The organism is Streptomyces sp. NPDC021356, from assembly GCF_040641015.1.
Classification (GTDB): domain Bacteria; phylum Actinomycetota; class Actinomycetes; order Streptomycetales; family Streptomycetaceae; genus Streptomyces.
Map to the genome: position 1 here is coordinate 1 of NZ_JBFACU010000036.1, position 92,912 is coordinate 92,912.

Annotated in this window: 87 protein-coding genes, 6 tRNA genes, 2 pseudogenes and 1 riboswitch; of the genes and pseudogenes, 70 read left to right on the plus strand and 25 right to left on the minus strand. The window is 71.6% G+C overall.

All coding sequences use genetic code 11. From position 1 onward, the window contains the following. Nucleotides 1–424: 424 nt before the first annotated feature. On the minus strand, nucleotides 425–976 hold the full coding sequence (locus AB0G56_RS34075; protein WP_360977418.1) for a MarR family transcriptional regulator: 552 nt from the start codon (nucleotides 974–976) through the stop codon (nucleotides 425–427). Between the two features lie 170 nt (nucleotides 977–1,146). Here AB0G56_RS34075 and AB0G56_RS34080 point away from each other — a divergent pair, with 170 nt between their 5' ends. After that, complete coding sequence (locus AB0G56_RS34080; protein WP_360977667.1) at nucleotides 1,147–2,421, plus strand: MFS transporter; 1,275 nt, start codon at nucleotides 1,147–1,149, stop codon at nucleotides 2,419–2,421. Nucleotides 2,422–2,507: 86 nt separating this feature from the next. On the opposite strand, the gene AB0G56_RS34085 is transcribed toward AB0G56_RS34080, so the two are convergent. Together AB0G56_RS34085 and AB0G56_RS34090 are read right to left on the minus strand one after the other, a co-directional pair. Further along, nucleotides 2,508–4,190: a SpoIIE family protein phosphatase gene (locus AB0G56_RS34085; RefSeq protein ID WP_360977421.1), complete on the minus strand. Its 1,683-nt coding sequence runs from the start codon at nucleotides 4,188–4,190 to the stop codon at nucleotides 2,508–2,510. A 239-nt stretch (nucleotides 4,191–4,429) separates the two neighbouring features. After that, entirely contained in the window at nucleotides 4,430–5,806 is a 1,377-nt protein-coding gene (locus AB0G56_RS34090; RefSeq protein WP_360977424.1) for an NAD(P)/FAD-dependent oxidoreductase, read from the minus strand. 401 nt (nucleotides 5,807–6,207) lie between these two features. Here AB0G56_RS34090 and AB0G56_RS34095 point away from each other — a divergent pair, with 401 nt between their 5' ends. Together AB0G56_RS34095 and AB0G56_RS34100 are read left to right on the plus strand one after the other, a co-directional pair. Then, nucleotides 6,208–6,996 (plus strand): helix-turn-helix domain-containing protein, encoded by a 789-nt coding sequence (locus AB0G56_RS34095; protein WP_360977427.1) that lies wholly within the window; start codon nucleotides 6,208–6,210, stop codon nucleotides 6,994–6,996. A 183-nt stretch (nucleotides 6,997–7,179) separates the two neighbouring features. After that, nucleotides 7,180–9,384, plus strand: coding sequence for a sigma-70 family RNA polymerase sigma factor (locus AB0G56_RS34100; protein ID WP_360977430.1), 2,205 nt, complete (start codon nucleotides 7,180–7,182; stop codon nucleotides 9,382–9,384). Here AB0G56_RS34100 and AB0G56_RS34105 read toward each other — a convergent pair. Together AB0G56_RS34105 and AB0G56_RS34110 are read right to left on the minus strand one after the other, a co-directional pair. Then, complete coding sequence (locus tag AB0G56_RS34105) at nucleotides 9,371–12,769, minus strand: BTAD domain-containing putative transcriptional regulator (protein ID WP_360977433.1); 3,399 nt, start codon at nucleotides 12,767–12,769, stop codon at nucleotides 9,371–9,373. The two genes, AB0G56_RS34100 and AB0G56_RS34105, sit on opposite strands and share 14 nt — an antisense overlap. Before the next feature lie 86 nt (nucleotides 12,770–12,855). Beyond that, nucleotides 12,856–14,934, minus strand: a complete 2,079-nt coding sequence (locus tag AB0G56_RS34110; protein WP_360977436.1) for an asparagine synthase-related protein — start codon at nucleotides 14,932–14,934, stop codon at nucleotides 12,856–12,858. Between the two features lie 716 nt (nucleotides 14,935–15,650). Here AB0G56_RS34110 and AB0G56_RS34115 point away from each other — a divergent pair. From AB0G56_RS34115 to AB0G56_RS34130, 4 genes are all read left to right on the plus strand, one after another. After that, nucleotides 15,651–17,075, plus strand: coding sequence for an MFS transporter (locus AB0G56_RS34115; RefSeq protein WP_360977439.1), 1,425 nt, complete (start codon nucleotides 15,651–15,653; stop codon nucleotides 17,073–17,075). 243 nt (nucleotides 17,076–17,318) lie between these two features. Beyond that, a complete protein-coding gene (lhgO, locus tag AB0G56_RS34120) occupies nucleotides 17,319–18,539 on the plus strand; it encodes an L-2-hydroxyglutarate oxidase (RefSeq protein ID WP_360977442.1) in 1,221 nt (406 codons plus the stop codon). Between the two features lie 685 nt (nucleotides 18,540–19,224). After that, complete coding sequence (trmB, locus tag AB0G56_RS34125) at nucleotides 19,225–20,097, plus strand: tRNA (guanosine(46)-N7)-methyltransferase TrmB (RefSeq protein WP_360977445.1); 873 nt, start codon at nucleotides 19,225–19,227, stop codon at nucleotides 20,095–20,097. Nucleotides 20,098–20,282: 185 nt separating this feature from the next. After that, the gene (locus AB0G56_RS34130) at nucleotides 20,283–21,689 is read left to right on the plus strand and encodes a PrsW family intramembrane metalloprotease (RefSeq protein ID WP_360977448.1); all 1,407 of its coding nucleotides are present in this window, start codon (nucleotides 20,283–20,285) and stop codon (nucleotides 21,687–21,689) included. A 48-nt stretch (nucleotides 21,690–21,737) separates the two neighbouring features. On the opposite strand, the gene AB0G56_RS34135 is transcribed toward AB0G56_RS34130, so the two are convergent. The 7 genes from AB0G56_RS34135 to AB0G56_RS34165 all read right to left on the minus strand — a co-directional run bounded on the left by AB0G56_RS34135 (nucleotide 21,738) and on the right by AB0G56_RS34165 (nucleotide 28,403). Then, nucleotides 21,738–22,682: an aldo/keto reductase gene (locus AB0G56_RS34135; protein ID WP_360977451.1), complete on the minus strand. Its 945-nt coding sequence runs from the start codon at nucleotides 22,680–22,682 to the stop codon at nucleotides 21,738–21,740. 89 nt (nucleotides 22,683–22,771) lie between these two features. After that, on the minus strand, nucleotides 22,772–23,884 hold the full coding sequence (locus AB0G56_RS34140) for a M23 family metallopeptidase (protein WP_360977454.1): 1,113 nt from the start codon (nucleotides 23,882–23,884) through the stop codon (nucleotides 22,772–22,774). 11 nt (nucleotides 23,885–23,895) lie between these two features. Beyond that, a riboswitch (cyclic di-AMP (ydaO/yuaA leader) is annotated at nucleotides 23,896–24,053 on the minus strand. A 428-nt stretch (nucleotides 24,054–24,481) separates the two neighbouring features. Further along, nucleotides 24,482–24,555 (minus strand) — tRNA-Met (locus tag AB0G56_RS34145). A 56-nt stretch (nucleotides 24,556–24,611) separates the two neighbouring features. Then, entirely contained in the window at nucleotides 24,612–25,787 is a 1,176-nt protein-coding gene (locus AB0G56_RS34150; RefSeq protein ID WP_360977457.1) for a dihydrofolate reductase family protein, read from the minus strand. Nucleotides 25,788–25,930: 143 nt separating this feature from the next. Continuing rightward, nucleotides 25,931–27,232 (minus strand): mannosyltransferase family protein, encoded by a 1,302-nt coding sequence (locus tag AB0G56_RS34155; RefSeq protein ID WP_360977460.1) that lies wholly within the window; start codon nucleotides 27,230–27,232, stop codon nucleotides 25,931–25,933. A gap of 90 nt (nucleotides 27,233–27,322) precedes the next feature. Beyond that, a complete protein-coding gene (locus AB0G56_RS34160) occupies nucleotides 27,323–27,886 on the minus strand; it encodes a hypothetical protein (protein ID WP_360977462.1) in 564 nt (187 codons plus the stop codon). 10 nt (nucleotides 27,887–27,896) lie between these two features. Beyond that, nucleotides 27,897–28,403, minus strand: coding sequence for a SigE family RNA polymerase sigma factor (locus AB0G56_RS34165; protein WP_360977465.1), 507 nt, complete (start codon nucleotides 28,401–28,403; stop codon nucleotides 27,897–27,899). 1,283 nt (nucleotides 28,404–29,686) lie between these two features. Here AB0G56_RS34165 and AB0G56_RS34170 point away from each other — a divergent pair. The 3 genes from AB0G56_RS34170 (at nucleotide 29,687) to AB0G56_RS34180 (ending at nucleotide 32,358) form a co-directional block, all read left to right on the plus strand. Continuing rightward, on the plus strand, nucleotides 29,687–30,103 hold the full coding sequence (locus tag AB0G56_RS34170) for a hypothetical protein (RefSeq protein ID WP_360977468.1): 417 nt from the start codon (nucleotides 29,687–29,689) through the stop codon (nucleotides 30,101–30,103). A 67-nt stretch (nucleotides 30,104–30,170) separates the two neighbouring features. Further along, entirely contained in the window at nucleotides 30,171–31,307 is a 1,137-nt protein-coding gene (locus AB0G56_RS34175) for an MraY family glycosyltransferase (protein ID WP_360977471.1), read from the plus strand. A gap of 493 nt (nucleotides 31,308–31,800) precedes the next feature. Further along, nucleotides 31,801–32,358, plus strand: coding sequence for a hypothetical protein (locus tag AB0G56_RS34180; protein WP_360977474.1), 558 nt, complete (start codon nucleotides 31,801–31,803; stop codon nucleotides 32,356–32,358). A gap of 55 nt (nucleotides 32,359–32,413) precedes the next feature. Here the strand turns inward: AB0G56_RS34180 and AB0G56_RS34185 are convergent. From AB0G56_RS34185 to AB0G56_RS34195, 3 genes and pseudogenes are all read right to left on the minus strand, one after another. Then, nucleotides 32,414–32,796, minus strand: a pseudogene (locus AB0G56_RS34185) (transposase); the annotation flags it as partial. A 248-nt stretch (nucleotides 32,797–33,044) separates the two neighbouring features. Further along, on the minus strand, nucleotides 33,045–33,557 hold the full coding sequence (locus AB0G56_RS34190; RefSeq protein ID WP_360977477.1) for an NUDIX domain-containing protein: 513 nt from the start codon (nucleotides 33,555–33,557) through the stop codon (nucleotides 33,045–33,047). A 36-nt stretch (nucleotides 33,558–33,593) separates the two neighbouring features. Continuing rightward, nucleotides 33,594–33,808 (minus strand): annotated as a pseudogene (locus AB0G56_RS34195) (tetratricopeptide repeat protein); the annotation flags it as partial. Between the two features lie 345 nt (nucleotides 33,809–34,153). Between AB0G56_RS34195 and AB0G56_RS34200 the strand changes: the two are divergent. Further along, nucleotides 34,154–35,578: a site-specific integrase gene (locus AB0G56_RS34200; protein WP_360977480.1), complete on the plus strand. Its 1,425-nt coding sequence runs from the start codon at nucleotides 34,154–34,156 to the stop codon at nucleotides 35,576–35,578. Nucleotides 35,579–35,897: 319 nt separating this feature from the next. On the opposite strand, the gene AB0G56_RS34205 is transcribed toward AB0G56_RS34200, so the two are convergent. The 3 genes from AB0G56_RS34205 to AB0G56_RS34215 all read right to left on the minus strand — a co-directional run bounded on the left by AB0G56_RS34205 (nucleotide 35,898) and on the right by AB0G56_RS34215 (nucleotide 38,371). Beyond that, complete coding sequence (locus tag AB0G56_RS34205; RefSeq protein ID WP_360977483.1) at nucleotides 35,898–37,532, minus strand: tyrosine-type recombinase/integrase; 1,635 nt, start codon at nucleotides 37,530–37,532, stop codon at nucleotides 35,898–35,900. 5 nt (nucleotides 37,533–37,537) lie between these two features. Further along, the gene (locus AB0G56_RS34210) at nucleotides 37,538–37,771 is read right to left on the minus strand and encodes a hypothetical protein (RefSeq protein WP_360977486.1); all 234 of its coding nucleotides are present in this window, start codon (nucleotides 37,769–37,771) and stop codon (nucleotides 37,538–37,540) included. 168 nt (nucleotides 37,772–37,939) lie between these two features. Further along, nucleotides 37,940–38,371, minus strand: coding sequence for a helix-turn-helix transcriptional regulator (locus AB0G56_RS34215; protein WP_360977489.1), 432 nt, complete (start codon nucleotides 38,369–38,371; stop codon nucleotides 37,940–37,942). Between the two features lie 287 nt (nucleotides 38,372–38,658). Here AB0G56_RS34215 and AB0G56_RS34220 point away from each other — a divergent pair, with 287 nt between their 5' ends. The 21 genes from AB0G56_RS34220 to AB0G56_RS34320 all read left to right on the plus strand — a co-directional run bounded on the left by AB0G56_RS34220 (nucleotide 38,659) and on the right by AB0G56_RS34320 (nucleotide 51,818). Continuing rightward, nucleotides 38,659–38,946: a helix-turn-helix transcriptional regulator gene (locus tag AB0G56_RS34220; protein ID WP_360977492.1), complete on the plus strand. Its 288-nt coding sequence runs from the start codon at nucleotides 38,659–38,661 to the stop codon at nucleotides 38,944–38,946. Further along, on the plus strand, nucleotides 38,943–39,257 hold the full coding sequence (locus tag AB0G56_RS34225) for a hypothetical protein (RefSeq protein ID WP_360977494.1): 315 nt from the start codon (nucleotides 38,943–38,945) through the stop codon (nucleotides 39,255–39,257). The genes AB0G56_RS34220 and AB0G56_RS34225 overlap by 4 nt, the downstream gene beginning before the upstream one ends. A 15-nt stretch (nucleotides 39,258–39,272) precedes the next feature. Then, nucleotides 39,273–39,761, plus strand: coding sequence for a hypothetical protein (locus tag AB0G56_RS34230; RefSeq protein ID WP_360977497.1), 489 nt, complete (start codon nucleotides 39,273–39,275; stop codon nucleotides 39,759–39,761). After that, nucleotides 39,758–39,985: a hypothetical protein gene (locus AB0G56_RS34235; protein WP_360977500.1), complete on the plus strand. Its 228-nt coding sequence runs from the start codon at nucleotides 39,758–39,760 to the stop codon at nucleotides 39,983–39,985. Before AB0G56_RS34230 ends, AB0G56_RS34235 begins: the two co-directional genes overlap by 4 nt. Continuing rightward, a complete protein-coding gene (locus AB0G56_RS34240) occupies nucleotides 39,982–42,639 on the plus strand; it encodes a bifunctional DNA primase/polymerase (RefSeq protein WP_360977503.1) in 2,658 nt (885 codons plus the stop codon). The genes AB0G56_RS34235 and AB0G56_RS34240 overlap by 4 nt, the downstream gene beginning before the upstream one ends. 358 nt (nucleotides 42,640–42,997) lie before the next feature. Then, nucleotides 42,998–44,617: a DEAD/DEAH box helicase gene (locus tag AB0G56_RS34245; RefSeq protein ID WP_360977506.1), complete on the plus strand. Its 1,620-nt coding sequence runs from the start codon at nucleotides 42,998–43,000 to the stop codon at nucleotides 44,615–44,617. Between the two features lie 59 nt (nucleotides 44,618–44,676). Further along, nucleotides 44,677–45,363 (plus strand): hypothetical protein, encoded by a 687-nt coding sequence (locus AB0G56_RS34250; protein ID WP_360977509.1) that lies wholly within the window; start codon nucleotides 44,677–44,679, stop codon nucleotides 45,361–45,363. Then, nucleotides 45,360–45,770 carry a hypothetical protein gene (locus AB0G56_RS34255; RefSeq protein WP_360977512.1) on the plus strand — a complete coding sequence of 137 codons (411 nt, stop codon included), beginning with the start codon at nucleotides 45,360–45,362 and terminating at the stop codon, nucleotides 45,768–45,770. Before AB0G56_RS34250 ends, AB0G56_RS34255 begins: the two co-directional genes overlap by 4 nt. Further along, complete coding sequence (locus tag AB0G56_RS34260; protein WP_360977514.1) at nucleotides 45,767–45,934, plus strand: hypothetical protein; 168 nt, start codon at nucleotides 45,767–45,769, stop codon at nucleotides 45,932–45,934. Before AB0G56_RS34255 ends, AB0G56_RS34260 begins: the two co-directional genes overlap by 4 nt. Then, nucleotides 45,931–46,275, plus strand: coding sequence for a hypothetical protein (locus tag AB0G56_RS34265; RefSeq protein ID WP_360977517.1), 345 nt, complete (start codon nucleotides 45,931–45,933; stop codon nucleotides 46,273–46,275). The genes AB0G56_RS34260 and AB0G56_RS34265 overlap by 4 nt, the downstream gene beginning before the upstream one ends. Continuing rightward, a complete protein-coding gene (locus AB0G56_RS34270; RefSeq protein ID WP_360977520.1) occupies nucleotides 46,272–46,517 on the plus strand; it encodes a hypothetical protein in 246 nt (81 codons plus the stop codon). The genes AB0G56_RS34265 and AB0G56_RS34270 overlap by 4 nt, the downstream gene beginning before the upstream one ends. Then, complete coding sequence (locus AB0G56_RS34275; RefSeq protein WP_360977523.1) at nucleotides 46,514–47,128, plus strand: hypothetical protein; 615 nt, start codon at nucleotides 46,514–46,516, stop codon at nucleotides 47,126–47,128. Before AB0G56_RS34270 ends, AB0G56_RS34275 begins: the two co-directional genes overlap by 4 nt. Before the next feature lie 156 nt (nucleotides 47,129–47,284). Further along, complete coding sequence (locus AB0G56_RS34280; protein ID WP_360977525.1) at nucleotides 47,285–47,851, plus strand: hypothetical protein; 567 nt, start codon at nucleotides 47,285–47,287, stop codon at nucleotides 47,849–47,851. Beyond that, nucleotides 47,848–48,996: a hypothetical protein gene (locus AB0G56_RS34285; protein ID WP_360977528.1), complete on the plus strand. Its 1,149-nt coding sequence runs from the start codon at nucleotides 47,848–47,850 to the stop codon at nucleotides 48,994–48,996. Before AB0G56_RS34280 ends, AB0G56_RS34285 begins: the two co-directional genes overlap by 4 nt. Continuing rightward, nucleotides 48,996–49,154, plus strand: coding sequence for a hypothetical protein (locus AB0G56_RS34290; protein ID WP_360977531.1), 159 nt, complete (start codon nucleotides 48,996–48,998; stop codon nucleotides 49,152–49,154). Before AB0G56_RS34285 ends, AB0G56_RS34290 begins: the two co-directional genes overlap by 1 nt. Before the next feature lie 12 nt (nucleotides 49,155–49,166). Further along, entirely contained in the window at nucleotides 49,167–49,757 is a 591-nt protein-coding gene (locus tag AB0G56_RS34295; protein ID WP_360977533.1) for a hypothetical protein, read from the plus strand. A 15-nt stretch (nucleotides 49,758–49,772) separates the two neighbouring features. Further along, nucleotides 49,773–50,276, plus strand: coding sequence for a hypothetical protein (locus AB0G56_RS34300; RefSeq protein ID WP_360977535.1), 504 nt, complete (start codon nucleotides 49,773–49,775; stop codon nucleotides 50,274–50,276). After that, nucleotides 50,276–50,998, plus strand: a complete 723-nt coding sequence (locus AB0G56_RS34305; protein WP_360977538.1) for a hypothetical protein — start codon at nucleotides 50,276–50,278, stop codon at nucleotides 50,996–50,998. Before AB0G56_RS34300 ends, AB0G56_RS34305 begins: the two co-directional genes overlap by 1 nt. A 78-nt stretch (nucleotides 50,999–51,076) precedes the next feature. Beyond that, nucleotides 51,077–51,328: a hypothetical protein gene (locus AB0G56_RS34310; RefSeq protein ID WP_360977541.1), complete on the plus strand. Its 252-nt coding sequence runs from the start codon at nucleotides 51,077–51,079 to the stop codon at nucleotides 51,326–51,328. Between the two features lie 87 nt (nucleotides 51,329–51,415). Then, complete coding sequence (locus tag AB0G56_RS34315) at nucleotides 51,416–51,550, plus strand: hypothetical protein (protein ID WP_360977544.1); 135 nt, start codon at nucleotides 51,416–51,418, stop codon at nucleotides 51,548–51,550. 67 nt (nucleotides 51,551–51,617) lie between these two features. Next, nucleotides 51,618–51,818 (plus strand): hypothetical protein, encoded by a 201-nt coding sequence (locus tag AB0G56_RS34320; protein WP_360977547.1) that lies wholly within the window; start codon nucleotides 51,618–51,620, stop codon nucleotides 51,816–51,818. Between the two features lie 1,069 nt (nucleotides 51,819–52,887). Here AB0G56_RS34320 and AB0G56_RS34325 read toward each other — a convergent pair. Next, entirely contained in the window at nucleotides 52,888–53,217 is a 330-nt protein-coding gene (locus AB0G56_RS34325) for a hypothetical protein (protein ID WP_360977549.1), read from the minus strand. 41 nt (nucleotides 53,218–53,258) lie between these two features. On the opposite strand from AB0G56_RS34325, the gene AB0G56_RS34330 reads away from it, so the two are divergent. The 31 genes from AB0G56_RS34330 to AB0G56_RS34480 all read left to right on the plus strand — a co-directional run bounded on the left by AB0G56_RS34330 (nucleotide 53,259) and on the right by AB0G56_RS34480 (nucleotide 79,120). Further along, complete coding sequence (locus tag AB0G56_RS34330) at nucleotides 53,259–53,843, plus strand: 3'-5' exoribonuclease (protein WP_360977552.1); 585 nt, start codon at nucleotides 53,259–53,261, stop codon at nucleotides 53,841–53,843. A gap of 76 nt (nucleotides 53,844–53,919) precedes the next feature. Then, entirely contained in the window at nucleotides 53,920–54,390 is a 471-nt protein-coding gene (locus AB0G56_RS34335) for a hypothetical protein (protein ID WP_360977555.1), read from the plus strand. After that, nucleotides 54,377–56,008, plus strand: coding sequence for a hypothetical protein (locus tag AB0G56_RS34340; RefSeq protein WP_360977558.1), 1,632 nt, complete (start codon nucleotides 54,377–54,379; stop codon nucleotides 56,006–56,008). The genes AB0G56_RS34335 and AB0G56_RS34340 overlap by 14 nt, the downstream gene beginning before the upstream one ends. 13 nt (nucleotides 56,009–56,021) lie before the next feature. Then, nucleotides 56,022–57,419, plus strand: a complete 1,398-nt coding sequence (locus AB0G56_RS34345) for a phage portal protein (protein WP_360977561.1) — start codon at nucleotides 56,022–56,024, stop codon at nucleotides 57,417–57,419. Further along, nucleotides 57,416–58,456, plus strand: a complete 1,041-nt coding sequence (locus AB0G56_RS34350; protein WP_360977564.1) for a hypothetical protein — start codon at nucleotides 57,416–57,418, stop codon at nucleotides 58,454–58,456. The genes AB0G56_RS34345 and AB0G56_RS34350 overlap by 4 nt, the downstream gene beginning before the upstream one ends. 42 nt (nucleotides 58,457–58,498) lie before the next feature. Further along, complete coding sequence (locus AB0G56_RS34355; RefSeq protein ID WP_360977567.1) at nucleotides 58,499–59,170, plus strand: hypothetical protein; 672 nt, start codon at nucleotides 58,499–58,501, stop codon at nucleotides 59,168–59,170. Nucleotides 59,171–59,212: 42 nt separating this feature from the next. Further along, nucleotides 59,213–60,169: a DUF5309 family protein gene (locus AB0G56_RS34360; protein ID WP_360977570.1), complete on the plus strand. Its 957-nt coding sequence runs from the start codon at nucleotides 59,213–59,215 to the stop codon at nucleotides 60,167–60,169. 12 nt (nucleotides 60,170–60,181) lie between these two features. Continuing rightward, nucleotides 60,182–60,379 (plus strand): hypothetical protein, encoded by a 198-nt coding sequence (locus tag AB0G56_RS34365; protein ID WP_360977573.1) that lies wholly within the window; start codon nucleotides 60,182–60,184, stop codon nucleotides 60,377–60,379. A 10-nt stretch (nucleotides 60,380–60,389) separates the two neighbouring features. After that, nucleotides 60,390–60,740 (plus strand): hypothetical protein, encoded by a 351-nt coding sequence (locus tag AB0G56_RS34370; RefSeq protein WP_360977576.1) that lies wholly within the window; start codon nucleotides 60,390–60,392, stop codon nucleotides 60,738–60,740. After that, entirely contained in the window at nucleotides 60,737–61,123 is a 387-nt protein-coding gene (locus tag AB0G56_RS34375) for a DUF6093 family protein (RefSeq protein WP_360977579.1), read from the plus strand. The genes AB0G56_RS34370 and AB0G56_RS34375 overlap by 4 nt, the downstream gene beginning before the upstream one ends. Next, nucleotides 61,120–61,497 (plus strand): hypothetical protein, encoded by a 378-nt coding sequence (locus tag AB0G56_RS34380; protein WP_360977582.1) that lies wholly within the window; start codon nucleotides 61,120–61,122, stop codon nucleotides 61,495–61,497. Before AB0G56_RS34375 ends, AB0G56_RS34380 begins: the two co-directional genes overlap by 4 nt. Next, nucleotides 61,479–61,904 (plus strand): hypothetical protein, encoded by a 426-nt coding sequence (locus AB0G56_RS34385; RefSeq protein WP_360977584.1) that lies wholly within the window; start codon nucleotides 61,479–61,481, stop codon nucleotides 61,902–61,904. Before AB0G56_RS34380 ends, AB0G56_RS34385 begins: the two co-directional genes overlap by 19 nt. Nucleotides 61,905–61,916: 12 nt before the next feature. Then, the gene (locus AB0G56_RS34390; RefSeq protein WP_360977587.1) at nucleotides 61,917–62,105 is read left to right on the plus strand and encodes a hypothetical protein; all 189 of its coding nucleotides are present in this window, start codon (nucleotides 61,917–61,919) and stop codon (nucleotides 62,103–62,105) included. 2 nt (nucleotides 62,106–62,107) lie between these two features. Further along, on the plus strand, nucleotides 62,108–62,629 hold the full coding sequence (locus AB0G56_RS34395; RefSeq protein WP_360977590.1) for a hypothetical protein: 522 nt from the start codon (nucleotides 62,108–62,110) through the stop codon (nucleotides 62,627–62,629). A 2-nt stretch (nucleotides 62,630–62,631) separates the two neighbouring features. Beyond that, nucleotides 62,632–63,255, plus strand: a complete 624-nt coding sequence (locus AB0G56_RS34400) for a hypothetical protein (RefSeq protein WP_360977593.1) — start codon at nucleotides 62,632–62,634, stop codon at nucleotides 63,253–63,255. Nucleotides 63,256–63,293: 38 nt separating this feature from the next. After that, nucleotides 63,294–63,578, plus strand: coding sequence for a hypothetical protein (locus AB0G56_RS34405; RefSeq protein WP_360977596.1), 285 nt, complete (start codon nucleotides 63,294–63,296; stop codon nucleotides 63,576–63,578). Between the two features lie 34 nt (nucleotides 63,579–63,612). After that, entirely contained in the window at nucleotides 63,613–69,030 is a 5,418-nt protein-coding gene (locus AB0G56_RS34410) for a phage tail tape measure protein (RefSeq protein ID WP_360977599.1), read from the plus strand. A 16-nt stretch (nucleotides 69,031–69,046) separates the two neighbouring features. Next, nucleotides 69,047–69,919, plus strand: a complete 873-nt coding sequence (locus AB0G56_RS34415; RefSeq protein WP_360977602.1) for a hypothetical protein — start codon at nucleotides 69,047–69,049, stop codon at nucleotides 69,917–69,919. Between the two features lie 13 nt (nucleotides 69,920–69,932). Then, nucleotides 69,933–70,952 carry a hypothetical protein gene (locus tag AB0G56_RS34420; protein ID WP_360977605.1) on the plus strand — a complete coding sequence of 340 codons (1,020 nt, stop codon included), beginning with the start codon at nucleotides 69,933–69,935 and terminating at the stop codon, nucleotides 70,950–70,952. After that, nucleotides 70,949–72,031 carry a hypothetical protein gene (locus AB0G56_RS34425; RefSeq protein WP_360977608.1) on the plus strand — a complete coding sequence of 361 codons (1,083 nt, stop codon included), beginning with the start codon at nucleotides 70,949–70,951 and terminating at the stop codon, nucleotides 72,029–72,031. Before AB0G56_RS34420 ends, AB0G56_RS34425 begins: the two co-directional genes overlap by 4 nt. A gap of 1 nt (nucleotide 72,032) precedes the next feature. Continuing rightward, on the plus strand, nucleotides 72,033–74,120 hold the full coding sequence (locus AB0G56_RS34430; protein WP_360977611.1) for a hypothetical protein: 2,088 nt from the start codon (nucleotides 72,033–72,035) through the stop codon (nucleotides 74,118–74,120). Beyond that, nucleotides 74,120–74,308: a hypothetical protein gene (locus AB0G56_RS34435; RefSeq protein ID WP_360977614.1), complete on the plus strand. Its 189-nt coding sequence runs from the start codon at nucleotides 74,120–74,122 to the stop codon at nucleotides 74,306–74,308. The genes AB0G56_RS34430 and AB0G56_RS34435 overlap by 1 nt, the downstream gene beginning before the upstream one ends. A 71-nt stretch (nucleotides 74,309–74,379) precedes the next feature. Then, a complete protein-coding gene (locus tag AB0G56_RS34440; protein ID WP_360977617.1) occupies nucleotides 74,380–74,604 on the plus strand; it encodes a hypothetical protein in 225 nt (74 codons plus the stop codon). Further along, nucleotides 74,604–75,443 carry a peptidoglycan recognition family protein gene (locus AB0G56_RS34445; protein ID WP_360977620.1) on the plus strand — a complete coding sequence of 280 codons (840 nt, stop codon included), beginning with the start codon at nucleotides 74,604–74,606 and terminating at the stop codon, nucleotides 75,441–75,443. The genes AB0G56_RS34440 and AB0G56_RS34445 overlap by 1 nt, the downstream gene beginning before the upstream one ends. A gap of 2 nt (nucleotides 75,444–75,445) precedes the next feature. Further along, nucleotides 75,446–75,712, plus strand: coding sequence for a hypothetical protein (locus tag AB0G56_RS34450; RefSeq protein WP_360977622.1), 267 nt, complete (start codon nucleotides 75,446–75,448; stop codon nucleotides 75,710–75,712). After that, nucleotides 75,712–76,143, plus strand: a complete 432-nt coding sequence (locus AB0G56_RS34455; protein ID WP_360977625.1) for a hypothetical protein — start codon at nucleotides 75,712–75,714, stop codon at nucleotides 76,141–76,143. The genes AB0G56_RS34450 and AB0G56_RS34455 overlap by 1 nt, the downstream gene beginning before the upstream one ends. Then, nucleotides 76,143–76,415 (plus strand): hypothetical protein, encoded by a 273-nt coding sequence (locus tag AB0G56_RS34460; RefSeq protein WP_360977628.1) that lies wholly within the window; start codon nucleotides 76,143–76,145, stop codon nucleotides 76,413–76,415. The genes AB0G56_RS34455 and AB0G56_RS34460 overlap by 1 nt, the downstream gene beginning before the upstream one ends. 169 nt (nucleotides 76,416–76,584) lie before the next feature. Continuing rightward, nucleotides 76,585–77,325 carry a DUF6879 family protein gene (locus AB0G56_RS34465; RefSeq protein WP_360977631.1) on the plus strand — a complete coding sequence of 247 codons (741 nt, stop codon included), beginning with the start codon at nucleotides 76,585–76,587 and terminating at the stop codon, nucleotides 77,323–77,325. Beyond that, nucleotides 77,322–78,170: a helix-turn-helix transcriptional regulator gene (locus tag AB0G56_RS34470; RefSeq protein ID WP_360977634.1), complete on the plus strand. Its 849-nt coding sequence runs from the start codon at nucleotides 77,322–77,324 to the stop codon at nucleotides 78,168–78,170. The genes AB0G56_RS34465 and AB0G56_RS34470 overlap by 4 nt, the downstream gene beginning before the upstream one ends. A gap of 87 nt (nucleotides 78,171–78,257) precedes the next feature. After that, a complete protein-coding gene (locus AB0G56_RS34475) occupies nucleotides 78,258–78,722 on the plus strand; it encodes a hypothetical protein (RefSeq protein ID WP_360977637.1) in 465 nt (154 codons plus the stop codon). Next, nucleotides 78,719–79,120 (plus strand): hypothetical protein, encoded by a 402-nt coding sequence (locus tag AB0G56_RS34480; RefSeq protein ID WP_360977640.1) that lies wholly within the window; start codon nucleotides 78,719–78,721, stop codon nucleotides 79,118–79,120. Before AB0G56_RS34475 ends, AB0G56_RS34480 begins: the two co-directional genes overlap by 4 nt. A 77-nt stretch (nucleotides 79,121–79,197) precedes the next feature. Here AB0G56_RS34480 and AB0G56_RS34485 read toward each other — a convergent pair whose 3' ends face one another. From AB0G56_RS34485 to AB0G56_RS34510, 6 genes are all read right to left on the minus strand, one after another. Further along, nucleotides 79,198–79,434, minus strand: coding sequence for a helix-turn-helix transcriptional regulator (locus tag AB0G56_RS34485; RefSeq protein WP_360977643.1), 237 nt, complete (start codon nucleotides 79,432–79,434; stop codon nucleotides 79,198–79,200). A gap of 323 nt (nucleotides 79,435–79,757) precedes the next feature. Continuing rightward, nucleotides 79,758–79,830, minus strand: a tRNA-Lys gene (locus AB0G56_RS34490). A 123-nt stretch (nucleotides 79,831–79,953) separates the two neighbouring features. After that, entirely contained in the window at nucleotides 79,954–81,522 is a 1,569-nt protein-coding gene (locus AB0G56_RS34495) for an amino acid permease (RefSeq protein WP_360977646.1), read from the minus strand. Nucleotides 81,523–81,672: 150 nt separating this feature from the next. Continuing rightward, nucleotides 81,673–83,952, minus strand: coding sequence for a DEAD/DEAH box helicase (locus AB0G56_RS34500; RefSeq protein ID WP_360977649.1), 2,280 nt, complete (start codon nucleotides 83,950–83,952; stop codon nucleotides 81,673–81,675). Between the two features lie 294 nt (nucleotides 83,953–84,246). Further along, on the minus strand, nucleotides 84,247–84,795 hold the full coding sequence (locus AB0G56_RS34505; protein WP_360977652.1) for a hypothetical protein: 549 nt from the start codon (nucleotides 84,793–84,795) through the stop codon (nucleotides 84,247–84,249). Between the two features lie 82 nt (nucleotides 84,796–84,877). Further along, nucleotides 84,878–85,228, minus strand: coding sequence for a metallopeptidase family protein (locus AB0G56_RS34510; RefSeq protein ID WP_360977655.1), 351 nt, complete (start codon nucleotides 85,226–85,228; stop codon nucleotides 84,878–84,880). Between the two features lie 283 nt (nucleotides 85,229–85,511). Between AB0G56_RS34510 and AB0G56_RS34515 the strand changes: the two genes are divergently transcribed. The 7 genes from AB0G56_RS34515 to AB0G56_RS34545 all read left to right on the plus strand — a co-directional run bounded on the left by AB0G56_RS34515 (nucleotide 85,512) and on the right by AB0G56_RS34545 (nucleotide 92,565). Next, nucleotides 85,512–87,134 (plus strand): metallophosphoesterase, encoded by a 1,623-nt coding sequence (locus AB0G56_RS34515; protein ID WP_360977658.1) that lies wholly within the window; start codon nucleotides 85,512–85,514, stop codon nucleotides 87,132–87,134. 80 nt (nucleotides 87,135–87,214) lie between these two features. Next, nucleotides 87,215–87,287 (plus strand) — tRNA-Glu (locus AB0G56_RS34520). Between the two features lie 50 nt (nucleotides 87,288–87,337). After that, nucleotides 87,338–87,412, plus strand: a tRNA-Asp gene (locus tag AB0G56_RS34525). 24 nt (nucleotides 87,413–87,436) lie between these two features. Next, nucleotides 87,437–87,510: transfer RNA gene (locus tag AB0G56_RS34530), tRNA-Phe, on the plus strand. A gap of 81 nt (nucleotides 87,511–87,591) precedes the next feature. Then, nucleotides 87,592–88,260, plus strand: coding sequence for a histone deacetylase (locus tag AB0G56_RS34535; RefSeq protein ID WP_360977661.1), 669 nt, complete (start codon nucleotides 87,592–87,594; stop codon nucleotides 88,258–88,260). 150 nt (nucleotides 88,261–88,410) lie between these two features. Beyond that, nucleotides 88,411–92,364 carry an ATP-dependent RNA helicase HrpA gene (gene hrpA, locus AB0G56_RS34540; RefSeq protein ID WP_360977664.1) on the plus strand — a complete coding sequence of 1,318 codons (3,954 nt, stop codon included), beginning with the start codon at nucleotides 88,411–88,413 and terminating at the stop codon, nucleotides 92,362–92,364. A gap of 126 nt (nucleotides 92,365–92,490) precedes the next feature. After that, nucleotides 92,491–92,565, plus strand: a tRNA-Asp gene (locus tag AB0G56_RS34545). Nucleotides 92,566–92,912 lie beyond the last annotated feature (347 nt).

Here is a 92,912-nt window from a genome sequence, read left to right on the forward strand (position 1 = left end):
CGTTTCCGACTCTATCAGACCGTTTTCCGATCCGATTTCCTCGGTGCTTTCCAGGTTCCCGCTCCGCTTTCGCTTCGCGTTTCCCTTTCCGGCGGGTCCGACTCTATCAGATCTTTTCTCGACCTGATCCCCAGTCAGCGGGGTTTGTCTTCCCGGCCGCTGGGCCGTTCTGACGTCTCAAACCTTAGCGGATCCTCGCGGTGATTCCCAATCGGGCCCTTGGCGGATCCGGCAGGAGTCGACGAGTTCCATTCGAATTGAATTCGGGCATGCCGAAATCGACCCGGACGGGAGATCGTGCTGGTGGTGTGAGTGCCGCTGATGCGGCGGGAGGTGCTGCCGAGGAACCGTTACGGCTCCGTGGCAACCCGGAGAACCCTACGGATCCGGCAGGGGCGTGTCAAGGGCCCTCTGTCAAGGTCTTTCAGTCGAGGTCGCTGAGCCGACCGCCGGCGTCCGGCTGGGCGTGCTCCACCCTGCGCAGGAGCCGGGTCAGGACCTCGCCGAGGACCGCCCGCTCCGCCGGGGTGAGGTCCTGGAGGAGATCGCCCTCGAAGACCGTGGCGAGGCGCATGGCCTCCATCCACTTCTCGCGACCGTCCGGGGTCAGCTCCACGATGACGCGGACCCTGTTGTTCTCGTCCCGCTCCCGGGTGACCAGTCCCTCGCCGACCATGCGGTCGATGCGGTGGGTCATCGCGGCCGGGGTGAGGCCGAGGCGCTTGGCGAGGTCGCTGGGGCCCAGGCGGTAGGGCGCCCCGGACAGGACGAGCGCCTTGAGCACCTCCCACTCGGCGTTGCTGATGCCCAGGTCGGCGGTCTGCCTGCCGTAGGCGACGTTCATCCGGCGGTTCAGGCGGGCCAGCGCCGAGACGATCTTCTCGACCTGGGGGTCGAGGTCCTGGAACTCGCGCTGGTAGGCGGCGATCTGTTCTTCGAGTGTCGGCTCGCTGCCGATGCCGGGGGTGTCGCCCATGTCCGCAGTATGGCACGGAGCGGCTTGGCGTTGAAGTCCTTCCGGGTGTACTCTTTAGCTTCGAACTTTAGGGGTGAAGTCTTCAGGTCTAACTGCTGATCACTCCAATGACTCCATGACCGTCCTTCTGCTTGAGAGAGGTGAACGTGACCAGGGCGATGGGCGCAGCGATGCGCCGGATCCACGTGGGCAACGCACTCAGCGCGTTCGGGCTCGGCTTCACCGTCCCCTACCTGTACGTCTATGTGGCGCAGGTGCGGGGTCTTGGGGCCATGACGGCGGGTCTGGTGCTCGCCGTCTTCGCCGTGGCCGCGCTGATCGTGCTGCCGTTCGCCGGCCGGGCGATCGTGCGGCGCGGCCCGCTGCCGGTCCTGCTCGCCGCCCTGGTCACGGCCGCACTCGGGGCGCTGAGCCTGGGGCTGGCCGCCGGGGCGGTGGCCGTCCTGCTGTCGGCCGCGGTCCTGGGCGCCGGTCAGGCCGTGATGCAGCCGGCGCTGGCGACGATGATCGTGGACTGCTCGGAGTCGGAGACCCGCTCGCGGGCCTTCGCGATGCAGTTCTTCCTGCAGAACCTGGGTCTGGGTGTCGGTGGCCTCATCGGCGGCCACCTCGTCGACACCACGCGCGTGTCCTCCTTCACGCTGCTGTTCGCGATCGAGGCGGCGGTGTTCCTGCTGCTGGTCGTGCTGATGGCGACCGTGCGGATGCCGCGTGCGCCGCGCATGGCGGGGGCTCCGGCGGGCGCCGCGCCGGGTTCCGGCCGGAGCGGCCGGCGGCAGTTGCTCGGGAACCGGGCGATGGTGCAGCTGTGCGTGCTGGGTTTCGTGCTCTTCTTCGCCTGCTACGGGCAGTTCGAGTCGGGCCTGAGCGCGTACGGCGTGGAGGCCGCCGGGATCTCGACGTCGGCGCTGGGCACGGCGCTGGCCGCGAACACGCTGATGATCGTGGTGGCGCAGTTCGCCGTGCTGAAGTTCGTGGAGCGGCGGCGGCGCTCACGGGTGATCGCGGCGGTCGGCGTGATCTGGGCGGTCGCCTGGGGCGCGGCGGCGTACGCGGGGCTCGGACACGGCAGCCAGGTGATGGCGACGGCGGCGTTCGTGTCGACGTACGCGCTGTTCGGACTGGGTGAGGCGATGCTGTCGCCGACGCTCGCGCCGCTCGTGGCGGATCTCGCGCCGGAGGGGATGGCGGGGCAGTACAACTCGGCCTTCGCTCTGGTGAAGCAGCTCGCGCTGGCGGTCGGACCGGCGGTGGGCGGCCCGCTGGCGGCGTCGCTGCCGGGGCCGTACGTGGTGACGTTCCTGCTGTTCTCGCTGGGGATCAGCGTGCTCGCGGTGCGGCTCGGGCGTGGGCTCACCGCCGTGCAGGACCACCCGTGGGGCGCGCGGAGCCGGGTGGTGGCGCGTGGCGGGGCCGCCGCGGAGCCGGTGACCGCTGAGGCGTGAGGCCGAGCGGGTGCGGGGCGGCCGTCGTCTTCGGGCGACGGCCGCTTCGGCATACGGCCCACGGCCGGTTCCGTCCTGTCGTACGGCTAGGGACGTTTGGGGGGCAGGGTGAACTCGCACCAGACGGCCTTTCCGCCGTCCGGGGTCCGGCGGGCGCCCCAGTGGGCGGCGATGGTGGCGACGATGGCGATGCCCCGGCCGGATTCGTCGGCGGGTTCGGCGCGGCGGCGTCTGGGGAGGTGGTCGTCGCCGTCGGTGACCTCGACGATGAGGCGGCGGTCGGTGCGGCGCAGGCGCAGGCGCATGGGGGGCGTGCCGTGCTGGAGTGAGTTGGCGACGAGTTCGCTGGCCGCGAGGACACCCGCGTCGTGCAGTTCGGGCGGGAAGCGCCAGCTGGTGAGGACGCCGGAGGCGAAGGCACGCGCGCGGGGGGCGGCTTCCACGCCGCCGAGGAGTTCCAGGGCGGCGTTGCGGAAGAGTTCGCCGTCGGGGCCGGTGCGGGCGGGGTGCTGGAGGACCAGGACGGCCACGTCGTCGTCGTGGTCGGCCTGGACGCCGGCGGAGCGGACCAGGCGGTCGCAGACGACCTGGGGGGTGCCGGTGGCGCCGGCCAGGGCGCGTTCCAGCGCGGCGATGCCCTCGTCGAGGTCTTCGTCGCGGCGCTCGACCAGGCCGTCGGTGTAGAGGACCGCCGTGGAGCCGGGGGTCAGGGGGACCGAGCCGGAGGCGTGCATCCAGCCGCCGGTGCCCAGGGGCGGGCCGGTGGGTTCGTCCGCGCGGACGACGGTGCCGGTCTCGTCGCGGACCAGGATCGGCAGGTGCCCGGCGGAGGAGTACACCAGCCGGCCCTCGTTGGGGTCGTGGACGGCGTACACGCAGGTGGCGATCTGGTTGGCGTCGATCTCGGCGGCGAGGCCGTCGAGGAGCTGGAGGATCTCGTGGGGCGGGAGGTCCATGCGGGCGTAGGCGCGCACCGCGGTGCGCAGCTGGCCCATGACCGCGGCGGCGCGGACCCCGCGGCCCATGACGTCGCCGATGACGAGGGCGGTGCGTCCGCCGCCCAGGGTGATGACGTCGTACCAGTCGCCGCCGACGGCTGCTTCGGTGCCGCCGGGCTGGTAGGTGGCGGCGACGCGCAGGTCGTCGGGTTGTTCGAGGACTTGGGGGAGGAGGGAGCGCTGGAGGGTGACGGCGGTCTCGCGCTGCCGGCGTTCGCTGGCGCGCAGGCGGTCGGCCGCCTCGGCGTGGTCGGTGACGTCGGTGGCGAAGACGAGTACCCCCGCGCCGCCCGGGCCGGTGCCGCGCTCGCCGGGTCCGGGCTCGGCTACCGGGGTGCAGGTGAAGGTGTAGGAGCGGCCGTCCGGTGCCTTGCGGGACTTCAGGGTGCGGGGTCTGCCGCTGCGCAGGACCTGGTCGAGGAGGGGGAGCAGGCCCAGTTCACGCAGTTCGGGCAGGGCGTCGCGGGCGGGTTCGCCGAGGGGCCGGGCGCCGAAGGCCGTGGTGTAGGCGTCGTTGAGGTAGGCGAGGCGGTGATCGCCGCCGTGGAGGAGGGCGACGAGGGCCGGGACGCGGTCGAGGACCTCACGGGCGGGGAGTTCGTCGACGGCGGGCACGAGCGTGGTCTCGTCGGCCAGTCGTTCGACGCGGGCCGCGGGGACGGAGCCGTCGGTCCGCCGGTCGGGGGCGGTCGCGAGCTCGGTCCGCGCCGCGGCGCGGCGCTGTGTTCCGGGGATCGGGGGGAGCCGGGCGCTCCAGCGCGTGAAGTTCACGAATCCTTGCCTCGTGTCTGTCGGGTCGGGCCGGCTCCGGGCCCGGCCGGGGTGCGGGGCCGCGCGGCGGTGGCCGCGCCGTTTCCTCCTGTGCCCGGGGCGCGGCACGGCGTCCGGGCGTCGGCGGCGGCCGGGGCGGGCGGTCGCCCGCCTCCGGTCGTGGACCAGTCTGGCAGTGCGGCCGCCGCGTACCGGCATCCGTGGGACGCCGGGGCGTCGGGTGGAGTTCCCCGGTCCGGTCAGGACGACCCTTTCGGGTTGATGTTCGGGTCGAGAGGATGTTTTCCACCGGCCGCGAGTTCGAACTCCGCGCGGGGATGTTCCAGCGAGCCGAGGGAGACGATCTCCCGTTTGAAGAGACCGGCCAGCAGCCATTCGGCGAGGACCTTGGCCTTGCGGTTGAAGGTGGGCACCCTGCTGAGGTGGTAGGCGCGGTGCATGAACCAGGCCGGGTAGCCCTTGAGTTTGCGCCCGTAGACCTGGGCGACGCCCTTGTGCAGTCCGAGGGAGGCGACCGAGCCGACGTAGGCGTGCGCGTACGTCTGGAGGGGTTCGCCGCGCAGGGAGCGGGCGATGTTGTCGCCGAGGACCTTGGCCTGCCGGACCGCGTGCTGGGCGTTGGGGGCTGTTTCCTTGCCGGGTTCGGCGGCGGTGACGTCGGGGACGGCGGCGGCGTCTCCGGCGGCCCAGGCGTGTGCGGCCCCGTCGACGGCCAGTTCGGCGGTGCACTTGAGGCGACCGCGGCCGTCGAGGGGAAGGTCGGTGGCGGCCAGGAGGGGGTGCGGTTTGACGCCGGCGGTCCACACGACCGTGCGGGTGGGGAAGCGCTGGCCGTCGCTGAGGACGGCGACGCGGTCGGCGCACGACTCCAGACGGGTGCGCAGGAGCACCTGGATGTTGCGGCGGCGCAGTTCGGTGACGGTGTAGCCGCCCATCTCCTCGCCGACCTCGGGCAGGATCCGGTCGGAGGCCTCCACGAGGATCCACTTCATGTCCTCGGGGCGGATGTTGTGGTAGTAGCGCGCGGCGTAGCGGGCCATGTCCTCCAGTTCGCCGAGCGCTTCCACGCCTGCGTATCCGCCGCCGACGAAGACGAAGGTCAGGGCCGCGTCGCGGATCGCGGGGTCGCGGGTGGAGGAGGCGATGTCCATCTGTTCGATGACGTGGTTGCGCAGGCCGATGGCTTCCTCGACGGTCTTGAAGCCGATGCCGTGGTCGACGAGGCCGGGGATGGGCAGGGTGCGCGAGACGGAGCCGGGCGCGAGGACGAGTTCGTCGTACGTCAGGCGGTCGGTGCCGCCGCTCTCCGCGGTGGCGAGGGTGGTGAGGGTGACGGTGCGGTGCGCGTGGTCGACGGCCTTGACCTCGCCCGCGACGACGCGGCACCGGTCGAGGACGCGGCGCAACGGGACGACGACGTGCCGCGGGGAGATTGCGCCGGCCGCCGCCTCGGGCAGGAACGGCTGGTACGTCATGTAGGGGTCGGGCGTGACGACCGTGATCTCGGCGTCGCCCCGCGCCAGCTCCTGTTTCATCCGCCGCTGCAGGCGCAGGGCCGTGTACATCCCGACGTAGCCGCCGCCGACAACGAGAATGCGCGCACGTTCCTTCACCATCCCATGACGCACCCGTGACTCTCGTTTGTCCACAGCCCCGGCAATTTGTGTGACCGGCGGGCGGTACGGCGCGGGATTGGCCGGATCCTCGGGTGCTGGGGCAGGTACGCAGGTCAGCGGGGGTGAACGAGGGTTCGGAAAGGGTCGCGATGCGGACGTGGGCGGCTCATGCTCCGATCGGGGGGCGTTCCGTGCGGAACTGCCCCTTCTGAATTGACTCCCTCTCAACTATGTTCGTGTGTCGACGGGGTGCAGGAAATGGGGATGTGGTCGAACGGGTCCGCGGGTCCCACCGGATCTCGCAGGGCGGCCTCGGTCGTGCGCGGTCCCCGTCGGGTGCATCCCGCGTTCAGTGGCGGGGAGAGTCTCCGGGGGGAGACGTCATTACCGGGGGATCAGTTATGCACATTCAGGACACTCATTGGTCCACCGCGTCCGCCGTCGCGTCCGGTGGCGGGGCGATGGGCACGGCGGCGGGCGCGGGGCGCGGGGAGGAGTCCCGGGCGGTGCGGACCACACCGCTGCGTGTGGACGCGCAGCGCAATCTGGAGCACGTGCTGCGGGCGGCGCGCGAGGTCTTCGGCGAGCTGGGCTACGGCGCGCCGATGGAGGACGTGGCCCGGCGCGCCCGGGTCGGGGTCGGCACGGTGTACCGGCGTTTCCCGAGCAAGGACGTCCTGGTGCGCCGGATAGCCGAGGAGGAGACGTCCCGGCTGACCGACCAGGCGCGGGCCGCGCTCGGCCAGGAGGACGAGCCGTGGTCGGCGCTCTCCCGCTTCCTGCGGACGTCGGTGGCGTCCGGCGCGGGCCGGCTGCTGCCGCCCCAGGTGCTGCGGGTCTCGGTCGCCGAGGAGCGGGCCGACGAGGGGGCCGGGGCGGACGGCGCGCGGGTGCCGCAGCAGCGGACCGAGCCGGGCGCCGGTGAGCTGCGTCTGGTGCCCGACCAGCCGGTCGCGCCCGCGCCGGAGGCGGTGGACGACTCGGGGGCGGCGGAGCTGCTGGAGGTCGTGGGCCGGCTCGTGGAGCGGGCACGGGCGGCGGGCGAGCTGCGGGCCGACGTGTCGGTCTCGGACGTCCTGCTCGTGATCGCCACGGCGGCGCCCGCGCTGCCGGACGCGGCCCAGCAGGCGGCGGCCTCGGCACGGCTGCTGGACATCCTGCTGGAGGGGTTGCGCTCGCGGCCGGCGTGAGCGGGGCGCGCACGCCGGGGCGATTCCAACGCGCATGCCCCGTACGGGTGATGCCGGTTCCGCAGAGAGGGAAGTCCCCACGGACGGGTGGAGGATCCTTCCTGCGGAGTCTTGGCGGGGAGCCCCTGTGGCAGCCTGACTCGGTGATCGGGTCGGCTGGGCTGGCGGCGGGGGCTAACGGCGATGGGCGTTGACGGGCGTGAGCCGGTCGGTGGGGACGGCGCGGGCGCCGACGGGCCGCGCCCGCCTCAGGTGCCGGCCCAAGGCGGACGGGCTCAGGGGGGAACGGCCCAGGGGGGAGCCGCCCAGGGGGGAACGGCCCAGGGGGGAACGGCCCAGAGCGGACCAGCCCGGGCGCCTGGCCAGGGCGGGCCGGCCGACGCACCGCGCGAGGAGGCGCCGCGTGGCGATGCGCCTCGGGACGGCGTGCCTCGGGATGACGTGCCGGGTGGCGAGGCGCCGCCTGGCGCAGCACCCCGTGGTGAGACGCCCCGTGGTGAGGCTTCCACCCGGGAGGGTGGGGTACCGGCGCAGCGCGAGTGGCGTGAGGACGGTGTGCTTCCGCCGCCGCGGGAGGTGCCGCCGTCCGACGCCGAGCTGATCGGCCGGATGCGCACGGGGGACGACACGGCGTACGAGGACCTGTACCGGCGCCACGCCGACGCCGTGCGCCGGTACGCCCGCGGCTGCTGCCGGGACGCCCACACGGCCGACGACCTCACCGCAGAGGTGTTCGCCGCGATGCTCCAGGCCGTGCGCGGCGGTTCCGGTCCCGCCCACGCCGTACGGGCCTACCTGCTCACCAGCGTCCGGCGGGTCGCGGCGCGCTGGACGAAGACCGCACGGCGCGAGCAGCTGGTGGACGACTTCGCCGTGTTCGCGGCGCAGGCGGCCCGTGCCCCCGAGGTGTCCGACGACACGGCGTCCCTCGGCTCCTTCGGAGGGGGCCTCGACCCGGGCGCGGACGTACGGGCGATGCACGAGGCCGAGCGGTCCATGGCCATGCAGGCGTTCCGCTCCCTGCCCGAACGGTGGCAGGCCGTGCTGTGGCACACCGAGGTCGAGGACGAGTCGCCGAGCGAGGTCGCCACGCTGTTCGGGCTGGACGCCAACGGCACTCGGGTTCTGGCGAGCCGGGCCCGCGAGGGTCTGAGACAGGCCTACCTCCAGGCCCATGTGAGCACGGCCCTGACCGACGACGAGGAGTGCTCCCGCTACGCCGACCAGCTCGGCGGCTATGCCAGGCGCAAGCTGCGCACCCGCGCCGAACGGGGTCTGCGCAAGCACCTGGCGGAGTGCGCCAGGTGCCGGCTGGCGGCGCTGCAGATCGAGGAGGTCGCGGGCGGCATCCCGGCCGTCGTCCCGGTCGCCGTCATCGGCTGGTTCGGGGCCGCCGGGTACACCAAGGCGCTCGGTCTCCTCGCGGGCGGAGCGGGAGCGGCGGGCACGGCGGGTGCCGCGGGTGCCGCCGCGGCGGCCGGAGGTTCGGGGGGCGTGTCGGCGGGGGCGGCCGGTGGAGCGGGCGGTGCGGCCACCGCTGCCGGGGGCGCGGGTGGGGGCGCGGGTGGGGGCGCGGCGGCCTCCGAAGGGCTCGGCGCCCCGGTGAAGGCCGGTATCGCGGCCGGGGTCGTCGCCGTGGCCGCCGCGGCGCTCGCCTTCGCCCTGGCCGGGCAGGAAACCCCGGCCAGGAAGCCGGAGGCGGCCCCTCCCCCGGCCCCGGCCGTCGAACCGCAGCCGCCCACGTCCGCCCCGCCGCAGCCGACGCCGAGCCCCCGGCCCAGCCGGAAGCCGCCCGTGCGCGCCGCAGCGGCCCGCCCCGCCCCCAGGCCGACGCCCACACCCACACCCACTCCTTCGCGCAAGCCGCCCCCGAAACCCACGCCGGCCCCCGAGCCTCCTGCTCCGCCGTCCCCTTCACCGACGCCGCCCCCGCTGCCGACGCCCCCGCCCGCCCCGGCCGTCTACCGGTGGAGCGAACTGGACTACGACCTCACCGGTGACGGCACCGGCCCGGAGATGCGCATCGACCGCAGCAGCTGGGTGTGGCAGCGCGACGGCGTGTCGATCGCCGGGAAGCGTTATCCGCACGGTGTGAGCGTCCACGGCGAGTCCTCCGTCACCGTCGAGCTGAACCGCACGTGCTCCGCCTACGACGCGCTGGCCGGTGTCGACGACCTGGCGGCCGGACTGGGCAAGGTCACCTTCTCCGTGTACGCCGACGGGGCCCGGCTGTGGCACTCCGGCCCCGTCGTCGGGGGCGCGGCCGCCGTCCCGGTCCATGTCGTCCTCGCCGGGCACCGGACCGTACGACTGGTCGTCGAGCCGCGCGGCGCCTTCGACGCGGTGACCCTCGCGGACTGGGCGGAGTCGCGGTTCACCTGCGGGTAGCGGGGTGGGCGCGGACGGCCTGGTCGAGTTCGGCCAGGACGTCGTCCGCGGTGAGCGCGGCGCCCCGGGCCCGTTCGGCGGCCAGGCAGCCGGCCGTGAGGGCCGCACGCGCGGCGCCCTCGACGCGCTCGGCCGTCTCGCGCTCGGGCACCAGGCGGGGGCGGCCGTCGCGCCAGCGGTCCGCCGCGGCGAGCAGCCGCACCGCTCGCGCCTGCTCGCCGAGCCGGGCCAGCATTTCGGCGGCGCCGTCCACGAGGGCCGCCGTGACCACCTCCGCGCAGCGCTGTGCGACGGCTGTGCGCAGCGCCTCGGTCAGCAGCGGAAGCCCGTGCCGCGGGCCGTGCTCGGCCGCCGTGACGAGGGCGTCGACCGCGCTCAGCATCGCTTCGAACTGCGGTGGCGGGCTTCCGCGCCGGCTCTCCTCGCGGGCGTCGTCGCACAGGGCCCGGGCGGAGGCCGCCTCGCCGGCGTCCAGGGCGAGCTGGGCGCGCAGGAGCAGGACGAACGCCTGGGGGTCCGCGACGCGGTACTGCTCGGCCGACTCGCCGGCCTCGTCCAGGAGCCGCAGGGCGCGGGCGCGGTCGCCGGAGCGGTAGGCGATCTCGGCGAGGCGGGCTTGCAGGAACGGGGCCTCGGCATGGGCGCCGACCTCGTGGGCGAGTTGCAGCGCCCCCTCGAACTCGGCGCGTGCATCCTCCAGTCGGCCGCGGGCCATGGCCGCCTCCCCGGCCGCGCTGCACACCTGCGCCCGCATCCAGCGGTCGCCGACGCGGCGGCTGATCAGCCGCAGTTCCGCCAGGTCGTCGTCCACGCCGTGCAGGTTGCCGGGCGAGTCGACGACCAGGTGCGTGCGGAACATGAGGGCCACCCCGATCTCCCAGTCACCGCCGAACGCACGGCAGTTGGCCACGGCCGCGTCCATGGCGGGGCGGATGCCGTCCGCGTGGCTGTACAGGTAGGCGGTCAGCGGCCAGATGAGTCCGGGCATCCGGGCCGCCCGGGGGCCGCCCGCCGCGAACGAGGACCGGACCAGGTCGACGTAGCGCAGGGTCCGTTCGTCGCGGGCCACCTCCCCCGGCTCCGTCTCCGACGTCAGGAACAGATGCATCATCCGCACGTCCATGCGTAGTTCGTGCAGCGGATGATGCGCCTCCCCTTCGGGGTCGGACAGGAAGGCGTCGACGGGATCGATGCCGTCGACGTCCCGGCCCGGGAGCGCGGCGGCGCCGGCCCGGCCGGGCGCGGACGCCGGGCCGGGATCCGCGTCGAGGGCGGCGCCCAGGCGGAGCACGCGGTGGAACCACTCCATGGCTTCCCGGCGGTAGTTGCGCAGCCACCAGAACCAGCACACGTTCAGGACGAGTTCGCCCGCCGCCCGCTCGTCCCCGGCGGCGAGCGCGCGGTCGAGGGCCGCCCGGATGTTGTCCAGCTCGCTCTCCAGCCGTGCGATCCACGGCAGTTGCGCGGCCGAGCGGAGGCGCGGCGCGGCCTCCTCGGCCAGGGCGCGCGCCCACGCGCCGTGCCGCTGCTCGGCGGCGGCGCGCAGGCCGGGCACCTCCGCGGCGCGCTCGACGGCGTACTCGTGGATGGTCTCCAGCATGCGGTACCGCATGCCGCCTGTGCCGCCCTCGCCGTCGTCGGCCGGGGTGGCGACGATCAGGGACTTGTCGACGAGCGCGCCGACGAGGTCGGCGGCGGGGCCGGTGCACACGGCCTCGGCGGCGGGGAGGTCCCAGCCGCCCGCGAAGACGGAGGCCTCCCGCAGCATGGTCCGCTCCCGCTCGTCGAGCAGGTCCCAGGACCAGTCGACGACGGCACGCAGGGTCTGCTGGCGGGGCAGGACCGTGCGGCTGCCCGCGGTGAGCAGGCGGAAGCGGTCGTCGAGCCGGTCGGCGATCTGGCGGGGGCTGAGCATCCGCAGCCGGGCCGCGGCCAGCTCGATGGCCAGGGGCAGGCCGTCCAGGCGGCGGCAGATCTCCGCGACGGCCTCCGTGTCGCCGAGCGCGACGGCCGCGTCGGGGCGGACGGCGGCGGCGCGCTCGGCGAAGAGGCGGTGCGCCTGGTCGGGGACCAGGGGCTCGACGGGGCGCACCAGCTCGCCGGGCACGCCCAGCGGTTCCCGGCTGGTGGCGAGGACGGTGAGGCCCGGGCAGCGGGTGAGCAGGACTTCGGCGAGGTGGGCCGCCGCGTCGATGACGTGTTCGCAGTTGTCGAGGATCAGGAGTTCGCTGCGCGGTGCGCAGTACTCGACGAGCAGGGCCACCGGGTCGTTCTGCGGGGTCACCAGCTCGTTGGTCATCAGGACGGTCTCGCGCAGGCCGAGGGCGCTGACCACCGCGCCCGGCACCGCCTCGGGACGGTCGAGCGGCGCCAGCTCGACCAGCCAGGCCTGGGGAAGCCCGGCGGCGGCTTCCTCGGCGAGGCGGGTCTTGCCGGAGCCGCCCGGTCCGGTGAGGGTGACGAGGCGGGCCCTGTGCAGATCGGAACGGATGGCGGCGAGTTCGGGTTCCCGGCCCACGAAAGAGGTAAGACGCGGACGGATGTTGCCGGTCCGGCCGGGTGCGGGTGGCCGGGGGGTCTGGTGAGCGGCGTGGGACGGGGCAGGAAACGGTTCTGCCGGCGCCGCTGCCGCGTCCGGCACCGCTGCCGCCGCTTCGCCGTCTTCGTCCGACGGGGCGAGCAGCGCCGCGTGCAGGGCGCGCAGTTCGGGCCCGGGGTCGGTGCCCAGTCCGTCGGCGAGGGCGCGGCGGACCCGTTCGTAGGCGGCGAGGGCGTCGGCGCCCCGTCCGGTGTCGCGCAGAGCGCGGACCAGCAGGGCGTGCAGCGTCTCGTCGTACGGGTGCGCGGCGGTCAGTTCCGTCAGTTCCGGTACGACGTCCACGGCGCGGCCCAGGCGCAGTCGCGCGTCGGCGCGGGCACGTACCGCCTCCAGGCGCAGGGTCTCGGGGCGTGCGGCCGCGGTCCGGTCCGGCAGGTCGGCCAGGGCGGGGCCGTGCCACAGGGCGAGGGCCTCGCCCAGGTGGCGCTCCGCGGTGACCGCGTCCCCCCGGTCGAGGGCGCTGATGCCCTGTCGTACGAGCCGTTCGAAGGCGAAGAGGTCGACGTCCTCCCGGCCCACGGCGAGCCGGTATCCGCCCGTCTCGGAGCGGATCGCGTCCCTGCCGAGGGCGCGGCGCAGGCGGCCCACCAGGGCCTGGAGCGCGGCGGGGGCGTCCTGCGGCGGGTTCTCGCCCCACACCTCGTCGATCAGGACGTCCGGGCCTGCGACCCGTCCGGGCCGCAGGGCGAGGGCGGTGAGCAGGGCCCGCAGGCGCGGACCGCCCACGGGTACGGCTGTGCCCCCGTCGTCCTCCGCCTGGGTGACGCCCAGGATTCTGTACTGCACCGGCCCATTGTCGCCGGATGCGGGGAACGGGGCACGGAGTTTGCCGCCGGGGGGCTCGGGGACGGCGCACGGGGTGCTCGACGCCGTCAGGCGCCGGAGGCCAGTGCGCCCCGCTGCGGGACGATGCCCGCGGGTACGGCGCGCGAGCGCGCGGGGGTGCCGGTCCAGCAGGTGCCTCGGCGGGCCAGCAGGCGGCGCAGCCACACTTCCAGGGAGACCAGTTCCGCCAGGCCGTCCAAGGGGAGTGGCTCGCCCTCGCCCGCCGCGCGCAGCGCCTTGCGGACCACCCGTGCCTCGACCAGACCGGCCTCGGCGAGCAGGGGTGTGGCGAACAGGGTCATCAGGTCGTCGACGGCCACGCGCAGGCCCGCGCGGGCGGCGACCGCCGCGGGGGCGTGGGTGGGCGCGCCCCAGCCGGTCGGCAGTTCGCCCACCCCGGCGCCCTCCAGGACGGTGCGCAGGATGGCCGCGCGGGCTCCCGGGCGCACGCGCAGCGCCTCGGGCAGCGCCCGGCAGGCCCGGACGACCTGGTTGTCGAGAAACGGGGTGTGCAGCCGCTGGGAGCGGATCTCCGCGGCCTGCTCCAGGACCCGTACGTCCGCGGCGTGCCGGGCCAGGGCGGCATGCGCGCGGTAGTCGCCGGGCCGCTGCCCCGGGCCGACCCCCGAGCGGTTCGTCGCGCCCTGGAGGCGAACCGATACTTCAGCCAGTGCCTCGCCCGTCAGCCAGCGGGCGGCGGGGCCGGGTCTGGCCCAGGTGAGCGCGGCCAGGGAGGCGCCCACCGCACCCTTGGGCTCCTCGAACCGGCGCTGGAGCAGCCGCTCCGCGAGCACTTCGAGGCCGTCCCGGTACGGCGTCCGGGCGAGCCGCCGCGCCGCGCTGTACACGCGCGCGGGGACCATCACCGACCCGTCGGCCTTGGCCAGCGCGGCGACCGGCCGGACCAGGTGGCGCCGTTTGCGGTCCATGAGCAGGTCGGCCAGGCGCGCGGGGTGGGCGTCGAGGACCTGGCGGGCGCCGTAGCCGGTGAAGTGGTCCGCACTGCCCGACGCGAGGCGGGCCCGGTGCCGTGCCGAGGTCACCAGCGACGGGCCGGGCTCGTCGGTCAGGGGGCCCTCCAGGTCGGCGTACGGCAGCACCTCCTCGCCGCCGGCCACCACCACGTGGTGCAGGCGGGGGTCGGCCGCGAGGGTCCCGGCGCGCTCCAGCTCGGCCTCGCGTCCGCCGACGGCGAGGTCGTTGAAGGTGACGGCCAGCAGGCGCTCCCCGGCGCCGGTGCCGTGGCCCAGGAGGGTGCCGGGGTTGCCGGGCAGGCCCGCCGCCAACAGCGCGAGGGTGCCCGAGGCGGGGCCGCCGGACAGGTCGGCGCCGATGCCGGGCACCGGCATGCCGCGGGCGGCGCGGCGCTCGGCGGGGCCCATGCCCGGTACCGGCCCGGGGTCGATGTCCGGCACGTGCCGGGGCGCGGAGAGCCGGGCGCGGACGGCCTCGACCAGGGCGTCGCGTACCGCGCCGACCGCGCTGTCGGGGTCCGCCGGGGGCGCGGCCACGGCGAGGGAGGCGACCGGCTCGTAGCCCGCGACCTCACGCGCCCCGGCGCGCAGGATCAGCGCATGCCCCGGCGGAATGCGCCGTACGCCGTCGTACGGCGTGGAGTCGTCCAGCGCGGCCGGGACGTCCGGGGCGGCGAGCAGGGCGGCGAGGTGCCCGAAGTCGAGGTCGGCCTCGACGAGGTCGGCCAGCGGCAGCGCGGCCGTCGCGTACGCCGTGCCGCCCGCCCAGGGGGTGTGGAACACCGGGCGGGCGCCCGCGAGGTCACCGCAGACGGTGATGCGGCGGCCCACCTGGACGACGGCGGTGTAACTGCCCGGCCAGGCGGTCAGATGGCGCAACGCGCCCCCGCGCGCGGCCAGCAGGCCGACCCGCAGCTGTTCGTCGGAGGCGCCGCAGGTGCCGAGCACCGCGATCCCCGTCCGGTCGTCGGCCCGCACGAGCCGGACCTCGTCCGGGCGCCAGTCGCCGACCGCCCACAGCGGGTCGGGGTCCCCCCACAGGAGCTGGGAGCCCACCGGTTGCACGGTCTCGCCGTCGTATCCGGTGGCGCCCGCGGAGCCGATTGCTCCGGTGCCCGCGGCGGCGCTGCTCCATCCCACCAACCACCGCATCGACGCCTCCACGGACCGGGGATCACCAGTGCACCGCACGAACCGGGTCCCATGCTGCCACGAAGGCGGCGCACCGGAGGGGAGGCGGAGCCGCCTTCGACCCAGCGTGCACGCCCTCGCGCGCCCGCTCGCAGGATGGCCGACCCCCTCGGGCACGCATGGCCAACGCCCGCAGCGGACACGGACATCACGACCTGAATGCGCCCCCTGATGCGCTCCCCGCGATCCCCCGTGCGCCGTCAACTGCCGTGGTGGGGACGGAAATTCACGGCAGGAGGCAGAGCTGATTTTCAGCCAAATCAGCGCGGCGGATGCAGACGTGCGCCCGACGTGCACACGCTCCGTACACGCTCTGCGCAGGGCGCGGACAACGCGCAGTCCGGGAGGCGCAGTTCGCCTCCCGGACCGTTCCGCCGCCCGCGGGGATGAAGGCGGCGGTGTCCCCCAGCCCACTGGATCCAGTACAGCGGGCCGACCCACGCAGAGACCATGGAACCGGTCCCCCGATGGCCGGAGAAGAGCGCACGGGCGGGCGCACGACCACACAGAGGGGGCACGTCGCCACGGTGCGTGCAGGGCCCGCACTTCCGTGCGGGCCACAATCCCGCCAACCGGAAGAATGCCCCTTAACGCTTGGGATGCGGCGAACTACGCTGGGTTTACGAATGCCGCATGGTTATGCCAGCGCGGCAGCCGTCTGTGTCGAGGGGTGGCGCATGTCCAGGGAGCAACGCGGGCCGAACGAAAAGCTCGGCGCCGTTCTCGCCCTCGCGGGAATCAGCAACGCCGGACTCGCGCGGCGCGTCAACGACCTCGGCGCCCAGCGCGGGTTGACCCTCCGCTACGACAAGACCTCCGTGGCGCGCTGGGTGTCGAAGGGGATGGTGCCGCAGGGCGCGGCGCCGCACCTCATCGCGGCCGCCATCGGACAGAAACTCGGCCGCCCGGTGCCGCTCCACGAGATCGGCCTGGCGGACGCGGACCCCGCGCCCGAGGTGGGCCTCGCCTTCCCCAGGGACGTCAGCCAGGCGGTGAAGGCGGCCACCGAGCTGTACCGCCTCGACCTGGCGGGCCGCCGGGCCGGCTCCGGCGGCATCTGGCAGTCCCTCGCCGGATCGTTCGCGGTGACCGCCTACGCCACGCCGGCCTCCCGATGGCTGATAACCCCGGCCGACAGCTCGGTGGCGCGCGAGGCGGGCGGGGCGGAGGGCTCGGGCGCACCGATCAAAGTCGGCCACAGCGACGTGCAGAAGCTGCGGGAGGCCGCCGAGGACGCCAGGCGCTGGGACTCCAAGTACGGAGGCGGCGACTGGCGTTCGTCCATGGTGCCCGAGTGCTTACGGGTGGAGGCGGCGCCGCTCCTCCTCGGGGCGTACTCCGACGAAGTCGGCCGTGCTCTGTTCGGGGCGTCGGCCGAACTGACCCGGCTGGCCGGCTGGATGGCCTTCGACACCGGCCAGCAGGAGGCCGCCCAGCGGTACTACATCCAGGCGCTGCGCCTGGCACGCGCGGCGGCCGACGTGCCCCTGGGGGGATATGTCCTGGCGACGATGTCGCTCCAGGCGACCTACCGCGGCTTCGGCGACGAGGGCGTCGACCTCGCGCAGGCCGCCCTGGAGCGCAACCGCGGCCTGGCCACGGCCCGCACCATGAGCTTCTTCCGGCTGGTCGAGGCACGGGCCCACGCGCGCGCGGGGGACGCCCAGGCGGCCGGCGCGTCCCTGAAGGCGGCCGAGGGCTGGCTGGAGCGGTCCCGGGAGGGCGACAACGACCCGACCTGGCTCGGCTTCTACGGCTACGACCGCTTCGCCGCCGACGCCGCGGAGTGCTACCGCGACCTGAAGGCACCGCGCCAGGTCCGCCGCTTCACCGAGCAGGCGCTGTCGAAACCCACGGAGGAGTTCGTGCGCTCGCACGGCCTCAGACTGGTGGTCTCCGCGGTCGCCGAACTGGAGTCGGGCAACCTCGACGCGGCCTGCGAGCAGGGGGTGCGGGCGGTGGAGGTCGCCGGCCGCATCTCCTCGGCGCGCACCACCGAGTACGTCAGGGACCTCCTCCACCGACTGGAGCCCTACGGAGACGAACCGCGCGTGGTCGAACTGCGTGAACGGGCCAGACCACTGCTGATGACCACGGCCTGAGCGGCCGGAACAGCCGGGGCGCCCGCCGGATGCGGCGCTTCGGGCGCTCAGGGTGGTCCGGGTGGTCCCGACGCTTCGGGCGCTTCGGGAACTCCGGGTGCTTCGTCCGTCCGTCTTGCGGTCGGGTGTCCGGCCGCGGTCGGGTGCCCGGCCACTCCGGTCGCAGTCGCTTCGCCGCGCCGGTCTGCCCGGCCCCGGTTTGAAGGCATTGTCAGTGGCGCAGTGCACTATCGGGAGCGGGAGGTGGAGCAGGTGCGGAAGATCGCTCACGACTGCGATGCGCTGGTGATCGGGGGCGGCATCGTCGGCTTGTCGACGGCGTACGCGATCACGCGTGCCGCGCCGGGCACCCGGGTGACGGTGCTGGAGAAGGAACCGGGCCCGGCCCGGCACCAGACCGGACGCAACAGCGGGGTGATCCACAGCGGGATCTACTACCGGCCCGGCTCGCTCAAGGCGCGCTACGCGGTGCGGGGCGCCGCCGAGATGGTCAAGTTCTGCGCGGAGTACGGCATCGCGCACGCCGTCACCGGCAAGCTGATCGTCGCCACCGAGCGGGAGGAGCTGCCCCGGCTGCACGCCCTGGTGCAGCGCGGCCGGGAGAACGGGATACCGGTGCGCGAACTGGGCGTCTCCCAGATCGAGGAGTACGAGCCGGAGGTGCGCGGCCTCGCCGCGATCCACGTGGGTACGACGGGCGTCTGCGACTACACGGGCGTGGCCCGGCGGCTCGCGGACGCCTCGGGCGCGGAGATCCGCTACGGCGCCCAGGTCGTCCGCGTGGACCGGCGGCCCGACCTGGGCGTGGCCGTGCGCACGGCAGGCGGGGACGTCGTCCGCGGGCGCGTGCTGGTCAACTGCGCCGGGCTGCACTGCGACGAGGTGGCGCGGCTGACCGGGGACGAGCCGGACGTGCGGATCGTGCCCTTCCGGGGGGAGTACTACGAACTGGCACGGCCGGAGCTGGTGCGGGGGCTGGTGTATCCGGTGCCGGACCCGGCGTTCCCGTTCCTCGGCGTGCACCTCACGCGGGGGATCGACGGCGGCGTGCACATCGGGCCCAACGCGGTGCCGGCGCTGGCCCGCGAGGGGTACGGCTGGGGGGTCGTACGGCCGCGTGAGCTGGCGGGCACGCTGAGCTGGCCCGGCTCGTGGCGGATCGCCCGGCGCCACTGGCGGTACGGGGCGGGGGAGCTGCGGCGGTCCGTGTCCAAGGCGGCGTTCACCGAGGCGGTGCGCAGGCTGCTGCCGTGCGTGGAGGAGAGCGACCTGGTGCCCGCCCCCGCGGGGGTGCGGGCACAGGCCGTCCTCCGGGACGGGACGCTGGTGGACGACTTCCTGATCCGGGAGGGGGCCCGGGCCGTGCACGTGCTGAACGCCCCGTCCCCCGCGGCGACGGCGTCGCTCCCGATCGGGCGGGAGGTGGCACGCAGGGCACTGGAGGCACTGGCGACCGCGGGATGAGCGTGCGAGCACCGACGGCCGCAGGTGAGACCCGCACGGGGCTGGTGAGACCCGCACGGGGCTGCGCGGAGGCCCGAGGGGCGCCCGAGCGCCCTGCGGTGGCGCCTGACGGGACCCGGGGATGCCTGGCGGAAGACCCGGGGCCTGACGGGACCTGGGGATGCCTGGCGGAAGACCCGGGGGCCGGACCGTCCCCGAGAGGACCGGGCGGCAGCCGAGCCACCCGAGAAGGCCGCCCGAGCAGCCCCGGTCCCCGGGAGGAGGCCCGGGCGGCAGCCGAGCGGCCCGAGAGGCCGTCCGAGCGGCCCGAGAGGCCGTCCGAGCGGAGACCCCGGGTGCCCCCAGCGCCCCGTGTGGTGCCCGCGGAGGTTCGAGAGGCCGTCCGAGGGGCCGTCCCAGCGGAGACCCCAGGTGCCCGCGCCCCGTGTGGTGCCCGCGGAGGTTCGAGAGGCCGTCCGAGGGGGCGCCCCAGCGGAGATCCCGAGCGCCCCCAGCCCCCCCCCGAACGGCACCCGCGTGGCACCCGCACGGAGGCGGCACGGAGGTTCGGGAGGGCCCCTCCCAGGCCCCGCGGCGGCATCGGTGGGGGAAGCCCGGGGACGTCTCCGGAGCCGCCCCGGGGCCCGCTCGACGCCACCCGGCCCACCCGGCCCACCCGGCCCGCCCAGCCCGCCCAGCCCGTAAAATGGACCGCACTGTGTCTGACTCGTTGAACACTCCCGCCGCCCCCACTCCCCCGCACGCTCCCGGTGTGTCCGTCCGGCACACACGGGCGAAGGGGGAGCCGCGGTTTCCCGACGGGCCGCAGGCCGATCCGGCCGGGTCGCACTTCGAGCGGCGGATCCGCAGCTTCCAGCCGCGGCGGAGCCGGGTGACCGCGGGGCAGGCGGACGCGCTGCAGCGGCTGTGGCCCCAGTGGGGGCTGGACATCGACGGCCGGCGGGTGCTCGACCTGGCCGAGCTGTTCGGCAACGCCCGTCCCGTCGTCCTGGAGATCGGGTTCGGCATGGGCGAGGCCACCGCGCAGATGGCCGCCGCGGACCCGGACACCAACATCCTCGCCGTCGACGTGCACACCCCCGGCCAGGGCAACCTGCTGAGCCTCGCCGACCGGGGCGGCCTCACCAACGTCCGGGTCGCCAACGGCGACGCGATCATCCTGCTGCGCGAGATGCTCACCCCCGACTCCCTCGACGGGCTGCGCGTCTACTTCCCCGACCCGTGGCCCAAGAAGCGGCACCACAAGCGGCGGCTGATCCAGCCGGAGTTCCTGACGCTGGCCGCCACCCGGCTCAGGCCCGGCGCGGTCGTGCACTGCGCGACGGACTGGGAGCCGTACGCCGAACAGATGCTGGACGTCCTGACCGCCCACCCCGCCTTCGAGAACACGCGGCCCGACGGCGGTTACGCGCCCCGCCCCGCCTTCCGCCCGCTGACCCGCTTCGAGGGCCAGGGCCTGGACAAGGGCCACCCCGTGAACGACCTGCTCTTCCGGCGCGTACCGCACGGCGACGAGCACCCTGCCGAACGCCCCGCCCGGCACTCCGGTCTCGACTGACGCACCACCGCACCACCGCACCACCGCGTCCCGGCCCCGGCCCCGGGACGCGACCGCCAATCCCGAACGCCAGTACCCACCGCCGGCCCGGTCCTCGGTCCCGGCCGCTGGTCCCGGCCGCCGGTCCCTGCCGACGCGACGCGGCACCATCGCGATCGTCCCCTTCCCTCGTTAGGGTCAATGACGTGGCCACCTGTCCCCCGTACCCGACGTATCCCAGCGGTCCTCCGCCCATAGCCGACGGCCGGCCGCGGCACGCGCACTGGTGGCACAGGCGGTGGGTGCGCTACGGCGCCCTCGCCGCGCTGCTCGCGCTGTCCGGGCTCGTCATCCTGGCCCTGGTCCGCCGGCAGACCGGCACGGAAGGGTTCCTGGTCGGTCTCGGCCTGGCCGTGCTGCCGGTCCCGCTGCTGACGGCCGCCTTCCGCTGGCTGGACCGGGTCGACCCCGGCCCCTGGCGGAACATGGTCTTCGCCTTCGCCTGGGGCGCCTGCGCGGCGGCGCTGATCGCGATCGTCGCCAACAGCTTCGCGACCAAGTGGATCGCGACCGCGACCGCCGACCCGGTGGGCGCGGACACCCTCGGCGCGACCGTCATAGCGCCGGTCGTGGAGGAGTCCGCGAAGGCCGCCGCCGTCCTGCTGATCTTCCTCTTCCGCAGACGCGACTTCACCGGCATCGTCGACGGTGTGGTCATCGCCGGGGTCACCGCGACCGGCTTCGCCTTCACCGAGAACATCCTCTACCTCGGCACCGCCTTCGGCACCGACCAGATGACCGGCGGCCAGGGCATCGCCTCCGTCACGGCGGCGACCTTCTTCGTGCGCGTGATCATGTCGCCGTTCGCGCACCCGCTCTTCACGGTCTGCACCGGCCTCGGCTTCGGCCTGGCCGCGCTCGCGGGAGAACGCCGGCGCCGGCGGCGCCTGCTGCTGCCCCCGGCCGGGCTGCTGCTCGCGATGGGCATGCACGCGTTCTGGAACGGCTCGTCGACCTTCGGCCGGTTCGGGTTCTTCGCGGTCTACGGCGGCTTCATGGTGCCCGCCTTCGGGCTGCTGACGTGGCTGGTCGTCTGGACCCGGCAGCGGGAGCTGCGCACCATCCGCGAGGAACTGCCCGCGTACGCCGCCGCCGGGTGGCTCACCCCCGCCGAACCGTTCGCCCTCGGGTCGATGCGGGCGCGCCGGCTGGCCCGCGAGTACGCCGGCCGGCACCTCGGCAAGCCCGCGGCGCGGACCGTCGCGCAGTACGAGGCCTACGCGACCTCGCTGGCGTTCCTGCGCCGCCGGGGGCGCCTCGGGCGGGCCGGCGCCGACTTCGGCGTGCGCGAGCGGGAACTGCTGCACGAGCTGTGGCGCAGGCGCGAGGTGGCCCAGCCCGCCCTGGACCACGCGGCACGGATGACCGCACCGCCGGTACGCGTCTTCGCGGCGCCCTGGCCGGCGTACGGCCTGTACGGCTACGGGCACGGGCACGGGCACGGACAGCCTCACGGCCGCCCGCCGCTTCCGTACGGGCAGGGTCCGTACGGGCAGCAGGGCCCGTATGCGCAGCCTTCGTACGGGCAGAGTCCGTACGGGAGTCATCGGTAAGCCGCGGGCCGTGAGACCGCGCAGCCAGGGGGCCGTGGGCCGCGAGGCTCAGGCAGATGCCTGGGTGAGCCGCGCGACCTCTTCGTCCGTGAGGTCCAGCTCCGCCACCGCCAGCAGGGCGGGGAGCTGTTCCACCGTCCGGGCCGAGGCGATCGGGGCGACCACCGTCGGCTGGGCCGCCAGCCAGGCCAGGGCCACCGTGGCCACCTCGGCGCCACGGGCGCGGGCGACCTCGTCGAGCGCGGTGAGGACCTTCTGGCCGCGCTCGGTCGCCAGGTGCTTGGCGGCGCCCCCGGCGCGCGGGCTGTCGACCGTCGCGCCCGGCCGGTACTTGCCGGTCAGGAAGCCGGAGGCCAGCGCGTAGTACGGCACGGCGGCGAGGCCTGCCCGCTCGGCGAGGTCCCGCAGGCCGCCCTCGTAGGTGTCACGGGAGACGAGGTTGTAGTGCGGCTGGAGCGCCACGTACCGCGCGAGTCCCTCGCGCTCGGAGAACTCCAGCGACGCGGCCAGGCGCTCGGCGGAGATGTTGGAGGCGGCGATGTGCCGGACCTTGCCCGCCTTCACCAGTTCGTCGAGCGCGCCGATGATCTCCTCGACGGGCACCTCCGGCCGGTCGAAGTGCGTGTAGTAGAGGTCGATGTGATCGGTGCCCAGACGCTGGAGGGAGGCGTCGGCCGCGGCCCTGATGTTGGCCGCGGACAGGCCCTGGAAGTCGGGGTGCTGGCTGACCTTGGTGGCGATGACGACGTCGGAGCGGTTGCCGCGCTCCTTGACCCACTTGCCGATGGTCGTCTCGGACTCGCCGCCGTGGTTGCCCTCCACCCACGCCGAGTAGGAGTCGGCGGTGTCGATGAAGTTGCCGCCGGCGGCCGTGTAGGCGTCCAGGACCGCGAACGACCGCGCCTGGTCGGCGGTCCAGCCGAAGACGTTGCCGCCGAGGGCGAGGGGGAAGACCTCGAGGTCGGACGGGCCCAGCTTGCGCAGAGAAGTCATGTCTCACATCAACGACCAAGGCGGAGCGCTCCATTCCGCGCCCCGCCGGTGGCCGGCGCAAAGCTTGCGCAAACCACCCGGTCGGAGCGTCAGGGAGCGAGGCCCTTGCCCTGGAGCCACGCCATCGGGTCGATGCCGGCGGCCTGGCCGTCGGGGTGGACCTCCAGGTGCAGGTGGGGACCTGTGACGTTGCCGGTGGCGCCCACCCGGCCGATGACCTCGCCGGTGCTCACCTTCTGGCCGGCCGTGACGTTGATCGACGACTGGTGGCAGAACCACAGCTCGGTGCCGTCGTCCAGGGTGAGGACCGTGCGGTACCCGTAGGCGCCGGCCCAGCCCGCCTCGGTGACGGTGCCGCTGTGGACGGCCTTGATCAGGGTGCCGGTGGGCGCGGCGAAGTCGAGGCCGGTGTGGTGCCCGGAGGACCACATGGAGCCGGCCTGGCCGAAGGTCGAGGTGAGGGTGTACGAGGAGGTCGGCAGCGTGTACTGCTTGGCGAGGGTGGCCAGCCGCGCCGCCTCGGCCTTCTTCCGGGCCTCCTCCTCCGCCTTCTTCTTCGCGGCGGCGGCCTTGACCTCGGCCTCCTCCTTCGCCTGGGCGGCGGCCTGCTCGGCCTGCCGGGCGGCCTTCGCGGCAGCCGCCGCCTCGGTGGCCGCCCTGGTCTTCGCCTCGGCCTGGTTCTGCTGCTGCTCGGCCTGGGCCATGATGCGGTTGCGCAGCGCCTCGCCCGCGTCGGAGGCGCGCTGCGCCGTCGTCCCGGTGGCTTCCGTCGCGTCGGTCGCGTCAGCCGCGTCGGTCGCGCCGGCCCGGGCCGCCGTGACGTCGCTGAGCGCGGTCGCGGAGCCCTCGGGGCCGTCGTGGCCGGAGCCGTCGAAGAGGGCGCCCACGGCGGGCAGGCCGTGCAGGTCGGGGAGATCGGGCAGGGCGATCGAGACCGGCGGCTTGCCGGTGTTGGCGCTGGCCATGCCACCCGCGCCGACGGCCGCTATGACGCCCACGCCGAGCACGGTGGAGCTGCGGGCGAGCCCGCCGCCGCGCGGCTTGGCGACCCGGTGCCGGCCACGGACGGGACGGAGGGACTCCTCGGTGGGGTTCCACTCCTCCCAGGGGCCCTCGTCGGGGCGCCGGCCGCCGTAGGCGAAGGACTCGGTGCGCTCGCTCGGCACGGACGGGGCTTCTGAGGCAGGCCGGTTGGACGCCACGCGGGCGTGCTCCTTTCCTTCCGTCTCGCCTACCGGGTTAGCTGACGGGTTCGGAGCGGGAAGGTCTCCTACGCGCGTCAACCAGCCGTGTGCGTACGGCGGATGGCGCCCGATTCACCCCAAGTTGGTGGTTCCCCGGTTCCCTCGCGGGATTCGGCGCGCGCGCACGGAGCCGCCTCGGGTGACGGCTGGGACGACCGCGCTGCGTTATCGAACGTTAATAGACTCGGGGCTCCGATTCCAAGCCGCCCGGCTTGATCATTAAACCTTTTTGGCCAGGATCTACGTCTCACAGGTGATGAAACCGGGGCAAGTTGACTGGATTTCAGGCCACTCAAGGGCCCTGTCGAGCCCGGACACCTGCAGACGTTCTACTGATGGTGTGTCAGTTGTTATGCGGACGGGGACCGCTCGCTCACGACACGTGACGATGACTCGCGTCGATACCCGGGCCGGTACCCGGGGCGGTAGCCGGGTCGATACCCGGGCCGGTAGCCGGGGCGATGTCTCGGACCGACAACCCGGGCCGATGACCCGGCGGCCGGAGAAAACACTCAGGGCCGGAATTCTCATCGAATTCCGGCCCTGAGCCTTCAGTAGCGGGGACAGGATTTGAACCTGCGACCTCTGGGTTATGAGCCCAGCGAGCTACCGAGCTGCTCCACCCCGCGTCGGTGAAACCAGTGTACGCCATCCTGGGGGTGGAATGCACACGCGTGCACACGCGTCACAGCAGGTGGCGGTTGGGCGCCTTGGCCCGGCCCTCGAACTCCGGCAGGACGACGACGTCCGTGCCCTCGCGCGCCAGGACCCCGGTGCCGTCGGCCGCCTTGACGAACGTGTCCGGCTCCCGCCAGGCCGTGACCACCCGGCGTACCCCCGCGTCCAGAATCAGCCGGGCGCACGGTCGCGGCCGGGAGGCGCGTCGGGCGCACGGTTCCAGGCTGCTGTACACCGTCGCCCCCGGCAGACGCGGGTCCGCCGGGTCGATCTTCGCAAGCGCGGCCTCCTCCGCGTGCACCACCGGATCGCCGGCCTCGCGCGAGTGGCCGCGCGCCAGCTCGGTGCCGTCGGCGGCCACCACCACCGCGCCCACGCTGAACGCCGTCCGCGACGGCGGGCACTCCCCGGCCAGCTCGCACGCGATCCGCAGCCAGTGCCGGTCGGCGGGGGCGGCGTCGCCTCCGGCGCCGGGTTCCGTGGGCTCGTAACGCATGAGGACGACGTCCCCGAGGGCCCGCGTCTCCACCAGCCGCAGCCGCCCCCTCTGGTACGCGCCCGGCCCGAACAGCCGCGGTGCCCGCGGGTCTCCCACCAGCAGCGGCGCAAGCACGAGCTGCAGCTCGTCGGCGAGGTGCAGCTGGAGCAGCTGGGTGTGCACCGTGCCGCCGCCCTCGACCATCAGCCGGCGGACCCCGCGCACGTCGTGCAGGTGTGCCAGCAGCCGCCGCCAGTCGAGTTCGCCGCCCAGCGACACGACGGAGACGGTGCCGGAGCCGGTGTCAGTGCCGGCGCCCACGCTCGTACCGGTGCCGGGGAGGCCCGCACGGCGCAGGCGTTCGGCGCCCTCGTCCGTCGTGTAGACGGCCTTCTCGCCGCCCGTCTGGAAGAAGCGCGCCCGCGGGTCCAGCTCCCCGGAGGCGCTGACCGCGACCTTCAGCGGATGCTCCGGCCGGCCTGCCGCGAGTCGGGCCGCGCGCCGCTCGGGCGAGTTGACCAGCAGGCGGGGATTGTCGGCGCGCACGGTCCCGGCCCCGACCAGGATCGCGTCCGCGGAGGCCCGCACCGCGTCGACCCGGTCGAAGTCGGCGGGGCCGGACAGCAGGAGACGGCTGGGGCCGGTGTCGTCCAGGCAGCCGTCCAGGGAGACGGCGGCGGACAGGAGGACGTAGGGGAAGGGCATCGGCGCGCTCTCTCTCGGCGACGGACGGGCTCGCAGGCGTGGGGGCGCCTCGGGCTTTCTACCAGCCCAGCCCGTACGGGAGCGTGCCCTCGGACCGGAGACCGAGGACACCTCGTCAGTCACCGGGTCGGTCACCCCGTCGGTCACCCCGTCCAGCGTCCCGAGGTGAAGGTGACCGCGAGGACGACCGTCAGCGGTGCCACCACGCCGACGTAGGCCTCCTTCACCCAGCGCCGCCGCAGGCTCCAGTGGGCCAGGCCCGTCCACAGCGGCCACCAGAGCAGGGTGGCGCGCGGCACGGAGAGGTACCAGTACGACGTGCCCAGCGCCCACAGGTTGAGCGCCACGAACACGGCCTCCGGCCAGCGACGGTGGACCAGCAGCACGGCCAGCAGCGCCACGCCGACGGCCATGGCGGCCAGCTCCAGCTGGAACTCGACGGCGTACCCGGTGCTCTGGAGGTGGCCGAAGGCGTTCTTCCAGGTGTTGCGGAAGGCTTCGGCGGGGCTGTGGAAGTCGCGGTACCAGCCGCGTTCCTCGGCGTGTTTCCAGGCCATCCAGTCCCCGGTCCGCACCCGCAGGTAGACGGTGTACGCGGCGGCGGGCACCGCCGGCAGCAGGCACCAGCCCAGCGGGCGCAGCCGCCGGGGCAGCGAGGGGCGGGAGGGGCCGCCCGCCCGGCCCTGTGCGCGCACGACGATCAGGAGTTCGACCGCGATCGCGGCGGCCAGGAACAGGCCGCTGATCCGCACGGTGGTGGCGGCCGCGCCGAGGAGAGCGGCGAGCGGCCAGTTGCGGTGCTTGGCCGCGAGCCAGGCCGGGAGGGCGAAGGCGAGGAAGAGCGCCTCGGTGTAGCCGGCGGCGAGGAAGACCGCGGCGGGCGAGAACAGCAGGAGGGCGGCGGCCCGCGGACCGGAACCGTCGCCGGCCGGCCGGCCGAGTCCGGCGATCCGGGCCAGGGCCACCACGGCCACGGCGCCGCTCACCAGGGAGATCAGCAGCCCGGCCACGGTCCAGTTCGGAACGACGGTGTGGACGGCGCGCAGCGCGAGGGGGAAGCCGGGGAAGAAGGCGACCCGGTTGTCGTGCGGGGGATCCAGGCCCGGGAACGGGTCGAAGTAGCCGTACTGGGCGATGTGCTGGTAGTGCACCCAGTCCCACTGCTCCCAGCGGGACAGCCAGGTGGCGGGCGTCTTGTCCGAACCGGCGGCGGGGGTGAGCCAGGCGCTGGCGTAGGCGACGAGCCACAGTCCCAGGCGGGTGAAGAGGTACAGGCGCAGTACGCGCAGGTCGGTCGGGGTGAGCCGGCCGGTTATTCGCCGCAGCAGCGGCCCGCCGGGCGGGGCGGACCGGGTGGCGGCGGCCGGGTCCGGCGCGGGGGTGCCGCCCGCCCGAGGGGTGCCCGGGGTGCCCTGTGTCTCGGTGGCGGGCAGGGTCGTGGTCATCGGGCGTCCGTTCCTGGTGGGGTACCGGGCGGGCCGGCGGGAAGTGGTGGGAGGGACCTGTGTCCGGGGTGTGTGGGCCGGGGGGCGGTTCTAGCCGGGCGGCCCGGTGAGGGAGGAGGAGCTGGGCGGGGGCGCGGTCCGCGGGGGCGGGGTGTGGGAGGCCGACGAGGAACTCGTCGCCGACCCCGTCGTCCCCGTCGTCCCGGTCACCCCGGTGGTCCCTGTCATCCCTGTGGTCCCTGTCATCCCTGTGGTCCCTGTCGCCTCCGTCGATCCCGGCGGACGGGTCAGGGACGACGGAGAGGTGCTGTCCGGCCACGGCCGGCCGGACGTCGCGACCGAGGTGGGCGTGCCGCTCGGGGACTGCCCCGGCGACGGTGACGTCCCCGGCGAGGAAGGGGAGGGCAACCGGCTCGACGCGGGGCGCGGGCGGGGCGCGCTGGGCTCGACGCCGACACGCGTGCCGGGCAGCAGGAACACACCGACGCCGACTCCGGCGACCGCCAGGAGCGACCCGACGGCCCGTTGCGCCCTGCGCGCCCGGCGGCGGGCCCGTACGCCGGCCCACAGGCGTTCGCGGTGCCGGGGTTCGAAGGGGGTGTGCTCCTCGGCGGCGCGCATCATCTGCGTCAACTGCCGTTCGAAGTGGTCCATGGTCTCTCCTTCAGCCCACCGACTCGCTGACGTCGTCCAGGAGCTGCCTCAGGCGTGCCACTCCGCGCGCGGCGTGCGACCTGGCCGTGCCCACCGGGCAGCCCAGCGCGTCCGCCACCTGCCTCTCGGAGAGGTCCTGGTAGTAGCGCAGCACCACCACGGCCCGCTGCCGCGCCGGCAGCCGGGCCAGTGCCGCCTCCAGCCGCGAGCGCTCCGCCACGGTCGCGGAGACGTCACCCGCCACGGGCGTCTCGGGCAGTTGGTCGACGGGGCGCTCGCCCCACCAGCGCCGCCGCGCCGAGCGGGCCGCCGCGCGCGCCATCACCCTGCGGACGTACGCCTCCGGCGCCTCGTGGGCCACTTTCGGCCACACGAACCAGAGTTTGACGAGGGAGTCCTGCACCAGGTCCTCCGCCCGGTGCCGGTCACCGCCGGTGAGCAACCGGGCGAGGTGGAGCAACGCCGACCAGCGGGCCGCCACGAACTCGTCGAACTCACCGGCCAGAGCCTGCCGCATCCACACCGTCCCGTTCCCGCCCGTTCCCGCCCATTGCCTACACCTGGGGACAAGACTGTGGCAGGGCCAGTTCTATGCACTCACCCGCTGTGATCCGGGTCACCGCGCGGCCGGGCGCGGCCGGTTGTCCAAGGCGCCGTTGCACGGACGAGGTTGACGTCGTTCGTCCAGGCGCGGCGCGGACACCGGCCAGGAGCTGCCCGCGACCACGTCGCCACGTCGCACCGGAGCCGGTCACCCCGCACACGCCGCAGCGCCCCGCCCGGTCAGGACCGGTCGGGGCGCCGCGTTGCGCTGCGGGCCGGAGGGAAACCCTCCCCGCTTCGGTAGGCCCTGTGGGACTCGAACCCACAACCAATGGATTAAAAGTCCTGGCCATGGCATGCCAGGCGGTTCTGGAGACTGCCTCGGTATCCGGAAGCGCCTGGTCAAAGCAGGGCCAATCGGAGGACCGGCATGATCAATGACGGTCACTGCCCCGTCGTCCGCTCACGCATCGCTCACGCAAGGAAGCCATCCGGCCAGACGCTTCCGCGTCGGTTCCCATCGGCTCCAGCACCACACACCCAAGCTGCTTGACGGTCTGCTCAGCAAACGAACGACCCGATGGCACCCTTCAGAGAGCAACACCCGCGAATGCCTCGTGATCCGCTCGTGCGCGGCCCCCTCGGCGTCGGTCAGCCCCCACCCTGCGCGCGCCTCACGGCCCAACGGCTACCGAAGCAGACCGGCCACTGTAAGGCCAAGGCCCGACATCACTCGATCCTCACTCCGTGAACCCGCATTGAGGGCCACCCGCACGTTCAAGCTGTGGCCAGGCTCACAAACTCCCCCATCTCTCTCCGATGGCAACTACGGCCCGTAAACAAACGATCGCCCTCCAGGCGATATCTCCCCGTTGTCCGCCATTAGTTCAAATTTGCAACAACTAAGAGTAACGATGGGTGACACGCTGGTGACTTTAGTGAGTGACATTGCCAGGTGCACTGTTCTAACCTCACCGCGGTGCCGCACGATTCGACCACTCGTGCGATGAGGAGGACTGGGGGAGTCATGCCTTCTGAGGCGTGCAGCGATTTTTTCTGCAGGCAGACCATCGCCTGCTCAGGTCTAACCATTCGACACGAGAGCGACGCGGCCTGCCACGCCCCGTACTGAGCCGGGACCGTCTGTCCCGCCCGCACTGCGGCGTGCGAAGTAAATGGATGAGGGACCCCTGGCCGGGTGCCGGCAAGCAGTGGCCAGAGATCCCCCCGAATCGGAACACAACATCTGGAGGACGTATGCGCTCCACCCGCAGGATACGCGCCATTCACGTAGTCACGACACTCGCCGCAGTACCCGCGGCGTTTCTTCTTGCCGCAGGTCCGGCGCAGGCGGCCGGAAGCACTACCGTCGTCTACACAGAAGATGGCGGCAGCACTCGCGGCGGTAAGGCGATCTTCTGGGGGGGATACAGCCCGGAGGCGTTCCAGGTCTGCGACACCGAGGCGGACGGCGCGGCCGCATGGGCTAAGTGGTCGTGGAAGGGCGGCTCGGTCACGCTGGAGGACGCCGACGGCTCGTCTGCTTTCTGCGACAACAAGCCGCAGCACATAGCACGGAAGCAAGTTCCGGAAGGCGCCAGGGTGAGCATCACGGTGTGCCGCATCCTCGGCGGAGTAAAGAAGGACTGCGGATTCAACTACGGCAAGGCGTGATCTGAACGATCCGTGGGCGGCCACGTACCTTCGTGGCCGCCCTCGCGTTTGAATCAGGAGACCATTCATGCGCGATTACGTACTGCTGATGTGCATTGCGGCCGCCGTCACTGCTCTACTGACGGGACTTGTCCGTCATCTAGCGGTCACTACTGGCAGCGTTCCCGGTGTGCGAGCCCGCGACATGCATGCTACGCCCACACCTAGGATGGGCGGCATCGCCATGTTCGGGGGATTGGCCGCCGCTCTTCTTGTCGCCGAGCACCTGCCTGCCGTCGCAGACATCTTCCACCGGAACGAAATCCGGGCGATTTTCTCTGGCGCCCTACTGCTGTGGGTGGCGGGGGTGATCGATGACAGGTTCGAGCTGACCGCTCTCGTTAAATTGGGCACCCAGCTCTTGGCTACGGGTTTGATGGTGTGGCAAGGAGTCACCCTCCTGTGGCTGCCGATTCCAGGTTTAGGAAATATCATCCTGTCATCGCCACTAAATGTCATTGTCACCCTGTTCGCTCTACTTACATCAATCAATGCAGTGAACTTTATTGATGGCCTTGACGGACTGGCAGCTGGCGTAACTGCTATTGCGAGTGCTGCATTCTTTCTGTATTGCTATCGACTCTGGTTCGGTTACGGCGTAGAAGCCGCAGCATCTGCCGCCGCACTGTCAGCAATCACAGTTGGCCTCTGTGCCGGATTCTTGCTGCACAATTCGCATCCAGCCCACATTTTCATGGGGGACTCCGGATCGATGCTGCTCGGACTGCTACTCGCAGGAACCTGTGTCTCATACCTAGGTGAGGTGGATCCTGATGCACTCGCGCGGCAGTTGGGCGGCGAGCGCAGCACAGTCTATGCTTCAACACCGCTGTACTTGGCGGCCTTGCTGCCAGGAGTGATCATCGCGCTTCCTATCGCCGATCTCTCCATGGCGGTGGTGCGGCGCATGCTGCGCGGGCAATCTCCGTTTGCGGCGGACAGAGAGCATCTACACCATCGCCTTCTCCGAATCGGGCATACTCACCCGAGAGCCGTGGCAGTGATGTATTTTTGGTCCTCCCTGCTCTCGTTCGGAATCGTGATGTATTCCGTCCTTCCAGGAGCAGGTACGATAACGTTAATCACTCTGCTCGCAGCCAGCGGACTGATACTACTACTAGTCCCTCGCGTTACGGATGAAAGGTCGCGATGGTTCCGACAATGAAAATAAGCAGCAGAGTCAGTCCGACCCAGATCCCCAGGATCGCAGATTTATTAGACCGCCCCCTGTGCTCCCGATCCTCTTCCATTTCTTCCCTCAGCTGAATACGCTTATACAGTTCCGCCACCGTTGGATCGCTAGACATTTCCTGCACGCCGCGCATCACTAGGCGCACAAGTTCTCGGTCGGTGATCTTCTGTGACGGGCTGGGGGCGGGATCTTCTGTCATAGGAAGCACACCTCACGGTCGGCTACTTGGGAACATTCTCGCACGAGGAATGGGCTCCGCCAACCCAGCTTCCACGCAAATAACTTATTGAACCTCTTTTATCCTGCGCTAAGGGCTGTCCCGTAATGATCTTTTCACTGTAGGCAGTGAGGTGTTGCCTCAGCAGCATCGCGCTTGATGCCCTCGCGCGCCGGGTATCGCAGGCGCATGCAGGCATGGGGAGAGGCCGTGTGGGCGGGACCCCGGTGGGAGACTTTTCTGCGGGGCGTGGTGAAGCGGGCGGTGGCGGGAGAGGAGCCGCAGCCGTGGTGGGTGCCGCGGCGCGTGCTGACCGTGGTGTCGGCCGATGTCGACGACGCTGCCGGTGTCGGGGCGATCTGGATCCTGTGGCGTCCGAAGTCATTGCGGATGCGTGAGCACATTGCGCTCCTGGAGTGGTTCGGCAAGCAGTGGCGGTACGTCGGGGGCGGCAGCGGCTCCGGAGACGATCCTGTCGACGTTGATGTGCTCGACGTGTGCAATGGCGGAGGCGTGCTCAGCCTCACCCGCAACCTCGACCCTCCGCACTCCCTCGCCGCGGCCCCATGGATCAGTTGCGTCAAGGTACGCCTCGGGCAGGACGTGGGGCAGGTCCTTATCGGTGCCCGCCGGATGGAGGTTCCCGAGCAGCGCAGTCTCGTTGCTGTTTGGACGTCGCCTCAGAGCAGCCGTGGAGCCCGTCCCCTCATCGTGGCCCTGGGACGCGACGGCGCCGAAATCTCCCGCATGGGCCCCCATGACAGCCTGGACACTCATACCTGGGCGCGACTGAGAAAGGAGTCCTAGCCAACTTGCTTCCTGGGTCTCTGTCGTCCTGGCTGTCCTGGCTGTTTCCTGCCGGTCACCCAGCGAGAGTGAGGTTGTGCAGGCGAGCGACTCCGAGAATGGCGTGGTGGACGTCGGCGTCTTTGAGGCGGCAGTCTCGCAAGATCTTCCAGGTCTTCATGCGGGCGAAGGTGTGTTCGACACGCGCGCGGACCTTGCGGTGGGAGGCGCTGTGGTCCTCTTTCCAGGCCGGGGGTCCCCTTGACCTGGTTCGCGTCGGTGCGGGATGACCAGGCCGGTGCCTCGGTAGCCGCCGTCGGCTATCACCGTGGTGCGGCCGACGGCGGCCGCGGCGCCGGACAGCTTCCACGTCTTGCAGTCGTTGCGGTTGCCGGGGACCGGTTTGCCCACGGCGACGACAAGACGAGTGTCAGCGTCGATGACGACCTGGTTTGGTGACTTCGACCCGTGCCCACAGCATCGTCCACGCCCTGCCTGACCCGGCAGATCCTCGTCTCGCGCACCGCGCCTACTAGGGCGCCGGCGCCTCCCCTCACCGGTCAAGGCCCCTACTCGGCCACAGCCCTCGGCAAAGCCTTCATCGGCAAGGTCCGTGCCGCCGCCCGCAGCTGAACCACGCCATGAGCGCCGCCTACGATCTAGAGGCTCTGGCATCCAGGTCGTCATGGAGAGCCACGTGATCACGGCTACAGCTCTGACCGGCCCCACCCGTCCAGTGACACCTGAGACCCTCTCCTGAGATATGCGTGGAGGGCGCTGGCAGTCGTATCCACGAATGCTTCTGGAACAGCGTCGGTGTCGACCCAGCAGACCTGGGCGTGCTTTCGAGGTTCACGGTTCTCGGGTTCACCGGTCCATTCGTGCGCAGCAAAGACGACGGTGAGGAAGCCGTTGGGGGCCTCGACGCCCCAGGCGCCGTGAATGATGTGGGCGACCTTCAGGGACTCCGGCTTCACGGTCAGGCCGGTCTCCTCGTACAGCTCGCGAACTGCGGTCTCGGTGATGGGCTCACCGGGCTCGCGCTTACCGACCGGCAGGTCCCACAGGCCCTGGGCGAACTTGGCGTTCTGGCTGCGCTGGAGGAGGACGACGCGATCGGTGGCCTTGTCGTGGACGATGACGGCGGCGACCAACAGTGTCATGGATTCGAGGGCCGGCGGGAGGGCTTTGGACTGGTCGTCGGTGTTCGGCTGAGCCACGGTTGGTGTCCCTTCGTCGGCCGGTTGGTCGGCAGCTTAGGCCAGTGCTTCGCTTGCGCGGCGGGCCAGTTCGGCCGCCCCTGGCACCCTGCGGCGCTGGTAGACGGCGAGGGTGGACGAAGTGAGCTGATCGCTTTGCGGGTGCGGTCGGAGGTCATGCCCTCCATGAGGGTCACGGCCTCGGACCAGGCGGCGACAGCCTCGTCGGCTCGGGCCTGGGCGGCAAGGCTGTCGCCCAGGTCGGCGTAGGTCTGGAGCGTCTCCCCGTTCTCGGCAGCGATGCGCCGGACTTCCCTCGCCAGAGCCTCTTAGGTGCAGCCCGCCTCAATGGTCTCGCGCAGGCGGGAGTTGGGTTCTCTCTGCGCTGGCACGATCGCCTCCGCTCCGGAGCTGTAAACCGCGTATACCGCTTCAACCGCCCCTAACCGTACCCACTGTGCGTGACGGCGTGTTCACTGAATATCAGCCGCCCGGCACGGTCCGACAAAGTGACCAGGCTCCCCGCTCCCGCCGGGCGGCACCCCGAAGTTCCGTACGTCCTTGCCGGGTTCAAGCATGCCTGTGTCCGAACCCGGCCGATCAGAGACGGAGACACGATGACCACCATCGACACCGCGGCCATCGCGGTCGAGCTGCCCCAGGCGTTCGACGGGCGCTGGAACCGCCTGCCGGGCATCCAGGTCGACGGCCGGCGCATCACGATCGACCCGGGCGAGTACTTCTTCCGCTTCGAGTCCAACACCTGGCTCGTCGCCGACTGGGAGCTGGTCAAGTCCCAGCTCCTGGAAGCGGAGGAGACGACCGAGAGCGCGGTCGAGCAGCTCGCCCTGGACTTCATCAAGGCCCACGGCGAGTCCACCTCGGACGCCGCCCGCGTGCTGTCCACCGCGTACGAGGTGTACGCCTACTTGTTCCGCGACGAGCACCTCGCCGGCCTCGGCCTGCCGCAGATCACTGCCGAGCACCTGCGGATGCTGCGCGAGGCGGCCACGCTGATGGCACTCAACAACGAGCGGAAGCTCCTCGCGGTCGAGCGGGCCAAGCTGGCGGAGATGAAGCCGTTCCGGAAGATCGCTGGCCCGGCCACCCGGCAGGCGATCCGCCGCACCCTGCGCGCGGCGCTGAACTCCGCGATCGCCCAGCAGCTCATCACCTTCAACCCGGCCTCCCACGTCGAGTTGGAGTCCGGCAAGCGGCCCAAGCCGCTCCTCTGGACCGATGAACGGGTACGGCGCTGGCGCGAGACGGGAGAGGCCCCAGGCCCAGTCATGGTCTGGACTCCGCAGCAGTTCGGCACCTTTCTCGACGCCGCCGAGGGTGACCGGCTGTACGCGATCTTCCACCTGATGGGCACCCGCGGCCTCCGCCGCGGCGAGGCCGTAGGCCAGGACTGGCACGAGGTCGATCTCGGCGCCGGCCTCATCACCCCCGCCAAGGAAATCGTGGTCGACGGCTGGGGCCCCTACGAATCCGAGCCGAAGACGGACGGCAGCGCCAACACCATCGCGCTCGACAGCATGAACATCACCGTGCTGCGCGACCACAAGGCCCGTCAGGAGAAGGAGCGCGCCAAGTGGGGCACCGCCTGGCAGGACACCGGCAAGGCGTTCACCAAGGAGGACGGCTCCTGGCTCCACCCGGAGACGGTCTCAGAGACCTTCCGCCGCATCCTCGCCACGACCGACCTGCCGCCCATCACCCTGCGGGACCTGCGCCACGTTGCCGCAACGCTCACGCACGGAGGCGGCGGTGACATCCATACGGTGAAGGAGACGCTCCGCCACTCCACCATCACTCTGACCTCGGACACGTACACGAGTTTGCTCCCCGAGTTGGACCGTGAGATCGCCGAGAAGGCAGCAAAGCTGATCCCCCGGTCTCGTCTGGCAGTTGCCGAACCGTCCGCCTCGGCCCCGGCCGATCCGCAGGACGCAGGCGCATCCGCTCACGCAGCGCTCACGCAAGAGCCGGAAAACGACGCAGCGCCCGAGTCGACCGAGGCCGACCCGAGCGCTGCTTAGCAGGTCAGAGGGGGTAACCCTCTCCCGCATCCGTAGGCCCTGTGGGACTCGAACCCACAACCAATGGATTAAAAGTCTGATGAGCCTTCAAGGCGCCTCGTACCGCCTCGTACCGCACCCCTCCGGCTCGTACCGTCCCTTGCAGGTCAGGGGCGTTCAGCGAACGTTTATCGCGCCCGCTTCACCTTGTCTCGTACCGCCTCGTACCGCGCTCTTATGCGGCTTCCGGGCCAGCATCGGGCCAGCAAGAAGGGCCCCCGACCCGCAGGTCAGAGGCCCTTTCTCGTGTGCCCGATTCTACTCCGAGACCTATCCGATGTCAGTGCTGGCCCGTACCGTGGGTCTCGTCAGATTCCGCGTCTGCTGGCTGCGACGCGCTCGGCCCCTGCCTCGGTACAGCGCCCGGAGCAGGGGCCGCTCCACTTCCCCGCCGGGCCCGCGGCACAGCCGCCGCCGCCCGCTCGGTCAGGTCCTGCTCGTACTCCTGGAAGAGGGACATGTACGTGTCGGAGGTCAGGACGATGGTGGAGTGCCGCAGCTTCTTGCTCGCGTCGTCGATGTCGCCACCGCCGGCCTTCACGAGGGCGGCCGCGCCGTGCCGGAGGTCCCGCAGGTTGATAGGCGGCAGATCGGCCGCCTCCACGATCCGCTTGAACTCCTTGCTGACCACGTCGGGGTGCAGCCAGCTGCCGTCCTCGTCGGTGAAGACCTTGCCGGTCTCGGACCACTTCTTTCCGGCCTTCAGCCGGGCCGCACGATCAGCGTCCTGGCGGGCGCGGTGCTCGCGCAGCACGGAGACCGTCTCCCGGTCGAGCATCACCGCGGACATGGACGAGTCCGTCTTCGGGGCCGTCTCGATGGGCGTCCAGCCGTCCACCACGATCTCCGTCAGGACGTCGATCCGTGGCGGGCTGATGTCCAGGTGGACGTTCGCCCAGTCGGCGCCGACCCCTTCGCCGCGGCGAAGGCCGTGGTGGGCGACCAGATGGAAGAAGGCGTACAGGCGGCTGTCCTCGGCAGCGTCAAGGAACGCGCCCAGCTGCTCGGGCGTCCAGACCATCACCGGTGACGGCTTGGCACCGGTCTCCCTCCAGCGGGCTACCCGCTCGGCAGTCCACAGCAGGCCCTTGGGGCGAACACTGGACCCCAGCTCGACGTACTTTGCGGCATTGAAGGTGATGAGCTGCTGCCCGATGGCCGCGTTGAGGGCTGTACGGAGCGTGCGACGGATGGCATGGCGAGTCGAGACCCCGTTGGTCTTCCGGTACGGCTTCATCTCGGCCAGCTTGGCTCGCTCGACGGCCAGGCGCTCGCGTTCCTTGGCCGGCGGCCGTCCCGGCTTCGTCCACTTCGCGCGCGCTTCCTGCTCGCGGCGCGCGGCGTTCTCGGCCCGGATCACATCGGACTCGTCAGCGATGGCCTCGAACATCTCCTGGATGTGGCCGACGTTGAGACGGTCCAGCCGGTAGTGCCCGATACGGGGCTTCAGGTGCACGCGGATGTGCGAGCGATAGCCGGCGTTCGTCGTTGTGCGCGTCTTCTTGTTGGCCATCCACCGGTCAAGCCACTCGGCGAGGGTGGTCTTGCCATCGAGTGGCACGCCTACGCCCAGGCGGCGCTGGACCTCGGCGGCCTGGGGGATGTCAGCGCGGCGTTGGGAGATGTCGGCGAGGAGGTCACCCACGCGCTGCTGTTCGGTTGGATCGTCTCCGGGCAGGGCGAGGATGGCCTGCAGGCGGGAGAGGTCGCCCTGGGCCGTTGTCACGCTGTCGTACCCGGTGCGCCGGAAAGTGCGGCGCTTGCCCTCGGCATCTGGCGGTAGCTCCTGGCGGAGAGCGACGCTGCCGTGGCTCTTCTTCTTCAGCTGCGGGCAGGAATTGCCCAGCAGCTTGCCGTCATTCCCGCGGCACTCGCATCGGCGGTAGATGCTTCCGGCCCGGCGTGCTGACGGCATCAGTCCTACTCCTTCCGCTCGGGCGGCTTCTCATTGTCGCTGATGTGGACCAGTCCGACACCGACCAGGTGCCGTGCCACCGCGTTCAGTCCGGCGAACATGGCGGCTGTCATCTCGCCCGGCTTCACCGCGAGCGCCAGGTCACCGGACTTCGTCCGGATCGGCACTATCACCTCGCCATCCGGCACGTCTTCGCTCTCGACGAACCAGGCCCGCCTGGCCCGCTTCCGTGACTCCATGCAACCTCCCCCATCACCGGCACGATATTCGTGCACACGTTCGAACACACGGTCAGACCAGTACATGTATCGGCCAACTGCGTTCGGACATGATCGCACCACAGGCCGCAAATCTCTACGGCCTGCTCTCTTTGATCACCCAGAGTGAGGCAAAGGGGAATGCGTCGTTCACTGCTCGGCGTCGTCGTCTGGCGGAACCAGCGTGTCGATCAACCGTAGAAGGCGGTCCCGCTGATCAGGCGGGAGTTGGTCGAGCTTCCGCACGTAGGCCTTGGCCTCGGATGAGCCGCTGACCAGGGGGTCCACCCCGTGGAACTGCTGGCCGGCCGCATCCTGCAACTGCTCCATCGGGAGTTCGCAGGCGGCTGCCAGCGCTCGTAGCTCCTGGACCTCTGGGGGTGTCACAGGCTCCCCAGACTCCAGGCGATAGATCCAGCCACGCGTGACGCGCTTCCCCGACACGGGGTCGACAGCCTTCGCCGCGAAGGTCGCCAGGGACTCGTTCAACTCTGATCGACGCCTTCGCACCAAGTCCGCGAATTGCGTGCGCCGTTCAGGGGCGCCGGCGTCTTCTCTCACCTGATCGTCGTGTGCCGCCATGGGGCTCATCCTGTCACTCCTGTGAACTCGTGTGCGCTCTGGTCGTTCAGGTGTGCTCTTGGAGCGCAGGTGACGTACGCGCAGGTCAGTCGGGGCGATCGTTCCACTCACTGGACGGATTGTTCAGCACGCGAACCGATCTCGCCAGCCCACCGGAATCCAATGGCTGATTCTTGACACAACCCCCACCTACGTTCAGTTCGCTGGACATCTCGTTCAGCCCGTGTGATGCTCTACCCATCGCCGTTCAGCGCGATGAACGAGACGTCCCACGAGGTGAACGACGCATGTCCGGAACCCCAGCACCCACCATGTACGCGGTCGCCAGCGGCGACCGGCTCAAGCTCCTGATGGAGCGCACCGGCACCGGCGCGCCCGTCAGCGCCCGGAAGCTCGCCGCCGCGGCTGGCGTCGCCCACGGAACCATCGGGGCGCTCATGTCCGGCGCGCAGCGCACCGTCACCGAGGACAAGGCCAAGGCCATCGCAGCCCGACTCGGTGTGGACCTGCTCGTCCTCTTCATACCGATGGAGCGCGCCGGCCGCGCCTTCATCCCCGCGCAGGTGGTCGCATGACGACCGCCGCGCCGCTCACCGCCGCACAGGTCGCCGCCCTCCCGGCGATGCCCTCCGCTCTCCAGGCGTTCTCCGCCCTCAACATCGGCGAGACGCTCGGCTACGACCTGATCAAGGCGGGCGAGTTCCCCATCGAAGTCGTCAAGTTCGGCCGCGCCTACCGCGTCCGCAAGACCGACCTGCTCTCTTTCCTCGGCCTCGCCGAGTTCGTCGCTGCTGAGGTCCAGTCGGCAGCGGCCACCACTGACGACGGCGCCCCCGGGGTCCAGCCGAAGGCGCCGTCCGAGCAGCCCGACACCACCAGCAAGTAGAGACGGGGTCCGCTCATGCAGCACATTCCCACGGCCGAGACGTCCCCGGCCACCCGCACCACCCCGGTGCAGCGTGCCCTCGCCCGCATCGACAGCATCCGCGAGGACGACACGAGCCCTGCCTTCCAGCAGCTGCTCGACCACCTCGCACAGATGGTCATCGAGAGCGGAGACCCGCGGGCGGTGTTCGATCGCGTGTCGGAGGCCTTCGCCGCCTACGACACGTTGGAGCTGGCCCGTCAGCAGGGCCTGGAACTCATGCGGTCCACGGTGCAGTCCGTCGAGGACGGCACGGTCTCGGCGACCACGGTGTTCTGGCCTGCTCACCTCGTCATCGTGCCGCACGGGCAGCGCGCCTCCGACACGCTCGCCCAGCTGCGGACCGAGGTTGCCGAGCACCAGGAGGAGCAGCACCTGAGTGCGTCCTTCCAGGCCTCCGTCGCTTCCGGGCACGTCGAGGACGTCGAGACGTGGTTCACCCGCACCAGCAAGGCGGCCCGTTGACCGCGTCCGCCGCACGCGCCCGGGCCACCCCGGGCGCCGCGGCCACCCCCCTCGTCCACGGCTCCTTGTTCGTGGACATGGAGAACGTCCAGGCCCGCTACGAGTGCTACCGCCCCGGGTGCCCGAAGCCCCGCGAAGAGCCGATCCGGCCGTCCGGCATACGGGCGTTCATCGGCGGGATCAAGGCCAGGCACTTGGACCAGTACCACGGGAGCACCTCTTGACCGACTCACAGACCGTCGACCTCCGGGCCGCGGCCCGCGAGCTGCACGACGCTGGCCTGTGCGTCCTGCCCATCAAGGCGGACGGCAGCAAAGCCCCGTCCGTCCGTTCCTGGACCCCGTACAAGCTCGAGCGATCCACCCCCGACGAGCACGACGCCTGGTTCGGCGGTGGTCGGCCGGCCGGTATCGCCGTTGTCTACGGCGCTGTCTCCGGGAACGTCGAGATGATCGAGTTCGAGGGCCACGCCGTGCGCGAGGGCCTGCTGGACGAGGCCACAGAGATCATGGAGGCCTCCGGGCTCGGCGAGACCTGGACACAGGTACTCACCGGCTGGGCCACCGAGTCCCCGTCCGGCGGCCGCCACTACCGCGTGCGCGTCGAGGGCACCGACGTCCCCGGGAACACCAAGCTGGCCAGCAGGCTCGCCCGTGAGGACGAGTACACCGACGAGGAGCGGCAGCGGCTCCGCGAGAAGCCGGGCGCCCGCATCATCCGCGTCCAGATCGAGACGCGGGGCCAGGGCGGATACGGCCTGGTGGAGCCGTCCAGCGGCGCCGTCCACGCCTCCGGCCAGCCGTACGTCCGGCTGGAGGGCGGGCCCGCCACCATCCCGACGCTGGACGTCGAGAGGTGGCAGGCCATCCGCGACGTCTGCCGCATGCTCGACACCCTGCCCAAGCCCGAGTCGCCGAAGACTGCGCCCAGGCCGCAGCAGCCGCTGCCCGAGGGCGGCGTGCGCCCGGGCGAAGACTTCGAGGCTCGCGCGGACTGGGCCGACATCCTGCGTGGCGTCTTCCGCCCGCTGATCACGCGCGGGTCCACCACCTACTGGGGATGGGCTGACGGCGTCGGCGGGGTGAAGGCCACGACCGGGCGCGACCCGGAGCACGACCGGCTATGGGTGTTCGCCACCGGCTCGGAGCTGCAGGCGGACGTGCCGTACACGAAGTTCGGAGCCTACGCCGCGCTGAACCACGGCGGAAACTTCAAGGCTGCGGCGGCGGCCCTCCGACGCGAGGGGTACGGCTCCGAGCCGCCGCGCCGACGCCTGTCGTCCGTGCCCGCGCAGTCCCAGCACTTCGCCGACGGCTCGTCCGCGCTCGACCCCGACCACCTCCCGGATCCGCAGGAGGGGTTCGAAGGGGGCCCGCAGCTGCGGTCCGTCCCGTCCCGGCCCGAGCTGGACATCACCAACGAGGCCGACGGCATCGACGGAGTCCTGGCGCTGATGGCCGACGGGCGCCTGCCCGACCTGTACAAGCGGTCCGGCGGCCCCTGCTGGGTCTACCGCGACGACAACGACGACCCCGTGGTGCAGCAGCTCGGCACCGACAACCTGCGGGCCTACCTCGCCGACCACGTCTCCAGCTTCACCCTGAAGCGGAACCCGCTCACCGAGCAGCTGGAGGAGGAACGGGAGCTGCTCATGCCCAAGAGCTGCTCAACCATCCTCGGCCGGAAGGACTGGCCGCTGCCCACCTTGCGCGGCGTCGTCACCTCCCCGGTCATCCGGCCCGACGGCACGCTGCTGGACTCCCTCGGCTACGACCGGGCCACCGGCCTGTACCTGGAGCCTCGCGTGAAGCTGCGCCGACTCCAGCCGCAGGTGACCCGCGACAGCCTCGACCGGGCCAAGAGCATCGTGCTCGACCAGGTCCTGAAGGACTTCCCGTGGGTCGCGGCCAGCGACCGCGCGCACTTCCTCGGCGCGCTGCTGACGCCGATCCTGCGCCCGTACTTCCACGGCCCGACGCCCATGTTCGTGCTCACCGCGACTGCAGCCGGGTCCGGCAAGTCGCTGCTCAAGGACATCTTCCGGCACGCCTACGGCATCGCTGACACGGCCTGGCCCGAGAACGACACCGAGCTGCGGAAGAGCATCACCACGCAGTTGTACGGCACGGGGCAGCCCGTCGTCGTTCTCGACAACCTCCCCAACGGCTACGTCATCAAGTCGCCCGTGCTGTCGGCGCTGCTGACATCCGAGGTGTGGGGTGACCGCGTCCTCGGCGCCACGTCGAAGGTGACGATGCCCAACGACCGGCTGTGGATCGTCACCGGCAACGCGTTGCGCACCGGCGGGGACAACGGGCGCCGCGTCCTCTGGGTCCGTCTGGACCCCGACTGCCCGGACCCCGACCAGCGCGACAACTTCACCATCGGCGACCTCCGGCCGTGGCTGCGCGCCAACGCGTCCACGCTCGTCGCCGCGCTCGTCACCCTCGTCCGGGCCTGGGTCGCCGCGGGGACCCCCCAGGTCCGCGTCCGCAAAGGCGACTACAGCGAGTGGGCCTCGATGATGGCCGGCCTACTCGACTTCCTCGGTGTCGAGGGCTGGATGGCCGACCGCAATGAGGCCCGGGACCAGGACGACGAGCTGCAGGAGTGGTCGCTCTTCCTGGAGATGTGGCGTGAGACCTACGGCAGCGAGCCGTTGGCCACCGGCGCCCTGATCAAGGGCCTGCCCAACCACGTGCCGCGCAAGGGCGACGAGCCGCCGAGCGCGAACCAGTTGGGCATCTGGCTGAAGGCCCGGCAGGGCCGCTACTTCGGCACGCACAAGGTCGTGATGATCGTCGACAGCCACCGGAAGCAGAACCTCTGGCGCGTCGAGGTCCACGCCGACCGCGGCACCGGAGGGCACGAGTCGTGACCGGCCGGGTTGCGGGGAGTGCGGGGACCCCGCGGGGACCCCTGCGGGGACTTGCGGCGCTCCCCGCACTCGGCCCGACCTGCACGGATGCGGGGATGCGGGGACTTGCGGGGGCCTGCCTCCGCCTCCCCTATAGCGCGCACGTCGCACATGCATCGCGCATCACATGTGCCGCACGTCGTCACGGATCAGTTCTTACGGCCTCCGGCATCAAGGGTTTTCCCAAGTCCCCGCAAGTCCCCGCGTCCCCGCAAAACCCCTGATCAGGCCGGACTACGAGTCACCCGAGACTCCCCGCAGCCACTCCCCGCACTCCCCGCACTCCCCGCAAAGCCCCAGCAACCGAACCGAGGTGAACATGACCATGACCGCCTTCAAGCCCAGGCCCTACCAGACCGAGGCCATCGACGCGCTGCGTGCCGGGTGGGCCGCCGGCACCAACCGGCTCGCCGTCGTCCTCCCGACCGGCGCCGGGAAGACCGTCGTCTTCTCGCACCTGGCGCACCAGATGCTCGACAGCCTCAATGGCCGCCGCGTCCTCGTGATCGCGCACCGGGAGGAACTCATCGAGCAGGCCGCGGCCAAGCTGCTCGCCGTCGACCCGATGCTGCGCGTCGGCATCGTCAAGGCCGAGCGCGACCAGCACCACGACGCCGACGTGATCGTGGCCAGCGTCCAGACCCTGGCCGTACCGCGCCGCCGCGAGGCCATCCGGGACATCGGCCTGGTCATCGTCGATGAGTGCCACCACGCGGCCGCCCGCTCGTACATGGAGGTCCTCGCACACTTCGGCGCCTGGGACGGCGTACCGGTCGCCGGGTTCACCGCGACCATGACCCGCACCGATGGCGGCCTGGCTGAGGTCTGGCAGGACGTCGTCTTCCGCCTCGACATCCTCGACATGATCAGCGACGGCTATCTGTGCGACGTCCGCGGCAAGCGCATCACCGTGGACACCCTCGACCTGGACAAGGTCCGCACCCGCGGCGGCGACCTGGTCGACGGCCAGCTGGGCCAGGCCCTGGAGGACTCGGGCGCCCTGAACGCCATCGCCAAGGCCTACGTCTCTCACGCCGCCGACCGGCCGGGCGTGGTCTTCACCCCGACCGTGGCGACCGCCCAGGCCGCCGCCGAGTCGCTGCAGGCGGCTGGGATCACGGCAGCTCCGGTGTGGGGCGACATGGGCCGCGACGACCGGCGCGCGACGCTCGCCCGGTACGAGGCCGGGGACGTCCAGGTCCTCACCAACTGCATGGTGCTCACCGAGGGGTTCGACGCCCCGCACACGTCCTGCGCGGTCATCGCTCGCCCGACCAAGAGCCCGGGGCTCTACGTGCAGATGGCCGGCCGCGCGCTGCGCCCGGCGCCCGGGAAGCGGGATGCGCTGCTGCTGGACGTCATGGGCGCCTCCACCCGGCACAAGCTCGCGTCCATGGTCGACCTGACCGCGCGGGAGATCGGCCAGGCCGAGGAGGGCAAGAGCCTGCGGGAGGTCGCCGAGGAGGCCGTGGCCGCCGAGAAGCGCCGGACCCTGACGGCGCACATCGAGGCCGAGGAGTTCAACCTGTTCGGCTCGTCGGCGATCCGCTGGCTGCGCACTGAGGCCGGCACCTGGTTCATCCGCCTGTCCTCGGCGCAGTTCCTGTTCCTCGTCCGCGACCCCGGCACCCGGCTATACCGGATGCGTCGGTGGACGGAGGCGAACGGCGCGCACGGGCCCAAGGACGACGTCGCCCGGCCGCTGCCGGAGGCACTGGCCTGGCTGGAGCAGCAGGCCAAGATCCTCGCTCCGTCTGCGTTCGTCGCACGGCAGGCCCGTTGGCGCGCGAACCAGCCCAGCGCGAAGCAGTTGGGCCTGTGCCGTCGCCTCGGGATCGCCGTGCCACGCGGTGCGTCCGCCGGGGACGTCGCCGACCTCATCGACCAGGACCGCGTCGGCCGTGTCCTCGGTCAGCTGATCCTTCCCGCCGCTGCGTAGCGGTCCGGGCCTGTCGCTATCAGGCCCGGACCTCCACCCATCACATCACGGAGGAACCCATGGAGAACCACGACGAGACCGCCCAGCTGCGGGCAGAGCTGGAGAAGCTGATCCGCTGGCACGGGGAGGACTACGCGGCGCTCACCAAGATGCGTACTGAGGTCACCCGGCTGCGGGGCGAGCTGGCAGCGGCGCTGGAGCGGAAGGCCGCCGACCGGTGCGCCGATCGAGTCGTCGCCCTCCGCGAAGCGGCTGAGGTCGCCGAGTCGCTGCGCCAGTTCGAGCCCGCCTTCGGGCCGCGGAAGTCCGCACAGGTTTCTGAGAATGTCGGCATCCTCCGTGTTGCCGACGAGCTGCGCCGCATGGCCGACGATGCGCAGCCCGCAGAACACCGGCCGCCGTCCCACCGATGGGCTGCGGAGTTCCGTGACCCGGTCGCGGACGAGTGGATCCCCGGCACCCGGTTCCTCAACCGGAACCACGCCGTAGAGCGCTACCAGGCCGCCGCCCAGAAGGCCCCAGCCTGGAAGGACGGCACGCCCGTAGAGCGGCGCCTCGTCCGGGAGACGACCACGTACACCGTTGAGGCCGAGCACCAGCTCGCCGCCGGGGCGCGGCAGGACGAGACGGCAGCCACCGAGACGCGGCCCGAGGCGTGCCCGCCCGGCTGTGTCGCCTGCGCCACTGACGAATCCCACGACCCGGCGCCCGCCGCCGGGGCGCGGCAGGACGGGGCGCAGCGATGAGCCGCCACCAGCAACTGCGGCACCCCGTGCCCGACCACATCCCCGCCCACCTGGCCGACGCCTTCGCCACCACCGCAGGCGGTGCGCTCCGCCCCCACTGCCCCTACCAGCCCGGCGACCCCGTCCGACGCCACGGATACGCCGGCCACCCCGCCCCCGGATTCGGACGCACCGGCTTCCGCGGCTGGGTCGTCGCCACCGTCGGTGCCACGGTCCTCACCGGTATCACCGAGGACGGCAGGGAGTGGTGGGAGGAGTGGGGCCGCCTGGAGCCCGCCGACACCCCGGCTGATCCCTGGGGGCACTGCACCTGCTGCCGTGAGGCGCGGCTGGAACTGCGGCGCGCCGAGAGCGCACGGGAGCAGGCGCGCGGCGAGCAACTCGACCTGTTCGGAGCCGCCTCGTGACTGCCCGCCCGCGCTGCGCCCGCGGCCACTTCCTGCCCGCCACCGGGGACTGCCGCTGCGAGCAGCCGCGGCCCCGCTGGCAGTCCGACCTGTGGGGCCAGGGCCTCACCGCCCGCCAGCGCCACTCCATCCGCACCGTGCCGATCACCGGGAGGTACCTGTGACCCGCGTCGCCCGCATCCTCTGCGCCTTCTACGGCGCCGTCTCCGTGGTCCTCGGCTACGCCGCCGTGGACCAGGCCGTCCACGGGGCCGCCTGGGCCGCACCCGTTCTGGCCGCCTGCTCGCTGGCCCCTCTGGCTGGCTGGCTGCGAGAGGCCGAGCACGCCGACGAGCGCGCGATCGCCCAGGCCGACGCCGACCGCGCCGTGCGCACCCGGGCCCTTCGGGACGACGTCGAGATCGGCTGGCGGGACCTCGAAGCCTGCTGCTGCCTGCAGGCCTGGGAGTCCCACGGCACCGCCCACGACCCGATCACCTGTGCCAGGAAGGACCAGGCAGCATGACGCGCTACACCGCCGACACGATCAACGACGACGCGCTGGACGCGCTGTACGAGAACGCCAACGAGGGCTGGCGCCGCGGCGACCAGTGGAAGGCGCGGGCGCTCGCCGCCGAGGCCGCCGTGGAGCGCGCCGAGCAGCTGGCCGCCCGCTGGAAGACGGCTCGGCCCGGTCACCCACACCACGGCTCCGCCGTAGTGCTGCTCGAAGCACTCGCACGGCCTGAGGAGACCAGCACCAAGTGACCTGCGACCTGTGCAACCGCGCGTCCAGCGGCTACCTGTGCAACCGGCACCGGGACCAGCTGGCCGCGAGGCTGCAAGAACTCCCCGCCCTGTTCTGCGAGGTCGGCGAGTGCCTGGTGCCCCGCCGATCCGGCTGGGGCGACATCGTCGCCACCAAGAGCGCGGCCGGCCCCCGCTCCCCCGTCAATGAGGACGTCCTCGACACGGTGAACTGGGCCCGCGCGACTGAGGTGATCCACTCGTGGCGGACGGACATCCGGCGGCTGCGCTGGCCGCACCGCGGGGCGCCCCCACCCGCCCGCCTGGACGCTGACTGCCGGTGGCTGGCCCAGGAGCTGGACTGGATCGTCGCGCAGTACCCGGCGGCCGGCGACCTCGCCCGCGAGGTCGCAGAGCTGAACTCGCAGGTCCGCTCGATCGTTGGCGACCCGGAGCCCCGGCGTCAGCGGATCGGGTACTGCGTCGCGCTGGTCGGTGAGGGCGTGGTGTGCGGGGCTGTCATATCCCGGTTGCCGGGTGAGACGCGGCTGACGTGCCAGTGGTGCGGATCGGTGTACGGGCCCGAGGACTACCTGATGCTGCACCACTTCCAGCCTGCTGATGCGGCGTGATGCACTCCCGATGCGTTCAACTGTCTGGACAATCTGTTCAGGCTGTGGAACGGTAGAGAGCGAACGAAGGGCCGGGCAGCAGCTCGGGGATTGCCGTCCCCGGCGCGCGCACCGCCCGGCCCTTCCACCGAACACCTGACGTAACCAGGAGTCGGCATGACCGATCATTTCCCGCGCCCCAGTGCGCGCGCAAGCGCCGCGGAACGCGTGGCCGAGCTGCACCAGCTCGCCCGCGACGACTACGCCAAGGGCGCCAGCCAGCGTCTGAGCCACCGGCTCGACGCCTACCTGGCCGCCGACACGACCCCCGCCCCGGCCGCCGCGCCGAGCGACCTGGACGTCGCCATCAGCGTCGCCCAGCAGCTGCTCGACAGCGACCAGGTCCTCTCCCTCCGCGAGGCCCTGCGCCTCCTGCTCCGCGCCATCGGCGCCGAGCCGAACGCCGGAAACCTTGCGCATCCCCGCAACGTTTCGCCCCGCTGCCCGGCCGCCCACCGCGACGACCCCACCCCGTGCGTCGGCCCGACCGTCGTCGCCATCCTCGACGCCACCAACGCGGGGGCCGAGGGCTGCGAGCACCACGCCGCCCGACTGCTGGCCTCCCTGGAACGGGGCAGGGTCTACCCCCTGCCGGCCGCCCCCGAGGAGGCCGCGATCCGCGTGTTCAAGGCCGCCGGCAGCCTGCGCCCGTTCTGCTGGTACGAGCGGGGTGAGAACCGGTGACCACCCGCGACCTCACCACCGGGCAGCAGGTCGTTCTCGGCGCGGCCGCGGTCGCCATGGCCGCCGTCGGCGGCTTCGGCGCCTGGGGCACCTACACCAACGTCCTCGCCCAGTTCCACCGCGGCGCGACCGCCGCCGGAGCCGTCGCCGCCGGCGAAGGCCTCGCACTGATCCTCGCGCTCACCATGCTCGGCCTCACCCTGCTCGGCCAGTCCGCCCCGGCCGCCGTCCGTATCGGGCTGTGGCTCGCCCCGGCCGCCGCGTGCGGCACCGGCCTGTCCATCGCCCACACGATCACCGAGGCCGTCGTCTACGGCGCCACCCCGCTCGCCATGTCCGGCGCCGCCGAGGGCCTCGGCCTGATCGCCCGCCGGATCGTCGTCTACCGCACCGGCGTCGACGCCGAAGCCCAGCGGCAGACCGCAGACGCTGTGCAGCAGCTCGCCTACCACCAGGCGGTCGCCGCCCGGCACCCCGACGAGGAGCAGCGGGAAGAGGCGCTACGCAAGAGCTGGAAGCTCGCCAAGCATGTCGGCATCGGCGACCAGGTGCTCGGCGCCGCGCTCGTCGAGGTGCAGCGCGGCCGCATCACCGACGGCGCCGACGCAGCCCTCGCCGGCATGTACGGCGCCGTGCCTGCGGCGGCCCTCGGGGAACCCGCCGCCCGGCCCCGCCCGGTGTCCGCCACCGAGGCGCTGCGCCGCCAGTTCGCCGTCATGGAACCGGCGGATGCGATCCGGCTCGCAGCCGATGCGCGCCCTGATGCGCCCCCGGCCGAGCTGGCCCACCTGCTCACCCACTACGGGCTGCCCGTGGACGCCGTCGCCGTCGCCCTGGTCCTCGACCGGAGGCCCGCCGAGTACGACGTGCAGCGCGGTGATGCACGCGTTGCGCCGCAGGTCAGCGAGTTGCCCGCCGTGAATTTGCAAGGCGCGGTCGAAGAGGCTGCAACTGCTCTCGGAGCAGACGCATCAGCCCGCGAGATCGCCGAGCACCTTGAGCAGACCCGGCGCCTGATCGTCCCCGAGAACCACGTCCGCGCGGCCCTGTCCCGAGCCGCGAAGAAGCCCCCGGCGCAGCAGCCGCAACGGCCACCGCTGCCCAGCGACGACCAGATCGGCAAGGGCGGCCAGGGCTACAACTGATGCCCGCCGCCGCGTTCTTCGCCGCGTTCTTCGCTGGCTCCGCGCTGGTCGCCCTCTACGGGCTGTGCGCTGTCGCGCTGCACGACGTGCCCCGCATCACCGGGACCGTCGCCCTCATCCTCACCCTGGCCGCGTTCGGCGCGGCCGTCCTCCGCTGAAAGGAGGCTCCTGTGACCGACATGTCTCCCTCGCAGGCCAGTACGAGCCGCCTTCCCGACTGGTGGCGGGCCAAGCCGACCAAGCTGCCCGCCAGCACCCCCGCGCCCGAGGTCGAGCCCGGAGCCGAGGACAGCTCGGACTGGTGGGACGAGCTGTACCGCGGCGACGACGTCACCGAGACCACGCAGGCGTCCACCACCGACACGTCCGAGCCCGGGCCCGCGCCCGGGCCGGGCGGCCCCGGCTGGTGGACGCCGCAGCCCGGCTACTACCCGGGCCCGCACCTGCCCGCCTTCCTCACCGACCCGCCGCCCAGGATCGCCCTCAGCCCCAAGACGCGCGCCGCCCTCTACAACGGCTCCGCCGCCGGAGCCGGGTGGAGCCTCGGCCTGTACGACCAGTTCGCCCACGCCATCGCCTCGTGCGGCAGCGAGGCCAGCGTCAGCGGCGCCCTCGTCCTCGGCGCCGGCGGCTGCCTGCTCATCGCCCACGTCTGGGACCGCCGCACCCGCCACTGGTGGCCCGGCCTCGCCTGGGCCGCCCGCATCCCCCTCGCCTCCGCCGTGCTTGCGCTCGCTCTGTGGGCGCCCGCAGCAGCCTGACCAGGAGATATCACCATGCACGAGATCTTCCTTGCCGCCCCCGCCATCAGCGTTGAAGGTGGCCGCATCCTCGGCACCGTCGGCGCGGGAGGCATCGCCACCGCACTCACCACCGTCCTGATCGCCGGTATCCGCGAGCCCAAGGGATCCGCCGGGGGCCCGGGCGGCGCCGGCGGCGGCAAGAAGGGCCGTATCCGTAAGAAGCTCACCTCGGACCAGGCCCAGTGGACCGGGGTCGCCGCGGGCACCTTCTACATGACCGCCGGGTCCATCTGGACCGTGGGGGAGAACGTGTCCGACGCGTTCTCCGGGATGTTCACCAACGGCGGCTTCGGAACGGCCGGAACCGGTGCCGTAGCCCTGCTGCTCGCCGCGATCATGTACTTCCGGGAGCTGTCCCCGGGCAAGGCCGCCGTCACCGGAATCGTCTCGGCCGGGGTGTGGGCGCAGGCGGGCGGCATCTGGGGGCTGCCCCAGGCGCTGATCCTGACCGGCGGCCACGCGCTGGGCATGATCTGATGAAGATCATCAAGGATGCAGGGGAGTGCACCACTCCCCTGCTGCCCCGCCGGATCGCCACCGAGCTGCGACCCATTCTCGCCGTCAGCGGAGCCGGAGCGGCCCTGTGGCAAGGCTCCCTCATCCTGGTACGCCGCGGCTGGGGCCGCCTCGGCGCCCACTTCACCGGCTGGGAGCGCGCCGGAGTCCTCGCCTTCACCGGCTACGTCGTCGTCTACAGCGCCAGCCACTACCCCGACGTCGCCCAGTTCGCGGCGCCCGGCGCCGCAGCCACCTGGTGCACGGCCGCCTGGATCGTCGCCCCGCCCGTCCCCCGCACCACCCCGAGGCCGCCGCTCCCTGAGGACGACGAGGAGCCGCGCGAGGCGCTCGCCCTGGACGCCCTCGCCGCGGTCGTCCGTCGGGTCGCCGGGGACCGGCAAGGAGCCCACCTTGCCGACCTGCTGGCCGAGCCCGAACTGGAGGGCTGGGAGCAGGCCGATCTGAAGGCCAGATTCGTCTCGCTTGAGGTGCCGGTGGAGGAGTTCAAGCTGCGCCTGGACGGCCGCCAGCGGGTGAGGGACGGGGTGCGCCTGCGGGACCTGCCCCCGCCGGCCCCCGCCGACCCCACCCCCGCGACCCCGTCGGGCAGCCCCACCGCCACCGCACCGACAGCCCCGCTCGTCGACCCCGCCGACCCCGCTCCCCAACCGGATCAGCCCCTCACCCCAGAGGCCGGGTAGGGCGGTAGGAACCGCAGGTCAGCGCAGCTTCCTACCAGGCCCCTACCTACCACCTACCGCACCGAAAGGCGCCCCCAGATGCCCCACGTCTACCGCTGTCGGCAGTGCCGCGCGACCAGCCCGCCCAGCACCCGAAAGGACGCTGAGGCGAGCCGCAGGGAGCACCGCGTCATCGAGCATGGCGGCCTGGCCCCGGACGGCGAAGAGATCGTCCGGGTGCCCGGCAGCACGCCCGACCCGGACCACCGGTACGTGAGCACGGCCGCCGTGGTCGGCGGTCTGGCGCTGCTGGCGATCGCGTCGGCGATCGCTCGCTCTCTCGGCCGCTGACCAGAAGCCCCGGGGCGGGCCGCCCCAACCGCCAAGAAGAGTCGGCCCGCCCCGGTCCCATCCCAACCAGGAGACAGGACCGCCATCATGGCACTCGGATTCAAGAAGCAGCCCTCGCAGGACGACCCCCGGCTGAAGGGCCACGAGACCACCTACAGCAGCAGCCGCGGCGGCTGGGTGAAGAAGGAGCCCAAGCCCGTCCCGGGGACGCCGAAGAAGTAACCCTGTCCCCTTGACCAGGCCCCGCCGCACCCTCGTCGCGGCGGGGCCCTGCCGCATCATGGGGCGTATGGAGTCACAGATCATCCGCCCCGGCTACCTCACCGCCCACCAGGCCGCGAGCGTCCTCGGCGTCACCCTCACCGGCCTCCGCAGCATCGTCCACCGCGGCCAACTCGCCCGCGCCGGCGGCAGCCCGCGGCAGCCCTGGTACACCGTCGCAGACGTCACCGCACTGGCCGCCAAGCGGGCCGCGCGCGCTGCCGCTTGACCGCAGGTCAGACGGAGTGCAACGATCTCGGTGTACAACTGTGTCCGCAGACAGGCACCGCAGACGGCTCTAGCCCAGTGAGGCCGCGAACCGGCCCGCTTCCGCATCGGACGCCGATACCGTCACTTTCCCACGGTGTGAGACCTCCACCTGGTAGAACTTGGCCCCCTTCGGCACACCAGGCACCGTCACAGGGAAGCTGCAGGGCACCGATGACGTCGATCCTTCTGGGAGAGTGCCCTTACCCAGAGAGCCAGTCGCCACCACGGCCCCCGCACTGTCATAGACAGTCACCGAGGCGCCGGGCACGATGTCGCCGTATCCGTCCCCGTAACCGGAGCAGTCGCCGCCCTTCTCGAAGGTCGCCGTCGTAGCCCCGTCATTCAGCACCATCGCCCCCCGCAGGGTGAACGACCCCTTCGACTCGCTCTCGCCCCCGGACAAGCCCCACGTCAGGCCAACGGCCCCGGCGCCCACCACCAGCCCGGCCACCCCAGGAGCCACTGCCACCCACCAGCCAGGGCGCCGCGCTACGGGCGGATCTACAGCAGGGTCGGATGACGCAGTGGACGACTCGTTCACAGATTCTTCACTCATGCGCGGCAGCATCCCAGCCCCACCGGCACCAGCGCCCGCACGTACCCGGATCGTGATCAGGAGGTGCCATGGCCCCGCGTCGCTCGTACACCATCTGCACCGTCCCAGGCTGCCCCGAGTACACGCAGGGCGGCCGGTGTGCCGACCACCGTCGCGAGGCCGAGCAGCGACGCGGCACCGCACGACAGCGCGGATACGGACGCGGCCACGAGACACGGTTCCGCCGCGGCGTCCTCGCCCGCGATCCCAAGTGCAAGTGCACCGGTTGCGGAAGCTGCAGCCGAACAGAGCAGCAGTGCGAGCGGGACAGCGAGCACGCCGACCACTGGCCCAAGGACCGCCGCGAACTCGTCGCCGAGGGCCTGGACCCGAACGACCCGGCGCGCGGACGCGGGCTGTGCGGTCCGTGCCACAGCGCTCAGACAGCTCGACACCAGCCAGGAGGATGGAACAGGTGAGCAGCGCCGAGACCTCAAAGGTTGACCAGGCCGCAAGCTGCTGCTCGGCGGCCCGCCCGCAGGCGCGCGTCGTACTGCTCAAGCCCGGTGACGTCCTGCTGATCGGTAACGCCGGCGCTCTGGAGACCGACGACCTGGCTGGCCTCGACCGGCTCCGGGACACCCTTGGCCTCGCCTTCGTCGGCGTGTTCGAGGCGGACATCGACCTGGCTGGCCTGCCGGACATCCCCCGGACGGACACGGAGAGTGATACCGCCCCAGGGGGGGGTGACCCCAATCCGGCCCGGCTTCCGGACCGCCGGGGAGGTCCATCGAAAGTCTGCCAGGTTCAGAACTCCGGGCACCCACGGCAGCCGTTACGCACAGTGACACCACGGGGGGCGTCTTGAACCTGTTCTACGACCTGGAGTTCCTGGAGGACGGCCGCACCATCGAGCTGATCTCCATCGGTATGGTCACCGATGACGGCCGCGAGTACTACGCCGTGAACTCCGAGGCGCCGTGGGAACGCATCCGGCAGAACGACTGGCTGGTCCGCAACGTACTGCCGTCGTTGCCCATCACCGGCCGCACGTCTCTGGACGCCTACCTCAAGATCCCGGCCACCCAGCACCCCAGGCCGGGCCTCGACACGGTCGGCCCGGACATGAGGGACACCCAGGTAAAGCCGCACTGGGTCATCGCCAACGAGGTACGCGACTTCATCCGCGCCGCCGGGCCCAACGTCGAACTGTGGGCGAACTACGGCGCCTACGACCACGTCTGCCTCGCCCAGCTCTGGGGCCGCATGATCGACCTGCCCCAAGGCGTTCCGATGTTCACCTACGACATCCAGCAGGAAGCCCGCCGCCTCGGCCTCGCCTGGGACGAGCTGCCGCAGCAGGAGAGCGGTGAACACAACGCGCTCGCCGACGCACGCCACAACCAGACCGTTCGGCGCTGGCTCGCGAGCCAGCAGAACGAGGCGTGACGGGGAATTCAGCAACGCCAGCCGCGCAACGCGGCTGCGCTGATGCCGCGCAACGCGGCTGACTGGAGTGATCGACATGCCGAAGGGTGGAGCACGCAGCAGGTCCGGCCCGGCCCCTGACCCGACCGCGCTCCGGCGGGAGCGGGACGCCGGCGAGTGGACGATCCTGCCCGCCGAGGGCCGCCAGGGCGCAACGCCCGACTGGCCACTGACCGAGCAGAACGACCGAGAAGCCCGGATGTGGGAGCGACTCTGGGGGATGCCGCAGGCCCTCATGTGGGAGCGCTACGGCCAGGACGTGGAAGTCGCCCTGTACGTGCGCCGCCTGGTGGAGGCTGAGGCGCCGGAGTCCTCCGTGGCCCTGTCCACGCTGGTTCGGCAACTCGCCGACTCGCTCGGGCTGTCCACGCCGGGGATGCGCGCTAACCGGTGGCGTGTCGACCGTCCGTCCGAAGAGGACGAGGCGCCAGCTGGCCCTTCTGGCCCGACGATCGCGCCGTCCTCGGCGCGCGCCAGGCTGAGGGCGGTGGCCGGTGGCGGCGGCTGACGATGGGACCTGGTCCCTCGACTTCCCCACGCTGTTCGTCGTCCCCGACTGGATCGCCCAGCACTGCCGCCTGCAGTCGGTGGGCGGCCTGGACAACACCCCGCAGCCGTTCGAGATGTACGACTGGCAGCTGCGGATCACGGCGAACTTCTACCGGGTGAAGCCGTCCGCCACGTTGGGGCAGTTGTCGACCGCGTTCCACTACCGCCGTGCGCAGGGCGTTGCGCCGCAGAAGTCCGGCAAGGGCCCGTGGGCTGCGTCCATCGTGGCGGCCGAGGCGGTCGGCCCGGTGCTGTTCAACGGTTGGGCGCGGGGCGGCGAGCGGTACCGCTGCGCTGACCAGCGCTGCGGATGCGGCTGGGTGTACGAGTACGAGCCTGGCGAGCCGATGGGCCGGCCGTGGAACCAGCCGCTGATCCAGATCACGGCGACGTCCGAGGACCAGACCGACAACACGTACCGGCCGCTGCAGGCGATGATCCGCAACGGGCTGCTCGGCGAAGTGATGAAGGTCGGCGAGCAGTTCATCCGGCTGCCGAACGACGGCCGTATCGACGTCGTCACGTCCTCGGCGCAGTCCCGCCTGGGCAATCCCATCACCTTCGCTGTCCAGGACGAGACGGGCATCTGGACCGACGGGAACGGCATGACCAAGGTGGCCACGACACAGCGTCGCGGCCTGGCGGGCATGTCCGGGCGGTCGCTGGAGACGACGAACGCATGGGACCCCACCGAGAACTCGGTGGCACAGAAGACCGCAGAGACCAAGGTCAAGGACGTGTACCGGTTCCACCGGCTACCGCCCAAGGGCCTGGACTACGCCACCAAGACGGAACGCCGGAAGATCCACGCCGCCGTCTACGCCGGTAGCTCGCACATCGACCTCGACTCCATCGAGGGCGAGGCCTTCGAGCTGATGGAGAAGGAGCCTGCCGAGGCGGAACGCTTCTACGGCAACCGCATCGTCGCCGGTATGGGCACCTGGATGGCGCAGGACCGTTGGGACGCCCGCGCGGCCGTGGAGGAGGTCCCGGACGGTACGCGCCTGGTCCTGGGCTTTGACGGCTCGGAGGTCGACGACTGGACCGGTATCCGGGCGGAGACGCTGGAGGGCTACCAGTTCACTCCGACCTACGGGCCCGACAAGCGGCCGTGCATCTGGGATCCGGAGGAGTGGGAAGGGCAGGTGCCGCGGCTTGAAGTCGATGCGGCCGTGGACGAACTGATGCGCCGCTTCGACGTGGTCCGCATGTACGGAGACCCGCCGTACTGGACCAGCGAGATGGCGGCCTGGCAGGCCCGCTACGGCGAGAAGCGGGTCACGGAGTGGCAGACGTACCGCACGGCGCAGATGCACGCCGCGTGCGAGCAGCTGCTCACCGACGTCGTGAAGAAGGACAGCACCTTCCGGCACGACGGCTGCGAGACCACGTCGATCCACGTCCGCAACGCCCGCAAGGCCGCGCGGCCGGCCAACCGCTACGTACTGCGGAAGGCAACCCACCACCAGAAGATCGACCTGGCCGTCGTCTCGATCCTCGCGCACGAGGCGGCCCAGGACGCCATCGCCGCAGGGCTGAACAAGCCGAAGAAGCCAGGTCGCGTCGTCGTCCTGTGAAAGGGGGTGCGCCGTGGAGGCCAAGGACCGCACCCCCGAAGACTGGGTGGCCTACCTCGCTCGTGTCCATGAAGGGCTTGAGCCGGGCCTGGAGAAGCTGAACCGGTACTACGAGGGCAAGCAGGATCTCTCCTACCTCAACCCGGAGTTGCTGGAGGAACTCGGCGACCAGATCCGCCAGGTGGTCATCAACTGGCCGGCCCTGGTCGTGGACTCCCTCGAGGAGCGCCTGGACGTCGAGGGCTTCCGGTACGCCGACGACGAGTCTGCCGCCGATGACCTGTGGAAGATCTGGCAGGCCAACGGTATGGACGAGAAGTCGCAGCAGGCGCACATCGACGCGCTGGTGATGCGTCGCTCGTTCCTGGTGGTCGGAACGAATGAGAAGGACGCGTCCACCCCGCTGGTCACGGTCGAATCGCCGCTTCAGATGCAGGTCGACCGTGACCCGCGTACCCGGCAGGTCCGGGCGGCCCTGAAGCGGTGGCGCGAGCAGGACCCCATCACGGACGCGGTCACCGACCGGTACGCGGCGCTGTACCTGCCGGATGAGACCGTCTATTACAAGCAGACGTCGGTGACGTCGTGGGCGGAGACGGACCGCGACGAGCACAAGCTGGGTGAAGTCCCGGTCGTGCCGCTGGTCAACCGCGGTCGCATCATGAAGCCGAACGGCAGCTCTGAGATCGCCAATGTGCTGCCTATCAGCGATGCCGCCTGCAAGGCCGCCACCGACATGATGGTCAGCGAGGAGTTCCACGCCGTCCCCCGCCGCGTGGCCTTCGGCGTCGATGAGGAGGACTTCGTCGACCAGAACGGCCAAAGGGTCTCCAAGTGGTCCCGGATCGCCGGTCGGATCTGGGCCATGTCGAAGAAGCGGGGCGGCGAGGACGGTGCGGATGTCGTCCAGTTCCCCGAGGCACAGCTGGCCAACTTCCACTCCACCATCGAGTTGCTGGCTCGTCTGGTGGGCGGGCTGTCCGGTCTGCCACCGAACTTCCTCGGCCTGGACACGAACAACCCGCCCAGCGCGGACGCCATCCGGAGCGCAGAGACGCGTCTGGTGAAGCGGGCCGAGCGACGGCAGCGCTCCTTCGGCGGCTCGTATGAGCAGATGAACCGGTTGATCCTGCGCTTCCGTGACGGCGGCTGGGATCCGCGGTCTCTCAACCTGGAGACGCTGTGGCGGGATCCGTCCACGCCCACGTTCGCGCAGAAGGCGGACGCGGTGGTGAAGCTGGTCCAGGCGGGCGTCCTGCCGCATGAGCAGGCGTGGGAGGACTTGGGGTATACCGCGGTACAGCAGGAACGGATGCGGCGCATGCTCGACGACCAGGCGTCCCGGCTCGCGTTCGCTGATCTCGGCGCCATCACGACCGATCCCACGCCGCGCCCGGAGCCGGCCGCGTGACCGCAGTGCCGACTCAGGAGCACGCGGACCTGGTCGCGGCCTACGGTGCTTCGCAGCGGCGCGTGGCCTCCGCCAGCGAGCTGAAGGCCGCCCGGCTGTGGGAGCTGCTGGAGCGCCGGGACCTGACCGGGTCGTGGCTGCGCACGGTGGGTCCCGCGCTGGTCCGGCTGCTGACGGCCGGGCAGATGTTCGCTGCCTCGTCCGGGCAGCAGTACGTGGACGCGATGGTCGCTGCTGACGGCCTGTCCAGTGACTACCTGGCTGGCGCGTCCCAGGTCAGCGGGCGGGCTCTGTCCGGGGTGGCGGCTGACGGCAGGGCTTTGGACAGTCTGCTGTACCTGCCGGTGATCGGGACCAAGACGCTGCTGGCGGGCGGGATGAGCCTGCCGGAGGCGATGCTCGCCGGGCAGATGCAGTTGCGGCGGATCGTCGCCTCGGAGGTCGCCGCAGCCGGCAGCGGCGCGGCCGGTGTGGCCATCGCCGCGAACCGCACCGTCACTGGCTACGTGCGGGTGGTCCGGGCCGGTGCCTGCGCGCGGTGCGCGATCCTCGCAGGCCGCTGGTACCGCTGGAACGCCAGCTTCCTGCGGCACAAGCGGTGCCAGTGCTACGGCGTACCCGCGACGGAGGCAAGGAGTGGACGGCGGACCGACCCCATGGGGTTCTTCCGGTCGCTGTCCCACTCCGAGCAGAACCGGCGCTTCACCGCGGGCGGTGCTCAGGCGATCCGGGACGGCGCGGACATCTTCAAGGTGGTGAACGCCGGCCGGTCGATGCGCACCATGGACGTGTACGGCGAGCGGGTGAGGGCCACGCTGGAGGGCACCACTCGCCGCGGCGAGTTCTTCCAGATGATGCGGGCCGAGGCAGAGCAGCGGACCGGCATTCGGTACGCGAGGACCCGCGCCGACCTTGAGCAGGGTCTGCCCCGCTTCCATCTGCGGACTCCCCGGCTGATGCCTGGGGAGATCTACCGCCTGGCCGAGAGCCGCGACGAGGTCATTCGCCTCCTCGCCCGCTACGGCTACCTGACCTGACCTGGTGCAACGCCAGGCCCGACTCCTGCAACGGGAGACCAGATGAGCACCCCTACCGACCCGAACACCCCGCCGGCACCGGGCAACCCGCAGCCGCCGGGCGATCCGAACACCCCGCCCGCACCGGAGACGACGCCCCAGGGCGGCGAACCGGACCCGGCCCAGCCTCCCGCGCCCGACGATCCGGCGCTCGGCCCGGCCGGGGAGAAGGCGCTGGCTGAATGGAAGCGCCGCGCCAAGGAGGCCGAGCAGCAGGCCAAGGACCAGGCGGCCCGGCTCAAGGAGTACGAGGACCGGGACAAGACCGAGGCGGAGCGCCAGGCGGACGCGCTGAAGGCGGCCACCGAGCGCGCGGAGCAGGCGACCCGACTGGCTGTGTCGGCGAAGGTCGAGGCGCTCGCCGCAGGCCGCTTCCAGGATCCCCTGGACGCGGTCGACGCGCTCAAGAGCGGCTCCTACGTCGGCGACGACGGCACCGTGGACGGGGACGCGATCAAGGCGGCCCTGGACGACCTGCTCACCCGCAAGCCGCACTGGGCAGCCGCCGAGCCCGGCCCCCGCGTTCCCCGCCCGGACCCCGCGCAGGGAGCCCGGCCGGGAACCGCTCCGAACCTCTCGCAGCAGATCGCGGAGGCGGAGAAGGGCGGCAACACCAAGCTCGCGCTGGCGCTGAAGACGCAGCAGCTGCGCGAGATGAAGACCCCCACCAAGTAGGGCAGGCCGCGGGCCGGGCCCTCACCCGAGAAAGGAGCGGCCATGACCGCAGTCAGCGGGCAGGGTACGACCTACAACCTGCCGAACTATCACGGTGACCTGTACAAGGTCACCCCGACCGAGACCCCGTTCCTCGCCGCGATCGGCGGCCTGTCCGGCGGGAAGCGGACCAAGTCCGTCGAGTTCGAGTGGCAGACCGTCGACCGCCGCTCCAGCACGGCGAACAACGTCGTCGTCGAGGGCAACACCGCGCCGACCGGCGTGGCCCGGGCCCGGTCCAACGTCACGAACGTGGTGGAGATCCACCAGTCCGCCGTCGAGGTGTCCTACACCCGGCAGGCCGCGACCGGCATGTACTCCGGCATCAACATCGGCTCGGACGACAACCCGGTCAACGACGAGCTGACCACGCAGATCACGGCCGAGCTGGAGGCCATGGCCGTGGACGTCGAGCTGTCGTTCCTGACCGGTGCCTACGTGAAGCCGGCGAACAACGCGACCGCGCGCAAGACCCGCGGTCTGCTCACGGCGATCACGACGAACGTGAACGCCAACGGTGGAACCGGCCGCGCGCTCTCGAAGGCCATCGTGGACGCCCAGCTGTCGGCGATGTACGGCAACGGGGCCCGGCTGCCGCAGGACACCACCGTCTTCATGACGGGCCCGGGTCAGAAGGTCGCGCTGTCGAACCTGTACGGCACCGGTTCCCTGAACCAGCCGACGATGACCCGCAACGTCGGTGGCGTCGCCGTGGACACGCTGGTCACGGATTTCGGAACTTTCGGCGTGATGCTCAACCGGTGGATGCCGGCCGGGCAGCTCGCCATCGTCGACCTGTCCGTGTGCGCGCCGGTGTGGCTGGAGATCCCCGGCAAGGGCCTGCTTTTCGCCGAGCCGCTCGCCAAGACCGGCGCGTCGGAGAAGTGGCAGCTGTACGGCGAGGTCGGCCTGGAGTACGGGCCCGAGTCCTACCACGGCCTCATCAAGGACCTCACGTAAGGAGACGCCGTCATGGCGAAGTTCACGAGCCCGAAGTACACGGGCCTGACGCTGCAGGACGACAAGGGCATCTGGGCCCAGTTCGTCGGCGGGGAGTTCGAGACGACCGACGCTGCGGTCCTGAAGCGGCTGCGCGCCCTGCCCGAGGACTACGAGGTCAGCGAGGCCAAGGCCGCTGCCAAGGGCGACGGCACCGGCGACGACAAGTAAGGGGGCGGCGGTGAACCTGGCGACCCTCACCGATCTCGCAGACCGGCTGGGCCGGGATCTGACAGCGGCCGAGGAGCGCCGGGCCGCCGCCTGGCTCAAGGACGCCACGGCCCTGATCGTGAAGCGGTTCCCGCAGTACGCGACGGCGCCCACGGACGTCTCCACTAAGGTCTGCTGCTCGATGGTCCTGCGCGTGCTGTCCAACCCGGACGGCAAGCGGCAGGAGTCGATCGACGACTACAGCTACACGGTCGACTCGTCCCGCTCGACCGGCGAGCTGTACCTGTCGGAGGCGGAGGCCGCCGAGCTGCGCCCGTGGACGGGTGGCGCGTTCAGCATCGTCCTGGGCGGTGGCGAGTGAGCGCGGCCGCCTCCTCCGCACGCGGCCAGGACGCTGCCGTCGCACTGATGACGGACCGCTGCCTCATCGAGGACACCGGCGTGGTGACCACCACCGACGACGGCCAGGACGTCACCAACCCGGTCGTGGTCTACGACGGACCGTGCAGGGTGAAGCCAGCAACGACGGCCGCGATCAACCCCTCGGTCAACGCGGCAGCCCAGACCTGGCAGTACAAGGTCAGCATCCCCATCGGGCCCGAGACGCTCCGCGCGGGGATGCGGCTCACCGTCACCGCCTCCCAGGACCCGTCCATAGCCGGGCTTCGGCTGATGCTCAGGAACTTCGACCGGGGCACGCACATCACCGCACGTCGCATGTGGTGTACGGAGGTGAGCAGATGACCGTCATCGTCACCGGCGCGCAGGAGTCAGCCGCCGCGCTGCTGCGTGCCATCGTGCAGATGGAGCGGAACGCGACCACCGCCGTGGCGGTGACCGCGGGGAAGGTCAAGCGGAGCGCCGCGCAGCGGATCTCCGGCCGCCCGCACCTGCCCGCCTACCCGTCCTCGATCACGTACACGGCCTCTCGGGGGGCGGCGGGCCCGGAGGCGGAGATCGGCCCGGACAAGGGCCGCGCGCAGGGCCCGCTGGGCAACCTGATCGAGTACGGGTCCATCCACAACGCGCCGATCCCGCACCTGGGGCCGGCGCTCGACGAGAACGCCGACGACCTGGTGCACGGCATCGAGGTCGCCGTGTGGCAGGCGTTCCGGTGAACGTCACGGACCGGCTGATCGCCGCGCTGGAGGATGCGGGGCTCGCGGTCGGTGACGGGCAGCCCCGCAACGCGGGTGGCCCGCTCACCGGCCGGTACGTCGTCGTGAGGCCGCGGCAGGTGATGCGCGGCGAGGGCAGCATCGGCGATCCGAACGCCGACCGGCAGCCGGAGCTGCAGATCACCTCGGTGGGGCCGTCCCGCCGGGCTGCCGACCAGGTCGCCGAGCTGGCGGACCGGGTCGCGCTCGGGCCGATGCCGGCGCCGGACGGCTGCGCCTGGCAGCAGGCCGCCGTGTACGTCACGGGGACGGCAACGACGACCGAGCCCACCACCGATCCGACCGCACCCGAGAGCACAACGTGGTTCCGGGTCGACGTCTACCGCTACTACCTGACCCCTGCCTGACCTGGAGGAGCCGTGTCCGACACGGACCACATCGTCATGTCCCACCCCGGTCTGCCGGACGCCGATCCGGTCCGGGTTCCCCGCCTGCAGTTCGAGGTCGTGTGGAGCGGCCTCGGCTGGGTCGAGGCCAGCACCACCGCGAAGTCCCCCCGCAAGAACAACCCTTCGGCCCGCGTGGCCACTGACAGCAAGGAGGCCTGACCATGGCCCGCTTTGGCAGCACTGGCCGGATCGCGATCATCTTCGCGCCGACCGTCGTCAACCCGAAGGCACCGTCCATCGCGGAGATCACCGCCGGGGTGAACCTCTCCGACTACGTCACCCGCGACGGCCTGAAGACCCCGTCCTCGGGTAACACGATCGACGCCGCCGACATCGGCTCGCGGTTCAACAAGACCGCGCCGGGCACCTACGGTGGCGACGCGGCGGAACTCACCGCGCACCGCGACTCCAAGTCCACCACCGACCTGGCGTGGACGACCCTGACCCAGGACACCGCCGGCTTCCTCATCGTGGCCCGCTCCGGACTCGGCCAGGACGCCACGACCGGCCTGGGCACGAAGCTGGGCCCGGCCAAGGCGGCCGACCGGGTCGAGGTGTACCCGGTCACCGTCATCTCCCGTGCGATGGCCGACACCGGCGACAACGAGACGGCCAAGTTCACCGCGTCCCTGGCCATCACCGGCGAGCCGGCGCAGGACGCCGTCGTGGCGGCGGGGAGCTGACCGTGACCATCCCCGAGACGTTCCAGCCCGGCCAGGCCCCCGCCGCTCCGGCGGCCGGGGCTCTGAGCCTGGCGGACGTGACCGCCCGGATCCAGCGACCGCGCGAGCGGGTGCCGCTGTACCTGGACGCCGAGACCGCGTCGCAGATCGCGGACACGGAGGAGGCCCTCCGGCGTGCGCGGGAGTACGACGAGCTGCACAACGAGTCCGATACGGCTCCGGCGATCGCCCGGCATCTGCGCGAGCTGGAGGAGCGCGCGGAGGCCTCGAAGGTGGTGTTCGTGCTCCAGGCCGTCGCGCACCGCACCTACCAGCAGCTGCGGGCCAAGTGTCCGCCGACCGAGGCGCAGATCGAGCAGGCCGCGAAGCTGGCCGAGGCGCGCGGGGAGGCGGCGGGCGAGCCCGCGTTCGACCCGGACGCGTTCGCGCCGATGCTGGTACGGCATCAGATGCTCGAACCCGTCGTCGCCTCGGACGAGGAGTTCATGGCGTTCTGGGAGCAGCTGAATGACGGCCAGCTCAACCAGCTGTGGTCGACGGCGCTCACGGTGCAGCTCGGGGTGACCGACCCCGGCCCAAAATCCGGGCTCGCCTCCGAAGTTCTGGAGAGCTTCGGGCTCAGCTGAGCTACTGCGCGCCCCGGGGGATCCCATACTCGGTGTTCATGGGCCGGGTGCGGGCGCCGGGCGAGCCGGAGTGGACCCAGGAGGACACCCTCCTGGCGATCGAGTGGCAGCGCCTGCAGGACGAGACATGCCGCGGCTGCGGGCATCTGCTGTCGGATTCGCTGGACGAGGCCAACGAGTACGAGCCCCGCAAGATCACATGCTTCGCCTGCCAGGCCAAGGAGCGGGCGGAGAAGTCCGCGTCTGAGCGTGAGGGCGCGGACCTGTCCGGCCACAAGATGACCGTCGTCCACACCGGCCGGCGGCCGCTCCTGGGCGACTGACCAGCACAACAACTCAACAGGGGGGTGATCCGTCGTGGCGGAACGCACCGTGCGAGTCCGGGTCGTGGCCGATCTGGCCGGGTTCGGCGCCCTGCGGGCGGCAGCCGGGCAGGTCTCCGGGTTCGGCCGACAGGCCGCCCTGGCCGGTGCCGGGGTTCGCGGCCTGACGACGGCGTCAGTCGGGGCCCGCCGCGGGCTGGCCACGGTCGGTACCGGCGCGCGTGGCGGTGCGGCCGGGCTGCGGGACACCACCACGGCGGCGGGAGCGGCCCGGCGGGGCCTGACCGGCGTCACCACCACGGCGTCGGGGCTACCGGGCGTGTTCGGCCGGATCGGGTCCGCAGCCCGCTCCGGCCTCTCGTCCGCCGCCTCGGCGACCTCGGCGCTGCTGGCGCCGGTGCGGAGCCTGGGCATGATGCTCGCGGGCGGCGCGATCATCTACGGCCTGGCGGACATCGTCCACGAGGGCAACGAGTACAGCTCTGCCCTGTTCAAGTTCGGCGAGGTCACCCGGGCGTCCGGTGCGGAGATGCGGGCGGCCGGCCGCGAGGCACAGGCCCTCGGCACGGACATCCGGCTCCCGGCCGTGACATCGGCCGAGGCCGCCGAGGCCATGACCGAGCTGGCCAAGGCCGGCCTGTCCGCAGCGGACTCGATGAAGGCGGCGCGCGGCACCCTGCAGCTGGCCGCCGCCGCGCGGACCGAGGTGTCCATGGCCGCCCGCATCGAGGGCGACATCATGGACCAGTTCGCCATGAAGGGCTCCCAGGCGACCATCGTCGCGGACACCCTGGCGAACACGGTCAACAACTCCAGCGGTGAGCTGATCGACCTGTACTACGCCATGAAGTACGTCGGCCCCACCGCGCACTCCATGGGCGTCTCCATCCAGGAGACCGCCACCGCCGTCGGCCTGCTCGGCAAGTCCGGCATCATCGGCGAGACCGCCGGCACGACCCTGCGCGGCATGCTCGCCCGGATGGCCGCGCCCACGCGGCAGGCCAAGCAGGGCCTGAAGACGCTCGGCATCGAGGCCTTCGACACCAGCGGCAAGTTCAAGGGCATGGCCTACGTCGTCGACCGCCTGGCCGACGCCCACCACCACCTCTCCCAGAAGGAATTCACGTCGGCCGCGGCGCTCGCGTTCGGCAAGCCCGCCCTCTCCGGCGCGACCGCGCTCGCGCACCAGGGCGCGAAGGCCTACGAACTCCTCTACAACCAGATCAGCCGCGCAGGCGGCGCCGCCGACATCGCGGCCGCCGAGTCCAAGGGCCTGGGCGGCGCCATGCGCACCATGGGCGCACAGCTCAAGGGCTTCTTCCTCCAGGCGTACATGGGGGTCTCCCCGGTCCTGGAGCGGATCACCCGGGGCATGGCCAGCTCCGTCGCGGCCGGCATCCCCTACGTGAAGCGCGGCGTGCAGGTCGCCGGGGCCCTGTGGGCCGTCTACGGTCCGACCGTCGAGGCCAAGCTCGCCGACGCGGCCGGCCGGGTGCGCCGTCAGGCCGGAAAGATGGTCGACCCGCTGCTCACCGTCCTCAAGACCGGCCTGGCCGCTGTCGCTCCTGTCGTGGCGGGCGCCCTGTACGGGGTGTGGACCGTGCTGCAGAACATGGGCCACGCCGTGAGCCCGCTGGTCGACGGTCTGGCCGCGGTCGTCTCCTCTGTCCAGTCCGGCACGGGCGCGCTGGGCCTCCTTGGGGGCGTCCTGGGCGCCACGATCGGGACCGTCGCCCATGTCACCGATGTCCTCGGCCCGCTGGCCTCGCTCGTCGGCGGCCTGGGCAAGGCCTTCGGGAGCCTGCCTGGCCCGGTCCAGCTCGCGCTGCTGTCCATGCTGGCGATGCGCGCCGCCCGGGGCCCCATCGACGGTCTGCGCACGAGCGTGACCGCCTACGGCCGCGCCGGCATCAACGCCTTCCGTGGCGTGGGCGACGCGGTCCTCTATCAGCGGGTGCTGGCCGCCGGCGCCGGACGGGACCTGGGCCGGTTCGGCGGCCTGATGGCCGAGCTCGAGCGGCGCTCCCCGGCGATCGCCCGCATGGGCAATGCCTTCCGGTCGACGGCCGGGCAGATCCAGGCCGCGGGCGGCCGGGCCGTCGGGTTCCGGTCCGTACTCGGCGGCATCGGCGCGGCAGCCGGATCCGGCGCCCTGTCCGGGATGAAGAGCCTGGTCGGGTTCCTCGGCGGCCCGTGGGGCGTCGCGATGGCCGGGGCCATGATCGGCCTGGCGTGGCTGGCCAAGCGGCAGCAGCAGGCCGCCGCCGCGGCAGCAGCGCACCAGCAGCGCGTCTCGGACCTCACCAAGGCCCTGCACGACTCCAACGGCGCGATCAACGGCAACGTCCGCGCGCTCGCCGCGCAGGCCCTGCAGGACGCCAAGCTGCGGGACGGCAAGACCAAGCTGGTCGACGTCATGCGGGACGCCGGGGTCAGCCTCACGCAGCTCACCGACGCCTACACCGGCCAGTCCGGCGGCGTGGAGAAGCTGCGGCAGAAGCTGCTGGCGACAGCCGACGCGCACGTGAAGGCTTCTGCTGCCGGTACGTCATACGTGCAGGGCTGGGATGAGGAGGGCCTGGCCGCAGCCCGGGCAGCCGACGCGATCGCCGGACTCTCAGGTGAAGTCCCCGATGCGATCCGGAACAACAAGGAGCTGGCGGCTGCCACCAGGGGCAGCGGCGACGCGGCCCTGGACGCCACCAACCCGACCGGCCGGCTGAAGGAGGCCATCGCCACTCTCGCGAAGTCGAGTGCGGACGCAGACACCAAGGCCCGTGCGTTGCACGATGCGTTGAACCTGCTCGCGGGCGGCGAGCTGGAGGTTCAGGCCGCGGTCGCGGGCATGAACGAGCAGATGGCCGCGCTCAAGGACACATGGTCAGGAGGCGTAGACCACAACAAGGGGTTCGGCAAGGACCTCGATGACCTGAGCCGGTCGCTGATCTCAGTCGACGGCAGCCTCAACACGACCACAGAGAACGGTCGGACCCTGTTTGACCGGCTCCAGCAGCTCAACTCCGGTGCGGCGGGGGCAGCGCAGAAGACGTATGACCTGGCGCGGGCCAACGATGAGGCAGCGGGCCCGGCACTGGCCAAGGCCGAGAAGCACATGGAGTCGGCGTGGAAGGCCGCGGTCGAGGCCGGTAAGCACTTCGGGCTGACCAGCGAGCAGGCCATGGAGCTGGCCAACACGATGGGGTTCATCCCCAGCAGCTTGGCGATCACGCTGGACACACCGGGCCTGGACCAGACCCAGAAGGAACTGCTGTACGTCCAGGGCCTGGCCGGGCACATGCCGAAGGACTCGAAGATCCGGGTATCGCTGCAGGACGAACAAGCGATCAAGCAGCTCACCGATCTGGGCTTCAAGATCGAGAAGCTGCCCGGTGGCCGACAGGTGGAGATCACCGCGCCCACCGCCAAGGCGGCGGCTGACCTGGACGCCCTGATCGCGAAGAAGCTCCCCGGCAAGCAGGTCGTCGTGTCCGCCCGGACGCAGGCGGCCCTCACCGATCTGGAGACGCTGCAGACCAAGATCGCCCGCACCAAGGGGCGGTCGGTCACCATGTCGGCGCTCACCGGCGGCGCCGAGCAGGCTCTCAAGGGTCTGGGCTTCAAGGTCACGCACATGAAGGACGGGACGGTGTCCGTCACCATCCCGACCGGCCCGCCCCTGAGTGCCATCGGCTACATCCAGGGCGCCATCAACAACATGTCGGGCAGGACGCTCGGTATCGGCGTCTACACCACCGAGTACTACAAAAAGGTGGAGACCGGTCCGTCCATCCCGGGTATCACGAAGAACGCCGACGGCAACGTGCTCGACTTCTACGCCGACGGTGGCATGCGCGAGGAGCACGTTGCGCAGATCGCGCCGGCCGGGGCGATGCGGGTGTGGGCGGAGCCGGAGACCGGAGGCGAGGCCTACCTGCCGCTGGCTCCGGCCAAGCGGGGCCGGTCCACCAAGCTCCTGGAGGAGGTCGCCAGAAGGTTCGGGTACCGGCTGGAGAAGTACGCGGCCGGCGGGATCACCTCGTTCGCGTCCGGTGGGTTCACGTACACGCCTGCTCAGGCGTCCACGGGGTTCGGTGCGGGCGCGGGGATGGCGCACTACGACGCGGCCGTCCAGCGGCTGAAGGACGCCTGGGACAAGCTCAACAGCGCTCTGCAGGCGGCGGCGGACAAGACCAAGGCGGTCAAGGACGCGCAGGCCAAGCAGTCCCAGACCGCGAAGGACAACGCGCGGAAGGTCGCAGCGGCCGAGAAGCACCTCGACGAGGTCCGCAGGGGCAAGCACACGGCGAAGCAGCTCGCCGCCGCCGAGAAGCAGCTGGCGGACGCCCGGTACAACGCGGCCAAGTCGGACAAGGCGGCGGCGAAGAAGACCGCGGACGCGAAGGACGCGGCGAAGAAGGCCACCGCCAACGTCACGTCGGCGCGCAAGGAGCGGGATGCCGCAGACCACGGGCTGGGGCTGAAGGCCGGGACGAAGGCGCCGTCGGGATTCAGTCTGGCCTCCTACGCCAAGCAGCTCGCCGAGACGAGGAAGCAGAGCGACGCCTGGGAGAAGAACCTCGCGAGCATCGGGCGGCGCGCCGGCGCCGACGTCGAGGAGACCTTGCGGGGGATGGGCGAGGACGGCAAGGACCTGGTCGCGGCCCTCGCCAAGGCGTCGGGGAAGTCGTTCACCGACATCGTCAACAACCTCAAGGCGCTCGCGCCGACGGCGAAGGCGACGCTGGCGGACTACACCAAGCAGCTGACCAACGCGAACAAGGCGGGCGGTGACTTCCAGAAGAACCTGCTGAAGCTGGCGTCGATGGGGTACGGCGACCTGGCGGCGCAGCTGGCCGCCCAGGGCGACGACGCCGCGCAGGCGGTCGCCGCGGCGGCCGTGAAGAACCAGGGTGCCGCCGCGGCGGCGGACAAGGCCGCGAAGACCAATGCGGCGCTGCTGTCCTCTGAGGACCTCACGAACGCGATGACCCTGCTCGGTGTACTGCGCGCCAAGCCGGGCGCGGGCATCGCGGACGTGATCGCGGCCGGTCTGGACTGGGCGACGATCCGGGCTCTCGCCCCGAAGATCGCCCAGGAGATCAAGGGGGTGGCGGGGTCGGGGCACTTCGTGGACCAGCTCAGGGGTCAGCACGTCGCGATGGCCCGCGGCGGGATCCTGCCCGACTCCTCCTACACGGTCCTGGCCGGTGAGCGGGGGACGGGCGGGGAGGCGTACATCCCGCTCGGGGCAGGCAACCGGGCCCGCTCCACTGCCCTGCTCAGTGCGGTCGCCGGCACCTTCGGCTATCACCTGTCGCCGGTTCGTGGCGGGGGCGGGATGACCGTCGTGCACAACACCACGAACAACCGGTCGGTGACGCTGAACGGCGCCGAGCAGAACTCAGCCGAGCAGGCTGCCGACATCGTGCGGCACATGGCCTTCATCGCCTGACAGAGAGGAGCGGACTGTGGCTGGGCTCGTGGCGGGCTATCAGTTCACCGAGCACCTGGTGCAGCTCGGCGACATCGTGTTCGGGCAGGTCGACCAGGCGGGCGTGCACTGGCATTGCGCGACCCTTGACGGGTGGGAGGGCCCGGAGACCCGCATGGATCTCGCGCAGCGCGAGGCGGACCATGGGGCGTGGCCCTCCCCCGCCTACCTCTCCGAGCGTGTCGTCACGCTCGCGGGGAAGGTGTTCGCCCCGAACCGGGCGTCGGCGGATGAGGCGTTCGAGCGGCTGCTGTCCGCGGCCGCGCTCACCGACACCGTGCTGATGGTGAACGAGACGATCCCGAAGCAGCTCGTCGTGCGGCGCTCGGGCAAGCCGCTCGTGCAGCGGCTGACCGGGACCGTGCTGGAGTTCTCCTTGCAGGTGACGGCTGCCGACCCGCGCCGGTACGGCACCGATCTGCAGTCGCGGACCACGGGCCTGCCCGTCGTGTCCGGAGGTCTGACGCTGCCCGCGGCCACGCCGTGGCTGCTGTCGGCGGTCCAGGTCGCCGGGCAGATCGACGCCGTCAACACCGGCGGCTTCGAGACGCGCCCGGTCCTGACCATCACCGGGCCCGTGGTCGCCCCCGTGGTCCAGGCGCAGATGCCCGACGGCAGCGTGCGCATCATGACCTACGCGCAGGACCTGATCGCCGGGGATGCGCTGGTCATCGACACCGACGCGCACACGGTCACCTTGAACGGCACCGCGTCGCGCCGGCGCTTCCTGACCGTGCCGTCCGGCTGGCCGACCATCCCGGCCAAGTCGGCTCTGACGTTCTTCTTCCAGTCCACCGCCTACAACTCGACCGCGACGCTGACCGCCACCTGGCGGTCAGCCTGGATGTAAGGGGGGCTCCGCCATGCCGGACGCTCTGCCGAAATGGATCGACGGCCTCAGCTACACCGGGCTGAGCATGCGCCGCGGGGACATCCTCACGGCCATGCACGACGGGACCGCGCTCGGCGTGCGGGCCGGTGTCCGCCCGGGCGGCGGCCTCAAGGTCACGCTGGCGGGCAACACGATCACCGTGGCGGCCGGGGTCGCGGTCCTCCAGTACCAGAGCGGCCAGGGCGCCTACCGGGCGTGCCTGGCCGCGTCCACGAACCTGACCTTGACCGCGCCGCACGCCACCCTGTCCCGTATCGACCTGGTGTATCTGCGGGTGTGGGACAACATGGTCGACGCCTCCGGCCAGAACATTGCCGACGCCGTGTACCTGGCCGGCACCCCGGGATCGTCGCCGGTCGCCCCGATCCCGGCCGGTACGCAGATCTACATTCCGCTCGCCCAGATCACCGTGCCCCCGTCCGGCGGTGGATCAGCGTCGGTGTCACAGGCGGTCATGCCGTTCACGGTCGCCCCGGGCGGCATCCTGCCGTCGGCCACCGCGCCGGCCACGCCCTACGTCGGGCAGTTCTACGACAACGGCACCGACCTGCTGCGCTGGAACGGCAGCAGCTGGGACACCTACCAGAAGGTAGTGAACACCGGCTGGACGACGGCGAGCCTGGGCACCAGCTTCGGCCACAACGGCAACAGCAACGGGAACGTGCAGTACCGGCTGGTGACGGTCGAGGGCACCAAGTACATGGAGTGGCGCGGCGGCCTCAGCATCACCTACCTGAACAGCCTCGTCCCGAACGGCGGCGCGTTCCTCGCCTCTCCCCTCGCCGCGACCTTCCGGCCTCCGTCCCCTCGGGCCGTTCCGGTGGCCTGCGCCGCGCAGCCCCCCGTGGTGCTGAGCGTGCGGTGTGATTTCGCGTCGGACGGGACTGCCAGCATCGCCGGTCTGACCAGCTTCGTCGGCGACAGCTACGCGCAACCGGCCATCCGGCCGCCGTGGGTGAGCTTCAACGGCGTCCGGTACCCGATCTCGTGATTGGCGCCCCCCTCACGCTGGCCTGGTACGGCTGCGACCTGCGCACCGGCGGCATCGTCGAGGACCTGCCGGCCCTCAAGCCGACCGGCGCCCTGTCCCGCAAGCTGGGCGCCTCCACCACCCTCCAGGGCGACCTGGCCCTGGACGGCGCCACCGACGAATGGGAGGAGGCCACCGCGCCCGGCCGGTCCCTGCTCGTCGCGGTCGACACCGCCACCGACACCCCGCTGTGGGCCGGCGGGTTGATCCTGCGCGAGGGTGGCACCGCCGGCACGGTGCGGCTTGGCGCGGCCACCCTGGAGGCCTACCTCGACGCCCGCTACCCGGGCACCCAGAGCCTGATCCGCGCAGACCAGGCCAGCGTCATCGCGGCGCTGGCTGCGCCCGCGCTGACGGGCGGGCCACCCCTCGTCATCGACTCCGTGGCCACCGGCACGGCCATGGACTACCTGACCAGCGACAGCGACGACAAGACGATCCTGTCGTGCCTCAACGAGGTCATGAGCCTGGACGGCGGACCGGAGTGGACGATCGACGTGGCCTGGAACGCCGGCCACAACGGGTTCGTCTTCCCGCTGCGGGTGCGCAAGCAGATCGGTTTCCAGGCCGCATCGCCGGACGCGGTGTTCGACTATCCGGGCTGCGTGGCCACCTACACGCTCAGCGAGTCCTACGAGCAGGGCAAGGGCGCCAACCGGATCATCGCCCGCGGTGAGGGCGAGGGCGCCGCGCGGCTGACGTCGCCGCCGCAGGAGGCCACCGCACTGATCGCAGGCGGCTGGCCGGTGTGGGAGTACCGCTTCACCCCGTCCAGCGGAGTCACCGACCCCGACCAGCTGCTCGCGCACGCCGTCGCATCCCTCGGGCTGATGGCCCAGGGCGCCCAGGTGTGGACCATGGAGGCCGTGGCCTCGCAGGCTCCGCGCCTCGGCGTCGACTGGGGCCTGGGCGACACCGTCCACCTCGCCATCGAGCAATCCCGCCGGCACCCGGCCGGAGCGGACGTCGTCGCCCGCTGCTGGTCGTGGGAGCTGGACCCCTCAACGGACCGCGTCCGCCCGATCCTTGTACAGGAGTGACATGCCACGACCCCTCGACCAGCTGCCGCCCGACGCCACCAGCCTCGCCCGCCGTATCCAGGCCCTGGAACGGGCGGTCACCGAGCTGCGGGCCTCGCGCCGCCTCGAGCACTCCAGCCTCACCGGCACGGCGATCACCGTGTACGACGGCGACGGCGTCACCCGCCGCGGGGCGATCGGTATCCAGCCGGACGGCACCCTCGGCCTGGTCGCCGAGGGCGGCCCCGCGCCGACCGCCCCGACCCCGCCGCTTGTCACCCCCTCCATCGGCGGCCTGCGGGTCGCATGGAACGGCGGCCTGGCGGACAGCGGCCCGCTGCCCGCCGACTTCGACCACGTCGCCGTCCACGTCTCCACCACCAGCGGCTTCACGCCGAACGCCGCCACCTTCGCCGGGACGATCACCCGCTCCGGCGACGGCGGCATGCTGCCCGTCACCCCCCTGCCCTACCAGACCCATTACGTGGTCCTGGTCGCGGTGAACAGCAGCGGCAACGCCAGCGCCCCGTCCGCGCAGACGTCGGCCACCCCCCTCCAGGTGGGCGGGGTGGACCTGTCGACCGGATCGGTCGGGCTCGGCGCCCTGGGCGGCCCGGCATTCGACCTCGCCTCGCAGCGGTACGTCGACGCCATGGCCGACCCGACCGCGTGGAAGGTGCTCGCCACCGCCACCGGGTCCAGCTGGGACTTCCTGACCGGCGTCACCGACGCCCCCACCGGGAAGACCGTCGCCCAGGCCACCGGGTACACCGTGGCCCGCGGCACCGTCCAGATCCCCTACGACCCGGACACCCTGTACCGGATCTCCGCCAGGGTTCGCACCACCGCTGCATCTGTGTCGGGCACAGACACCGTGTACGTCGGCCTGCTGGGCGTCGCCGCTGATGGCGTGACACTGGTCAACCGCACCGGGGCGGCAGCCTTCACCAGCCAGCACTACGTGGCCGCCTCCAACGCGCCCCTGCCCAACGGCAGCGGCTGGACCGTGTACACCGGCTACGTGCGAGGCCGGGCAGCCACGGGGACTGGCGGCACTGCACCCGACCCGCGCAGCCCGGGCGTCCTGCAGGACCTTGTCCGGTTCGTCAGCCCGATCCTCTACCTGAACTTCGGTTCCGGCACCTCGGGGAACACCGGAACCATGCAGATCGATGCCGTCTCGGTCGAGGCGCTGAAGACGGGCAGCGTCGACACGATCAACCTGGTTGACGGCAGTGTCACCGCGCCGGCCATCAGGGCCGGATCCGTCAAGGCGGACAAGCTGGAGGCCATCCTGCAGCTGGTGACCCGCCTGGTGGCAGGCAACCCTGCTGGCGCTCGTGTGGAGCTGAACGCGGACGGGCTGCGCGTCTACAACAGCAGCGGCCAGCTCGTCATCCGTTTCGACTCCGCCGACGGATCAGCAGCGTTCACCGGCAACATCACGGGCAGCGCGATCAGCGGCGGCTCCGTCACGGGCAGCACCGTGCAGACGTCGGCCGCCGGCCAACGGATCGTGGTGGGCACGGACAACCAGATCAAGCTGTACTCCGGGAACGGCAGAGAGACCGCCCCCGGCTACATCCTGAGCAACGTTCAGACAGATGCAGGCGTCACATCGGCCTACGTCATCATCGGTGCTCCCTCAGTCGACGGCGCTGCCCCGCAGACCATCTCCCTCAGCACGTCTACGGACGGCTCCCGGTCTGCCAGCATCGGCGGATTTCATACCGACACCTACCCGGACGGAAGCCAGCACGCGACGGTCCAAGGCGACCTCACGGTGGTCGCCGGAGGACTGACAGTCCTCGGCGCCAATGGCGACCAGACGAGCGTGGTCGGCGGCATGCTTACCCCCGGCAACATGGCCTGGGGGCGAGCCACCATCAACGCGGCGGCCAATACGCCGACATCGGTCGCCGTGACCGGCCTGAACGTGAAGGGCGACACCTTCGACGGTCTCGCCACGTACAACGGCTCAGCACCGGGAACCCAGATCACCGGTGTCGCAATCTCCAGCATGTCGGCCACCTCGGCAACCGTCTGGGTAACCCGCACCAGCGCGGCCGCAACCTCGGTCAGCTGGATGGTCATAGGAAGGAAAGCCTGATGCCCGAACAGCCCCCGCCCTACGAAGAGCCCCAGCCCGTAAACATGCTCGTGACCTGCCACACCGAGGGCTGCCCCGTGGCCGACGTCACCTACCAGGTGCCCATGTACCCCAACGTGGAGCCCCCGACCTACCGGGCGGTCTGCGCCCAGTGCGAGCAGTACGTCACCGACATCGTGCCCGCCTGACCTCACCCCACCTGCACGCCCCGCGCCATCCGGCCGGGGCTTTCTCTATGCCCCCGAACGGAAGGCCGCCCATGGACTCCGCCGAACTCGCCCACCGCTTCAACTACCACCCGCCGCGCACCGCAGCCGTTGCCGAGGCGCACTCATCCGTGCGCGAGCAGTGCACCCAGCTCGCCGGATGCATCGACTCGACCGTGCCCGAGGGCCGGGAGAAGGCGCTCGCCGTGACGAAGCTGGAAGAGGTCATGTTCTGGGCGAACGCGGCGATCGCGCGCGCCGGATCGGAGAACATCTGATGGCTACCCCGCTGACCGCCGACCAGATGCTGGCCGCGCTGCGCGCCGAGGGCCTGCGCCTGGTCGAGCATCCCGGCTGGCGCACCCACAACCGCGGCTCGCGCGGGGACGGATGGGGCCCGGTGCACGGCGTGATCATCCACCACACCGGCGGCACCGCGCCCTCGGACGGCCAGATCGTCTGGGAGGGACGCGCCGACCTGCCCGGCCCGGACGCCCACGCCTATCTGGCCAAGGACGGCACGACCACCTTCACCGGCTGCGGCCGCGCCAACCACGCTGGTGGCGGCGACGGCAGCGTGCTCCAGGCCGTCATCGATGAGAGCTACGGCGCCCGCCCGCCCGCCCCGCACAAGCACGAGGGCAGCCCCGGCGCCGTCGACGGAAACGCCCGCTTCTACGGCCTGGAGTGCTCAGACCGCGGCACCGGCACCGCGTGGCCGGCCGTCCAGTACGACGCCGCGGTCCGTTGGGCGGCGGCCATCTGCCGTGCGCACGGCTGGACCGAGAAGAGCGTGATCGGCCACAAGGAATGGTCCGACTGGAAGCCCGACCCGGCCGCCTTCGACATGGCCGACTTCCGCAAGGACGTCGCCGCCCGCCTCGCACACCCCGCGTCCTGGACCCCGGGCGCACCCACCAACACCCCGTCCAAGGAGGACGACATGCAGGCCATCGACGTCTGGGCCTACAAGGGCAAGACCGCGAACGGCAAGCAGGACCCATCCGACGCCTACGCCTACCTGCGCGGCACCCGCGCCGAGGTGGAGACGCTCCGCAAGGAAGTCGCCACGCTCACCGCGCTCGTCCAGAAGCTCGTCACCGTGAAGGGGGCCTGACCGTGTCCGAGATACACGTGCCCGACGCGCAGACCGTCGTGAAGACCGCCGAGACCTACGCCCGCGACCTCGCCGAGCGCACCATCTGGACGTTCCTCGGCGCGGCCGGCGCGGTCGCGCTCGCCGGAGGCCCGGCCGACATGCTGCACCTGTCCTTCTGGCAGGGCGCCGGCACCGCCGGGCTCGCCGCCGCGATCACCCTCGTCAAGGGCATCGCCGCCCGGGCCATCGGCCAGAAGAACAGCGCGAGCACCGCACCGGGCGTCTGATGTGGGGCGCGACGGCGCGGCGCCCGGTGGTCTCCCGCCGCCGCGCCTTCCTCGTCACCCTCGGCGCCGGGTGGGCGGGGTACGGGGGCCTCGGCATCCTGGGGGATCCCCGCTACGGCACCGCTCGTAGCCTGGCCAGCCTCACCCAGCGGGTACCGCTCACGGTGCTCGGCTGGATGTGGGTCGTCCTCGGCGTGCTGGCGCTGCTGTCCGGGCTGGTCGTGAACTGTCCGCGCGTGCAGGCCGCCGGGTTCGCGGCGCTCGCCGTCCCTGCCGGGCTGTGGGCCGGATCGTTCGCGGTGGCCGCAGCGACCACCTACCCGGCGGCCGTGGGGAGCGCCTGCGGGTGGGGGGCATTCACGATCGGCGTGGTCCTGGTCTCCGGCATGGACGACCCGCCCCCGCCGCACCTGAGAAAGGCGAGACGCTGATGGATGTGGGGGCACTGGTCGGCGGCGCGGTCGCCCTGGTGGTGGGGCTGCTGTCGTGGACCCAGAGCCGGGCAACGAACCGGCGCTCGGACTTCATGGCGATCACGGAACGCCTCGACCGGGAGGTGAAGGAAGAGCGCACGCAGCGGAAGCTGCTCACTCGCGCCTACCTGGACCTGCACCGGTGGGCCCGCCGTGTGGGCCCGAACACTCCGGCCGGGCCGGCGCCCGAACCACCGCTTGAACTCGACCTGACCCCCTGGCAGTCGTAACCCGCGGCCCCGCCCTCCCCCACGCCGGGGAGGGCGGGGCCGCTTCGTCATGCCCGCTTGCGCGCAATCCCCACGCCCCACCGAGACCGCACAATCTGCTGCAATCCTGCCCCGCGCCCGCGCAGCCGCGCGCATCCTGGATCCCCAACCAGCAGCGATGGAGGACGGCATGACGCTCAGGTACCTCGGCACCACCAGCGACGACGGCGACTGCCCCACCCTGTACGAGATCCCCGAAACCGACGAGATCCTCGTCCAGGGCGACCGCGAGACCGACCCCGAGCACCTGGTGCAGCTGCGCGACGTGAAGCCCAGCGAGACGTTCGTCCGCGTACCGCGCGCCCTCCTCACCCGGTACGCACCCCGCGCGGCCGCGCCCGAGCTGCAGCCGTTCTCCTCGGTCGCTCACCTCTTCCGCGAGTTCCGGCACACCGCCTGGCGGCTGGAGACGCGCCGCGGCTACGCCACCGACCGCCGCAGCGAGAAGTGGACCCGCTGGCAGGCCGGCGAGGACATCGCCGCCGAGCCCGCAAACCCCTGGCGGCAGAACGTGGCCGAGCAGACGGCGGCCGGGAAGCGGTTCGAGCGGGTACGGCTCATCGACGAACCGGCCACGGACGGCCAGCAGTTCCTTCTCGCCAGCGCGCCGAGCAACGTGGCGGCCGGGGAAGACATCCGCTACCTCACTCGCGCGCAGGCCGAGCAGCTGCGTCTGCCGGACTTCGACTTCTGGCTGTTCGACTCCCGCATCCTCGCGCGGTTCGCGTTCGACGAGGCCGACACCACCCTCGGCGTGTACGTCACCGAAGACCCGGCCGAGGTCCTCGCCGCCTGCCAGGCCCGCGACGCCGCCTGGCACCACGCTGTGCCTACGCAGGAGGCCGTGAAGCGGGTAGCTTCCACCGTGTGACCACCGACTTCCAGACCGCCCGGGAGGCTCTCGGCGCGCGCCTGCGCGAGTTGCGCGCCGAGGCAGCCCTGGAAGGGAAGGCACTCGCCGCGGCTCTCGGCTGGCAGACGTCCAAGGTCTCCCGCCTGCAGAACGGCAAGCAGACACCCAGCCGCGAGGACCTGACCGCCTGGGCCCGCGCGGTTAGCCGCCCGGACGTCGAGGCCGAGCTGCACGGGCTACTTGCCACACTGGACATGAAGCAGCGGCACCGCACCTGGCGGCGACAGCTGGCCGGCGGCCACCGTGGGCGGCAGGAAATCGCGGTCCGCCAGACCGAGGCCACGAAGCTGATCCGAGGCCTGGAGATCTCCCGGGTACCGGGCCTGTTCCAGACCCCGGAGTACGCCCGGCACATCTTCGACGCCAACGCGGCCTTCCGGCAGATCCCCCCGACGACGGACGCCGCCGTCGAGAAACGGATGCGCCGCCAGGAGGCCCTGTACAACCCGGGCAAGAGCTTCCGGTTCATCCTCTGCGAGGCTGCCCTGTATCACCGACCGTGCCCGGTCGACGTCATGGCCGAGCAGCTCGACCGCCTCTACGGCCTCGCCGGGCAGCGCCGCATCGAACTCGGCATCATCCCCTTCAGCGCCCAGCTGCGCCGGACACCAGCGCACGCGTTCTGGATCTACGACCGCCGCCTCGTCATCGTCGAAACGATCAGCGAGGAGCTGTGGCTGACCGGCGACGAGGATGTCGAGCTGTACGAGCGGGCGTTCGACTGGCTGGCCGAGTCCGCCGAGTACGGGGCGCCGGCGCGCCGCCTGATCGGCCGCGCACGGGCCTCCCTCGACCTCGCCTGAAGCAAGCCCGGCAACCCGGGCAACTGACCGTGCAATCCAGCGCAATCGTCGCGCGCTCATGCAATTGCACGGCCTAACGTGCAGGTCATGGCCCTCTCCGTAAAGCCCGCGGCCCTGCGCGCGACTGGGAACTCGTGGCTCGCCAACTCCACCGAGCGCCCGGACCTCGCCCAGCGGATCTGGGCCGCCGGCCTCCCCATCCCGCTCATGTCTGGAAGCCGGTGGCTCGTTGCCGAATCCCGCCTCTCCAGGGGGTGGCCGGCCGCCAGCCGGATCCGTGAGGAACAGCGAGGCCCCATCGTCGCCGACCCTGATGGCGACCGCCTGTGGTGGCTGGTCCCCACTGACGCCGAGGTCGAGCTGGAGGACGTCCGGTCGCTGAGGGTGCACCCTGCGGGCTGGGTCCTGCACTGCCCGCCCGTGGGGGAGGAACTGAAAGGCCTGTTCTGGCTCGTGGCCCCGGACGGCACGGGCCGACTCAACGATCCCGTCGTGGTGGCCGCAGCGTTTGGCCCTGGCGGGCGCCGACTGCCTACGGAGGCCCCAGCATGACGATCACCGACGCCACCCCCGAGACCACAGACGACGTCGAGGTGCCCCTGGGCACGCTCCTGCTGCAGTCCGCGAAGAGCCCGCGCCGCCGCGCAGCGACGCAGGCCCTCGTCGAAGAGGAGACCATCCTCGCCCGCGACGACGTCCGCTCGATCCTGGTGGTGGAGGAGAACGGCGCTCCGGTCTGCGACTGGGACCGGCTGCAGGGCAGGTTGTACACCCTCGGACTGGACGAACGGCAACGGGACTTCCTCGGTCTCGTCCTGGGCATGGTCGGCATCGGCTCGTACACCCTGGCCACTGCGGGAGACCTGGACGAGCGTCACCTGGCGATCCTCATGCGCGCGATCCCTCAGCTGGCGGGCAACGACCGGCTCGCCGTGGGCACGCGCCTCTGAACTCCCGGTCTCGGCAGGACGGCTTGCCGGGACCGGGGAGAGTGGCTGCCTCCGTCACCCCCGTCGGAGGCAGCCACTCAGTCACGTACCAGGTCTGCGAGGGGGACTTCCAGGACCCAAGCGATGCGCGCCACGGTGGCGAGGGTCATCGGGCGTCCTTGCTCCGCGTGCTGCACCGTCCGCCGGTCGACCCTCGCCGCCTGCCAGACGTCGTCCTGGGTCAAGTTCTGCTGCTCCCGCGCGGCACGCAGACGATCCCCGACGACCCGGTACAGCTCGGGCAGCCAGGCGTCGTCATCGGGTAGGGCGCGCACTCGACAAACGCTCGATGCAGCAAGATCATGTTGTCTGCGGAATGTATTCCGCTTTTTGTGATCTTGGAAGCCGGGGGCGTGAGCCCGCCGAAGGCGTACAGGGGCAGGCGGTGCCCCGGAGAGGACGCTGGAGGCGGGAGAGCGGTCGTTCCTGGCGGGGCGACCGCTCTTCTACCGCAGGGCCCGCAGCAGTTGCGACTGCTGCGGGCCCTCTCTTGTTTGCTCGACTCTCGGGCCAGCTACGGGCCAGCAAACGATCATGACGCCTGGTCAAAACGGACAGGACCCCAGCTCATTGACGCTCTGAGCTGGGGTCCAACCGGTAGGCCCTGTGGGACTCGAACCCACAACCAATGGATTAAAAGTCCACTGCTCTGCCAATTGAGCTAAGGGCCCGGGCGATGTTGCTCCCCCGAGCATAGCCCCAGGAGGCCGCGTCTTTGATCGGGTATCGGTCGGCGAGGCCCGGACTGCGCCGTACGGGCGCCGGTGGCGGCCGGGCCGGGACCGTACGGCGTCTCACGGCCGGCGCGCGGGTGGTGCCGGGGTGGCGGGGGTGCCGGTGTCCTGGTGGCCGCGGTGGTGGCCGTGGGACGGGTCGAGGAACCAGTGGCGGGCCGAGACGAGCCACCAGAGCGCGGCGGAGCCGAGGACGACCAGGACGGCGACCGGGGCGTAGTTGAAGGTCTGCCAGGTGACCGGGGAGACCTGGGGGAGCATGAAGAGGACCGTGATGACGCCGACCCAGAGCACCGCCACGATCCCGATCGGCCGCGACCAGCGCCCCAGGTGCCAGGGGCCCCGCTCGAAGGCGTCGCCCTTGCGCACCCGCAGCAGCGTGGGGATGACGTAGGCGATGTAGAGGCCGATCACCGCGATCGACGTCACGGCGGCGTACGCGGTCTCGTTGATCAGGTAGGGCAGGCCGAGGACCAGGGCGCCGAGCGCGGCCAGCCACACGGCTGCCACGGGGGTGCGGGTGCGCGGGCCGACCGTGTGCCACAGGCGGGAGAAGGGCAGCGCGCCGTCGCGGGAGAAGGCGTAGATCATGCGGCTGTTGGCCGTCACCGAGGCCATCCCGCAGAAGAGTTGCGCGCCGATCACCACGAGCAGCAGCAGTTTGCCCGCGCTCGCGCCGAGGGCGTCCAGGAGGATCTGGGCGGGCGGGGCGCCGGTCGGGGAGTTCAGCTCGCGGCCGTAGTCCTGGATGGCGTAGGTGAAGCCGAGCAGCAGGACGAAGCCCGCTATCCAGGAGGTCCAGATGGAGCGGACGATGCCCTTCGGGCCGGCCGTGGACGCGTCGCGGGTCTCCTCCGTCATGTGGGCGGAGGCGTCGTAGCCCGTGAAGGTGTACTGGGCCATCAGCAGACCGAGCAGGACGACGTACACGCCGCTGCCCCAGCCCGTGTTGTTCACGTAGTGGGTGAAGACGAAGGACGTCGAGCGGTGGTGGTCCGGCACGAAGGCCAGCGCGGCGACGATCACGGCGACGCCGAGCACGTGCCACCACACGCTGACGCTGTTGAGGAAGGCGACGATGCGCACGCCGAAGGTGTTCAGCAGGCCGTGCAGGAGCAGGATCGCCGTGAAGAGGAGGACGGTCCGGCCGGGGGTGACCCCGAAGCCGAACTGGAGGTTCAGATAGGCGCCCAAAAAGGACGCGGCGCCGAAGTCGATGCCGGCTGTCACCGCCACCTGGCCCAGCACGTTGAACCAGCCCGTGAACCAGGCCCAGGCGGCGGCCGAGCGCGGCGGCGCCAGGCGGTGGGCCCAGAAGTACAGGCCGGCGGAGGTCGGGTACGCCGAGCAGATCTCGGCCATCGACAGGCCGACGAACAGGGTCATCAGGCCCACGCCCACCCAGCCCCAGGTGATCACGGCGGGGCCGCCGGTGTTCATCCCGAAGAGGTACAGCGTCAGGCAGCCGGACAGGACGGAGATGATCGTGAAGGAGACCGCGTAGTTGGCGAACGCCGACATGCGGCGGGCGAGGACCTGCGTGTAGCCGAGCTGGGCCAGCCGCTCCTCGTCCGAGGGACCGTCGGCCCCTGGCGCCGGCTCTGACGCTCTGGCGTCGTCATCTGTCATGCCCCCAGCAATTCCCACCCGGGGGGTGTGACATGCATCACCCAGCGAGCCGAAAGGGCCCGTACGACCGGTGTCGTACGGGCCCTCTCGGGTCAGCTCACAGGCTGTCAGTCGTCGCGCTGTCAGCCGTTGCGATCAGCCGTTGTGCCGTCAGCCGTTGCGCTTCCAGCGCGGCTTGTCCTCGCGGCGTCCGAAGGAGCCGCCACCGCGGTGGTCGTCACGGCGGCCGTAGGGACGCTCGTGGCCACCGGTACGGAAGCCGGGACGGTCGCCCTGGCGGTCACGGTTGAACGGACGGTCGCTGCCGCGGTGCCCGCCGCGCTCGTCGCGCCGCGCCGGACGCTCGTCACGGCGGAAGCCACCGCGGTCGTCACGACGGTCGTCACGGCGGTCGAAGGAGCGGGGAGCACGGTCGCGGTCGCGGTCGTCGCGGCGGAAGCCGCCCCGGTCGTCGCGCCGCTCGAACGAACGGCCACCACGGTCCCGGTCACGGTCGCGGTCGCGGTCGAAGGAACGCTCGCCGCGGTCGTCACGGCGGAAACCGCGGTCGCCCCGGTCACGGTCGAAGGAACGGCCGCCGCGGTCGTCCCGGCGGAAGCCACCGCGGTCACCACGGTCACCGCGGTCACCGCGCTCGCTCCGGTCGCCCCGGTCGAAGGAACGGTCGCGGTCGTCGCGGCGGAAGCCGCCCCGGTCGTCGCGCCGCTCGAACGAACGGCCACCACGGTCCCGGTCACGGTCGCGGTCGAAGGAACGCTCACCGCGGTCGTCACGGCGGAAACCGCGCTCGCCCCGGTCACCCCGCTCGTCGCGCCGCTCACGGCGGTCGTACGACGACGGAGCCGCCGTACGCTCCTCACGCTCGCCCCGCTCCGCGCGGTCGACATCCTGCGCCGCGGGCTGCTCCGGCACCGACACCTCGGCGGGCCGCTCGGCCGCCGCCTGCGCCTCGGCCACCGCCGTCTCCGGGTCCTCGCCGCGCTCGCGGGCGACCCGGGCGACCAGCCGGTCGGCCTCGTCGCGCAGCTCGGACGCGCGCCGCTGCGCCCGCTCGAGCTGCTTGGTGAGGTGGGAGACCTCGCGCTCGGCCTGCTGCGCGGCGTTGCCCGCGGACTCGGCCTGCACCTCGGTCATCGAACGGGCGCCCGTGATCTCGGCGACCTCCGGGTCGAAGGCCGCACCGCCCTGGATGATGTGGCGCGAGGCGTCGACGCCCGCGTCCTCCATCAGGCGGAAGATCTGGCGCCGCTGGTGCGGCAGGGAGAGGGAGACCACGGTGCCCGTGCGGCCCGCGCGGGCCGTGCGGCCGGCGCGGTGCAGGTAGTCCTTGTGGTCCCCGGCCGGGTCGACGTTCAGCACGAGGTCGATGCCGTCGACGTGGATGCCGCGCGCGGCGACGTCGGTGGCGACCAGGACGTTGACGTACCCGTCCTTGAAGTCGGCCAGGGTGCGGGTGCGGGCGCCCTGGGTCATGCCGCCGTGCAGGGCGTCGGCCTTCGCACCGGCGTCGCGCAGCTGCTCGGCCACGCGGTCGGCGCCGAGCTGGGTGCGCACGAAGATGATGGTGCGGCCCTTGCGGGAGGCGATCGCGGCGGTGACCGGCGCCTTGTCCTTGGGCTTCACGACCAGGATGTGGTGCGACATGGTCGTCACCGCGCCCTGCGCCGCGTCCACCTCGTGGTGGACCGGGTCGGTCAGGTAGCGGTCGACGAGGGTCTTGATCTCGTTCTCCATCGTCGCGGAGAACAGCATCCGCTGACCGCCCGCCGGGACCTGGTCCAGCAGCTCGGTGACCTCGGGGAGGAAGCCCAGGTCGGACATCTGGTCGGCCTCGTCGAGGACCGCGATCCGCACGTCCTCCAGGGAGCAGGCGCCACGGTTGATGATGTCGCGCAGACGGCCCGGGGTGGCGACGAGGATGTCGACGCCCTTCTCCAGGGCGTAGATCTGGTTGCCCATGGACGTGCCGCCGCAGACGACCTTCATCTTCAGACCGACGACGTCGCCGTAGGGCTGGAGCGCGTCGGCGACCTGCATCGCCAGCTCGCGGGTCGGGGTGAGGATGACGGCGCGCGGCTTGTGCTTCTGGGTGCGGCCGCCGGCCAGGGTGGCCAGGGTCGGCAGACCGAAGGAGAGGGTCTTGCCGGAGCCGGTGCGGCCACGGCCGAGGATGTCCTTGCCGGCCAGGGCGTCCGGGATGGTCGCGGCCTGGATCGGGAAGGGGGTGGTCACGCCGTTCTGCGCGAGCTTGCGCACGACGCCCTCGGGCAGGCCGAGGTCGGCGAAGGTGATCTCGGGGGCCTGCTCGGTGCGGTCCTCGGCCGCCCCGGCGTCCTCCCGGGTCTCCTGGCCGTCCAGGACCTGCGGGTTCTCGGGGGTGTCCTCGGCGCTCTCGGGCACGACGACGTGATCAGTACTGGCAATGGACATGCGAATGCGAAACCTTCCGGAGTCTCTTCGGCACGCGCCCGTCAACTCCGTGTTTCGCACCACGACCGCCTCGATGCGGTCCGCCACGGCAAGGGAGAGTACGCGCCACACGGCGCGCTCTGTATGGGCGCCGGGCAAATGGGATCAAACGATCTACCACCATACGCACTCCCCACCCCTCAAGGCAAACCGAGGCCGTATGCGCAGGTCACGGCGTGCGCGTCCAGGCCGCAGTCCTGGCCGTGCACGGCCAGGTCACAGAGCAGGCCGTACGTCGCCGCGTCCGTGCGCGGGTCAGGTCCGTGCCCGGCCGGGGCCGCGCAGCCCGCCCGGTTCGGGCGCCGGCTCCCGCTGCTCCAGTTGCGGCCCCGGGCCCTCGTGCGCCGACGACGACGGCTCGGCCACCGTCGGGTCCGGCGAGGGCGGCGGGGGCGGCGGCGAGGGCGGCGGTTCCTGCGGCGGAGCGGACGACTGCGGCGGCACGGGCACCACCTCCGTCGCCGTCGGCTCGCCCGCCCGGCGCGGCCTGCCCGGCCCGGGCGGCGCCGGGGCCGACGCGCTCGGGGTCGCCGACGGCGAGGCCGACCCGGACGGCGTCCCGCTCCGGTCGCCCTTCTCCTTCTTCCCGTGCCCGTGCTTGCCGTCGCCGCCCGCACCGGCCCTGGCCGCGACGCCTCCGGACACCACCGCGCCGCCGTTGGGCACCTCACCGCCGTCGCGCCCGGCGGAGTGCGACGGCCGGGCCCCGCCACCGGAGTCCTCCCCCACACTCACGCACCCGGCGGTCGCGGCGAGTGCGGCGAGTGCGGCGGCGAGACGGACGGATACGTACAAGGGGCGCACGGGGGCCACCTCCGGGAGGGAGAAGTCGCCGTGCCCAACTCCCCGCGCCCGCAAGAGGACACGCCGGTCTCCCGGGTGGCCCTCAGCCGTAGCCCAGGGAGTGCAGCCGCGCGTCGTCGATCCCGAAGTGGTGGGCGATCTCGTGCACCACCGTCACCTCGGTCTCCGCGACGACGTCCTCCCGGCTCGCGCACATGCGCAGCGTCGGCCCCCGGTAGACGGTGATCCGGTCGGGCAGCACGCCCGCGTACCACTCCCCGCGCTCGGTCAGCGGGGTGCCCTCGTACAGCCCGAGCAGCTCGGGATCGTCGGCGGGCGGCTCGTCCTCGACGAACACCGCGACGTTGTCCATCAGCCGCGTCAGCTCCGGCGGGATCCGGTCGAGGGCCTCGGCGACCAGTTCCTCGAACTCCTCGCGCGTCATCTCCAGCACAGCCCCATTGTCCGGCACCCCGCCCGGTGGACGCCCCGTCCGTCCGGCAGCCCGTCCGTCAGACGCCCCGTCCCTGTCCGTCCGGCGCCCTGTCGTCAGACGCCCCATCCCTGTCCGACCGGCGCCCTGCCCGTCAGACGCCCTGTCCGGTCCGGCGCCCTGCCCCGCCGCCCCGCCGCCCCGCCGCCCCGGCACAGCCCACCCCTTACCCCACCCCCACGACGGGGCCCGCCCCGCCCGCGGAACGCGCATATCCGGCACCGGGGGCGGGCATACGCGCCCAATGGCTCGCGTCCGCCTCGCCGACCTGAACCTCCTGAAGCTCCCGCGCCGCGGGAACGCCGCCCGCACCCACAGCACCCGCACCCGCGCCCCCCGCGCCCGCCGGAGGGCGCGCTCCCTCACCCTGACCCCCGAGCCGCACCCCTGGCTGCGCGCCCTGGGGATGGTGACCGTGGTGGTCGCCGGCGCCTGGCTGGGCCTGCTGATCGTCGGCAACGTCCGCGTCCCGGTCGGACCCGTGAACACGACGATGGCGCTGCGCCCCTCCCTGAACGGCGGCACGAAGATCGACGTCTCGCCGCTGGGAGCCCTGAGCCTGGACAGCCATGCCGCGCCGGTGCGGCTGGACGTGAACGTCGACCAGCTCGACCCGGAACGCGCCCAGGCCCTGGTCGACCACCCCGAACGGCTCTCCGGCCTCCAGGACGAAGTGGTGCACGACGTCGAACACGGCACCCTGGACCTGGCCGTACGGTCGTGCGTCGCGGTGGTCACCGGCGCCACCGCGCTGGGACTCGCCGTCTACCGCCGTCCGCGCCGCGCCCTGGCGGCCGGCGGACTGGCCCTGACCCTGCTCGCCGCGTCCGGGGCCACGGCCTACGCCACCTGGAACCCGAAGTCGGTGCTGGAGCCGAGGTTCTCCGGACTGCTCTCCTCGGCCCCCTCGCTCGTGGGCAACGCGCGCAGCATCGTCACCGAGTTCGACGTCTACCAGAAGGAGCTGGCGCGCCTGGTGACGAACGTGACCAAGCTGTACGACGTCACCTCCACGCTCCCCGCCTACCAGCCGGACCCGACGACCATCCGCGTCCTGCACGTCTCCGACATCCACCTGAACCCGGCGAGCTGGAAGATCATCGCCTCGCTCGTGCAGCAGTACAAGGCCGACGTGATCGTCGACTCCGGCGACACCATGGACCACGGCACAGCGGCGGAGAACGGCTTCCTGGACCCGGTGGGCGACCTGGGCGTGCCCTACGTCTGGGTGCGCGGCAACCACGACTCGCCGGCCACCCAGCGCTATCTGGCACGCATGAAGAACGTGCACGTCCTGGACGACGGACGCGCCGAGACGGTGGCGGGCCTGCGCTTCGCCGGCGTGGGCGACCCGCAGTTCACCCCCGACCGCTCGGCCGTGCCCGGCGGCGACGCGGCCGAACAGCTGGCGGGTGCCCGCCTGGCGTCGTCCCTGCGCGACCAGCAGTCCAGGGGCACCCCCGTGGACATCGCCGTCGCCCATGAACCCGTGGCGGCCCGGGAGACCGACGGCGCGGTGCCGCTGGTCCTGTGCGGCCACCTGCACCACGAGGGCACGGAGATCCTCAAGTACGGCACCCGGCTGCGCATGGAGGGCTCCACCGGCGGCAGCGGGCTGCGCGCGGTCGAACACGAGCACCCGGCGCCCATCGAGGCCTCGGTGCTCTACGTCGACCGGGACAGCCACCGTCTCCAGGCGTGGGACGCGATCAAGCTGGGCGGCCTCGGACAGACCACGGCGGAGGTCAGCCGCCACCTCCCCGAGGACAACCGGCCGGGCGCCGCTCCCTCCCCGTCACCGCCGTCCCCGGGCGCCTCCCGCTCCCCCTCGACCCCGTCCTCAGCCGCCTCCCCCTCCGGCGCATAAACGGTTTTGGCGATACCCCTCGCCATCCCATATGCTTCTCACGTCCCCGACGCGCTGAGAAGCGCCCAGGCGGGCCGATAGCCCTCATCGTCTAGCGGCCTAGGACGCCGCCCTTTCAAGGCGGTAGCACGGGTTCGAATCCCGTTGGGGGCACGCAGTACGGTGTGTAAGACTGACTCCGGTCGGTTCACACACTGCCACAAGGTCCTGTGGAGCAGTTTGGAGTGCTCGCCACCCTGTCAAGGTGGAGGCCGCGGGTTCAAATCCCGTCAGGACCGCTGAGGTTTCACGTGAAACCTCGTGGCTGGGTAGCTCAGTTGGTACGAGCGATCGCCTGAAAAGCGATAGGTCGCCGGTTCGACCCCGGCCCCAGCCACAACCGCCCCCACCAGGGCACCGGGCCCCTCTCCGAGTCTCATCGGAGAGGGGTTCTTTCGTGCGCGAGGAGCCGACCGGCGTGAAAGCCCTGCACCCCATCGACCCGACGCTGCCGACCGACCCCGCCCCCGAGCAGGTCTGGTACACCTCCTACGGCTCGAACATGGACCTCGACCGGCTCGGTTTCTACCTGCGCGGCGGGCAGCCCCCGGGAGCCGCCCGAGCCACCCCGGGGTGCCGCGACCCCCGGATGCCCGCACGATCGGTCCCGGTCGAACTCACCGGGACCCTGTACTTCGCCACCGAGTCGCAGGTGTGGGGCGGCGGCCGGGCCTTCTACGACCCCCGGGCCGGAGGCCGGGTCCTGGCCCGGGCGCACCTCCTGTCGGCCGAGCAGTTCTCCGACATCGCCGCCCAGGAGATGTACCGCGAGCCCGGCGCGCGCCTCGACCTGACGGGAGCGCTCACCCACGGCCGGGCCGTGCTGGGCCGGGGCCGCTACGAGACCCTCGTCTGCGCGGGCCAGGCGGACGGCCTGCCCGTCCTCACGTTCACCGCCCCCTGGGCCGTCGGCGACGTGCCCTGGAACCCGCCGTCCGCCGCCTACGTCCGCCTCCTCGCCGGCGGGCTGCTGTCGGCCGGCGCCTGGGACGCGGACGCGGTCGCCTCGTACATCGCCGCCTGCCCCGGCGCGACGGGCCGCTGGACCGAGCCGGCCGTCGCGGACGTGCTGCGCACCGTGCTGTGACTTCCCCGCCTCCCCCGTGACCCGCTGCCCCCTGCCCCGCCGCCCCGTTGACCCGCGGGCACGGCGACCCGCGGGCACGGCGACCTCTCCGGCCGCGGCCGGGCAAATCATTCGCGCGAGATTTGCCCGAGGTGAGATCCTGGGACGCGTATGTCTACGCACCCCGCCCCCGCCCTGGACACTCTGGCCGCCCGCCTGACCGAGCTGTCGCTGCGTGACGCGCACCGGCTCGGGCGCAGGCTCGAAGGCGCGCGCAGGATCCGCAAGCCGCAGGCGCGCGCCGCCGTCCTCGCCGAGATCGAGGGCGAAGCCGACAAGGCCGCGCGGCGCATGGCCGACCGGCGCTCCCGTGTGCCCGCGGTCACCTACCCCGAGCAGCTGCCGGTCAGCCAGAAGAAGGACGAGATCGCGGCGGCCATCCGCGACCACCAGGTCGTCATCGTCGCCGGTGAGACCGGGTCCGGCAAGACCACGCAGATCCCGAAGATCTGCATGGAACTGGGCCGGGGCGTGCGCGGCATGATCGGGCACACCCAGCCCCGCCGGATCGCGGCCCGTACCGTCGCCGAGCGCGTGGCCGACGAGCTGGGCACGCCGCTCGGCGAGGCCGTCGGCTGGAAGGTGCGCTTCACCGACCAGGTGGCCCCGGACGCCACCTTCGTGAAGCTCATGACGGACGGCATCCTGCTCGCCGAGATCCAGACCGACCGCGAGCTGCGCGCCTACGACACGATCATCATCGACGAGGCCCACGAGCGGTCCCTCAACATCGACTTCCTCCTCGGGTACCTGGCCCAGCTGCTGCCGAAGCGCCCGGACCTGAAGGTCGTCATCACCTCCGCGACCATCGACCCCGAGCGTTTCTCCCGGCACTTCGGCGACGCGCCGATCGTCGAGGTCAGCGGCCGTACGTATCCCGTGGAGGTGCGTTACCGGCCGCTGCTCGAAGAGGATTCCGAGGACGCCGACCGGGACCAGATCACCGCGATCACCGATGCCGTCGAGGAGCTGATGGGCGAGGGCCGGGGCGACATCCTGGTCTTCCTCTCCGGTGAGCGGGAGATCCGCGACACCGCCGACGCGCTGATCAAGAAGCAGTACCGCTCCACCGAGGTGCTGCCGCTGTACGCGCGGCTCTCCCACGCCGAACAGCACCGCGTCTTCCAGCCGCACACCGGCCGCCGGATCGTGCTGGCGACCAACGTCGCCGAGACGTCCCTGACCGTCCCCGGCATCAAGTACGTCATCGACCCCGGCTTCGCCCGGATCTCCCGCTACAGCCACCGCACCAAGGTGCAGCGGCTGCCCATCGAGCCGGTCTCGCAGGCCAGCGCCAACCAGCGCAAGGGCCGCTGCGGCCGTACGTCGGACGGCATCTGCGTCCGGCTCTACAGCGAGGACGACTTCCTCGCCCGGCCGGAGTTCACCGACGCCGAGATCCTGCGCACCAACCTCGCCTCCGTGATCCTCCAGATGACCGCGGCCGGCCTCGGCGACATCGAGAAGTTCCCCTTCATCGACCCGCCGGACCACCGCAACATCCGCGACGGTGTGCAGCTGCTCCAGGAGCTGGGCGCGCTCGACCCGGAGCAGAAGGACCCGCGCAAGCGGCTCACGACGACGGGCCGCAAGCTCGCCCAGCTGCCCGTGGACCCCCGGCTGGCCCGGATGGTCCTGGAGGCCGACAAGAACGGCTGCGCGCGCGAGGTCATGGTGATCGCCGCCGCGCTGTCCATCCAGGACCCGCGTGAGCGCCCCGCCGACAAGCAGGCCCAGGCCGACCAGCAGCACGCCCGCTTCCGCGACGAGACCAGCGACTTCCTCGCCTTCCTCAACCTCTGGCGCTACCTGCGCGAGCAGCAGAAGGAGCGCGGCTCGTCGTCCTTCCGCCGGATGTGCAAGCAGGAGTACCTGAACTTCCTGCGCATCCGCGAATGGCAGGACATCTACTCCCAGCTGCGCACGGTCGCCAAGCAGATGGGCATCCACCTCGCCGACGAGGACGCCCCGGGCGACCGCGTCCACGTCTCCCTGCTGGCCGGCCTGCTCTCGCACGTCGGCATGAAGGACGTGAAGGACGGCAACAAGAACGAGTACCTGGGCGCCCGCAACGCCAAGTTCGCGATCTTCCCCGGTTCGGCGCTGTTCAAGAAGACGCCCCGGTTCGTGATGTCCGCCGAACTCGTCGAGACGTCCCGCCTGTGGGCGCGGGTCAACGCCAAGATCGAACCCGAGTGGGTCGAGCCGCTGGCCGGGCACCTGCTGAAGCGGACGTACAGCGAACCGCACTGGGAGAAGGACCAGGCCGCGGTGATGGCGTACGAGAAGGTCACGCTGTACGGCGTGCCGATCGTCGCGCAGCGGAAGGTCAACTACGGCCGGATCGACCCCGAGGCCAGCCGGGAGCTGTTCATCCGCAACGCCCTGGTGGAGGGCGACTGGCGTACGCACCACAAGTTCTTCGCCGACAACCGCAGGCTGCTGAGCGAGGTCGAGGAGCTGGAGCACCGGGCCCGGCGCCGGGACATCGTCGTGGACGACGAGACGCTGTTCGACTTCTACGACCAGCGGGTGCCCGAACACGTCGTCTCCGGCGCCCACTTCGACTCCTGGTGGAAGCACAAGCGGCACGAGCAGCCCGACTTCCTGGACTTCGAGCGGGAGATGCTGGTCCGGGAGTCGGCCCAGGCGGTCACCAAGGACGACTACCCGGACTCCTGGCGGCAGCGGAACCTGAAGTTCCGGGTGACGTACCAGTTCGAGCCGGGCGCCGACGCCGACGGTGTGACCGTCCACGTCCCGCTCCAGGTCCTCAACCAGGTCACCGACGAGGGCTTCGACTGGCAGATCCCGGGCCTGCGCGAGGAGGTCGTCACCGAGCTGATCCGCTCGCTGCCCAAGCCGGTCCGCCGCCACTACGTCCCCGCGCCGAACTACGCGAAGGCGTTCCTGGAGCGGGCCGTGCCCCTCCAGGAGCCGCTGACGGTCACGATGGCGCGTGAGCTGAAGCGCATGGTCGGCGTGCCGTTCGAGGCCGAGGACTTCGACTGGGCCAAGGTCCCCGACCACCTGAAGATCACCTTCCGGATCGTCGACGAGCGGCGCCGCAAGCTGGCCGAGGACAAGGACCTCGACGCGCTGAAGCTGCGGCTGAAGCCGAAGGCGCGCAAGGCCCTCTCCCAGGCCGCCGCGGCGACCGCCGAGCGCACCGGCGGCGAGTCGCTGGAGCGCGGCGGCCTGACCGACTGGACGATCGGCTCGCTCACCCGGGTCTTCGAGACCCGCAGGGCCGGCCAGCCCGTGAAGGCGTACCCGGCGCTGGTGGACGACGGACCGGCGGCGAACACCGTCTCGGTACGGCTCTTCGACACCGAGGCCGAGCAGGCCGAGGCCATGTGGAAGGGCACGCGCCGGCTGATCCTGCGCAACATCCCGGTGAACCCGGCGAAGTTCGCGTCCGAAAAGCTGACGAACCAGCAGAAGATCGGCCTGTCGGCCAACCCGCACGGTTCCATCCAGGCCCTGTTCGACGACTGCGCGACGGCTGCGGCGGACCGGCTGATCGCCGACTTCGGCGGACCCGCCTGGGACGAGGAGTCGTACCGCAAGCTCTACGACAAAGTACGGTCCGAGATCGTGGACCTGACCGTACGGACCGTGGGCCAGGTGCAGCAGGTGCTGGCCGCCTGGCAGGCCTGTGAACGCCGCCTGAAGGCCGTACGGAGCCCCGCGCTGCTGGCGAACCTGACGGACGTGCGGCAGCAGTTGGACGCACTGGTGAGGCCGGGCTTCGTCACGGAGGCGGGGATACGGCGGCTGCCGGACCTGATGCGCTATCTGGTCGCCGCGGACCGCCGGCTCCAGCAGATGCCGACCAACGTCCAGCGGGACACCACGCGCATGGAGAAGGTCCTGGAGATGCGCGACGAGTACGCGTGGCTGCTGGAGCAGATGCCGCAGGGCCGCCCGGTGCCGCAGCAGGTGCGGGACATCCGCTGGATGATCGAGGAGCTGCGGGTCAGTTACTTCGCGCACGCGCTGGGCACGGCGTACCCCGTCTCCGACAAGCGGATCGTGAAGGCGATCGACGCGGCGGCGCCGTGACGGGACCTGCACACTGAGTGAGTTCGACCCGGCGGCCCGCCTCCTGTACAGTTTCTTCTCGCAGCGCAACGCGAGTTCAGCGCTGCGAAACTCCCCCAGAGCCTCTGGGGTCTGGGAGGGGCTCCAGGTCCTGTGGAGCAGTTTGGAGTGCTCGCCACCCTGTCAAGGTGGAGGCCGCGGGTTCAAATCCCGTCAGGACCGCAGATGAAGGCCCGCATTCGGAAACGGATGCGGGCCTTTCCCATGCGACATCACCGCACCCCGACGCCTGGCCGCGCCCGCGGCGGCAGCCGCCGTCGGACACAGCAAATCCCGTCAGGACCGCAGGTCAAGGCCCGCATTCGGAAACGGATGCGGGCCTTCCCCATGCGACATCACCGCACCCCGACGCCTGGCCGCGCCCGCGGCGGCAGCCGCCGTCGGACACAGCAAATCCCGTCAGGACCGCAGATGAAGGCCCGCATTCGGAAACGGATGCGGGCCTTCCCCATGCGACATCACCGCACCCCGACGCCTGGCCGCGCCCGCGGCGGCAGCCGCCGTCGGAC

Excerpts from the sequence above, each read along its gene's own strand:
- AB0G56_RS34230 (WP_360977497.1), top strand. The coding sequence starts at position 39,273 with ATGCAGCACATTCCCACGGCCGAGACGTCCCCGGCCACCCGCACCACC.
- hrpA (WP_360977664.1), top strand. The coding sequence starts at position 88,411 with ATGTCTACGCACCCCGCCCCCGCCCTGGACACTCTGGCCGCCCGCCTG.
- AB0G56_RS34155 (WP_360977460.1), bottom strand. The coding sequence starts at position 27,232 with ATGACCACGACCCTGCCCGCCACCGAGACACAGGGCACCCCGGGCACC.
- AB0G56_RS34315 (WP_360977544.1), top strand. The coding sequence starts at position 51,416 with ATGGCACTCGGATTCAAGAAGCAGCCCTCGCAGGACGACCCCCGGCTG.
- AB0G56_RS34255 (WP_360977512.1), top strand. The coding sequence starts at position 45,360 with ATGAGCCGCCACCAGCAACTGCGGCACCCCGTGCCCGACCACATCCCC.
- AB0G56_RS34405 (WP_360977596.1), top strand. The coding sequence starts at position 63,294 with ATGGGCCGGGTGCGGGCGCCGGGCGAGCCGGAGTGGACCCAGGAGGAC.
- AB0G56_RS34395 (WP_360977590.1), top strand. The coding sequence starts at position 62,108 with ATGGCCCGCTTTGGCAGCACTGGCCGGATCGCGATCATCTTCGCGCCG.
- AB0G56_RS34365 (WP_360977573.1), top strand. The coding sequence starts at position 60,182 with ATGGCGAAGTTCACGAGCCCGAAGTACACGGGCCTGACGCTGCAGGAC.
- AB0G56_RS34475 (WP_360977637.1), top strand. The coding sequence starts at position 78,258 with ATGGCCCTCTCCGTAAAGCCCGCGGCCCTGCGCGCGACTGGGAACTCG.
- AB0G56_RS34200 (WP_360977480.1), top strand. The coding sequence starts at position 34,154 with ATGACCACCATCGACACCGCGGCCATCGCGGTCGAGCTGCCCCAGGCG.
- AB0G56_RS34225 (WP_360977494.1), top strand. The coding sequence starts at position 38,943 with ATGACGACCGCCGCGCCGCTCACCGCCGCACAGGTCGCCGCCCTCCCG.
- AB0G56_RS34440 (WP_360977617.1), top strand. The coding sequence starts at position 74,380 with ATGGACTCCGCCGAACTCGCCCACCGCTTCAACTACCACCCGCCGCGC.
- AB0G56_RS34280 (WP_360977525.1), top strand. The coding sequence starts at position 47,285 with ATGACCGATCATTTCCCGCGCCCCAGTGCGCGCGCAAGCGCCGCGGAA.
- AB0G56_RS34095 (WP_360977427.1), top strand. The coding sequence starts at position 6,208 with ATGCACATTCAGGACACTCATTGGTCCACCGCGTCCGCCGTCGCGTCC.
- AB0G56_RS34160 (WP_360977462.1), bottom strand. The coding sequence starts at position 27,886 with ATGGACCACTTCGAACGGCAGTTGACGCAGATGATGCGCGCCGCCGAG.
- AB0G56_RS34175 (WP_360977471.1), top strand. The coding sequence starts at position 30,171 with ATGCGCGATTACGTACTGCTGATGTGCATTGCGGCCGCCGTCACTGCT.
- AB0G56_RS34245 (WP_360977506.1), top strand. The coding sequence starts at position 42,998 with ATGACCATGACCGCCTTCAAGCCCAGGCCCTACCAGACCGAGGCCATC.
- AB0G56_RS34080 (WP_360977667.1), top strand. The coding sequence starts at position 1,147 with ATGCGCCGGATCCACGTGGGCAACGCACTCAGCGCGTTCGGGCTCGGC.
- AB0G56_RS34150 (WP_360977457.1), bottom strand. The coding sequence starts at position 25,787 with ATGCCCTTCCCCTACGTCCTCCTGTCCGCCGCCGTCTCCCTGGACGGC.
- AB0G56_RS34115 (WP_360977439.1), top strand. The coding sequence starts at position 15,651 with ATGTCCAGGGAGCAACGCGGGCCGAACGAAAAGCTCGGCGCCGTTCTC.
- AB0G56_RS34270 (WP_360977520.1), top strand. The coding sequence starts at position 46,272 with ATGACGCGCTACACCGCCGACACGATCAACGACGACGCGCTGGACGCG.
- AB0G56_RS34220 (WP_360977492.1), top strand. The coding sequence starts at position 38,659 with ATGTCCGGAACCCCAGCACCCACCATGTACGCGGTCGCCAGCGGCGAC.
- AB0G56_RS34515 (WP_360977658.1), top strand. The coding sequence starts at position 85,512 with ATGGCTCGCGTCCGCCTCGCCGACCTGAACCTCCTGAAGCTCCCGCGC.
- AB0G56_RS34360 (WP_360977570.1), top strand. The coding sequence starts at position 59,213 with ATGACCGCAGTCAGCGGGCAGGGTACGACCTACAACCTGCCGAACTAT.
- AB0G56_RS34215 (WP_360977489.1), bottom strand. The coding sequence starts at position 38,371 with ATGGCGGCACACGACGATCAGGTGAGAGAAGACGCCGGCGCCCCTGAA.
- AB0G56_RS34380 (WP_360977582.1), top strand. The coding sequence starts at position 61,120 with ATGACCGTCATCGTCACCGGCGCGCAGGAGTCAGCCGCCGCGCTGCTG.
- AB0G56_RS34445 (WP_360977620.1), top strand. The coding sequence starts at position 74,604 with ATGGCTACCCCGCTGACCGCCGACCAGATGCTGGCCGCGCTGCGCGCC.
- AB0G56_RS34495 (WP_360977646.1), bottom strand. The coding sequence starts at position 81,522 with ATGACAGATGACGACGCCAGAGCGTCAGAGCCGGCGCCAGGGGCCGAC.
- AB0G56_RS34420 (WP_360977605.1), top strand. The coding sequence starts at position 69,933 with ATGCCGGACGCTCTGCCGAAATGGATCGACGGCCTCAGCTACACCGGG.
- AB0G56_RS34430 (WP_360977611.1), top strand. The coding sequence starts at position 72,033 with ATGCCACGACCCCTCGACCAGCTGCCGCCCGACGCCACCAGCCTCGCC.
- AB0G56_RS34170 (WP_360977468.1), top strand. The coding sequence starts at position 29,687 with ATGCGCTCCACCCGCAGGATACGCGCCATTCACGTAGTCACGACACTC.
- AB0G56_RS34205 (WP_360977483.1), bottom strand. The coding sequence starts at position 37,532 with ATGCCGTCAGCACGCCGGGCCGGAAGCATCTACCGCCGATGCGAGTGC.
- AB0G56_RS34210 (WP_360977486.1), bottom strand. The coding sequence starts at position 37,771 with ATGGAGTCACGGAAGCGGGCCAGGCGGGCCTGGTTCGTCGAGAGCGAA.
- AB0G56_RS34465 (WP_360977631.1), top strand. The coding sequence starts at position 76,585 with ATGACGCTCAGGTACCTCGGCACCACCAGCGACGACGGCGACTGCCCC.
- AB0G56_RS34435 (WP_360977614.1), top strand. The coding sequence starts at position 74,120 with ATGCCCGAACAGCCCCCGCCCTACGAAGAGCCCCAGCCCGTAAACATG.
- AB0G56_RS34290 (WP_360977531.1), top strand. The coding sequence starts at position 48,996 with ATGCCCGCCGCCGCGTTCTTCGCCGCGTTCTTCGCTGGCTCCGCGCTG.
- AB0G56_RS34300 (WP_360977535.1), top strand. The coding sequence starts at position 49,773 with ATGCACGAGATCTTCCTTGCCGCCCCCGCCATCAGCGTTGAAGGTGGC.
- AB0G56_RS34310 (WP_360977541.1), top strand. The coding sequence starts at position 51,077 with ATGCCCCACGTCTACCGCTGTCGGCAGTGCCGCGCGACCAGCCCGCCC.
- AB0G56_RS34500 (WP_360977649.1), bottom strand. The coding sequence starts at position 83,952 with ATGTCCATTGCCAGTACTGATCACGTCGTCGTGCCCGAGAGCGCCGAG.
- AB0G56_RS34320 (WP_360977547.1), top strand. The coding sequence starts at position 51,618 with ATGGAGTCACAGATCATCCGCCCCGGCTACCTCACCGCCCACCAGGCC.
- AB0G56_RS34100 (WP_360977430.1), top strand. The coding sequence starts at position 7,180 with ATGGGCGTTGACGGGCGTGAGCCGGTCGGTGGGGACGGCGCGGGCGCC.
- AB0G56_RS34305 (WP_360977538.1), top strand. The coding sequence starts at position 50,276 with ATGAAGATCATCAAGGATGCAGGGGAGTGCACCACTCCCCTGCTGCCC.
- AB0G56_RS34135 (WP_360977451.1), bottom strand. The coding sequence starts at position 22,682 with ATGACTTCTCTGCGCAAGCTGGGCCCGTCCGACCTCGAGGTCTTCCCC.
- AB0G56_RS34090 (WP_360977424.1), bottom strand. The coding sequence starts at position 5,806 with ATGGTGAAGGAACGTGCGCGCATTCTCGTTGTCGGCGGCGGCTACGTC.
- AB0G56_RS34355 (WP_360977567.1), top strand. The coding sequence starts at position 58,499 with ATGAGCACCCCTACCGACCCGAACACCCCGCCGGCACCGGGCAACCCG.
- trmB (WP_360977445.1), top strand. The coding sequence starts at position 19,225 with ATGGACCGCACTGTGTCTGACTCGTTGAACACTCCCGCCGCCCCCACT.
- AB0G56_RS34250 (WP_360977509.1), top strand. The coding sequence starts at position 44,677 with ATGGAGAACCACGACGAGACCGCCCAGCTGCGGGCAGAGCTGGAGAAG.
- AB0G56_RS34335 (WP_360977555.1), top strand. The coding sequence starts at position 53,920 with ATGCCGAAGGGTGGAGCACGCAGCAGGTCCGGCCCGGCCCCTGACCCG.
- AB0G56_RS34460 (WP_360977628.1), top strand. The coding sequence starts at position 76,143 with ATGGATGTGGGGGCACTGGTCGGCGGCGCGGTCGCCCTGGTGGTGGGG.
- AB0G56_RS34075 (WP_360977418.1), bottom strand. The coding sequence starts at position 976 with ATGGGCGACACCCCCGGCATCGGCAGCGAGCCGACACTCGAAGAACAG.
- AB0G56_RS34110 (WP_360977436.1), bottom strand. The coding sequence starts at position 14,934 with ATGCGGTGGTTGGTGGGATGGAGCAGCGCCGCCGCGGGCACCGGAGCA.
- AB0G56_RS34455 (WP_360977625.1), top strand. The coding sequence starts at position 75,712 with ATGTGGGGCGCGACGGCGCGGCGCCCGGTGGTCTCCCGCCGCCGCGCC.
- AB0G56_RS34480 (WP_360977640.1), top strand. The coding sequence starts at position 78,719 with ATGACGATCACCGACGCCACCCCCGAGACCACAGACGACGTCGAGGTG.
- AB0G56_RS34165 (WP_360977465.1), bottom strand. The coding sequence starts at position 28,403 with ATGCGGCAGGCTCTGGCCGGTGAGTTCGACGAGTTCGTGGCGGCCCGC.